The following is a 115,343-nucleotide window of genomic DNA, read 5'->3' on the forward strand; positions in this document are numbered from 1 at the left end:
GCGTCTGCAGGGACCATGCAGGATAGTCGGTCTTTGCTTCAAAGGGCATCTTCCAATCCACTACACGTCCCGCTCCATAGTGTGGCGTTCGGGGTGGGATGATAAAACCCGAATCTAGTGTGCAGCCTTCGGGGATCCGGCTTTCTTCAAATCCCCGGTTTTGGATGAGCTCGGCATACAACCCGCCCTCGCCCCCATGGCTGATCTCCTCGAAAAAAATGCCGTGCAGCTCTGCAGATACTCTCGCTCCGGGCTTGTTGCCCTCCACGACAATGGTGGGCGATTGCGCCGGGCACAAGTTCCAGAGCGCGATGAACAGTAAAGAACTTAACCTTCGCTTCATGCTTAAAGGTAGCCTTCGTGTGTTGTGCCCGTTTTGCGTATTTTGTCTGCCATCGATACGATTTTACCCGTATTCAAATGATTGCGGCATACCTTAGGATAGGGTAGTACAACAGAAAAGTCCTTTCCGGAGTGATCTGATATTATCCTACCCTGATACTTTATTAACTGTACATTTGACAATTATTAATTTTTTACGAATATTTATCTACAGAATTAACCCTCCCCACCATTATGAAGATTTTACCCTTTAAGATCCCAAAGACTTCACAGGAGTCTTTCCGGCTGCAAGAGGATCGGGAAATCCACTTTTACGACAATCTTCATCAACACCCGGAAATACAGCTCACCCTCATCCTGAACAGCGAAGGAAAAGTGATCGTGGGAGATTTCATCGGGGCGTTTAAACCCGGCGACATTTTCCTGATCGGCCCCAACCTGCCACACGTGTTCCGGAACGATCAAAAATATTACGACAACCCACAAGAAGGACAAGCGCACTCCCTCACGGTGTTCTTCGAATGGAAATCTTTTGGCGATACGTTTCTGTCGATGCCCGAGCTTTCGCACCTGAGCGATTTCTCCAAGCAAAGCGAACGGGGCCTGTTTATTCAGGAACCGATCAAAAGCCGCATTGCCCAACTCATGAAATGCATGTTCCGGAAAACGGGAATGGACCGCCTCATCGTGTTGCTCAAGCTTCTGAATATTTTATCGGCGCACAAGAACATGGAGCCCCTCGCCTCTTCCGGGGTATACAACGAATTTGATGAATTGGATGGCCGCAAGCTGGCCGACATCTACCGGTTCACCATGAATGAATTCCATCGCAAAATTTCGCTGGATGAAGTGGCCGACCTGGCGCACATGACCACCAATTCTTTCTGTCGCTATTTCAAAAAACGCACGCGCAAATCGTATGTCGATTTCCTCACCGAGATCCGCATCGGACATGCGCGAAAACTTTTACAACAAAACGATCTCAGCATCTCCCAGATCTCCATCGAGGTGGGGTTCAATAACCTGTCGAATTTCAATCGCAAGTTCAGATCGGTTTGCTCCATCACGCCCACAGAATTTAAAAAGCTCCACGAAAACAAAAAGGATATCCTGGTGCACGCATAAACGGCAAAGGCGTGAAGAGAAAATTCTAGGCGTTAAACTGAATAAGCCCGTAGGGCTTGAATGCAACGAATAGGTGAAAGCACTGTAGTCCTCCTGTAGCATCAAATTAACGCTCCTTAAAGACGAAGGGCGCGAAGTCCTATTCACGGCGCCGTCCTCATTTCAACGGGATTCCTTCACCAGACGAACACCAAACACAGGGCCAGCCTGATTCTTGGTTTTGGCCTGGAACGTGATCTTGATATTGGATTTTCCTTCCACCAGGTTTGTCGGAACCTTGTACGAAATATCGTAGAACTTGCTTTCTTTAAATTTGTTGAGATCCACGCTGGCGATCTTCTCGCCGTCCACCAGGATGTCAAAATTACGACCGCGATTGTCCATGCCCCAATAGGTAGCGATCAGGTTGTAAGAGAAACCCGGAACCACTTTCATATTGAAACTGAACGATCCTCCGTCATTAGCGACCCGGAATTTACGGGTGTGCGATTCGCCGGTCTCGAGGTTTTGGCCGGTGAAGTTGTGATCGCGTTCGGGCTGCATCTCGCCTACGCGTAATTCATCGACGGTACTTTTTTCCAGTTCATAGGCCAACCGCTTTTTCTCTTCGTAGCGATGCTGTTCGTCTTTCCATGCCTGTGGGGAGAACACATCCCAGTACACCGAATAGTAGGCGTCGTCGACACTATAAAAAGGTTGGAGGGTGACGTCGGTGGGAGAACCGATCTTATTGGTTTTGAACGTCAGGTTGTCTTTGGATTGGGTTACAAAGAATTTGCTCACATCCGTTTCGTTCGAGACCAAGACCGGGATGCCGGTGGTGGGGTCGGGTTCCGACGTGCCGAGGTTTCCGGCTAAGAGCACGGGGCCATAGAAGAATGCGCGCCGGTCCGCATTGTCGGGCATGGCCACAGCATGCAGCGATGATTCCAGATCGATCTCGATCACGTCGTTGTTTTTCCATTTTTGTGATACGGTGATGTATCCATCCGGCTGAACGGTGGCCGGTATAGCCTTGCCGTTCACCCGAACCGCGATTTCCCGGGGTGCCCATTGGGGCTTCCGGATGCGCAGGATTCTTGCCTGTGCACGGGGGGTCTGCACGGTAAGCTTGATCGTTTTCTCCTGGGGAATGTTGCTGGTTAGTGTCAACTGAAAATCTTTTTCCTTCCAATTCAAAACCGAGGGAATGAAAAGGTTCACGTACACGCTCCCATCTTTTCCCCTAAAATAAATGCTCTCACCGTATTTCACATGATTCTCGATGCCCGATCCCACGCAGCACGTAAAGGTGTTGAACTCATCGCTGAACTCTTTGCGCGTTCCCATGCGCAGGGGTACGAAATAGCACATCATGCCGGTCTTGTGATTTTGAGAAGCGAGGATGTGGTTGTACAAACCGCGCTCGTAGTATTCCATCAACGCCGCCGAAGGCTGCAACGCAAACAGGTGCCGGGTCAGCTTGAGCATGTTGTAGGTGTTGCAGGTTTCCATGGTGTTGTCCGTCAGCTTGTCGTTGAGCTTGTCGGCTTCGCTCAGGTATTCGTAGTTGCTGTTTCCACCGGGGGCATAGGAATGGTGGTTGACCACCGTTTGCCAAAAGAAATCGCCGATGACAAAATCGCTTTTCGCGCCGGTAAGCTCATAGCGACGAACGGTGCCGATCACTTTTGGGATTTGGGTGTTGGAGTGCCGGCCCGGTAAGATATCCACGCGGTGGGCCAGCGAGTCGAGCACTACCTTGTCGTGAAATTTATAGGAGAGCTCCAGGTATTTTTTGTTGTTGGTGAAGGCATAGGTGTTCACCAGCACTTCGTTCATGCCGCCGTATTCGCAAAGCAACATTTTCTGGATCTGCTCGTCGCTGAGATTTTTCAGTGTGTTCTCCGTCCAGTCGGCCATGCCTTGTTCGATGGCGAGGGCTTTCTGATTGTCGCAATACAAATACGCATCCAACAAGCCCGCCATCACTTTATGAATGGTATACCAGGGCGACCACGAGCCATTCAGGTCAAAACCGCGCGAACGGATCTGCCCTTGCGACACCTCCATAAAAACGGAATCCTCACGCGGTATGGCACCGACATAACCCGTCTTGCGTGCCACCTGGCATTCCTGCAATTGGTCGACGATATAATTCACGCGCTTGAGAAACTCCGGGTTCCCCGAAGCAGCATACTCCAATGCGCAGGCCGATAAGTAATGTCCCAGCGTGTGCCCCGCCAGACCTTCGCTTTCCCATCCGCCGTATCGTTCTGCTTTTGGTTTCAGGCCGGAGTGTGTTCTGAATTGTGACAGCAAACGGTCGGGCTCGATCATCAAGAGAAATTTGATGTCGGCATCCCGCGCCACCGTGAACTCGCTTGGCAGCAGGCTTACTTCCGAAAGGGCAAACGGATATGCAGCCATATCCACCTGCGGTTTTACTTTGACACGAGGATTCTGCTCGTCCGGCAAATAAGATTGGCCGTGGGCGATGTATATAGATAAAGTAGAAAAAAGCAACGAAAGAATGATCAGAGCAACCGGGTTACGAGGGGTGAAACGATCGAAAATAAATGCAGGCATAGCCATTCGTTAAAAAGCTTACAAATTCTTAAACAATACTTTTGAGTGCGGCGTCAATTCACCGACCATTCTAAAATTCCGGAAGAATGTTCTTTGGGAAGGGTCACTTCCAATCGCAACGCTTTTGTTGTCACCGGTTCGAAGGACACTTCGGAGTACTGATCTTTCAGCACATCGTAGTTCTTTGTATTCTTCACGGGCAGCCATTGGTCGCCACTTTTATAAAGCAACTTCCACCCGGCAGGGATCCGGCAATCGCCAAAGGGGCTGTCGTCAAACCAATACACTTTGGCGGTGGCCACTGTTGACGATTTTTCAAAATCATATTGCACCCACTGCACGGTGTCTTTCATCGGCCACCAGTGGTAGTAGATAATGCTGTGATCGTTGGAGTTCTTCGGTTCCATCTGGTCGTTCAGAGCCGAGAGCATCCTGGAGTTGTGGGATGCGGAGATCACACTGCCCGACGCTACGGTAGGCGCTGGTGTAGGTTGGGCGGCGCCCGGTTGGTCGGGGATCCACACCACCATTTCGCCGGCGCCGCGGTGGGCCCAGGTGAAGTAGGGAATGAGCTCCACATCCACGTCTTTGACTTTGGTTTCGGTAGACGAAACGCGTGCCGCCGATTTGCCTTTTGCTTTCAACACATACATGCCTTTGAAGAAGCTTGAATCGTACACGGCACTCACGGTGGCATTGTCGGGGATCACGAGGTTCAGCACTTTCTTGTCGGCGTTGTCTGGCCACTCTGCGCAATAGACGAGCGGTCCGCGTTGGTATGCATAGCGGTCTTTATCGGCTTCGATTTTTTCATAGCCTTGAATTTTGCGGACCGGCATCGGCAGGTTCACGCGGATGACATCACCCTTTTTCCACTTCTTGTTTAAGACCACATAGCCTTTGTCCAGTTTGAATTCAACCGCTTTGCCATTGAGGGAGACGGTGGGTTGCTCCTTTGCCTTGTCGTGAAAAGCATACAAGTCGCCGGGGATGGGTTTGTCGATGGCCCACCCCGGGATGCGCACGCGAACGTCGAATGCCGCAGGCTTGGCGGGGGTCACTGAAATTTGCACGTCGCCTTGCCAGGGGTAATTCGTCTTCTGCTCGAGCTTTACCGGATTTTTGTCTACTGTAAAGTTGACCGTGCTCTCGCCATAGAGGTTTACATAGATCGACGGTCCTTTTTGAGCATAGAAATAGCCACCCACCGAAGGCACAAACCGCGTGACGTTGCTCGGGCAACACGCGCAGGCAAACCACGGGCTCCGCTGATGCTGGCCGTGCGACTCCAAGGGGTTGGGATAAAAGAAACGATCGCCCGTCAAGGACACACCCGACAAGAAGGCGTTGTACAAGGTCCGCTCCAACACGTCATAATATTTTGCATCGCCGTGGAGCAGGAACAGCCGGTAGTTCCAATACACATTGGCAATGGAAGCACAGGTCTCGTTGTAGGCCGACATGTTGGGAAGATCAAAGTCTCCGCCAAAAGCTTCGCCGTTGCCGGTGGAGCCGATGCCTCCCGTTACATAAATTTTCTTGGTCACGGCATTTTCCCAGATGTCGTCGATGGCCTTTATATACTGGGCATCCGAAGTCAGGGCAGCAATGTCCGCCATGCCGGCATACATGTAGGCCGCCCTCACGGCATGCCCTACGGCTTCGTGCTGGTCGACCACTTTCTTGTGGGCCTGGTTGTATTCATCTCCGCCGGGACCGCGCACGTCGAGGATGAACTTGCCGGTCTCCAGGTATTTTTTGTCGCCGGTCACTTTATACAATTTGGCCATGGCCAGCTCGATGATCTGGTGGCCGGAATAGGTGTGCAATTTGTCGGGGCCAAAATCGGCACACACACGGTCGGCGGCTTTGATGGCGATGTTGAGCAGCGTGCGCTTGCCCGTGGCATGATAGTGCGCCACGCCGGCTTCGATGAGGTGGCCGATGTTGTAGAGTTCGTGGCTGAGGATCTCTTCTTTTTCCCACCGCTTGGTGCCAGCCCATTCGTGGGCATTGGCGCCCATGATGGTGCGGTTCGTATAAATGTATCCGTCGGGTTCCTGGGCTTTGCCGATGATGTCGATCAGCGAATCGACCTTGGCTTCCAAGGCCGGGTCTTTAAAAATTTGAAGCGAGTAGCTGGCGCCTTCGATGATCTTGTACACATCGGTGTCGTCGAAGGTGAACTCCGTGCAGAACGTTCCCGTCTTCAGGCCGGCGGCGATCTCAAAGTTCTTTACCCTTCCGGTGGACTCACATTTCCCTAGCGTAAACGGAATGGTGACTTCGTGATTCGTTTTTATCCGCGGTGCCCAAAAGTTATCTTTCAGGTTCACGGCGTTAAAGAGCACGGGTTGTATGGGGTAATCGCCAGCCTGTAATTTTCCGGTTTGCGCTTTCACAGCAAACACGCTGGTCCAGCAACAGAAAAAAAAGGCGGCGCTTTTCGTCGTTATTTTCATGGCTATTTTTATACGTTTAATGGTGCCGCGTTGACGACCCGGTCACGATATCAAAACTAAGCCTAATATGCCTTTCCGTTTTGATTTATATTAACAACTACCGGTAGAATTTTAACTCTCTGAGGGTGCGAAAACCTCACTGTGCAGGATAGGCCATCTCCCACGCCGGTGGCTCGCGATTCAAAAGCGTCCGCACAAAAAAGTCGCGACGCTTGCGTTCGCCAAACTCGCCCCCTGCGGAATGCCCCATGCCTGGCACCGTGATCAACTCAAAGTCCTTCCCTGCTTTGATGAGGGCATTGGCCAATTGATAGGTGGAAGCGGGATCCACATTGTCGTCCAGCTCCCCTACGATCAGCAGGAGCTTGCCGCCCAGCTTGGGTGCGTTCACAATGTTGGAGCACTCCGCATACTGCGGACCGATGGGATAGCCCATCCACTGCTCGTTCCACCACATCTTATCCATCCGGTTATCGTGACATCCACACGAGGCCACCGCCGCTTTGTAGAACTCCGGGTGAAAAATGACTGCCCCGGCGGCACTCTGACCACCAGCCGATGTACCGAACGTTCCGACGTGATCGGTATCCACATAGTGGTACTTCTGCCCTACTGCCTTTATCCAGCCGATGCGGTCAGCGAACCCCGCGTCCTTGAGATTCTTCCAGCACACATCGTGAAAGGCCTTGGAGCGCCACGACGTGCCCATGCCGTCCACCTGCACGACGATGAAACCCAGTTCTGCCAAGGCATACAATCCGGTGTACCGTTCGGTGAAAGATTTTGGAACAAAAAAGCTATGCGGTCCCGCATAGACCATTTCAATGACGGGATACTTTTTGCTCTCGTCAAAAGTTGAAGGGCGGATGATGATCCCAAAAATATCGGTCTGGCCATCGCGCGCCTTGGCCGAGAAGACTTCAGGCATGCGCCACCCGGCGTTGAGCAATTCTTGTATGTTAGCTTTTTGAATCTCCATCACCGGCTTGCCGGTTGCCGTGGCAATGACCTGGCTTGCCGGTGGTAAGTCGACGCGCGAATAGTGATCGACAAAATAGGAATAGTCATCGGAGAAGAAGCCAACATGGTTGGCGTTCGAGGTGGTCAATCGTCTTAAACCGCTGCCGTCAAAATTCACGACGCAGTAATGGGTCAAATACGGGTCCTGGTCTTTGTCGAGGCCGGAGGCTTTGAAGATCACCTGGCGTTTGGCTTCATCGACGTAGACCACTTCGCGCACCACCCATTCGCCGGTGGTGATTGCATTGATCACCTTGCCGGAAGCCACATCATAGCGGTACAAGTGATTCCACCCGCTCCGTTCGGAAGCCCAGATCATTTGTGACCCATCGGAAAGATCGTAGCGATATCGCTTTCCGCTGTAATCGATAAAGGTCTTGCTTTTCTCTTCAACCACTACGCTCACCTTACCGGTAGGCGCGTCAACTTTTAAAACCCTGTAGGTTTGATGTCCTCTTTCGTTGTATTCAAACGTGAAGAAGCGGCTGTCCTTATTCCATCGCACATCCTCCAAGGCATATTGATGCGCGAACAAGCTGTCGGAAACCGGTATGTGCTTCTTCTCATCAATCAAAAAAAGTTGGGGTTGACGGTGGGGCAGTTCGTCGCCGGGTTTCAGATACTCGCGTTGCTGGAGCTTGGGTTGCAATTGATCGGCTGGGGAGGATTCGATCAAATACACGATGCGGGTTTGTCCGGGCTTTACTTTATAGGCTACCAGTTTTTTGCTGTCGGGAGCCCAGGTGATAAAGGAAGAATAAAAATTTCCGCCACTGCCGTCATAGCTGAGCTGCGCGATCTCTTTCGTTTTCCGGGATTGTATAAAAACATTGTAGTCTTTTATAAAAGCCACCCACAGGCTGTCGGAAGATTTTACCGGATGGCTTGCTCCTTCATTGAAAGCATTCCCCCAGTAGCCCTCATCGATTTTTTTATTCCGGATCACTTCTTCCACCGAGCATTGACACGATGGCAAGATGCATTTTATCCGCGCGCTGTCGATTGTGAACTTTACCGATTTATGGTCTTTTGAAAATTCGAGATCTTGAAGCGGAAGGTCTTGCGCAGGGACAGGCTTTTTCAGTTTTGCGGAAAGCGCTTTCGCCATACGGCCGTGATCAAACGCTTTTTGCTGCCCTTTTCTTTCGACATCGACCAGCATAAACTCCTTGGCGCCTTTGATCTCGTTTTTATACCAAAAGCTGTGATCGTTTTTTATCCAATAAAATTTATCGGGCGCGTTGAAGACTTTCCCTTTATAAAGAATTTTGCAGGAGTCGGCTCTCCGGTATTCCGGCAATGTACCTTGTCCCCGCAGTGAAAAGCAAAGGAGGAAGAGGGGTGCCCAAATAACAAAATGTTTCATAAACGCTTTTAGTTGAACCGCTCCGGATGGAACGCTGCGATGTCCATACTGGTCGGTTTTTCATCGACAAGTTCCGTTACCAATTTTCCCGTGGCGGGACCCAGGCTTACTCCCATCATGGAGTGCCCGGTGGCCACCACCAGGTTTTTAAAGCGGGTGGAGCGACCGATGTAAGGTAGTCCATCCGGAGAACATGGCCGCAAACCGTTCCAAACTTCTTTCACGTCCGGAACCTGGACTTTCATTTCGGGGTAGTACTTGGGAATGGTCTCCACAATTCCCTTCACGCGGTTCATGTTCACGCTGCGGTCTGTGCCATTGATCTCCATGGTGCCGCCGAAGCGAAGGTCATTTCCCATGGGGGTGACGGCTACGCGGCCTTCTAATAAAAGGGTTGGGATCTGGACCCCCTGGCCTCCCTTCACATTGAAGCTATAGCCTTTGCCCGATTGCATGGGAAGATCGATGCCCAGCTTCGAGCAGAAAAGACCGGACCATGCGCCGGTAGCCACGACATATTCATCAAAATGCCACGACTCGTCGTTTACGAAAATCTGCTCTATCCCGGATGAGCCGGTCACAAAATCTTCTACGGCATGATTCGCCAGAATAACTACACCATTTTTCTTGAGGTGTGCTACCAGGTTTGACACCAGCAGTTGAGGGATCAGATGCGCATCGCCTGGAAAATACACGCCGCCGCGCGCGGTCACTTTCAGGCCTGATTCCAGTTGCTGCACCTCTCCTGCGCTCAGCACATGCGCCTCCACACCATTTTGGTTGGCCATGTGTGCCGCTTCAATTTCTTCCTGTTCGGTCTCGGCCGTTTGGAAAAGCATGAGCAATCCTTTCTCCTGGTAGCCAAATTCAAAATCCTTTGCCATGGCCATGTTCCGGAACAACTGCTTGCTCAGGGTGCTGATCTCCTTGAGCAATGGCACCGACCGTTGCACGTGGCGCTCGTTGGCGTGGGCATAAAATTTTAGTCCCCATTTCAGGAGGTCGCCATTCAACCGCGGCCGCACGTAGAAAGGACTCTTGGCATTGAACATCCAACGGATACCTTTGGAGATCATCCCCGGCGCCGCCAGGGGAACAATATGGCTCGGCACCACCATGCCCGCGTTGCCGATGGAGCACGTGTCGTCGAGGTTTCCTTTGTCAAAAACCGTTACGCGATGTCCCGCGCGTTGAAGATAATATGCAGCACTCAACCCAATTATGCCACCACCAATGATTGCAATATTTTTCATGTCGTTAAATTAGATAGAGGATGCAAACCGTGACGCGGAAACGAGCGACTTTTTCCTGCATCACCGGAAAGCATCCTTGTAGATCAGATCACCTGGAAGCCGTGCGCATACGGATCGTTGTCGTCCATGATGATGGTGTTGTAACCCATCACCACCGCCCACCCCTCGATGCTGGGCACGATGGCGGGCTTGCTGTCGAGCGTGGTCTCCTCTTCCACCCGGCCGATAAACTTCGAACCGATGATGCTCTCGTGCACAAAGGGCTCACCCTTTCTAAGTTTTCCCTTGGCGTGCCACTGCGCCAGCCGCGCCGAGGTCCCCGTTCCGCAGGGAGAACGATCGATGGCCTTGTCACCGTAAAAGACCGCGTTGCGCGCCGTAGAGGAAGGGTCCATCACCGCGCCGGCCCAAAGAATATGGCTGCACCCGTTGATCGTCGGATTTTCGGGGTGCACAAAGGAATATTTTGCATTGATATTTTTTCTCAACTCACGACTCCAGCCAATGAGCTGCTCGGCGCGGAAGTGTTCCAGGCCGGGAAAGTTTTTTTGAACGTCGACAATGGCATAGAAATTTCCTCCGTACGATACGTCGACGGTCAGCTCTCCAAGATCGGGGCAAGTGGCCACGAGGTTCTCAGCCGCGAGGAATGATTTGATGTTGCGGATCTTTACCGAAGTTACTTTCTGGTCCTTCTGCGTGTACTCGATCCGTATGAGCCCGGCCGGCACTTCCACATTCAGCACACCGGGTTGCTTTGGCACCACCAGTCCTTCTTCGATCGCGATGGTCACCGTGCCGATGGTGCCGTGGCCGCACATGGGTAAACATCCGCTGGTTTCTATGAACAACACGGCTACATCGTTTTGCGGATCGCACGGGGGGTATAAAATGCTTCCGCTCATCATGTCGTGGCCACGGGGCTCGAACATGAGGCCCTTCCGGATCCAGTCGTATTCGCGGAGGAAGTGCTGTCGTTTTTCACTCATATTCTTTCCCTCCAATGAAGGTCCACCCCCGGCTACCAACCGGACGGGGTTACCACAGGTGTGGGCATCGATGCAAAAAAAAGTCTTCTTCATTTCGTAATAGAAATCAATTTACTACCATGACCTCCGAGAAGGTCCATTCGTTGTCAACACAGCGCAAGATCCGGAGCGGGTTTTCATTTTGCAGTTCCGGGGGCAACCACGATTCGGGTGCATTTTGAAAACTAAAGGGACGTGCGAACCGGTAAATGGCATCCGTTCCCACCGACGTAAACCGGGCGTCGGTGGTGGCCGGAAAGGGTCCTCCGTGATGCATCGCTTTACACACTTCCACTCCCGTGGGAACACCGTTAAAGATCATTCTTCCACACCGTTTTTGGAGTTCTTTGGCCAAGGCATCGTACGCTTGTATTTCGTTTGGGGTTCCAAAAAAAGAACCGGTCAACTGACCGGGTAAAACTTTCACTATTTCATCCAATTCTTTTGCGTTTTCGCTCATCACCACCAGCGAGAACGGTCCGAAGATTTCCTCCGACAAGTGGGGGTTGTTTATAAAATCCCTGGCGCTCACTATCGCCACCGTTGCAGCGCCAAAGCTGGCATCACCTGCTTCATCCACGGCGGCAAGAACAGAAACGCCGGGCTGCCCGAGGGCATTGTTTTTCAGGATCGAATAGTTTTTTGCTATTCCGGGGTGGAGCATCTTAGCAGGCACGCTAATCCGGATCTCGGCAGCAAACTCATCGAGGAATTTATCGAGGCCCTCCCCTTTCAAAGCAAGGATCAACCCGGGGTTGGTGCAGAACTGACCAACGCCTTGCAGCACCGAGGCCGCCAGAAGCTTTGGCAATTCTTTATGGGTTCGTATGCTTTCGGGCAGTAGAACAATAGGGTTCACGCTACCCATTTCGGCAAAGACCGGGATGGGCTCTGTGCGCTGGGCAGCCAATTCAAACAAGGCCATCCCACCCTGACGTGAACCGGTGAAAGCCACGCCCTTGGTGAGCGGGTGGCGCACCAGTTGCTGACCCACTTCTATACTGGAATCTTCAACGTGTTGAAAAACAAACGGCGGCATGCCACTTTCGATCATGGCCGTTTTTATCACTTCAGCAACTTTAGCCGAGGTACGCGGATGAGCCGGGTGACTTTTTACGATGACGGAACATCCCGCCGCGAGCGCCGAAGCCGTGTCTCCACCCGCCGTGGAAAACGCCAACGGAAAATTGCTGGCCCCGAACACGACGATGGGCCCGACCGGCACTAACATTTTGCGCAGGTCTGGCTTGGGCAATGGCTTGCGGGAAGCGTCCCCGTTGTCGATGGTGGCTTGCACCCAGTGGCCTGCGGAAATCAATTCCGCAAACGCCCGGAGCTGACCCGTGGTGCGACCAACCTCGCCCTGTACGCGCGCCCCGGGCAAATTGCTTTCTTCCTGTGCAAGCTTCACGATGGTCTCCGTGTCGGTTTGAATACCGTCGGCGATGGCGTGCAGGAAGGCGGCTCTTCTTTTTCCGTCAATATGCCGATACTGATCAAACGCCTGTGCGGCGTGAAGCATTATTTGATCAACCTGCCCGGGGTTCATCCTCATGCGCTTACCTTGGCGGTTGATCTTTGTCCGTTGCTGCGATTCAATACGGGGCGTTTTTTGAGGGCCTCGCGGATAATGCCCAGCACCTCCGTGCGTTCATCGCCCGAAAGGATCAGGCGGGGCGGGCGAACGATTTCCGTACCCAAGCCTACTTCCGCTTCTGCCAGTTTGATGTATTGCACCAGTTTGCTGAACGTGTCGAGCTCCAACAACGGCATAAACCAGCGATTGATCTCCACGGCCTCTTTGATCCGGCCTTCCATCACGAGGTTGTAGATGGCCACAGTTTCTTCGGGGAACGCACAAACCAATCCGGCTACCCAGCCCTTCGCGCCAACGACCAGGCTATCCAATGCCAGGGTATCCACACCGCTCATAATGCTGAACCGGTCGCCAAACTTGTTGATCATCCGCGTCACGTTCACGATGTCGCGGGTCGATTCTTTTACGGCGTCGATGTTCCTGGTGTCGACCAGGTCTTCGAACATGTCGAGGGTAACATCCACTTTATAGTCCACCGGGTTGTTGTAGATCATGATCTGGAGATCGGTGGCTTGCGCTACCGATTTGAAATAGGTGACGGTTTCCTTGTGATCGGATTTGTAGCGCATGGGCGGCAACAGCATGAGACCGCTGATCCCACTGCGTTGTGCCGCTTCGGCAATCTTGACGGCCTCGCGTGTGGCCCCTTCGGCGATGTTGAGCACCACAGGCACGCGGCCTTCTACTTTCTGAATAGTGAAATTCAAAAGGTCCACCTTCTCTGCCGGGGACAAGACGCTTGATTCTCCCAGTGTTCCACCGATGATTATCCCGTGTACACCCGCAGCCAATTGTGCCTCCAGGTTTTTCTCAAATGTTTTGAAGTCCAACTGGTCGTCTGCCGTAAATTTTGTGGTTACTGCAGGAAAAACTCCCTTCCATGTAATCATGATGAATCTGTTTTGTTATGATACAAATTTATGGCCCGCCGGTAGTGCCACGTGTACGTGAATTACCTTCTACTAATACGATTTATTCACATTTTGAATGCTTTAGCCCCTCCCACTGAATATTGGGTATTGCTTTCAGGGCTTTGCCTGGCTCGTCATTTTCACCCGCTGATCGTTGCGACGCAGCATCAGGAAATACACCGGTATGCCCAACAGGATGATGGCCAGGCCGGGAAGGGTGAAGTTGGTTTCAAAGATCAGGAGCAACAGCGCCAGGGCGATGGCGATGGCAATATAAAGGGCCGGAAGGATGGGGTAGCCAAAGGCTTTGTAGGGACGCTCGAGGTCGGGGCGGCTTTTGCGCAGCCGGAAGATCCCGAAAATGGTCAGTGCGTAAAATATCAGCACACCGAAGATGACCAGTGCCAGCAGCTCATTGTATTTTCCCGTCAAACACAAGGCCGAGGCCCAGACGGCCTGCATCCACAAGCTATTGGCGGGCACGCCTTGTTCGTTCAATTCTTTTGCCTGGGCAAAGAACAGGTTGTCCTTGGCCATGGTGTAGTAGACGCGGGCTCCCGACATGATCAGCCCATTGTTGCAGCCAAACGTGGAGATCATGATCATCACGGCGATGACGATCGTTCCCGACGCACCGAATATGCGCTCCGCAGCCACGACGCCGATGCGATCGCTCTTGGCAAAAGCAATGTCCTGCAGCGGCACCACGGCCAGGTACATGATATTGGCCAGTACATAAACCACGATCACGATCACCGTGCCCAGCACAAGACTTAACCCGATGTTGCGTTGAGGATTTTTCACTTCGCCGGCGATAAATGAAATGTTGTGCCACGAGTCGCAGGAAAACAACGAGCCTTTCATGGCGATGGCCACGGCTCCAAAGGCAGCGAGACCCGCCAGGGGGAGATGGCTTGCCATGTCACCGTCTTTTACCAGCGACGACAGCTTCCAGGCGTCCTGCCAGTTCGCGTCCCAAATCGCGGCGTCTGCTCCCCACCAAAATCCAAAACCAATGAGGCCCACCAGCGAGAGGATCTTGATGATCGTGAGGGATGTCTGCACAACCACACCGTTGCGAACGCCGCGGGTGTTGACAAACGTGAGCAAGAGAATGACACCGATGGACAGCAACTGTGACGCCGCCAAGTGAAACCCGCCCACGGTGAAAAGTATATGGTCTTCGCCCACGCCGGGCACCAGGTAGGACGTAAATTTGGCAAAGGCCACGCCCACCGCGGCGATCGTGCCGGTTTGGATGATGGTGAAAAATGTCCAGCCATATAGAAAGCCAACCAGTGGACTATAGGCCTCGCGCAGGTACACGTACATTCCCCCGGCTTTGGGAAACATGGCCGACAACTCGCCATAACTGACAGCGGCAATGATGGTGACCACGCCGGCCAGCACCCACATGCCCAGTAACAAACCCGCACTGCCCACGTTTCGCGCGATTTCGGCGCTCACAATAAAGATCCCCGACCCGATCATCGACCCAGCCACGACCATGGTTGCATCCAGCAATCCTACATTCCGTTTGAACTCACGCTGCGCTTCTGCCATAGGCCATATCCAGGGTTAGAATAGTTAGAATTAAAGATACGGCTCAAACCCGTCAGTTCCCATGTAAAAATTAACCTTACCTGATACGATTTTCACCACTTGGTAAAATGCGCCAGGATGCGCCCCGATAGTAGTCGTTTGAATTTTTACAAGAAAGATTTAGGTTTAGGCCGCATATTCTTTGCAGGAAGTAACCTCTAACGCCTTATCTCATGAACGCTCCAACCTTCTCTCCTGATGTTTATAAAAGCAGACGCGCCCTTCTGAAAAACAAGGTCGCGTCCGGCATTATTCTTTTGCCGGCCAATCTTCAGTCTCCCATTAACTATACCGACAACGCCTACGCTTTTCGTCAGGACAGCACGTTCCTGTATTACTTCGGCCTGGAGTTGGACGCGTTGGTGGGTGTGATCGATGTGGACAACGACCAGGAAATTCTTTTTGGAAACGACTCCACGGTGGACGATCTGGTATGGACCGGGCCGAAACCTACGGTACAGGAGTTGGCGTCACAAGTAGGTATAGGGGTTTCGAAGCCGCTGACTTCCCTGGCGACACTCCTATCAAAAGCCACCGCAGATAAAAGAACGATCCATTGGCTTGCCCCCTATCGTGCCGATGTCGCGATCAGGCTTTCCGAATGGCTGTCACTGCCTGTGCAGACCATTCAAAGTACGCCTTCAAAATCCCTCGTGAATGCCATCACCGAACAACGCATTCAAAAGAGTAAAGCCGAGATCGTTGAGTTGGAGAAAGCCGTGAGCGTGAGTGCCGATATGCATTTGATGGCCATACGCTCTGTTCAGGCCGGTATGTTCGAATATGAATTGCTGAGCTGTATCGAGGCCGTTGCCTATGCCAACAACTGCCGGACATCTTATCCTTCCATTGTTACGACCAACGGACAAACGCTTCACAACCATTTTTATGGTAACAAACTCCAGGAAGGAAAAATGGTGCTTTGCGATAGCGGCGCCGAACTTCCGTCGGGCTACTGTGGTGACTTGACGCGTACGTTTCCCATCGGCAAAAATTTCACACAGAAACAAAAAGAGGTTTATCAAATCGTGCTGAACGCCTTGACCGTGGCCGAGGGCCTGCTAAAACCGGGCGTGTTCTTTAAAGATATTCACCTCGCCGCCTGCCGGGAACTGACCAAAGGACTTCAACAACTTGGTCTCATGCGGGGCGACGTGGACGAATCTGTGAACGCCGGTGCTCACGCGTTGTTTTTTCAATGCGGTCTGGGTCACCTCATCGGGTTGGATGTGCACGATATGGAAAACCTCGGCGAGGATCATGTGGGGTATGGCCAGGAGGTGAGTCGAAATCCCGCTTTTGGGATCAAGAGTTTGCGACTAGCGAGAAGGTTGCAGGAAGGCTTCACGCTGACGGTGGAGCCTGGGCTTTATTTCATTCCCGAATTGATCGACATGTGGAGAGCTGAAAAGAAATTTGAGTCTTTCATCAACTATAGCGCGGCGGAAGCTTACAAAACTTTTGGCGGCATCCGGATAGAAGACAATCTCCTGGTGACCGCGGATGGTTCCCACTTGCTTGGTAAGCCTCTTGCTAAAACGATAAATGAAATAGAAGGGTTGAGAACCTAGGGAAGTCAAGGGGAGTGACAAAAAATTCAGTTTGAACCGCAAAGGCGCAAAGAGCGCAGAGGAGACGCGAAGCGCTTTGCGTTAACTTTGCGCTCTTTGCGCCTTTGCGGTTTAAGTTTCTTGGGGGAGAGCAAATAGGCTTCCAGTTGCTCTCTTAGATCTTTGCCACAACCCTACTCGAAGCAAACCTCAGTTTCTTGCTAAGCACAAAAACCGTGATCCCTGCGAAGCCGACGCCGATGGCCAGAAACAGGAACAGGTTGACCATCACCCCGGGATCTTGCTGGATTCTTTCGTTGCTCATGTTGCTGGTCAGCAAACCGGCCAGCAAATTTCCCAGCGCCAGCGACAGGAACCACACGCCCATGAGTTGGGCGGCGAATTTCTGGGGCGCCAATTTTTTTACGGCGCTCAGTCCTACGGGATACAAACAGATCTCTCCAAACGTGTTCAGCACATAGGTGACAATGAGCCACCCCGGAAGCGCCTTTTGCCCTTGCGCCACCACCAATGCTGCGCCCGTCATCACGAAAAAGCTGGCAGAGATAAATAACAATCCGAAGGAAAGTTTTACGGGGATGGCCGGATCAATATTCCGTTTCGACAGCCACAACCAAAGCCATGCAAAAAAGGGTGCAAAGATCAGCACGCCCACGGCCGGAACCGCCTGGAGCCAGGAGGCGGGCATCTCGAAGTTTCCAATGTGCAAGTCGGTGTAGCGCAAGGCAAATAGGTTTAGCGACGAACCTTGTTGCTCATAGCCCATGTAGAAAATGACCGACGTAGCAAAAAAACTCAGGATTGACAAAACACCGTTGCGTTCCTGTTTTGTGAGACGGGCCCCGAAGAGGAGATAACAAAAATAGACGATCGTGCATCCCACGATGATATACACAAATGCCTTGGCCAGCCAAATCGGGTCGATCACCAGAACTCTTGTCACCAATGCGATCACAAACAGGCCGACCAGCAACGTCGCTATACCAAGCCTGCGTGCATTCTTCTTTCGTTGTTCGCTCACGTCCCTGTCTGTTTCTATTGGTGCGGGAGGCAGGTATTTCTCGGACAATTTATATTGCACCAGCCCGATGAGCATGCCGGCGCCGGCCAGGGCAAAGCCATAGTGCCAGTTCACTTTTTCACCGAAGTAGCCCGTAATAAACGGCGCGACAAAGGCGCCGATGTTGATGCCCATGAAGAAAACAGAAAAACCCGAATCCCGTTTCGCGTTTTCCTCCTTAGCATAAAGTTCACCTACTAAACTGCTGATGTTGGGTTTCAGTAAACCCGTGCCGATGGCGATGAGCAACAAGCCCACAAAAAACGTTTCCATGTAGGGAAAAGCCATGAGCACGTGCCCCAGGCAAATGATGCATGCACCATAAAAGACGCTTCTGCGCAGGCCCCAAACGTTATCGGCGATCCAGCCGCCGGGCAAGGCCAGCATATACACCATCATGGTATAGATCCCATAGATCGCGCCTCCGGTTTCTTCGCTAAATCCGAGCCCGCCTTTTTCGGCGCTGGTGATCATGAACAGCATGAGCAGGGCGCGCATGCCGTAGTAGCTAAACCGTTCCCACATCTCGGTGAAGAACAGCGTGGCAAGTCCGCGGGGATGTCCGAAAAAAGTTGGATTCATCGTTGAGGCTGTTGAAAACGAAGCTAAGGTTTAATTCCGCCCGGTGCAATAAACAAATTTTATCCTCCCGTAATCAAATTTTGGCGTTTCATTTTTTTTATTCTTCTGCACTTCGTCCTTCTGATACGCAGATCAGGTAAGATAATACCACAATAAATTAAAAACGTACCATCTCCCTTTTTACTTAATGACCATCTTCCGGTGTTGAAGAAAATGTTGGACTATGGATATCAACAGTTATAAAAGCCATCGAAAAGTACTTGCTGCTGTCGATTGCATCATTTTTGGTTTTGATGGAAACCAGCTGAAAGCCCTTCTCATCAAGCGTGGCTTCGAGCCCCACAAAGGAAGGTGGTCGCTCATGGGAGGCTTTATCCACGACGACGAAGATGCCGACCGCGCGGCGGTGCGCGTCTTGAAAAAACTCACCGGAATGGACAATATTTACATGGAGCAGTTGCACACCTTTTCGCAGGTGGACCGCGACTCAGCCGGAAGAGTGATCTCCATTGCCTACTTTGCCCTCATCAACATCGCCGACTACAGCGAACAATTGCAAGCCGAACACGAGGCCAAATGGTTTGAGTTGAGTCAATTGCCCGAGCTTGTTTTTGATCACACGGTCATGGTGTTAAAAGCCCAGGAGTCCTTGCGGGAGAAAGTTGCCCGGCAGCCCATCGGGTTCGAGTTGTTGCCCAGCAAATTTACATTGCCACAGCTTCAGTCGTTATATGAAGCGATCTATGAGACGTCGCTGGATACGCGGAATTTCTCTAAGCGAATTCTGGCGCTTGGAGTGCTTAATAAACTGGATGAGAAGGAAAAGAAAAATTCGCGGCGGGGTGCGTTCTATTACGTATTCGATTCTATTAAATACAAAAGTCTCGAGACCAATGGTGTCCGGTTCATTTGAGGTGGGAGGCCTGCATCAGTTTTTACCGCCTCACCTTCGCTAAATGGAATTTGTTTACTCTCGAATTTAAAAAAAAGTAGAAGGGCTCGCATCGCAGCGAGCCCTTCTGTCTTTCATTGCGATCAGTAGCCCGGATTTTGACCGAGGTTGGTATTGGTTTCCCGCTGGGGTTGAGGGATCGGGAAAATGACGCGGTAGTCGCCGTTGGGTTTGTGGGTGAGCCACTTCTTCTTGGTGTACACCCCAAAGCGGATCAGGTCTTGTCTCCGGTGGTGTTCGCCGACAAACTCCCAGGCCAGTTCATCTAAAAATCGTCCGTTCACAATGTCGGCTCCGCCTTCGTATTCGGTGATGGCGCCATTCTCATAGTAACCATATTCGTAGGTGCTGCCCCCGGCCAATTGTGCGCCGGTGACCTCCGCTTTTTCCGGGGCACTTTTGAAAGCACGCTGTCTGACTTCCGTCACAATTTGCGCGGCATCGTCCTTCTGGCCTTTTCTCAGGAGACATTCCGCTTTGATCATCAGCGCGTCGGCGTAACGGTAGATCGGCACATCGTTGTCGGGATTGATGGTGAAACCGATCGGTATTTCGTATTTCACAAAACGATAGCCTTCGTTGTATTCCGCCGCGTCGACGCTGGTCATGTAGTTGATGTATTCGAATTGTTTGTCGCCGTCCATGATGGGTTCTCCGGAGGCTTTGTATTGCAAGCCGCCTTGCCAGCATTCTTTCATCCGGCTATCGTTCTTGTCATACGTATCTAAAAATTGGGGGATACCACAACTTCCTCCCCAGGGCTCAGGCATGTTATACGTAGCGGCACTCAACGGGTGAAGGGTCTTGAAAGGATAGTAGGTATTCATGTTGGCCGTGTATTCCTTGCTGTAAGGGATCGAAAATATCTCCTCCGGCGTGTTGGTGTTGTTCACCGCAAAATTGGCCGAGTAGCTCGACAACAAGGTGAACTGACCGCTGCCAATGATATCGTTCACCTGGGTCAACGCATCATCCCATCGCGCGGTGCCGACATATACCTCTGAATTCAGATACAATTTCGCGAGTGTCATCTTAGCCGCCCATCGCGTGACACGCCCGTAGGTTTTCTGGCTGTTCTCCTCGCTCAGGTAGGGCATGGTTTGAGTGAGTTCCTCTTCAATGAAATTGTATACCTCCTGGCCCGTGCTCTGTTCGGGCAGAAATCCTTTGGGCACATCAAACCTGGTGACGATGGGGACGTTCCTGAAATTATCCAGCAGCAGGTAGTAGTAGATGGCGCGCAAGGCCCTCAACTCGGCCAGCGTGTTTTCCTTGTTCTCGATCTCGCCTAAGGCTTCGATTTGAAACGCTGCTTTGTTGCAGGCGTTGATCCCAGCGTATGCACGCACCCATAAGTTATTGCCGTGTTCGATGGCCGGCCCCCAGGTGTGCTTGTGCATGTCGAGGTACAGGTCACCCCAGCCGATGCCCACGCGGAAAGGCGTAACGATCAAATCGGATGATTCTTCATAGATGTCAAAAAGACCGTTCCATCCCCAGTATACTTCGCGGAATTGGGCAAAGGCCGGCGCGATGATCGTGGTCAGGTCGTCGGCGGTCAGTTTTGTTTCGTCCGACGAAATGACGTCATACATATTTTCATCGAGGTTGGTACAGGAGAACAGGCCGATCGAAAACAATAGACCTGAGAGCAACCGTTTCATATTTGTTATTTTCATAATCCGTTCTTTAAAAATTTACATTCACACCAATGGTATAGGTTCTCACCGTAGGGAATTTGTCGCGGTTGTCTATGCCCTGCATCCGGATGTCGTTCCGGGTGATCTCGGGGTCGATCCCTTTATAGCCGGTGATCGTGGCGAGGTTGGAACCGGAAACATAGATCCTCAGTGCGCGCATAAACTTCACCTTCGAAACATCGACGTTGTAGCCCAGTGTAGCATTCTCCACTTTCACATAGTCGCCGTTCTCGATATAGTAGCTCACAAAAGCCTGGTTGAGATAGCCCAGTCTTCTCTTTCCATACACGTTGTCCATGGCGGAGCTGAGCACGTTGTAGTTGATGTTCGGGTTTTCATAGAACATCCGTTGCTGGTTCATGATCTGGTAGCCAAAGGCGCCGCTCAGCACGACACTCAAATCAAAATTCTTGTAGCGCATCGTGTTGATCCAGCCGGCGCGATATTTCGGTATGCCATTTCCCAACACCTGGCTGTTCTTGTCGGTAGCCATGGAGTTGCTGGTCATCGTTTGCCGGGTTCCGTCGGGCAGCTCGATCACCCACATACCATCGTCGGTGATGTCCACCGATTTCAATCCCCAGAAGTTGCCCAGGGGCTTGCCCGGCTCCAGGCGGTGCGATGCCATGGATATGGGTTCGCTGATGCCGTACTCATTGATATAGTCGCCTTCGATCTTGTAGAGATCATTCGACAGGCTCACGAGTTCATTTTTGTTATGGGAAAACGTTACGTTCGAATTCCACTCAAAGGCAGCGCTTTTCACCGGTGTGGTTTTGATGAGCACTTCAATACCCTTGTTCAGCATCTCGCCCACGTTGGCCAGCGTAGTGCTATACAAATTGGGTGGCTGCGGCACAGAATAATCCCAAAGCATGTCCTTGGTACGCTTGGAGTAGACATCGACGCTACCCGAGATCTTGTCTTTCAGGATGGCAAAGTCCAAACCGATGTTCAGCTCTCCCGACTTCTCCCAGCGAAGATCCGGGTTGGCATTGCTCGACGCCACGAGGCCATTGATCCACTTGCCATCATCCAACACGCTAACGCCTTCATAGGTCAGCAACGGTTTTGACAAATAGGAATCTCTCGGGATCACACCCGTCACGCCATAGCCGGCACGGATCTTCAAAAAGCTCACCACCGACGATCCTCTCAGGAAGTCTTCATTGCTGAGGGTCCAACCGCCGGAAACGGCAGGGAAGGTTCCCCATTTATTGTTCTGACCAAATTTAGACGAGCCCTCGCGACGCACGCTGGCAAGCAGGTTGAAACGATCGCCAAAACCATAGTTCACGCGACCGAAGAAACCGATCAACGTGTTGTCATTTTTATAGCTGTCCATGCGGGCTGTTCCGAGGCGCATCGCGTTTCCGGCCGACAGGTTGTTGTAGGAATAAGCGTTGGTAGGGAAATCAAAATTGTTTGCATATCCCCCCTGATTGACGTTGTACTGATAGCTGTAGCCTGCCAGCACCGCAAAGGAGTGCTGGTCGACTGTCTTCGAATATTTGGAGGTCAACTCCAGGTAGTTTGTCTTGATCTGATCGTCGCCGCGGGAGGCAAAACCATTTCTCCGGGGGCCTTTCACCGAGTTGTAGTGCTCCTTGGTTTCGGCATAGCCGCGGTAGTTGTTTCGTATTTCGGTGGCCAGCATCAAATTGGTTTGCCAGCCATCCACGAGTTCCAGTGTTGTGTTGGAGGTTAACCGGGTCCAGTTGTTGGTGATCTTACCCGAGGTTTCACGCACCAGGCCTACGGGGTTGATGTATTGCAAGCGATCGGTTTCGATCCATTTGCCTTCGTCGTCCTGCATGCTCAGCAAGGGGTTTCGAATCAACGCATTCCGGTAGATCAAGGCATTGAACGAACCTCCGTCGCCCAACGCACCGATGTCCTGTGCGCCTCTCAAAAGGTTGGCGCTCAGCTTCAGTTTGTCGTTGAACAGATATTGACTGACGTCCAGTGAAATTCTCAATTCCTTGTTGTACGATCCCTCGAACACACCATCCTGGCCGATATAATTAACACTGGCGGCATAGTTGGAATTGGCACCACCACCTTGCAGTGCCAAATTGTGACTTTGCATATAGGCTTTCCGGGTAATTTCACCCAACCAATCCGTGTCGGTCACCCCACCGTTGGCATTGGCTTCGCCCACAAAATCATTCCGGAAGGTGAACTCTTGGGCATATTTTTGATACTCGCTGGCCGTCAGGAAATCTGCTTTGCGGGCCATGGTGGATACGGCGGAGTAATGGGAATAGGTCAGCGTGGGCGTCTTTGCTTTGTCGCCGGACCGCGTGGTGATGAGGATCACGCCGTTGGCGCCCCGCGTTCCATAAATGGCCGCCGCCGAAGCATCTTTCAGCACGTCGATGGAGACGATATCCGAGGGCGACACCGTATTGAAATCGCCGGGCACACCGTTGATCAATATTAAAGGAGCAGCCGAACCCTGCAACGTGGCCACGCCCCGCAACGAAATGTTTGGCCCAGCGGATGGATCGCCCGAGCCGTTGGTGATGGTGAGGCCCGCTACTTTTCCCTTGATCAGTTCCGAAGCGTCGCGCATGGCCCCCGCCGTAAAGTCTTTCTCCTTTACGCTGGCCACGGCGCTGGTGACCTCTCCTTTCTTTTGTGTTCCATAGCCGATCACCACAACTTCCTGGAGCGATACCAGATCGGGCATCATCATCACTTCGACGTTCGTCTGTGTGCCCACCGTCACTTCTTCGGTGAGGTAGCCCACAAAGCTGAACATCAAAACCGACTCGGCGCTGGGCACGATCAGTTTGTAGTCTCCGTTGGCATCGGTGGTCGTGCCCTGGCTGGTTCCTTTCACCAGCACGTTGACTCCCGGCAAAGCTTCCTTGTCATTGGAGGTAACTTTCCCGGAAACCGAAATTTGCGCAAAAGCATGTTGACAGGATAACATCGCGAGGCACAAGGCCAATGTTATCATCACGTGTTTAGTTAAAATTTTTCTCATGTATAAGGGGGATTGAGATTTGAATATTTTGACAGGATGAAAGTAGACAAACACCCGACACGTGTTTTTCCATAAATTATCCTCATGTAATACAAATTTATCCACCTCGTGCCCGAAGGCTCGTGAAAACACCCTAGCGATCAACATGGAGGAGTTTGTAAGTGTCCGGCAACCGGCTAATGTGTGAGGGAATATGGGACGCATCTGTCCATCCTAATCCAGAGCTTTCAGCTAGAATTTTAACATTGTTGGGCTCGTAGTGTAGCAATCTCTTCGAAGGGTTTCTCCGCCTCACCTTTGCTAAAGCTACGACGGGCAAGTCGGCGAGCAAAGAAAGGCGCAAAGGACACAAAGAAGGCTCACCACCCTTGTTGGTGTTCTTCACCAACAAGAATAGCTTCAACTCGACTCGAAGCGAATAATACATTCCCCTTCCTCCAAAAATAACGTACAAAGAAAGCGTCGATGTTATTTATTACCATTCAGAGACCCACGCCATCAAATCTTGTTGGTGAAGAACACCAACAAGGGCGATAGGTCTGTATTTACTTTGCGTTGACTTTGCCTGCCCGCCGAAGCTTCAGCGAAGGAGGGCGCCCTTTGCCCCTTTCTTTGCTCGCCGAAGCTTTAGCGAAGGTGAGGCGGTTCAAATGATTTACAGGGTTGCGCCTAATCGTTAAGGGTCGCATGCACCAGACAGCGTCATGCCTATACGGCGCAGGCCGCGAACCGTCTTTCAAAGAGTCATTCCTCGGCTTCTTCTCATCACCGTCGATCGAAGAATCTAAATAAATCGATCTCCATGATGAGTGGACACCCCTTTGAGGCTCTGAGATAGAAGAATCGTGTCCACTCACAAAAATAAAACGAACCACATATGGAAAGAACGATGGATATTACCCCAGTAATCACTAAATTTTATAGCCCAAAATAGAACGATACGATCTAACAGACCGACAAGCCACGCTTACCCTATCAAGCCACCACAACAACCTGATTACAAAAAAACAACACCTCATGATCCAAATAGGCCAGCACCTAAAACCATCCGACTTCGCTAGCAAACTCCAATCCTTCTGGGAGCTCTCCGGAAAAAAAATCGACCTCATCGAAAAGCACTACCACGCCTCACAAGGCTCGCCCGTCTTCACCGTGCAGGGCCGGTACACCACGCGGGGATGGACCGAGTGGACACAAGGCTTTCAATATGGCGCCGCCATCCTGCAATATGACGCCACCGGCGAAGACCGGTTCCTCGAGCTCGGGCGGAGAAAAACTGTTGAGCTGATGGCCCCGCACGTGAGTCACACCGGCGTGCATGATCATGGCTTTAACAACGTGAGCACCTATGGCAATTTGTTGCGGCTGATGAAGGAAGGCAAGACACCTGATCAGGAATGGGAACGGAATTTTTATGTGATGGCCCTGAAAGTGTCCGGTGCCGTACAGGCCAGTCGTTGGACAACCATCAAAACGGGCGGGTTTATTCATTCCTTTAATGGGCCGCACTCCCTCTTTGTAGATACTATCCGCTCGCTGCGTTCGCTGGTGCTGAGCCATAGCCTGGGTCACATCCTTCAGACCGAAGGCGATGTGCGCATCGTTTTGCTGGACCGCGTCATCCAACACCTGCAGGCCACGGCCGACTATTCCGTGTATTACGGCGAAGGCCGCGACACCTATGATGTATGGGGCCGGACCGCGCATGAGATCATCTTTAACGTGAAAGACGGAAACTACCGCTGCCCCAATTCACAACAAGGCTACACCGGCTTTAGCACCTGGACGCGTGGACTGGCGTGGGCCATGTGCGGTTTCGCCGAGGAGCTCGAATGGTTCGACACCGTGAACGAAGACGATCTCAAAGCATTTTCCGGAAAAGACAAAATCATGGCCGTGATGCTGAAGGCCGCAAAAGCAACGTGCGATTTCTATATCGACCACACCCCCACCGACGGCGTGCCCTATTGGGACACCGGCGCGCCCAACCTATACCGGCTTGGCGATTACCTCGACCAGCCCTCGGATCCCTACAACGACTTTGAACCCGTAGACGGCTCGGCCGCCGCCATTGCCGCGCAAGGCTTGTTGCGGCTTGGACATTATTTGAAACGCAAAGGAGACGAAGCCGCCGGCAACCGCTACTGGCAGGCCGGCCTCACGGTGATGAACACCATCCTCGATGAACCCTACCTCAGCGTCAATCCAAAACATCAGGGCTTGCTCTTGCATTCCGTTTATCACCGGCCCAACGGCTGGGACTATGTTCCCGAAGGAAGTAAGATCCCCAACGGAGAATCCAGCATGTGGGGCGACTATCACGTCCGCGAGGCCGCACTCTATCTGCAACGGATCATGAACAACGAAACCTATCACACCTTTTTTAATATTCAATGAACGCCGCACCCAAAGACCTCTCAAAACTTTGCATCCACACCATCACCACCAAGCCGTGGGCCATCGAAGAGGCTGCAAAAAATTATGCAGCCGCCGGCGTGAAAGGCATCACCGTTTGGCGCGACGCACTCGAGGGGAGAAACATCCGTCAGACCGGCAACCTGCTGCGCGAGCATGACCTCACCGTGGTATCGCTTTGCCGCGGCGGGTTCTTTCCAAGCAAAGATCCAAACAAACGAAAAGCCGCCCTCGACGACAACCGGAAGGCCATCGAAGAAGCGGCTGCCTTGGGAACTTCCCTGATCGTCCTCGTCTGTGGTGCCGATCCTACACAGCCCCTGGAGGAATCGCGAAAACAAATCCAGGATGGCATTGCGGCGGTCCTTCCCGAGGCCTCGGCTGCCGGCGTGCGGCTGGCCATCGAACCGCTGCACCCCATGTATGCCGACACGCGCTCGGCGATCAACACCCTGGCGCAGGCAAACGACATGGCCGAAGCGTTGAACTCACCTTATGTAGGCGTGGCCGTCGATGTGTATCACCTTTGGTGGGATCCTTCCCTGCAACAGGAGATCAGACGCTGTGGCGAACACGGAAACCTGATGGCCTTTCACATCTGCGATTGGAAATCGCCCACAACGGACCTGCTATTGGATCGTGGGTTGATGGGCGAAGGTTGCATCCCCGTGCGGCAGATCCGCTCATGGGTGGAAGCCACGGGGTTTACCGGGTTTAACGAAGTCGAAATATTTTCAACCATCTACTGGCAGGAAGACCAAAGCGTGTTCCTGAAAAAGATCATAAAAGCATACCGCGAAAATTCATAAGCGTAAAACGTGATAATCCTCCAACCATGAAAGAACAGAAAATCGGCATCATCATGAATGGTGTCACCGGACGAATGGGCACCAACCAGCACCTGTTGCGATCCATTGTCGAGATCATAAAACAAGGCGGCATCAAACTGCGGTCGGGCGACCGGCTCATCCCAGACCCGATCCTGGTCGGCCGCGATGAAGATAAGCTGCAACGGCTCGGCGTTTTGTCGGGCATAAAAAAAATAACCACCAACGTCGACGAGGCGCTGGCCGATCCGCAAAACAAGATCTACTTCGATTCGCAGACCACCGGCCGGCGCGCCGAAGGCGTTCGAAAGGCCGTGAAGGCCGGCAAACACATCTACTGCGAAAAGCCGGTGGCCGTCGACACCAAAGAGGCGATGGAGCTCTACCAGCTTTGTAAAAATGCGGGCGTGAAACACGGTGTTGTACAGGATAAGCTTTGGCTTCCGGGCATATTAAAATTGAAACGTCTCATCCAGCAAGGCTTTTTTGGCAAGATCCTTTCCGTGCGCGGAGAATTCGGCTACTGGGTGTTTGAAGGCGACTCCATCCCAGCCCAGCGGCCTTCGTGGAACTACCGCAAAGAAGACGACGGCGGCATCATCGTGGACATGCTCTGCCACTGGCGTTATGTGCTCGACAATGTCTTTGGAAAAGTGAAAGCCGTTTCCTGCCTCGGCGCCACCCACATCCCCGAACGGGTCGACGAAAGCAACAAACGCTACAAATGCACCGCCGACGACGCAGCCTATGCCACCTTCGAACTGGAAGGCGGCGTGATCGCGCACTTCAACTCTTCCTGGACCGTGCGCGTGCGCCGCGACGACTTGCTGACCTTGCAAGTAGATGGCACCAAGGGTTCGGCCGTGGCCGGCTTGCGCGAATGCTACATCCAACACTATGGCAATACTCCCAAACCTGTATGGAATCCCGACATCGTCCAACCCATTAACTTTTTTGAGGGCTGGGCGAAAGTGCCGGAGCAGGAAGTCTTCGATAATGCTTTCAAAGCCCAGTGGGAGTTGTTCCTGAAACACGTGGCACAAGACGATCCTTTTCAATGGGATCTTCTGCAAGGCGTGAAGGGTGTCCAACTAGCCGAGAAAGGTCTGGAGAGCTGGAGCAAGCGATGCTGGGTTGATGTTCCTGAAATTTAAACCATGAAGTCCATGAAACGCGTAGCACTGATCACCGGAGGCAGCCGTGGCATCGGCTTTGGCATTGCCGAGCAACTGGCCAAAAACGGATTTGACCTCGCCATCAATGGCGTGCGCCCCGCAGCGGATGCCGCGGGTGCCATCGATACATTAAAAGCCTTGGGCAGTGATGTGGTGTATTGCCGTGGAAACATTTCATCGCCGGCCGACCGCGAAAATATTCTGGCCGACGTCCGGCGTCATTTCGGGAGACTTCATGTGCTGGTCAACAATGCCGGCATCGCACCGCGGGAGCGGCGCGACATCCTCGAAGCCACCGAAGAGAGTTTCGACGAGGTGCTTTCCACTAACTTGAAAGGCACGTATTTCCTCTCGCAAAAGGCGGCTCAATGGATGATCGCACAAAAGAAAAGCGACCCAGAATTCCGTGCGAGCATCATCAACATTTCTTCCATCTCCGCGACGGTGGTGTCGATCAACCGCGGTGAGTATTGCATCGCGAAAGCCGGTCTGAGCATGGCCACACAGTTGTTTGCCGTGCGCCTGGGTGAATTCGACATCCCCGTGTACGAAGTACGGCCCGGTGTGATCCACACCGACATGACGGCGGGCGTGACCGCAAAATACGACAAGCTCATCGCCGAAGGATTGTGCGTGCAGAAACGATGGGGCGAACCGGAAGACGTTGGAAAAGCCGTGGCCGCGCTGGCCAAGGGCGACTTCCCCTACTCCACCGGGCAGGTCGTCATGGTGGATGGTGGAATGACCATACCCCGATTGTAACAACCGATTAAAAAAATATTTGAATGAAAGATCTATCCACTAAAAGCACGTTCCAGCATCTAACGTCCATCCCAGTTCTGGTAGCGGCCTTAGGCTATTTAGTCGACATGTACGACCTGTTCCTGTTCAACATCGTGCGGGTGCCCAGCCTCAAGTCGCTGGGCCTGGCCGACGATCAATTGCTGAAGACCGGCATTGGGTTGTTGAACCTGCAAATGGCGGGCATGCTCATCGGTGGAATATTTTGGGGCGTCCTCGGCGATAAGAAGGGACGCCTGTCGGTGTTGTTCGGTTCCATTCTTATCTACTCGCTGGCCAACATCGGCAATGGACTGGTCACTTCCGTGGAAGGCTATGCCGTGCTCCGGTTCCTGGCCGGGTTTGGGTTGGCCGGTGAATTGGGTATGGGCGTCACGCTGGTGGTAGAGATCCTTCCCAAATCCATACGGGGCTACGGCACCACCCTGGTCGCCACCATGGGTGTATTCGGTGCGCTGCTGGCGTTTTCGATCGTTCATTTTTTCGAGTGGCGTGTGTCTTATTTTATTGGCGGAGGACTTGGCTTGTTGCTGATGGCCTTGCGCTTGAGGGTATTTGAATCGGGCATCTTCATCAAGCTGAAAGAAGCCAACACCCGGCGCGGTGACCTCCGCATGTTGTTCAACAACAAGACCCGGATATTGAAATACGTGACCTGCATCGTCATGGGCGCGCCCATATGGTTTGTCGTTGGCATCCTCATCACCCTCGCCCCGGAACTGGGCAAGGCCATGCAACTCGATGAGCCGGTCGATGCCGGAAAGGCCGTGTTGTTTGTTTTCGCCTCGCAGGTGGCGGGCAATCTCGTGAGCGGCTTTTTCAGCCAGTACTTGCAGAGCCGCAAAAAAGTGATCTTCGTTTTTATGGGAGGATCGCTCTTGTTTGCCCTGACGCTTTTGCTGGGTTCGATTAAGCACGCCAGCGAGTATTACATCTTGTGTTTGTGCCTGGGATTCTGCAGCGGCTATTGGACGCTATTCATTACCGTAGCCGCCGAACTCTTTGGCTCCAACCTGCGCGCCACGGTGGCAACCACCGTACCAAACTTTGTAAGGGCCACGATCATTCCCTTGTCGTCTCTTTTCATCTTGTTGAAAAATTATACCGGCACACTCTCGGCCGCGCTGATCACCGGCTTGCTCACCTACACTCTGGGCATGGTGGCGCTGTTGTACCTGGAAGAGACCTTTAAGAAAGACATGAATTATATCGAGGAAACCTGAAATGGACGCACCGCAGGCATCAGCATAACGCAGGATTTTCAAAATCGGGAGAATAGTCGTATTTTATAACACGAAAGCCGGACACCGAGATCTTCCGAAGATCGACCGGCAACGCTACAGTTATTTGATATCAAACCGTTGATCAGATGAAAAACGTACTCTTAGTAGATGATGATGCCGTTTTCAATTTCCTCAGCAAAAAAGTAGTGGAACGCCTGGGGGTGGCCACAGACATTCACACGGCATTGAACGGACGCGAAGCGCTGGATCTCTTCAACTCATACTACCAGGGAGCCATGACACTTCCCGATATTATTCTATTGGATCTCAACATGCCCGTGATGGACGGGTTTAGTTTCCTGGAAGCCTTCAATCGCCTCGAGGTAGCCGGCAAAGAACGGGTAAAAATTGTCGTCGTCACTTCTTCGCACGACCCCAGGGACATGGAACGGACAAAGAAGCTGGGGGTGACGGATTATTTGACAAAACCTTTACAGCAAAAAAAGTTGCAGGAGGTGTTGGAGGTATAAAATTTAGTAGCCAGTAGTCAGTAGCCAGTAGAATTTGGGATTTGGGAAAGTTCGCAAGAATCGGGTTCGAGTCTTTTGTCTCATGCTATAGTTTTGAATTAAATATTTAACACTATGGAAAATCAAAAAGGATTATCGAAGGAAGAGATCAACAAGGCCATTGTGGGACGTTGGTTTACAGATTTTTGGGGTGAGACGTGTAACCTCGGTATTGTGGATGAGTTAGCATCGCCGGATATGCTGCTTCAGTATTCGTTGCATGATCCACGCCGTGGGCGGCAAGACATCAAGGCCTTTATGCAAGATTTCAGGGCAGCTTTTCCCGATCTGAAATTTTGGGGAGCTGCGGATCTCATCGCGGAGGGCGACTATGTTGTCGGTCGTTGGGAAGGTGGTGGCACGCATACCGGTCCTGCTTTCAGCGACTTTCTTGCAGGGTCGTTGCCGGCTGCGACCGGGCGCAAAATGCATTTCACTGGAACAACGGTTTTGAAGTTGGTGAACGGTAAGATCGTTGAAGAGATCGGACTTGATGATGGTGTCACGGCGTTGACGCAACTGGGTCTTATCAAAGCATCGTAATCAAATGAAAAAGCCGGGGTCGCCCCGGCTTTTTTTAAATCATTTTGAACCGCCTCGCCTTCGCTAAAACTTCGGCGGGCAAGCAAGCAAAGTCAACGCAAAGAATGCACGGCGCGATAATTTTCTCATGGTGGCGTGAAATATTCCATGAATACCACTTTGCCCGCTTTAAAATATACGATCAAATAATGCTTTGCATCGTCGCCCCGCAAGACGAGGTATCTGGTGATCGATTTTATCTTGAAGGCTTCGAGCGCTTTAATGACATCGGCAGTCGTCATGCCGATGCCGATGCCTTGCTTGGTTTTGAATCTCGGGGTCTCCACATCCGCGTGGATCACGGAAGCGTCGCCGTGACTTGTTTTCAGGACGATAAAAATGTCGCTTCCAAAGGCAAACCGGTAGGCGGTATCGATGGCGTTGTTTTCGTGTTTGCTCCGCACAGGCTGTGTTTGGGTCTGGGGGGACGGTTGTGTGGATGAGCGGAGATATTTCATCGGGTCCGTTCCGAAACCAAAAAGGTCGGTGACGAGATTTTCGTCCTGAAGGACCAGGCTATCGCTTTTTATGGGTGCGCCATCTTGGGCGAGTATTCGCGTGACGCCAAAAATAAAAATGACCTGCAAAAAAAACTTCATGGCGATAAGGGCCAGGGGCGATGGGGTTTGAAAGTCCACCTGAACAGCCAATATAGACATTATTGCTGAGTTTATTTCAAGATACTTTCCGCTCCAAGGGCATTGCGTCAAAAGAATACATCACTTTGGCGAACCGATCGTGATTCGATTGTTCTCTTGGACCACGGTTACATTTGAGTCGATCGTGAAAGACGTCTTCAGTGCCTGGATGCTAAAGCCTCCTTGCAACGCTGCATCATATACATTGGAAAGATCGAGTTTTATGATATGCACCCATTCTGAAATGGTCACGGACGAATTTCCGGAGCCCTCAATGGACAGGTTTTCAAAAAAAGCATGACGCCCCACGGCCTCTGAAGTGAGGTGGCTTCTTTTGAGAAAGAATGAAAAAGAAGGCCGCTTTAAAAAATCATGCCCGCCTTTCAAATCGATATTGCTGGAGTCGGATACCACCACGGTGCCGCTGGGCAAGTACAGAACCAGTGTATTGACATCCTCTTTTCCCGGACAACACGCCGGAGCACTCAAGCGCAACGTATCGTTCGATGGCGCAACACGAAAGCTCGAAACATATTCCCGCGCCGCCCGCAATCGCAGGGAGTCGGATGCGACGATGCGGCAATTGGGCAGATTCGACAGCGAAACGACTTTTGCATCCTTTACCGGAATTCTTTCATACTTCAATTCATCATTGTTGCTACTGTGGTAGTCCTTGTTCCGGAACTTAACGTTTATCGTTACCGTGGTCAAGCCGGTCAAAACAAAGCTTGCCGCTACAAGCCCTAGTAAAATGATATTGCTGGCTTTAACGCGTTCCTTGAATTTTATCTCACCCTGTTGTTTCATAGCGATGGGGATTAGGCATTTTGTTTTTTATATTTTTTATAAAGCGGTTCCAGGTCGTCCAGGTCCATTTGCAAAAGCTGCAGGCTTTTAAAAAACGACGGCATCTCCTTTTGCATAAATTCGGACCGTCGGTACTCCAAGGCATTTTTTGGTCCGCCCGGGGACACGAACAAGCCGACACCGCGTTGGTTGTAGAGAATATCTTTTTGCTGAAGAAATTCATACGTCCGCATCACCGTGTTAGGGTTGACCTCCAACAACACGGCCAGTTCCCTGACGGCAGGGATGCGTTGTTCTACACTCCACGTTTTCGATATGATCTTCTCGCAAACGAAGTCGGCGATCTGTAAATAGATGGGCTGGGTTTCTTTGAATTCCATTCTATTATCCGTTTATAATTCCTTTTCCTTTAACCGGAAATAGGATGCCAGCCACAATAGCGGCGTCAGCAAAAACTTAGAAAAAATAATGGCGATACTGGCCAACAGGTAGGGCATAACGATCACCTTGTTGTCGCCGCTGGGGTCCACTATTTCGTAGGAATCAATTCCCTGCAAAAACTGTCCCTGGGGAAGTAGCATATGAACCAGCAAGAAAAGCAGGATAAAGCACACCCAAAGCAAGCCGAGGATTACCAATGCTTTGAAAAGTCCATGTTTGTTAAAATAAATAGAGGCGAGAATAAAGCCTGCCTGGAGCGGGAAGTACAGGTAAAACAAATCGCTCAGGGGCGCATCAAAGAAAGGGTTTTCAAAGTCGTTCAAATGAAAGATATCGACGACCTGCCAATGGGTATCAAATTTCCGATTGGCGATGCTTACGGCCGTCAAGTCAATCACGTAAAAAATCGCCGAGTATACAGCAAAGAACACCAGCACTCCGAAGAAAATATTGCATAGAAATTTCGCACCGGTCGACGCGGGTGTCAACAGATAGTTGATCGCCTTTGGTTTGACACCCAACTCGGAAAACAGCAATCCCGACGACAGGCATCCGGATAAAAACAGTGTGGCAAAATAATATGCGACCTGGTTTCTTTCCCTGAACAGAAAAGGGTTTGTAAAGGTGAGGTAAACGCCCAACCATAGAATTAAAAAAGCGCTGATGGCCAGGTAAAGAAGCGTGTAGACTTTGCGATTCTCGAAGGCATATTTCTTAAAGAAAAGAAATGAACGGCTAAGTTGAAGGGATTGAGATCTCATATTTCTGAATGGCTATTGAGTATGGACTTGATTTTCTTCGGATCGGCCATCGCGGCTTTATAGAGTAACTCCAAATCGACATTGCTTTCCGTCTCCTCCGTGTTTAGCGCTACGATCGTATTGCCGCGCAGGATCGACTCCGAAAACAAAGCATCTTTCAAATCGTCGGGATCAAAGGAAATTTTAAAGCTCAGCTTGCGGGCCACGGCGTCGAGACTTTGTTTGAGTAAGATCTCGGTATCTTTGAGGATCAGCACCTCGTCGATCAAGTTTTCAAGATCCTGGACCTGGTGCGAACTGATCAAAATGGTTCGAGAGTCCGTGGCCGCGCCGGCAATCACTTTGCGAAGTTGCCCTTTGCTGATGATGTCCAGTCCGTTGGACGGCTCATCCATTAACAGCACCGACACGTTGCTGGCCACACCAAAACTGATAAACACTTTCTTCTTCTGACCGTAGCTCATGCCTTGCAGCAAGCTGTCGGGAGGAATGTCAAAAGATCCGACGAAGTCATAAAAGGCCGCCTTGTCGAAGTTCGGATAAAAGGGGCTGTGATACTTTACAAAATCCGAAATGGAAATGTTCGGAAGATGAAATTCTTCCGGCACCATAAAGATATCCTCCAAAAACCCGGGTTCGCGACGCGCAGGAACGAATCCATTCACCTGGATGCTCCCGGCTTTCGGATACAACAGACCCGCAATGGCATACAATAAGGTTGATTTTCCAGTGCCGTTCTTACCCAATATGCCATAGACATGACCGGGTTCAAGCGTCGTGGAAATTCCTTTAAATACATGATTCTTTCCATAGTGGAAATGCAAATTCTGAATATCGATCATGTTTTGTGTATTAGTGTACTACTTAATTAGTACACCAAGGTAGAAAAAATTCCTTATGAATTCCAAATCCTAAAAAAAATAACTTAACGGTCTGAATTTAAGGACGGAGAAGCTCTTTCCAGCGAACTTCAACGAGGGGCTGCAATTGTTGAGTATCTCGTTGTCGAAATCCGGAGAACTTGACTTACATCGCCAGCATAACCGCCACATAATGACAGATGGCCGCCGTCAGCACAAACAGGTGCCACACGGCGTGCGTGTACAAGTATTTGTCCCACACATAAAAAATGATCCCGACAGAATAGATCACGGCTCCCACGCAAAGTAAGACGATCACCGGAAACGGTAAGTGATCAAAAAATGTCCGGCCACCGACCACCATGATCCACCCCATCATTAAGTAGATGATGATGGAAACCATTTCAAACCTGCCGGTATACCGCAGCTTGAAAACAATGCCGAAGACCGTCAGTCCCCAGAGAACGGACAACAAGGAAATGCCAAAGGAATCGTTCATGTATACCAGGAGAAAAGGCGTGTACGTTCCGGCGATCAAAAAATAAATGCTGATGTGATCGAAGATCTTAAAGACACTTTTTACCATCCGGTCTTGCGCCAGGTGAAATATGGTGGAAGAGGTGAACAACAACAAAAAACAAAAACCATAGATCCCCGACCCCACAATGCCGGCCGTGTTGTTGTGCGCCGTGGCCAATCCCGTTAATACCGGCAGGCCGCTAATGCCAAAGAGTGCTCCCATCCCGTGGATCAGGCCGTTAACGATCTCTTGTTTCCGTGAATAAGTCACCATGGGGTTCTCGCGCTGCTGCGGGTATCTACACCTATAACCCTGTTGGTAGCGTGAAAGTTTTAGCAGGCTGGACTGCCCACTGGCCCGGAGGTTGGATTTTTTGAACTTTTCCGGAACGTCCTGGTGAAAATATTTTTGCTGTCCTTTGTAACCTTTAAAGGGAAATTGGTATCTAACCTATAAGGTTTCGCAAAATTTCCTACCCCGATAACCATTACGGCAACCTGAACCAACCAAAAAATGAGACCCGATATCTATCCCAATCCAGCCGACGAATTTATACGGATTGACAACAGAACCCTGACGATAAAATTATACGATGCGTCGGGCGATGAGGTGCCGGTTGTCGTTACACCCCGGAGCGATGGCCAGTACATGCAGGTGGGACATCTGCCGGAAGGCATGTATTTCATCCGCACAAACGATCATGAAAACGTTGCCATGCAAAAGGTCCTGGTCCGGCACAACCCGTGAGGAGTTAATCCTAAGGCTGTGGAATAAGCTTTGAAGCGTATTTTTTATTTTTGAGGAGCGTCGCGACGGATAGATTTTCACCGTTATTGGTAACCTGAACGCGATCTTCGGTGTCTAACGTGCTGGATCCAAACCTCACCGAAAATGATCGCCAACTACCTCAAAGTCGCCTTCAGGCACCTGTTGAAAAACAAGCTCTATGTTTTGATCAACACCCTCGGCATGGGGATCTCGATCGCATGCGCCATGACGGTCTATCTGCTGATCGCCTACAATTTTGAATTTGACAGCACCGTGGACAAAACCAGGGTAAGCCATGTGGTCAAGGTTTTGCATCACCGGAAAGACCATAGTGGCGACGCGTTTAAAGAGCTGGTGGCTCCGCTTCCCCTGGGACCTGCCGCCCTCCAGGACATTGCCGGCATCACCCGTTTCACCCGCTACTGCAGCGACGGCGGCTATCTCAGTCGCGGCGAAAAAGGTTTTCATGAAACCATCTTCTTTGCCGATTCAAGCTTTCTGAAGATGTTCACCCCGGGACTTGCCCAGGGTTCCTACAAAAGCTTTGATGACAAGAGTTCCATTTTCATCAGCGAGAAGTTTGCCGCGAAGTATTTTGGTGCCGAAGATCCCCTGGGAAAAGAAATGATCGTTTCTTTCAACAACAAAAAACTCAATGCCGTCGTCGGGGGAGTGCTCAAGGATGCGCCGTTCAATTCGACGTTCACGGAAAACATCCTGATGCGGATCGAAAACTATCTGGATCTCTATGATGTGAAAGACAACGATTGGGCATCCGCCCACACGGCCTCGGTTTTGTTTGAACTCGCCGACATTGCACAGGCCGGGACAATAGGCGATCAGTTTAAAAAATATGCTGCCCTTCGCAATGCGGCTGTGGCGGAGGCCGGGTCGGTGCGTTATGAGTTGGTCCCGTTTAGTCAATCGATTTCCCCAAACGATGTCCGGCGATCCGATCTTCACCTTCGCATTCCCTCTATTGCGTTGACGATCTTCATGACGCTTGGCGGGATCATCCTGTTGATTGCTTGCTTCAATCTTACCAACACGACGCTTGCCCTTTCCATGAAACGACTGAAAGAGATCGGCATCCGCAAAGTCGCCGGCTCAAACGGTTTACAGATCGGACTTCAGTTCTTTAGCGAGATCCTGATGACGGTCACGTTGTCGGCGGGTGCCGGCTTTTTCCTGGCACTCTATATTATACCGGAGTTCGCCTCGATGTGGGAACTCCCCTACGGACTCCGGGAACTGAATAGCATGAACATGGTGATCGCGCTGGCCATTGTTCTTTTTGCCAGCGCCGTTTTGGCGGGTCTCTATCCGGCCGTGTTCGGAAGCCGGCAAAGCCCGTTGCTTTTATTCAGGGGCGGCAAAAATCCCGGAGGCACAAACCTCTTCACCCGAAGCCTGCTCGTCATGCAATTTGCGCTCTGTACGGTCGTGCTGATCGCCGGAACCGTTTTCACGCGCAACGCCACCTACCAGGACAACATCAGTTTTGGCTACGAAAAAGACATGCTCATCACCGCATTGATACAAGGTCCTCATGAAGCCGAAGCCCTCCGCGAGGCGATACAAGGCGATCACCGGATCACCGGAATGTCGCCCTCCGTTCATCATTTCGCTTTTATCAATGCACCCGAAAGACCGGCCAGCCTTGCGGGAGAAAAATTTAATGCAACCGTCTACGAGGTCGGCCCTGATTATTTTTCGACCGTGGGCCTAAAGCTCATCTCCGGCAGACTGTTTCCTGCGACCGATACGGTTGACAACCGGTCTGTGGTTGTAGATGAAAATTTCGTAAGACGAAATCGCCTGGAACATCCCCTGGAAACGAAAGTCGAAGTGGAAGGCGAAACCCTGACCATTGTCGGTGTCGTGAGCGATCACCTGACGGACCTGGAGAGCGACAACACCGAGAACTACCTATACCGCCTTGCGAAACCCAGCCAATACCAGATCCTGGTGGTGCGCGCGGAAGCCGCGACGTTGCCGGAGACCCGGCAGTACATCGACCGGCAATGGAAAAAAATCTATCCCGACAAGCCCCTTCAAACTGACCTGCAACCCGAGATCGTGTACCAGGAAGCGAATATTTACAATCGCAATCTCAGCAAGATCTTTTTCTTCATGACGGTGTTGGGATGTTTGTTATCCGTTTCCGGTCTTTATGCGATGGCCAACCTGAACATGACCCGGCGCACAAAAGAGATCGGTGTTCGAAAAGTATTGGGTGCCTCTGTCGCCAGCATTTTGAAACTTGTCAATAAAGAATTTGCTGTGATCCTTTTGATCGCAACGCTTTTGGGTGGGTATGGAGGCTACAGGCTTACGAATGGATTACTCGCAAGTCTTTTTGCTCAACATATTGACGTGGATATCATTACCATTGTGACCAGTGGAATGTTTGTGTTCTTGATCGGAATGTTCTCGACCAGCCTCACGATATGGACAGGAGCGACTGCAAATCCCGTCCACGCGTTGAGGAGCACATAGCAAGTCGATCGGGTACATCCCTGCTGGCAATGTCATCCCTTTTCAAAAAGCCAGCGCATTGGCGATTGCTTCTTTTCTGGCACGAGACCATAGCGATTGATGCTTTTCTCTTTTATAAAATCCAACGCTTCGTCGATCGAGTCGGTCACCAAGATCAGTTGAAGGTCCTCATCCGAGATCGTGTGTTTCTTTTTCATCCACTCGAGTTGATCGACCAGATCTTTGTAGAAATCGCGATCGAAAATAATGATCGGGAAGGGTAATATCTTCTTGGTTTGGGTGAGGGTGACGGCCTCAAAGAATTCGTCCATCGTGCCAAAGCCGCCGGGGAGGACAATAAAAGCAAAGGAGTATTTGATCAACAACGTTTTCCGGACAAAGAAATAACGGATGTTTACCCATTTGTCGAGGTAGGCATTGGGAACTTGTTCGGTAGGCAACATGATGTTGCAGCCGACCGATCTGCCGCCCACTTCTTTGGCACCACGGTTCGCAGCTTCCATCAGGCCCGGTCCTCCACCGGTCATGACGGTGAACCCCAGCTGGGCAACACGCGCCGCCAGGTGCCGGGCGTCTGTGTAAAACACATGCTTTTCATCAAACCGGGCCGATCCAAAAAAAGTAACACAGGGTCCCACAAAATGCAGTGCCCGGAATCCTTTTATAAATTCGACAAATACTTTTATGATAAACCGGAATTCCTCCCATCGCGACTGCGGCCCTGAGAGGAATTCTATCTCCGATCCTGCTTTCTGCATGGCGCTTTCTTATAACAATACATTTTCCTCGCTCCATTCATGAAAGAAAAGTTCCAGCAACTCGCGCTCGTCGTTCTTTTCCCAATGCACGATCGTTTGCAGCAAGTCGGCTGCCGTCTCCAACCCAAGCGTCTCCGCATAGTGCAAAGATGCTTCGTAGGCGCTGGCCTTATACCGGTTGATCCGCAACAGTTCGCTGACCAGCACGTGGTTCTGCACCATGGGTTCCTGCGCAAACTTGAGCCGGTCATACAACTCGTTGATGAACTCGTCAACCACGTGGGTATGACACGACCGGGGCTCGCGGTTCAGGTATGAAAATACACGATCGACTTTCGTTCTTTTATGGTCGCAGCTTTCCAGGTAGCGTTTGAGAATGTCCTGGAGCTTGGGTGACTGAATGATCGTCGTCATTTTTTTCAAGCCCTCCCGTAGTTTTGCCTCGGCTTGGTATAGTGCTTCCAATTCCAGCACCAACGCTTCTTCCAGTGTGTTTATGTTCTGTTTCATGGGGGATTTTTTTACATTCAATAGTTGTCAGTATTTTCTGTGGCTAGCTTCACGATCGCCGCCTTCAAGTCTGCCTTGAGTTTTTCGAAGCGTGCAGACAGCGCCTCGGCCTCCTCCATGAGTTCGCCGTGTTCCTTATAATATTGGATCTCCCATTCACTTCTTGTTTCCAGCATCCGGGCCAATTTGCTCTCATGGTTGCGCAATTTTTTCCGCATATCCTCGATGACCTCGACGGTGTAGAAGAGGACCAGGTTTTGAAAATGATTTACTTCGCTTCTATCTTCCCGCATCAGCCTCAAAGCGGCCAAGTCTTCAAGTTGGCGTTGAAAGAAGGCCAGCTCGCTTTTCCAGAGCACGGTGGCCGATAGCCAGTCAAGGGTCTTCGTGTGTTTCTCCAGCAAAGCCGGCTGCAACACGTAGTTGTTGGTTACTCCTGTTACGCTGATCATATCTTTTCTTTTTCGAAAGGTAGGATATCGGCCAAGGCTTTACCCTGATGTTTGTTTTGTTACACCCTGATTTTGGTCACCCGCTCCGCGCTATCGCCGTTGCTGATGAAGATTATCGTCCGCCATGACTTTTGTCATGCCAGGGTAGCGGGGGTGGCTTTAGTTTTATGACCAAAATCAAAAAGACAATGCGCTGTGATGATGTACTTAAAGAAAATGCAAGCCGCCGTTTATCTGTAGGAAATTGACCGTCATTGTCGGAAATTAACCATTACCATTTAAACACCAGCCATATGAAATATCTCAATGGAGAAGACGCTGTCAAGGTGATCAAACCCGGCGATCGTGTTTACATACACGGTGGCGCGGCCACACCGCATTACCTGTTGAAGAAGCTTGCCGAGCGTTCGGCCGAACTTTGGAATGTGGAGTTGGTGAGCATTAGCCTGCAAGGGCAACCCATCGTTACCGACCCCCAATACCAAAAGAGTTTCCGGATGAATTCTTTATTCGTGTCGGAATGCGTGCGGGGCGCCGTCAATGACGGCCGCGCCGATTATGTCCCCATCTTCCTCAGCGAGATCCCGCTCCTGTTCAAGAGAAATATTCTTCCCCTGGATGTTGCCTTGGTCCAGGTATCACCACCCGACAAGCACGGGTATTGCTCGCTGGGAGTTTCGGTCGATATTGCCGGGGCTGCCGTTCAAACGGCCCGGCACGTCATTGCCCAGGTCAATCCACGCATGCCGCGCACGCTTGGCGACGGGATCATTCACCAGGATAAGTTCGACACGATGGTGCTGATGGAACAGGAACTTCCCGAAGTCCCGAACGGCAATCCGGACGACGAGATCGCCCATCGCGTTGGGATGCATTGTGCGGAATTGGTGGAAGACGGCGCTACGCTGCAGATGGGTATCGGCTCCATCCCAGACGCCGTTTTGGGATCGCTCACCAACCACAAGGAACTGGGCGTTCACACTGAAATGTTTTCCGATGGCATCATTCCGTTGATTGAAAAAGGGATCGTGACCAATCAACACAAACGGAAATATCGCAACAAGACCGTCACCTCTTTCTTGCTGGGTAGCCGCAGGCTATACGATTTTGTGGATGACAATCCCGCCGTGAGCGTGCTCAACATCGACTATGTGAACGACACCTCGGTGATCCGCACCAATCCAAAAGTGACTGCCATCAACAGCGCCATCGAAGTGGACATTACCGGGCAGGTGTGTTCCGATTCCATCGGCACGTATCATTTCTCGGGTGTTGGGGGACAAATGGATTTCATGCGTGGTGCCGCACTTTCGGAAGGAGGAAAGCCGATCATCGCTTTACCTTCCACGACCCGCAAGGGCGAATCGAAGATCGCAGCCTTTCTCAAGCCGGGCGCGGGTGTTGTGACCACGCGGGCGCATGCCCACTACATTGTTACGGAATATGGTATTGCCTATCTCTATGGCAAGAACATGCGCCAGCGGGCAAAAGCCCTGATCAACATCGCGCACCCCAACCATCGCGAAGCGCTCGAGCAAGCTGCTTTCCAACGGTTCCACAACTATGAATTTGAGCGCACTTACTATTAAGACCTCAAAAAGTATATGCTGGGTTCCCTGACAAAAAATCAATGCGAGCGGGTGTTGCTTTCCGAATTGGTTGGAAGGATAGGATGCCACGTTTCCGGAAAAATGTACATCGTGCCACTCTCCTACGTGTTCGAGAAGGGCTACCTCTATGCTCACGCCAAGGAAGGTTTAAAGATCACGATGATGCGCAAAAATCCGAACGTGTGTTTCCAGGTGGATCAGATCGATGACATGGTCCATTGGAGAAGCGTTGTGATCTGGGGAAAGTTTGAAGAAATAACGACACCCGCGGCCCAGGACAAAACCCTGGAACTTCTCGACGACCGGTTCAAGGTCTACAACACCAGCGAATCGGTCAAGCCCGTTTTCAACACGACCGGCCAAGAGCTGCTCAAAGAAAAGAAACCCGTGCTCTTCCGGATTGCCGTGGATGAGATGACGGGAAGATTTGAAAATGGGGAATCAAAATAGACCTCGCTATCATCTCTCAGAATACTACCCTTCCTTCCACAGTGCGACATACTCCAAAAACTGACATAAATCAGTTTACCGGCTGACGGGCCTCACGCAGTGACTCAAACGTCAGGGCTACTTTTAGACCATCATTAAAACTGACAAAGTCATGAAAAAAATACTCGTCCCCTGTGATTTCTCCAAGCCGGCGATCAATGCATTCCGGTTTGCGCTGGACATGGCGCTTCAGTCCGGAGGTTCCGTTCATTTCATGAATGTGATTGAACTCCCTATTCTGCACGACACCGTGATCATGCCCGTTCTGAATTTCGAACAAGAACTTCTCGACGACTTGAAGGAAAATGCAGAAAAGTCATTTGCGAAAATACTGGAAAAGCACAAACCCGGCGAAGTCGCTGTAAAGACCGTGGTTGAATTCGGATCGGTACACGCGAAAATTCAGGATTATATCGTTGACCAGGGCATCGACCTGGTGGTGATGGGCTCTCACGGCGCCAGCGGTGCGCGCGAATTCTTTATTGGATCCAATGCCGAGCGAATCGTCCGCAGTTCCGCGGCCCCGGTCCTTGTATTGAAAGACTATTACAAAGGCCCGATCAAAAATATTGTCTTCCCCAACACACTCGACACCGAAAACCAGGAAGACCTCACCATGAAGGTCAAAGCCTTGCAGAACTTTTTTGGAGCGCACCTGCACATTGTATGGATCAACACTCCGCTGAATTTCACTTCCGACGACATTACCCTGAAACGGTTGGAGGCCTTTGCCAAGCGCTTCATGCTGAAGAACTACACACTTAATATCGTTAACGACACCAACACGGAGCAAGGCATCCTTCAATTCGCCAACCGGGTGGGCGGCGACCTCATCGCGATGGCCACCCATGGCCGCAGAGGGGTCTCCCATCTCATCTATGGCAGCCTGGCCGAAGACGTGGTCAATCATACGAAAGTATTGGTGTGGACCTACGCACTGAAGGACGAGACCGTTGAAGCCTAGCAGCAAATCAAAAACGTTAACGATGACGACCGGCGTAGTTGAATCCGTAGTATGCTTTCATTGTGGCGAGCCTTGCGAGGACACCGCCTGGTTTGACGACAAACCTTTTTGCTGCGAAGGTTGCAAAACCGTATTTGAGATCCTGAGCTCGAATAACCTCTGCACCTACTATGAATTAGATCGCCAGGCGGGAACATCGTTGAAAAATGCCCGGACCGGATCATATGCTTATCTCGATGCCCCGGAAGTGCGGCAGAAATTATTGTCGTTTGACTCGCCGGAACGTTCGAGCATTACGTTCCACGTTCCCGCGGTACATTGTGTTTCCTGCATTTGGCTATTGGAGAATTTGCGAAAGCTGAACCCTGGGGTCTTTAAAGCAGAAGTAAGTTTTGGCCACAAAACCGTGGCCATCGCATTCGACCCCAGGCAGGTCAAACTTTCGGAACTGGCGGACCTGTTGGCCGCGGTAGGCTATGCGCCTGTCATCCGCCAGGACAGCGAGCAGGATGCCCGGACAAAATCCGCGTCGGGACGCACGCTGGTTTACAAACTGGCGATTGCCGGATTTTGTTTTGGCAACATCATGCTCTTTAGCTTTCCCGAATACCTGGGGCTGGACAATCACGACGCTTCGTTAAAATCTATTTTCTCGTGGCTGAACCTGGCGCTCTCCGCGCCCGTATTTTTCTATAGCGCTTCCGAATATTTCCTTTCCGCGTTTAAAAGCTTCCGCCAGAAACAAATCAACATCGATGTGCCCATCGCCGCCGGGCTCCTGGCATTATTCCTGCGCAGCACTTTTGATATTCTTTCCGGCACCGGACCAGGCTACCTGGACTCCTTCACGGGCCTGGTATTCTTTCTGCTGATCGGCCGATGGTTCCAGGGAAAAACCTATGAGAGCCTCGCGTTCGATCGCGACTTTAATTCCTACTTCCCGCTGGCCGTAAACCGGCTCGTTGACAACACTTGGAAGCCGGTGATCATTTACGAATTGGAAAAAGGCGACATCCTAAAGATCAGGAACATGGAGATCGTTCCGGCAGATTCGGTGCTGAACGATCACGATGCCTTGTTCGACTACAGTTTTGTTACGGGGGAAAGCAAACCGATAAAAATAAAAAAAGGAGACCGCGTATATGCCGGTGGCCGTCTCATCGGCCAACCCGTGACGCTCACGGCTGAAAAGATGACCTCGCAAAGTCACCTGACAAGCCTGTGGAACAACGACACATTCCGCAAAACCGAAGAGCGGCAATATCAAAAAATAATCGACCGCTCGGCGCGGAAATTTACGTGGATCGTGATCGTGCTGGCCATGGTTACCGCCGGTGTGTGGTACGTTTTGGCTCCTCAACAAATGTGGCTCGTGCTCACCTCGGTGCTCATGGTGGCCTGCCCTTGTGCGCTGGCTTTGGCTGCTCCGTTTACCTATGGCAGCATGCTTCGTGTGTTTGGGAAGCATGGACTCTATCTGAAAAATGCCGATGTCATTGAACGGCTTGCCGCCATCGATGCCGTTGTTTTTGACAAGACCGGAACCGTGACCTATGGCCGCGAGCCGGCCGTGGAATTTGCAGGCGATCTGAATGCGCTGGAACGCGAAGCGATAAAGGTTCTAACGGCGGCGTCGACGCATCCCCTAAGCAAGATCATTTCCAAGTCCATTCACGCGCGCGATACCCTGGATCTTTCAAATTTTAAGGAGCTGCCTGGAAAGGGTGTGCAGGGCGTGATCGCCGGGAAATACATCAAAGTCGGGTCGGCGGAGTTTGTCGGGTTTTATGAAAAGCTGGACCCGCATGCCTCGGTCGTATTTATTTCCATCGACGACGAGGTCAGGGGGTATTTCATCATCACGGTGAAGATCCGGCCTCAGCTCAAAAATATGCTGGCGCGATTGGGAAAGAAATGCTTGGCGTTGCTTTCCGGCGATAATGACGCAGACAAGGCCAGCATGCAAAAGATCTTTCACCCTTCCGTGAACTTGCGCTTCGACCAAGACCCGCACGACAAGCTGGCGTTCATCCAAAACCTGCAACAGGCCGGCAAAAAAGTGATGATGGTGGGCGACGGCCTCAACGACTCCGGCGCACTAAAACAAAGCGACGTCGGCCTGGCCATCTCCGACGACAACGGGATCTTCACGCCCGCTTGCGACGGCATCCTGGACGGCGCCCGGCTGAACCACCTGGACAAGTTCCTCGACCTGTCCCGCTACTCGTCGATCATCCTGAAAATAGCGTTCGGCATCTCGTTCTTTTACAACACCATCGCCTTGGGCTTCGCCGTCACCGGCCACCTCACGCCCCTGGTCGCCGCCATACTCATGCCGGTGAGCAGCATCAGCGTGGTGGGCTTTTCAACCCTCGCCGTCAACTTTGTTGCGCGCCGAAAACTAGTCCACACCTTAACCCGACGCCTATGGGAATCATTATCATCCTGATCTCGATCAGTCTCGTGATTGCCGTGGGCTTTCTCCTGTCATTTTTATGGAGCCTGAAAAGCGGCCAGTTCGACGACACTTATTCGCCCTCCGTGCGCATGTTGTTCGAAGACAAACCACAACCTGAACCTGCTAACGACAAAAAAAATGAAAGACCAGAACGCATCGGCCCTCCTGAAGAAATATGACCTCCCCACACCGCGCTACACCAGCTATCCCACCGTACCGGCCTGGGACACCGCGAATTTCACGGAAGAAGAATGGATCGCGTCCGTACGTCGCGCGTTTGATGAGTCCAACGACAAAAAGGGAATAAGCCTCTATCTCCACCTTCCTTTTTGCGAAAGCCTGTGTACTTATTGTGCCTGCAATACGCGGATCACGCGCAATCACTCAGTAGAGATCCCCTATATACAAGCGCTGTTAAAAGAGTGGGAGCACTATAAAACGATCTTCGGACGAAAGCCCGTGATCCGCGAGCTGCACCTTGGTGGCGGCACGCCAACCTTCTTCAGCATCCAAAACCTGCAATGGCTCATCACCTCCCTGCTGGAAGGCGTTTCGCTACACAACGATTTTGAATTCAGCTTTGAAGGCCATCCCAACAACACCACGGAGGGACACCTGCGCATGCTCTACGAACTGGGCTTCACGCGTGTGAGCTTCGGGGTTCAAGACCTCGACGAAAAAGTGCAGCATACCATACACCGCATACAGCCCTTCGAAAACCTGGAGCACGTCACCCGGCTGGCCCGCGAAATCGGCTACAAATCGGTGAGCTTCGACTTGATCTATGGGCTGCCGTTCCAAACGCCCTTCACCGTTTCGGATACGATCGACAAGGTGCTCACGTTGCGTCCCGATCGATTGTCATTCTACAGCTATGCGCACGTTCCCTGGCTGCGGCCCGGTCAGCGCGGGTATGACGAAGGCGATCTCCCCTCCCACTACCTGAAAAGACATCTCTACGAACTAGGCCGGCACAAACTGCGGAAAGCCGGCTATGCCGACATCGGCATGGATCATTTTGCCCTGCCCGCCGACGAGTTGTTCAAAGCCCATATACAAAAAAAGCTCCACCGGAATTTCATGGGCTACACCACCAACCAGACGGACCTGCTGATCGGTCTTGGCGCATCGGCCATCAGCGACTCACATTATGCTTACGCCCAAAACAAAAAGAAGGTGGAAGAATACGCCGACGCGATTCGAAAGGATGGCACCGCCATCGTGAAGGGCCACTTGCTGACGGAAGAAGATCTGTTGATAAAGCAATGCATTCTTCAGATCAGTTGCCAGGGCGAGTTGGACCGCGAACTCCTTGAACAAGTGGTCGACCGACCCCTACTCGATACGTTGATCGAAATGGAAAAAGAGGGCATCCTCTATTTATTCGACGGTAGCCTGAAAGTGACCACGGCAGGCCAGCCCTTTATCCGGAATATCTGCCGGGTGTTCGATAAGCGAATGGAAAGAATAGACGAACAAAAAAATATCTTCAGCAAAGCGATCTGAATCATCGGCACTCAGGAGCTCTACGATCCTGGCCAATGGACTCAGTGGTTTGCCGTTATGTATTCGATTTTAATGATCTCTTGCTTAAGCCACAGGAAATCCCCCGATTTCAATATCCAAGATACTTCACATGCCTCGGGTATTTCACGGTTGTTCATTTTCTGATAGCCGGTGACGTCTACTTGCCACGTTTCCTTTCTGAATTCCCCTTGGAAATCGCCAAAGCGTTCGGCGGAGAAACGCTGCACCAAACCGTTTGGGTGGAAGGTGAAGGTTCCGGTAGCCGTCACACCCTTGTAGGTCATCGTGGCCAGCGCTTGGTCGGGAGCGACTTCCTCCCAGTGGATGTAATCCATCATGGCCGCCTCAGGATACCAGATCATTTCACCCATAAATCGAAGCATTGTCCCCTGGTCGATTTCATTTCCCGAAGCATTTGCCATTGTATAGATCGCCAACGGCTTTATCAGCATTTGGCCTTTTCCGTTTTCATATTTATCCCTGCCTGCGATGAAGAGGAACGGCGCAGCGCTGATCCTCGCCTTCCAGATAAAGGACGGCGGGTCGATCGTGCAGAACTGCGTGGCTTGAAAGTCCATCCATTTCCCTTCGGGTGTTGTGCGCATCGCGCCGGATTGTGAGATCCTGATCGCGGACACCGGTCTGTCAAAAGCGCCAGATGCCGTTAGCCATTTCTGTACGACCTGCGGAAGATCTGTCCGGCGTGAAGATAAGCTTGCGGATGAAACCGATGCACGAAGCATTGCCGAAACTTCGCTGTCTACGCCTTTTGTCAAATTTTGATTGTGCTCCTGCCAAAATCAATACCACCAGGATGATCACGTTAAGGATCGTGGCGTATTTCGCGTCCCGCCAATACAGCATGATCAACCCCTGAGACAGCACAACGCCACCTATACCAACCATCCAATACCAATCTTTTTGCACGAGGTAAAGGACGGCCGTTCCCATCAGTAAACAACACGCGAATAACCAAAGCAAGCCGGCGGTCTTTGCGGCGGTCATGGTGAGCGGAATCGTCGTCTTGTGTTTCAGCATACTGGGGGGTCCCAGGTTCCATTCCTTGGAGAACCCCATCAGGTGGATAAGCCCATGGATCATGAGCGGGATGGCAAATAGCAGGCGGATCATAGGCAGAGGAATTTGCATCGAACTTCATCATTCCCGGCATGAAAACTCCTGAGACGTATCAGCGACGCAAGATGACTTTCATCAGGAAATACGGGAGAGGCTTATTTTACTTTCGTCTTGTGCTGATGGGGCGTGCTCTTATCCAGAATGCTCCACAACGATAGACAACCATGAATACCTACCGCCTCGACCTCGTCCTGTTCTTTATCATTACACTCCTCGCAGAAATCCTCGGCACCCTCGGCGGATTCGGGTCCTCCATCTTCTTCGTTTCGTTCGCGCAGTTCCTTTATGATTTTAAAACAGTGCTCGTCCTTACCGGAACGCTTCATATTTTTAGCAACGTCTCTAAACTGATCCTCTTCCGGAAGACCATCGACTATAAAGTGCTTCTCTGGCTTGGGGTGAGCAGTGTGCTCCTGGCCATCGTGGGGGCTTACCTCACCAGCGTCTTCAGTTTCAGCTACGCCAAGATCATTTTGGGATTGTTCCTGACCGGGCTCAGCACGTTGCTCTATTTCGCGCCCGGCTTCTTTATCCCGCCCACGAAAACAAATTCCATTCTCAGTGGCAGCCTTGCCGGTTTTCTCGCCGGCTTCGTCGGCACCGGCGGGGCGGTGAGAGGGCTGGCCCTGACGTCATTCAACATGGATAAAAACTTCTTCGTGGGAACGTCTGCCGCCATCGATTTTGGCGTCGACCTCAGCCGGACGCTGATCTACCTCGACCATGATTTCCTCCAGGCTCAATATCTCATCTATATCCCCCTGCTCATGCTCGCCGCCGGGTTGGGTTCGTATCTTGGAAAAGTGATGCTGAACCGCATAAACCAAAATCTATTTCAACGGATCGTTCTGGTGCTGATCTTTCTAACCGGCGTGTCGATGCTGGTGCAAGAAGTGTTGGTCCGGAGCTAAGCCTTCATTGCTCCATTACTCCCCACACGCTCCATAATATCCTGCATCATCTCGATCTGGACCTTCTGGATTTGGATGAGCTCGTGTTGTTGGTGGATCATGAGGTGATCGATCTTCTCGTGCAGCACCCTGATCTCGAGCTCCGATTTCAGGTTGATCATGTAATCTTTCTTTGACCGCTCGCGGTCCTTTTCCTCCTGCCGGTTCTGGCTCATCATGATCAGTGGTGCCTGCAATGCGGCAACACAGGAGAGGATGAGATTCAATAGAATAAACGGATAGGGATCGAACGAACGATTTTGAAACCAAAAGGCATTCAAAACAATCCAGCCGGCGAGGAACATAAAGAAGGTGATGATAAACTTCCAACTGCCGCCAAAAGCCGCTATACGGTCTGCCATTTTCTGACCCGTCGTCAAGGGCTCATCCTCATTCAACTTGTCGGTGAGGGTGTCCTTATTCTTTAAAGCTTCCAGCACGGTGGCCTCCAATACGGACAATTCGCCCACTTCCTTTGCCAGGTAGCCCGCGATATATTTCTGACGGTAGATGTTCAGCTCCGTCAACGCGCAATAACCACCCGCCTTGAACTGGGGGTGTTGCGCCTGCATGACCGACAAAACCGGCGACTGGATGGTCTTTGCGGAGATCTTCTCACTCACTGGAAACTCCTTGCGGGAAAGATCGCTGATAAAGGTGTCCATAGATACAATACCTGATTTAAGCAAAGATACCTGTCCCGGCCCCAGTAGCCGGCTGACAAAAATCAGGTTTTGCCATGGCAATCGTCACCTATGAAAGATCCACCGGCCGATACTTTTATAACGGAAAATCATTTAGGGCAAAACCGATCAATGTTTATGCAAATAGAAAAATTCAGTTACGACAACAAGATCGTGAAGGCATTCATGATCGCCACCGTTGTGTTTGGACTCGTGGGGATGCTCGTCGGGTTAACGGCCGCGATACAACTGGTGTACCCGGTCTTCAACTTTGACCTGCAGTACACCACGTTCGGCAGGATCCGGCCGCTGCACACCAACGCCATCATTTTTGCTTTTGTAGGCAATGCGATGTTTGCCGGTGTTTACTACTCCATGCAGCGCCTGCTCAAAACCCGGATGTTCAGTGACAAACTCAGCTGGATCCATTTTTGGGGATGGCAACTCATCATCCTGGCTGCGGCCATCACCTTGCCGTTGGGCTACACCACGTCGAAGGAATATGCCGAACTCGAATGGCCCATCGATCTTGCCATCACCGTCATTTGGGTGGTGTTCGGCTGGAACATGATCGGCACCATCATCAAACGCAGGGAGCGGCACATGTATGTGGCCATCTGGTTCTACATTGCCACGTTCATTACGGTGGCTGTGTTGCACGTGGTGAACTCCTTCGAGATCCCTGTAACATTCTTCAAGAGCTATTCATGGTACGCCGGCGTGCAAGACGCCCTGGTGCAATGGTGGTATGGTCACAATGCGGTGGCTTTCTTTCTCACCACTCCTTACCTGGGTATGATGTATTACTTCCTGCCGAAAGCCGCTAACCGGCCGGTGTACTCGTATCGCCTTTCTATCATACACTTCTGGTCGCTCATCTTCATTTACATTTGGGCCGGCCCCCACCATTTGCTTTACACTTCCCTGCCCGATTGGGCACAGTCGCTGGGAGTGGTCTTCTCCATCATGCTCATCGCCCCGTCGTGGGGTGGCATGCTGAACGGATTGCTCACGCTGAGAGGGGCCTGGGACCGCGTGCGCGAAGATCCCGTTTTGAAATTCATGGTGGTGGCCGTCACTGCCTATGGCATGGCCACCTTGGAAGGCCCACTGCTGTCCTTAAAGAACGTGAACGCCATCGCGCATTTCACGGATTGGATCGTGGCCCACGTGCATGTGGGTGGATTGGGATGGAACGGCTTTATGATCTTTGCCATGCTGTATTGGATCACCCCGCGCATGTGGAACACCAAGCTGTATTCCACACGGTTGGCCAACACGCACTTCTGGCTGGGAACACTCGGCATCATTTTCTACGCCCTCCCCATGTATGTATCGGGCGTTGTACAAAGTCTCATGTGGAAAGAATTCAACCCCGAAGGCTTCCTCGTGTATAAAAATTTCCTGGAGACTACGATGGCGATTCTGCCCTTGCATGCTTTGCGTGCCACCGGCGGTGCATTATATCTGACCGGCGCGTTCATCATGACCTATAACCTCATCAAAACGGCCTATGCCGGAAGTTTTGTGGCCAACGAAGATGCCGAAGCTGCTCCGCTAGAGAAGGCCTATATCGCGACGAGTGGCGGATGGCATCACCGGTTACTGGAACATAAGCCCGTCATTTTTACGGTGCTCACCCTGGTGGCCATCCTCATTGGCGGGGCGATTGAAATGATCCCTACGTTTCTTATCAAATCCAATGTGCCTACCATCACCAGTGTTAAGCCCTACACGCCCCTTGAACTTCATGGACGCGATATTTATATCCGCGAAGGCTGTGTGAATTGTCATACCCAGATGGTGCGCCCTTTCCGTTCGGAGACCGAGCGCTATGGCGAGTATTCGAAATCAGGAGAGTTTGTCTATGACCACCCGTTCCTGTGGGGCTCGAAGCGCACGGGGCCGGACCTCGCACGCCTCAATGGAAAATATTCCAACACGTGGCACTACAACCACCTGTTGGCTCCCGACGCTGTGTCGACCGGGTCGATCATGCCTGCCTATCCCTGGTTGTTTGAGCAGTCCATTCAGAAGGAGCTGACTCCTGGCAAAATTTCCGCGATGCGAAAAATTGGTGTGCCGTATGAAGCCGGCTATGAAGAAAAAGCCAACGAAGAACTGGAGCAACAAGCCAACGCCATTGCCGCCACGCTGAAAACCGACGGCATCGAAGTGGCCGACGATGCCGAGATCGTCGCCCTCATTGCCTATCTGCAACGACTGGGCAAAGACATCAAAGTGGAAACGGCTAATCCGACGTTGGTCAGTGAAACCCCTAAAAATTGATCTCCTATGTATAAGAATGTTCTTCAAAGCATCGATAACATCGCCATCTGGCCGGTCATATCGTTTGTCATCTTCTTTGTCTTCTTCCTTTGCTTGTTGTGGTGGGTGTTTACGGCCGACAAAACGATGCTCCGGAAAATGAGTGAGCTGCCGCTTGAATCCACCGACTGCAATACAACACCATCCGAAACCCCGGTATCATGAAAAAGATCACATTTCTTCTCGCCGGCCTCCTGGCATTCACGGCGGCGCGGGCACAAGAGCCTGCAGCGAAAACATTTTGGGACGACCCCGTGAACAATCCGGCAACACCGATCTACGTGACGGCAGCCCTTGTCTTTATCGTTTTCTTGCTGGTGCTCACCGTCTCCATCATGATGCTGCGGGCATTTCATATGCTGATCGAGCAAACCGAAAGGGCTAAAGCCCAGTCGATGGGTGTGGCCTACACACCGCGGCCGTCGTGGTGGTCCACCCTAACCCAGAAGCTAAACGACTCCGTTCCCGTGGAACGCGAACAGGACATCGACATGGGCCACAGCTTTGATGGCATCCGTGAATTGGACAACCACTTACCACCCTGGTGGAAATGGCTTTTCTATGGCACGATCGGTTGGTCTGCGGTATACCTCGTCGTGTTTCATCTTTCATCAAGTCTCCCCTTATCTCAAGAGGAATACCAGAACGAGGTGGCTGTAGCCGAACTGGAAAAGCAGAAATTGCTGGCTTCCCAACCCGAATCGGTGATCGATGTCGATAAACTGGAGTACACCGCCGACGCGGGCATCATCGGGAAAGGGCAAAAAGTGTTTCAGGACAATTGCGTCTCCTGCCACCGGAAAGACGGCGGCGGCAACACCATCGGTCCGAACCTTACCGACGCCTATTGGCTGCATGGCAACGGCATCAAAAATGTCTACACCACGGTGAATGGTGGCTTCGTAGAGAAAGGCATGCCGGCGTGGGGAAAAGCCCTCAGTCCTTCGGAAGTGCGCGATGTGACCTTCTTTGTCCTCAGCCTGCAAGGCACCAACCCTCCCGACGCCAAGGCACCGCAGGGAGAATTGGCAAAGCCCGAGGCATCACCAAAAACCGACAGCCTGAAAGTGAGCGCGTCCCTATAAATAAAAAACAAAATGAAAACCGACGGTCTAGACCTCTATCAGTATGAAGAAGAGTTCCGCAACAATATTGCCACGGTTGACGAAAAGGGAAAGCGCATCTGGATCTATCCCAAAAAGCCATCGGGCAACCTGCATACGTGGCGCATCGTAGTCTCGGTAGCCTTACTCGCCCTTTTATTTGGCGGCCCCTTCATGACCCTCAACGGCAAACCTCTGCTCCTGCTGAATTTCTTCGAGCGGCGGTTTGTGATCTTTGGCCAGCCGTTCTGGCCTCAGGATTTTGTGCTCCTGGCCATCACGCTGATCACGTTTTTTGTTTTTATCATTTTGTTCACTGTGGTCTTTGGCCGCATCTGGTGCGGATGGCTTTGTCCACAAACGCTCTTCATGGAAATGGTGTTCCGGAAAATAGAGTATTGGATCGAAGGCGATGCTCCTGCCCAACGCCGTCTGGACCAGCAGCCCTGGAACATGAACAAAGCCTTCAAAAAAGTTTCCAAACATGCGATCTTTATCATCATCTCGCTTCTCATCGCCCATACGGTGATGGCCTATTTGATCGGCGTCCCGGAAACGTATAAGATCATTACGCACTCTCCCCTTGAAAATCTTTCCGGTTTCATTTCGCTCGTTGTTTTCACCGCCATCTTTTATGGCGTATATGCCAAGTTCCGCGAACAAGCCTGCATCGCGGTTTGTCCCTATGGCCGGCTGCAAGGTGTGTTGTTGGTGAAAGACTCCATCGTCGTAGCCTACGATTGGCTTCGGGGCGAACCGCGCGGACACATCAAGAAAGCCACTACGGCGACCGCGCCGAAAGGCGATTGCATCGATTGTAAATTATGCGTCCACGTGTGCCCAACGGGCATTGATATCCGCAACGGCACGCAACTCGAATGCGTAAATTGCACCGCCTGCATCGATGCCTGCGACGATGTGATGTTGAAGATCGGGAAACCCAAAGGATTGATCCGTTATGCCTCGTACACCTCCATCAAGGACGGCGTGCAAAAACTTTTTACCTCGCGTGTGATCGGCTATTCGTTCGTGCTCCTGGTCCTCGCCGGGATCCTGGCCTTTACCCTGGCCACGCGCTCTGACGTGAAAACCACGGTGCTAAAAGTTCCGGGCACGCTGTATCAAAAAACGCCCGACGGTTTCATCACCAACCTCTACAATGTTGAATTCCTTAACAAGACGTTCGACGACATCCACCTGGAGACCCGTGTCGAATCTCCCGCCACGGCCGTGCTGGAGAAAGCGGACGGCAAGGAAATCATCATCCAGGCCGAGGGCATGGTCAAAAATATTTTCTTTATCAAGATCCCTGAAAAAGATGTCGTAAGCGCCCGCACGGTCGTGCGCTTGGGTATTTATGAAAATGGAAAACGTATCGAAACGATCAAGGTAAAGTTCATCGGTCCGGTAACTAAATCGTCGGACATGAACAGCCGGCTGAAAGATGAGCAACGCGACTAACCTAAAAACAAAAATCGTATGAACTGGGGTAAATCCATCGTCTTAGCGTTCGTCCTGTTTGCCGCCTTCATCGGCGTGCTGGTGACGGTCTGCATACGGCAAGAAGTAAGTCTGGTATCAAAAACCTATTACCAGGAAGAACTGGATTTCCAAACCCAGATGGATCGCCAGCGAAACACGGAGGCTTTAATCGATAGACCAAACATTCAAGTTGGCGAGGACCGGTCATTGAAGATCACCTTCGCCGGATTCTCCCAACTTGAAAAAGGCCGTCTCAGCCTCTATTCTCCCAGCGATGCCACGCAGGACAAAACTTTTTCGCTCCAGCCGACGAACGCACCCGATCAAACTTTTTCTATCGGGAGCCTGAAGAAGGGAAAATACATCGCGCGCATGACCTGGACCATGCACGAGAAAGAATTCTACTACGAAACGATCCTCTATCTCTGATATGTGGTACACGGCATTATTGATCGGTCTAACCGGAAGCCTGCACTGCGCCGGCATGTGCAGTCCGTTGCTGATGGCGGTGACCAACCTAACCCCGGCAGTGGCCTTGAATAGGGTATTGTACAACGGGGGCAGGATTCTAACCTATGGTCTATTGGGCGCAGCCGCCGGTAGCGCGGGGTCTCTCTTCCCGGTTGCCCGGTATCAAAATATAATATCCATCGCGTTTGGGATCATCCTGATCCTGGCTGCCGTTCTTCGAATAGACCACTTCAACGTTCCCGTCCTGATGAAGGTCGCCACTGCTATCACCGCCTGGATCAAATCAAAATTCGCTTTCTTCTTAACCCGGAAAAGCTCTCCCGCCATCTTCCTGATGGGCATGCTAAACGGCTTTCTTCCCTGTGGCATGACCTTGCTGGCCCTCGGCTATTGCATGATGCTTAACGGTCCGGTGGATGGATTTAATTTTATGGTGCTGTTTGGAGCCGGTACGTTGCCGGTCATGATCGGGCTTGCTCCTATGATATTGCTGGCGATAAAGAAATCTAACTTGAGCATCCAAAAGGCCACGACAAGTCTCATGATCCTTTCCGGTGTGATCCTGATCGCAAGGACCTTTATCCACGCCGGCATCGAGGCGGGTCAGCACCATGGCGAAATGATCGACATTGTGCTGTGCCGCTAACGGGCAACGTTCCAACGGACTACTTTCTCGAGCTTAGATGGCGACTTGATCTTTATTTTCCCTCCCTCGATCTCGATCAGCCCCTCCTCCTTAAAATCCGATAACACACGAATGACGGACTCCGCCGCGGTGCCCACCATCTTGGCCAGGTCGTCGCGGGAGATCTGAATGTTCTCCTGGTTGTCTTTGAGCTGGATCGCCTTAAGTAACGCATCGGCCGTACGCTGTCGCACGGAGTTATAGGCCAGGTTCACCAGTTGGTTCTCCTTCTCCGCTACTTTCTTACACAACAGCGAGATAAAGCTTGCCGAAACGTCGGGACTCTGCAACAGGGTCAGGAAGTCTTGTTTGGGGATCACCGTCAGCTCCGTGTCTTGCATGGCAATGGCCGACTCCTGGTAGAGTGTGCCTTCCAGTATCGGCTCAAAACCAAAAAAATCGTTGGCATTGACCAGCGCTGTGATGAGCTCCTTGCCATCCGGATGACCTTTGAATATTTTAACATTGCCGGATTTTACGTAGTACACATTTAAAGGCGTGTCGCCTTCGGCAAAGATCTCGCTCTTCTTTTTAAATGATTTTGTCTTCTTGTCTTTGCCCAGGTCTTTCATGTCTAAGACCTGGCGGGCATCTTTCATAAACTGATCGAGCCCCGCAGCAGTCGATTCGTATAACGCCCGTTGCATGTCGCTTTTCCGGAGCCTGGCTTCGATGGCGTTCAACAGGTCGGTGTCGTCAAAGGGTTTCGTCAGGTAGTCATCGGCGCCGAGGTTCATTCCTTTGCGGATGTCGATCTTTTCGGTCTTTGCCGTGAGAAAAATAAAAGGAATGCTTGCGGTTTCCTCTTTCTTATTCAGAATGTGCAATACACCGTAGCCATCCAGCTCCGGCATCATGATGTCGCAAACAATCAGATCCGGTTTCTCTTTTTGTGCCAGCTCAACCCCCACTTTGCCATTGGGTGCCGTTTTCACATCATAGCCGGCAAGGGCCAGGATTTCGGATGTGTTCTCCCTGACGTCGGGGTTGTCTTCAATCAAGAGGATCTTTTTCATTTCGGTAGGGGGTTCGTCGAGATTGGGATGGTCACTTTAAAGAGCGTTCCCTTGTTGTATTCGCTTGAAAAAGAAATACTGCCCTGCAACAAGTCGATGTATCGTTTCACAATGTTCAACCCCAACCCGGTGCCCTGCACGTTGCCGGCGTTGCTGGCCCGGAAGAAACGTTCGAACATGTGCTTCTGATCTTCTTCCGGTATGCCGATCCCCTCGTCCCGAACTTCAAAGAGCACCGATCCCTGCAGGTCCCGGCAAGTAATGTAGATGGATTTGTTCACATCGGAATACTTGCTCGCGTTGGTGATCAGATTGAACAAAATGTTTCGAAGGATCCGGGCGTCGCACACTATTTCTGAGGCATTCATCTTACAATCCAAGATAATTTGTTGCCCTTCTTTCAGTATCCCGTTCATCTCCTCCTTGACCTCATCCAAAAACTCCCGCGGACGGATCGTCTCGTTCATCACCTCCACCTTCCCTTCTTCCAGTTTTCCCAGTGAAAGAAAATCATTCAAAATTCCCGTCAGCTGATTCACCGACGATTTGATGCGCAGAACATGTTTGTTGATCTTGTCTGACTCGCCCCGCTCATTGTATTGATTGATGAGAGACGCCGAACTCAGCACCGTACTCAACGGTGTGCGGAATTCGTGGGAGGCGATGGAAACGAACTTGGTCTTCAACTCATTCAATTCCCTTTCTTTCTCCAGCGACTTCCGTACTTCTTCCTCCGCCTTCTTTCTTTCGATTACTTCCTCCTCCAGTTTCAAAATGAAGTTGTTCAGGGCCTCCGTCCTCATCTCCACTTTCTTTTCCAGTTCCACGGCATAGACGATCAATTGCTCCTCGCTTCGTTTCAGCGCGTCCTCGGTCTTTTTGCGCATGGAAATATCGCTGATGAAGGCCATGACCAGCAACTCGGATTTGACCTTGGTAAAGCTCAACGAAATTTCCACCGGAAATTCGGAACCATCCCTACGCAAGGCCGTCAGGTCGCGGCCCGCACCCATTCGCCTGGGGAAAGGATTGGAATTGAACGCACTTCTGAAATTCACGTGCCCGTTCCGATAGCGCGCCGGCAACAGTTCCTCCAGGGTCAACCCGGTGAGCTCATCGGTAGCATATCCGAACAACTGTTCCGCTACCGGGTTGGCCACCACGATCTTCCCCCGGGTGTCGACCATGATAATGCCTTCCGACATGCTCTGAAAAATCTCACGAAATGCTTCATTGGTGATAAGGCCTGTGTGTGGTGAATTACCCATATGCGCAATTTAAGATCGGCGAGGCTATGATTCATGACAAAAGTCAGTTTTTTCCTTGACTTTCATCCAAAAAAAATGTCCCGCAACATCGTAGGTTGCAATGAGAATTTTCATTTTATCACGCTATGACCAAGGGCATACTTTGCACGATCGACTTCTCCGAAGCCTCCCGGCAGGCGCTCAAATGGGCGGTCCAATTTTCGAAAACGCAAGGCAGCGACCTGACCATCTTGTATACCTACCGGCTCACCAAAAACATGACTGGCGAAGTGGTGGTGTGGAAAAAAATGATGGAGGAAGAGGCATTACAAAAATTCGCGGCCTTTGAAAACGACTACCTGAAGGGGGCTGGCGTAAAATACGATTTCAAAATTGAGGTCGGCTTCGTGGCCGACCGGATCGAGGACCACACCCAAAAAAGTGAAATCAGCTTTCTGGTCATGGACAAAAACATGTGTTCCCAGAGCAAGGATACATTCGATGACCTGATGGAACATATGAACGTTCCCCTGGTGATTGTCCCTTAATACCAAAAGTTCTCCCGAACAAGCACTGCCGCTACGCAAGCTCTCTCAGCAAATCAGCCAGGTCAAGGGCATGGGTGAACATGTTGATCGTTCCATCCGGATGATAGGTCCAGCGTTCCTTTGGTCTGTCCCAATAGAGTTCTACTCCATTGTTGTCCGGGTCATTTAAATAGAGCGCCTCCGACACGCCGTGGTCGCTGGCGCCTGTAAGCGGGTAGCCGGCCTTTCTCAACCGGTCGTAAATAATGGCTAAATCTTTTCTTGTCGGGTAGACAATGGCAGTGTGAAAAAGTCCCACGCCATCTCTTTTTGCCGGTGGGGCATTTTTGCTGTGCCAGGTATTTAACCCGATGTGATGGTGATATCCGCCGGCGGAAATAAATGCGGCTTGATCGCCATAGGTCGTCGTCAGCTCAAAGCCGAGAAGATCGCGGTAGAAGCCGAGGGCTCGCTCAATGCTCGAAACCTTCAGGTGGACGTGCCCAATGCGGGTCTGGGGTGGTATGGTATATTCCTGGCTCATATAAATCTGATCAATCTTATTCCTGTAAGTTAAGAAGTCACGGGAATATTCCCTTTGCCTTATGGATTAGGATGATCGATGGCCAATAAAAAAGCCCGACCAGGCCGGGCTTTCTGCATTGAAAATCTCGCGTCTATTTTGGCGCCTGGTTGCTATTAAATATATCCTTATACATTTTCCATCCCTCCTTCGTCTTCTTCCACAACACCATGTATTTTCCTTCATCATACAATTTTCCATTGGCGTCGAACATTTGGGAAAGACCTTCCTCGGTCACATATTCAATGCCATCGCCATAGACATTGGTCGTGGTGAATTTTCCACTTTTTAATCCCACCACTTCATAGCCTTCCTTAAAAAACTTTCCAATCGCCGCGCGGCCACAAAATGCCGTCGGTGCCGCCCCCGGCACGAAGAGACAAGCATCCTCGGTATACAGGTTCACCAGCGACCCGTCATTTTTTGCGTACAAGACAAAATATTTTGCATTGCTTTCCGCGATCGCCTTCTTTGCTTCATCCAGCGAAGCCTGCTGTTTGGATTGTCCGGCACAAATCGTCGCTGAGATCGACATGACCAGCAACATCGGATAGAGTAATGTCTTCATGATTTTCTTGGGTTTATGGACAACAAAAAACTGATGCCCTAAGCTGCGCCGAATTGCAGGGCGACCTTGGGGATCTTATTGAATAACTGATTTCTCATTTCGTTGGCGTTTTCCAGTGCTCGCTTGCCCGCAGCCGTCAGGAGAAATACGCGCTTTCTCCGGCCGCCCCGTTCGCCGGTGGGGTCGCTCATTTTGGATTTCAACAATCCCTTTTCCTCCAGGCGGCTCAGCACCGTATGCACGGCGCTGATGTTGAGATCCCGGCCGGTCTGGTTCTTGATCTCATCCATCACGGCAACACCGTAGGCGTCCTGATACAAGATGCCCACAACGAGCAACACGATCTCTTCCAATTCTCCCAGGTATGTTCCTTTCATAATCGACACATAAAAATTATTCTCAAAGTCATTCTCGTTTCAATACTTCCGCCGGGTTGCTGTTCGCCGAACGGATGGCCTGGTAGCTGATCGTGAACAAGGCAATGCCCACAGCGACCAGGGCGGATAAAGCAAACAATCCAAAATTGATGTTCACCTGGTAGGCGAAACTCTCCAGCCATCGCTTCATCACAAAATAGGCCAGCGGCAGCGCCACTACGTTCGCGATCAAGATCATGCTGAAGAAGTGTTTAGAAAACAACATGAAGATGTGCGCATTGGAGCCGCCCAATACTTTGCGGATGCTCATTTCCTTCTTACGCTGCTCTGCCGTGTAGGTAGACAATCCGAACAGACCCAGACACGCCACCAGGATGGAGAGCCCGGAGAAGACGACAGCGATCTTGCTCATCTTGGTTTCGGCCTTGTAGAGTTTCTCCAGATCACTATCCAGGAAGAAATATTCGAAGGGCCAGCCGGGGATCTGCGCCTTCCATTGTTTGGAAAGCCAGGCAATGGTGCCGGGAACATCCTCGCCGGTGATGCGCACGGCCATGTATTTGATCCGCACGTCGAATGCCCTCAGCGTCGTATTTAGTTGAAGCACCAGCGGCCGGATGGGTTGATGCCGCGAGGTGAAATTAAAATCTTTCACTACACCGATGATCTTGTGTGTAGGGATGTTATCAAACTTCTTCCCGATCGCATCTTCATTTGACCCCCACCCCATTTGTTTCACAAAGGTTTCGTTCACCACCAGCGCCAGCGAATCGTCCGTGATCACGTCTTCCGAAAAATCACGGCCTGCCACCATGGGGATATCGAACGTCTTGGTGAAATCGTGGCGCACCGTCAGCCGCGGGAAGGGTCTGGAATCTTCCTGGCCTTCAAAAATATAGTTGCCCACCTGGTGCTTGGCCCCCAACACTTCTTCCAATGCTGTGACGCTGACCGTATTTCTATTCCTCAAAAATTCGTTCCTCAAGGCTTTATAATTTTGCGCGACGGGAGAACGCGTCACGGGGATCATGATCACATTCTCGCGCGTAAAACCCGTATCACTTTTTCGCAGCATATTCAGCTGGTCCATCGCCACGCCGGTGCCCACCAGCAGAACGATCGACAACGTGAACTGCACCACCACCAACGCTCGCCGGAAGGTGCCGCCGCTCTCCCGGTTAGGGCTTGCCTTCAACGCCGTGATCGGCTTGAAAGACGACAACACAAAGGCCGGATATATTCCCGAAACCATGCCCACCACCAAAGGAAGCAAGGTGAGCACGCCGAGATAAAAAGGCTCGAGCAGCACGATCGTCTTCACATTCATTTCGGCAAACACATTGAATACCGGGAGCAGGAGCACCACGATGGCGATGGCAATAACCACCGACAACAAGCAAAGCAGGATCGACTCAAAAAGAAACTGTCCCACCAACTGCAGGCGTTGCCCACCCAACGTTTTGCGCATACCCACTTCCTTCGCGCGGTTTGCTGCGCGGGCCGTACTGAGGTTGACAAAGTTGATACAGGCGATCAGCAACACAAAGATGGCAATGGAACCAAACACATAGAGCGTGGTCAAGCTGCTGTTGGGCTGGATCTCATAGTCCATGTGGGACTTCAAATGAATGTCCGTCATCGGGAACAATTCCATCGTGACATCGTTGCGGACAAATTCCGGAAAATACTTTTTGACAAACGCGGGCAGGGCAGCCTGCAATTGGGGTGCGTCGCTTGGATCGCGCAAGAGTAGATAAGTCCAGCACGGATTCCAATACCAATGCCAGCGTTGGGGAACACGGGGATCGTAGACCTCGTCGAAGGTCAGCAGCGAGATCAGGCAGTCGAACTGAAAATGGGTGTTGAGCGGAATGTCCCGCATCACGCCTGTTACGAGCAAATTGGTGTTGCCCTGGAACTTCAGGTATTTGCCCATGGCGCTTTCGTCGCCAAAATATTTTTTCGCCATGCTCTCGGTGAGCACGATCGTCTCCGGTTTGTTGAGGGCGGTTTTCGGATCGCCTTCGATGAACGGAAAATCAAACACATCAAAGACGGTAGAGTCCGTACTGAATACGCGCGACTCATTAAACTCCTTTGTGTTATCGATGGTGGCCATGGCCAATGTGGGCGCCTGGAAATTGAAGAAGCGCACGGCCTTCTCGATCTGCGCGCCATGATCGTTCACCAATGCTTCCGCCACCGGGAAAGGCTGACTCGCCGAACGCTCGCCTACGCCGTCCGATTGCAAGATCTCGTGAATGCGATAGATCCGGTCGGCCTTGCTGTGCATGCGGTCGAAACTATATTCATTCCGTATATAGAGACTGATCAAAAGAAAACAGGCGATGCCGATCGCCAGCCCGAATACGTTGAGAAATGAATAGCCTTTCTCCTTGAGAAAGCCGCGTTTGAATACGGTGAAGTAATTCCGGTACATCATAAGGCTTGACTGCGGTTGAGACGATGATCGCTTGATGTTTGACCATTTGAAAAAACGCAGGACATTCCACGCATATTGGAGGTCCGCGATCTTCCGGCCCCTGTTCTTCAATGTACGACCGTATAGCTCATACGCATCTCCCTGGATCTCTTCCAGCAAAGAAGGATTGCAATACCACTCCAGGAAGCGGTCGGCCCATTTAGGAGGAGAAACCTTGATCATATTATTTACAAACGTGAAAGTAATATATATGTTTCATATTTGTAAATAAAAACTGGAAAAAAATCCCGTATGGCATTAAATAAAAAAAGCCTTTGCTGCAAAGGTGCAGACAAAGGCTCCGGTCGGTGAGACCATTCCCACTATGCTCCTACCTATTCACCGATCGTTTTTGTTGTGGTCACGCCGTTAAAGGTGATCGTGATCGTTTTATTGGTACATGTTCCGTCGCCGAAGTCCACTTGTACAGTGTCGGTGCGGTATACGGTCTCCAGGTTTCCGCTGACGGGGCCTCTGCGGCGATTTCCGCAGGCCACGTTTTCAATCAGCGGCGCGTTGGTTTTGTGCGAGTAGATCACGGTCCCATCGGAAGTAACGACCTTGGCGTCCACCGTGGTGGTGATCGTTCCACTCGTGGGTTTCAAGGTGGTTTCGTCAAGCGTGATGTCGGAGACTCTCGACTTCTCCGAAGTCCAGGTGGCTACCGTTCCATCGGCCAATGTAATTTTGCCGTCGGCTACAGACGTTGTCGAAGTTCCGGAACCGGTGGATTTATCAAAGGTGGAGATGCGGGTCTTTGTTCCCGAAATCCCAATGCCGTTTACTTTATAATTATCAAATGTGGTCACTTCTGTTTTTGTTGCGCCGTCCACCGTGCGGGTGATGACTATTTTTCCGGAGCGGGTAATTTTAACGGTGTCCCGTCTGAGCGTTACCCCGCTGCCAAAATCAATCACCGTTTTTGCAATGGTGGCCAGCAGCGAATCATAGACAGGAAATTGATGCCCGCTGAAACTGCATCCTTGCGGACCGTCGGTTGCTGAAATGGGCAGGCTCACGGTTTCACCGGCGGCATTGTAGTTGGTGATGGTCGCTCCCCCACTCTTCGAGATCCGCAGCCCCCGGAAATCACTTGCACTTTCTGCATCGACAATGGCCAGGAGTTCATCCGTTGGTGCGAGCAAACTCAGACCATCCAATATCCCGTTGTGCCGGCCGTTGCCTCTGCGGCCATTGGGACCGGGCTTGCAGTTGATCGCGGCGGTGCTGTCGCTGCTGCTCCCCACAATTTCAAAACTCGTACCGCTGGCCAACTGTGCCGAAGTTTGTACGATGTCGACGACGGTTTGGTTTAGGATGGTGTCGCTGTTGCTATCGCTGTTGAGCCCTTCGTTGCTGCAACCGGCTGCCAGCAAGGAGATGGCGACGACCCATAAGAACATTTTTATCAGGTTCATAAATTTCTGTTTGTTTTACCTCTATACGCCTAAAAGTACAGGGTAATTGTGTGGGGCGACGGACTAATAGACGTCTGATGGCAATGTGTCGATGAAATATGGATGGCCGGCAACATCTCACCGGCGTTTGCCGGGAACCGCCTGCCATCGTCGTCACCCGGCGCGGTCCCGTTAGCACGCATCCTCGACTATTCCTGCCAGAACTTCACCCCCATCAGCCGGCAACGCTCAACCAATGCCAGCGTCTTCTGGTATTCGTATTGGATCTGACTCAAATACGCACGCTGAAGATTCGTGCTGGCACTGATCAAATCGAGGTAAGTGGCCACCCCTTGTCTATAGCGCACCTGCGTGAGCCGCGAGGTTTCCTTTGCCACGGTGATCTGGCCTTCCGAATTTTTTATCTGCTGGTCGTAGGCTTTGATATCGGCTTGCACCGACTCAAGGTCCTTTTGCAGCGTCGAGATCGTATTGTTCCTGGAGATCTCACTGAGTTGAGCGTTCTTCCGGGCGATCGAAATGTTCTGCCGTACACGCCCGCCCTGGTAGATGGGAAACACCAGTGTCGCTCCTGCCAACACGTTGAAGCGCAGTTCTTCGATGTTTGGCTGATAGGCGTTTTTGTATCCGGCGTTTGCCTGGAAACTGAGATTCGGAAGCCGGTTGCTGGAAGATAATTTCAAATCAGCTTCGGCAGCAGCGATCCGTTGGGTGGCCGCAATGACATTCGGATTGTTGCTAAAGTCGGCGCTTCCCGGCACATACGTGAAATCAAAATCCTTTCCAACAGGGGACGCCGCTTCACCCGTGGTATACCGCATCAACGAGACCTGACGATCATACTGACGTTCAAATTCAACTTTCCGGTTTTCTTCCTGGTCAATATTATTTTCAATCGTTGAAAGGTCTATCTGAAGCGCGTCTCCCGACCGGATCCGTCCTTCGATCATTTTCTTGTTGTTTTGATAGTAGGCAATGGCCGAGTCCTGAACTTCGATCGACTTCCGCAAATAGATCATCGCATAATATATCGTAGCTACCTGGGAAGCCACCTGAAACTTTGCTGCTTCTGTATTTTGATGTGCTACCAGAACATCTGCTTTTGCTTTCTCGATCTGCGCTTTTGTCCGGCCAAAATCCCAGAGGGTCTGATTGAGCCCCACATTAAAATTATAATTGTCATGAGGCTGGAATTGCAAAAGCTTGTTCTCCGTCGCGCTGATCGGAATTTGCACCTGACCCACAGGATTGACGTAGCTGTACACCGCGTTGCCATTGATGTTCGGCAAATAGTTGCTTTTGGCAACGTCCACGCGGAGTGACGAGATGCTTTCAGAGGCATTCAATTCCTGAACAGTCGGAAAATAATTCAGCGAATGCCGGATCATTCCGCTCAGTTCGGGATTGGCTTGTCCGAACGTGGTGCCGGAAACAAAAACAAAAACAGCAATAATTACTTTTCTCATAAGGTGTTGCATAAAAGACTTAATGACTTTCTTCCTGAACTTTCTGAAGGGTGGCTTTGTCCATCTTCTGGGTTCTCAGCATGAATAAAAAGGGGATCGCACAAACAAAGAACAGTGAGATCAAAATAAATCCATCGAGGTAGGCCATCAGGTAGCTCTGTTTGACGATGGCGAGGTCAAGGATCTTGTAGCTTCCATCGATAGCCGTGATCGGATCGACACCACCCTGGATCAGTCCGGCTTTTGTCTGCGCCAGGCGCTGGATCATGACGGGGTCATTGGGTTGCAGGTTGCTCACGAGGTCATTCCGGTGCGATGCGAACCGGTTGGTGATGTGGGTGTTCATCACGGCAATCCCAAACGCGCCGCCAAGCTGACGGATCATGTTGGTGAGCGCAATACCGGAAGGCATTTGTTGCGGCGTCAATCCAACGACCGCCTGATTGATCAAGGGCACCATCAAACAAGCCGTTCCAAAACCGCGGAAGATCTGCGGCCAGAAAAAGAATGCCAACCCTGCATCAGGGCTCGCCAACGACGACGTGTATCCATGAAGAATAAAACAGGTAAACCCAATGATCACATACACCAGCGGCGGTGTGCCTGACGAAAGTGTTTTGCCAATGATGGGCATGATAAAAATAGCAACCATCGCACTCGGTACGAGCCCCAGTCCTGCATCGGTGGGCGTATATCCCAGTACGCGTTGCACCAGCACCGGGAAAATAAATACAGACCCAAACAAACCAAACCCCACCGCGAAGGTCAGAATATTGCTGGCGGCAAGATTCCGGTTCTTTAATAAACTCAACTGGATCATGGGATTTGCAATCGTGAGCTGTCGCCAGACAAAAGAGATCAATCCGATGGCAGCCAGTGCGGTCATGGCGACAATGGTGTTGTCGGTAAACCAGTCGTCCGATTGTCCGCGCTCCAAAACATATTGCAGGCTGCCGATGCCGGCGGCCAGCATGGCAATCCCAGCGAAATCAATTTTTGGCTTCACGCGGTTTGGATCTTTCTCTTCATCCGTTTCGCCGACGAAGCGAATGGTCAGCAACGATGCTGCAATCCCGAAAGGGATGTTAATGTTAAAGATCAGTGACCAATGATAATTTTCAACGATGATCCCCCCCAGGATCGGACCGATCGTTGGACCCAGCACGATCCCCATTCCAAACATCCCACCCGCAATCGCCCGTTTCTCGGGTGGAAAGGCGTCAAATAAAATTCCCTGCGACGTGGACAGCAATGCACCGCCACCGATCCCCTGGACAAAACGCCAGATCACCAGCATCTCAAGACTCCCGGCCTGCCCGCACAACCACGACGCTATCGTGAATAAAACAATGGACCCCAAATAATATCGCTTTCTCCCAAAGAGCTTGGCAAAAAATCCCGTCAGTGGAATAATGATCACGTTCGCGATCGCATAGGCAGTGATCACCCAGGCGGTGTCCTCAATGGTAGCGCCAAGGTTTCCGCTGATGTCTGCCAACGCCACGTTGACGATCGACGTATCGATCAGTTCCATGATCGCAGCAGAGATCGTCGTGATGACGATAATGGTCCTCGCAAAACCGGTAACCTGATTCGACATGGCTTGTAAATTCTGTTTGTCTGAAATATCCGTTCTAATCCAAGTTCAAAACAGCGGGTACTAGTCAACTTTGACTTCAACGTCCACGCTCAACCCTGCCTTCAGAATATTTTTATAGTCCTCCGCCTTATCAATTTCGATCTTGACGGGAACGCGTTGTGTCACCTTGACAAAGTTCCCCGTCGAGTTGTCGGGGGGCAGCAGCGAAAACTTTGCGCCGGTGGCCAGACTGAATGACGAAACTTTTCCTTTGATGGGCGTATTGCGGTAGCCGTCGAGCGTGATCTCCACTTCCTGGCCTTCCTTCATTTTTTCAATTTGCGTCTCCTTGAAGTTCGCGACGATCCAATACTTTTCGTCGTTCACGATCGTAAACAGGGTTTGTCCGGGCTGAACATATTGTCCAACTTCCAGGCTAAGCTTGCCAATACGACCGGCGGCCGGGGCTTTGATGCTGCAATAGGACAACTTCAGCTTTGCCTGATCGACAGCTGCTTTGCGTGTTTCGATCAGTGCATTTATTTTCTGGATCTGTGCCTGCGCGATCGACACTTGCGTGGACGCGTAGTTCACTTGCTCTGCATTCGCGGTGTATTGCTTGCTGGTAGATTCGTGGGTAGAGCGGCTATCGTCAAGTTGCTTTTGGGTGATCGCACCCTCTTTGAAAAGTGCTTCGTCGCGTACGAGATCGGCGCTTGCTTTTTCCTTCCGCGTGCGTTGAACATCTGCATTGGCGCTGGCCACTCTTTTATTAGCACCCGCGTTTAACAAGGCCGCCTGCGCATTGGCCATGTCGGCTTGCGCGTTCTGCAAGTCGGCCTGCGCCTGCACCAGGGAAAGCCTCAATTCTTCCGGGTCGATGATGATCAGTTCCTCGCCGGCAGCGACCTTACCATAGTCATCCACACGCAATGAATCAATGTATCCGGCCACGCGAGCAATGACGGGGATGGAGCGTGACTCCACCTGGGCGTTGTCCGTGCTTTCGTACTTCCAACTGTGGAGCAATGCCCGGATGCCAAAGAACGCCAAAACCAAAACGATGAAGGCGATGATAAAAGGGGCAATTTTTTTCTTTGCGGGTGCAGTAGTGTTTTCCATGAGCGTATCGATTGTAGAAGTAAAGGTAAACTAAGTTGACTATTAAAGTCAACTTAGTTGACTATTGTTTTTTTAGTATTTTTGTATCAGAAAATTGAGAAATGAACGCACTGGACAAACAATTGGCTGAAACTGAGCACGTTAAGACGGGTAATTGGGTAAAGCTGATCTCTATTCTGAAGCATCAGTTCAACGAATGGGCAACCGTATCGCTGGCAAAGGAAGGGTTCGACGACTTTAAGATGGTCTATATGCCCGTGCTCATGAATATTTCGCCGGATGGAACGAACAACACAGAGCTTGCCTTCCAGGCGCGCGTAACGAAGCAGGCCATGAGCAAAGTGGCACAAGAACTCCAAAAGCTGGGATACATTAAGTCAAAGGCAGATCCGCGCGACAAACGGAGTACTACGATCATGCTGACCGACCGCGGCAAGCGGCTGGTGATCCAGGTGCGACTGCGTATTTGCGACCTGACGAATCAGTACCGCGCCATGTTCAAAACAACCGATTTTGATAAAGCCACAGAGATCCTTACAAAGATCATCGAGTATAACGATGAGGTACTTCTTCACAGGAAGTGAGTTTTTATCGCAATCCTCTATATATTAGAGTGAACATTGATTGCACACCATGCCTCATATCACCATCCCCGAAGGAATACCCGGCATTCGCGGTCCCCTGTCGCTCCGCCCGGACGTGGCCAAACCGCTGAGTGAATTCACGGAACTTTTAATGCGTGGTGAAAATTCGCTTTCCCGCGGCGAGCGCGAGCTCATCGCCACGATCGTCTCGGCGCGGAACAACTGTTTCTTTTGCGAACAAGCGCACGGCGCCGTGGCCCAGCATTATTTACAATGCGACACGAAGGCCATGGATGATCTGAAAGAAAACTTTCATTCTTCAGACTTATCCGAAAAGATGAAGGCTTTGTTGGCTATCGCCTCCCAGGTTCAACAAAGCGGCAAGAGCGTAACACCAGCTTTGGTGCAAGACGCTTATACTGCCGGAGCAACCGAACGCGAAGTCCACGACACTGTGTTGATTGCCGCAGCCTTCTGCATGTTCAACCGCTATGTCGATGGATTGGATACCTGGGCGCCTCAAGACCGCGACTTTTATACCGGCCGCGCTCAACAAGCAGCCGAAACCGGCTACTCGGTGTCTCCCGTGAAAAAATAGGCATGGACAAGCTCCGGGTCACCAAAAGATATCACCGGCAATCTTATTTCAATACGCGCCAGCGACGTATGCTTAAGACGGGATCAATTCTTTATTACTTTCATAGAGATGATGCTATCGTCGCCTTTCAGAAGGATGGTATAGAACCCCGTTGCGTAATCGTTCATGTCCAGTGTGCCGGTGCAGGTAGTACCCTGGGAACAGGTTAAGGCGATGGCATCGATCGTTTTGCCCTGGGCATTTACCAGTGTTGCCGTCTTTATATGAAGCGCGGCGTCTACGCTAACCTGTAACACATTCTCTATTGGAACAGGGAACACTTTTACGCCGGGAACAGGCTCGTGCTCCACGTCGGTTATTAAAAATTCGCGCGCGCCGGTAAGTTCGCAGCCTTGCCTGCTAACCGTTACGCTGTAGACGCCCGACGTGGTGGGTGTGAATGTGGGCGAAGCGGCACCGGCAATGGCTTCTCCATTTAAGAACCACTGGATTTCACTATCGAAGTCGATCTTTAGAACGCCGTCTTCTTCGACGATGGTGATCGCGGGAGGTTCTTTTTCAATCGTCAGCGCAAATCGCGCCGCGCCTTTCGACGCTGTGTCACTCGTCACCTGGAATGCATACGTCGATTGCTGTGCGAGCGAAATGTTTTGTTTGAGAAAATTATCTTTCAGTGTCAGGGTGGGGTTGCCGGAAAACGAATCCAAACTGGAGAAGTCCAATGTGTAGTTGCCCTGACCAACGTCGTCAATAGCAAGCTTTACTTCGGTATCGCACAGCAATGCGGGCATGGAATTGATGGTGAGTTTTTCGTTGGCATCGGTCAGGGAGGAAAGGTTCAGATTGACATTCTTCAGTTTCCAGGCGTCGGCCTGGTCGTCGAATCCACGGGTGGCATCTTCTCTGAAATGGATCACGGCTTCGTCCTGAATTTTGCCGTTCGAGAGTGTGATACGCACAAGGTCGTTTACTTTGGGCCGGAAAAATGCTGTGGATTGTCCCGGAGTTTTCACGTTTTCATTGGCACGGAGTGTTGGGGTTCCGGAAGTCTTTACCCAGAAGGCCTGGCCCATCGGAATATAGCCGGAGCCGCCGTTCGTTCCGGTCACACCGTTCCAGGTGGCGTAGCGCAAGGGCACAAAACCATTGTCGGTAATATAGATGGTGCCGTCGACATTGGTCTTTGTCCATCCCGACGCGGCGTTCCAATCAATGGTCGACGCATAAGGATTGCCCACCAGGTTCCAGCCGTCGTTCGTCATGTTGCCCGAAGACGTGAACGTCACCGGTAATGTCACGGGTGTTACATTACCTTGGTTGATGGCGCCTCGCACATCCCAAACCGGCGAAGCCAGCAGGTTGCCCTTCACAAAGATCGCATAGCCAACACCAGGCTGTAGCACTTCGGTGTTGGTCGTGGCAGGGAAACCGACATAGCCATCGTTGAGATCGGCGGTGTGGCTTCCGTTGATGTCCGTTATCACGGTTTCATCATACGCATACATGGTCTGGGCGCAGGCAACGCATGCACTGGTGCCGATAAAGGAACCGGTTATCGGAATCTCTGCCTGAAGATCCGACGCCGGCGCCTGCAATACCGGTGAAGCGATGTAGCGATAGATCCTGGTGTTATTTGCACCCTCGATTGACATATAGCGCTGCACGGTCACCTTTCCCGTTACCTGCGCGCCGGAGGGAAGCGCGGCAATGGCCGCATCCTGTACCGGGTCATCGTCTGTGGAGAGAAGCGTGAAGACGGCATTGTCGGACGTGCCGTCGGCGTTGAACACCGCATTGTTGGCCAGCGTCAACACGCCTTGCAGGTTTTGGTTGGTCTCCACGGAAACGGCAGCCGTAGCGTTGGTGATTTCAATGTTGTGAAAAAGACTGGTCGACGTGCCGGCGATACTTTGTGGTGTTGTGCCGTTGAACCTTACGACGCCCAGGCCGGCTGCGAAATTTCCATTATTAACAAAATTACCAGCAACCGGCAGCGCCAGCGGTGCATGAAGCTCTCCGCTCACGGTCACATTTTGAAAGGACGTGGCCGACGAACCGCCGACTGCCGTTGTAACACCAGCGAAATTAACCGTTCCGCTACTGCCCGATGTAAACGCCGCGTTGTTGGTCCAATTTCCTTTCAGGTTGATCGCATTATTGCCTGCCGACAAGGTTCCACCGGCAAGGGTCAGGTTGCCATCCACATTCACGGAGCTTCCCAGCAGGATGATATTGGATGATACGCTGAAGTTATTGAAGTGCATTCCAGATGAAGTCACCGTCAGATTGTTACCTCCAAACACGACAGAAGAATTGTTGGTAACGGCATCCACCGTTCCTGCTACGTGGGTCCAGTCGTTCGTCACCGAGAGCGTATTTCTCACGACAAGACTACCGGAAGATTTGTTGATGGTCACTTTCGGCAACACGCATTGCCCGGCAACGGCAGGGGCATAAAGATTTTGTATTCCGGTGCCGCTGAACTGCAAGGTGGCATTGCCGCCGCCACCGGTAGCGGTATTGCTTAGCGTCACATCTCCTTTTACGTCGATCAAACCGGTGGTTAGTGTCAAGGGCAACGTGCCCGTGCATGTTAAAGCATTTTGCACCGTCAGCGTGCCTGCCGTGATGTTATAGGTACGTCCTAATCCTACAAATTCCAGGTTATAAAAGGACGGCCCTGTTCCGGAAATGGTCTGCGATACAGCATTGATGGTGTTGTATCGAACCGTACCGCCATTGGGTGTAAACGTGCCACTGGTAAAGGCCGTATTGCCGCGAAATTCCAGGATGCCGGTGGTAGACTGAAAGTCACCTCCCGAAAGCGTGAAGGTCCCACCAACGGTGATGTTTCCCGACCCCCCTGCAAAATGACCAGCTGCAAAGTTCGCGGTATTATTTATCGTTATGGGATTGGTGCCCTGCGTGATCACGCCCGTGTAGCCGGTGTTCACCAGGATGCTGGAGACGGTTAGCGGCGCATCGAAGGTGCAGTTGGCTGTTCTTACATTATCAAAATACACCACCTCCGTTGCTGTGGGCACACCGGCCCCTCCTGCCCCCGCGGCGGTGGCTGACCAATTCGCGGAGCTCGACCACGTCTGGGCACTGTTGGTGTACTTGAAATAATCAAACTCGATCGTGCCTTGCTGAGCGGAGAAATTCTCACCCCCGATAATAAATCGTATCTGTGTCGTGAGCGCGTTCCAGGTAAAACTGCTTAGGTTGATCGTAAAAAAACCAGGTATATTCTGGGGTGCTAAAATGGTCTGTTGCTGAATGTACGTTCCATTGGATTGAAACTCCTGTACTTGCAAAAAGAATCGCTGGTTGCCACCCGTCAGTGCATTGACATGAAATTCTACGATGCCATTCACTTTGTCCAGGGGATAGCGCGAGGGCACGCCGCCGGTTTCATGAAAGATCCGCACGGCATAGGCGCCGGCAGCGTTGTCCATTTTAAGAATAGCGCTGCTGTTGGCGGTCAGCGTCCACGATCCCGTGCCGTTGTTCTCCACAAGGTTCCATTCGTTGAGTTCCGAAGTGGTTTGAAAATTATTCTGGTAGAGGTACGTACCCACCCAGTGTTTGCCGTTGGAAGTTTTCTGCACGGTGACCGCTGTGGCCGTATAGGTAAGATTGCCCAACGTGGGGGGCAAACTAACACTGGCAAATGGACCCGTGATGGTGCCCGAGGGAAAAGTAAATAAGGTATAGGTGGTTCCTATCGCGTCACCCGCATTGTCGGTCACCTGGAGCCGGGCGGCAGTGAGATTGGCGTTTGTCGATCCACCCGATGTTGTGACCCGGATCTGATCATAGTTGGTCCCGGCTATTGCACCGGTACTGTTTAATTCCATGTTGAAGAGCGGTGACTTGTTTGACACCGCCACGGCATTGATCGTTAGTGCGGCAGCCGAAGCATTGCCAGGCTCGATCGTACCGTCATTGTTGATCGTTGTGCTGAGCAACATATACTCGCCAACACCTTTCATCGTGCCGTGATTGATAAACGTAACGGGCGCATTGACTTCGAAAAATGAGGCGGCGCTGGTTTTTAAAATGGTACCGGCAACGTTGTTTGTCAGGGTACCCGTGCCCGCCGTGGTGGCAATCCAACTGGTGGCCGTGCTGGTCAGGTTGATGAGACCATTGTTGATCAGGGAAGCATTCGTATTCAGATTTAGTGTAAAGTCCAGGAGGTTAAACGTTCCGTTGTTGGTCACGGTCGTGCTTTGGAAGTTGCCGGTTCCGCTCACATTCATGGTGCCGTTGTTTGTGGATTTCACCGCCAGTATACCTTGGTTTCTTACTGTAAAAGTCCCCGCCGCATTGTTGGTTATGGTGCCTGCCCCGGTGAGGGAAGAATTGATAGATACAAACAAGCTACCGTTCACCTCGATGTCGTTTCCGGTTCCGTCGCTCAATGTAAATACAGTAGGTACGGTGAAGTTATAAATGAAAAGTTGGCCGCCGGCGGCCACTACCACCTGGTCGAACATCGTGGACGACGTCATGTCGACGCGGTGACCATTTTGTATCGTAACAACGCCGCTGTTGTTGTTGGGTGGTACGGTAGCGGCTACCCACGCCGTGCCGGTATAGCGTTGCCAGATAGACGCAGTGCTCCACGTGCCGGTGGCACCGTTGGCCATGTTGCTGCGATAATCGCCGTAGGCGGGCGAAAGGTTGAAGATGTTTTTATCGCGCACGCGCTGAAACAATACGCGATGCCCTACATTGTTGAAGTGAACATTGTCGCCCGCGGAATAGGCCGGCAGTATGGTGGTGTCGGCAGGATTATACATGCCGTCCCAAAAGTTAAGCGTATGGTCCACCCCAAACCGGTTGATGATGGAGTCTTTCAGGATGGCCAGCTTTTTCTTGGTCGCCGACAAGGCGAAATTTCCATCCGAGCGCGGTTGGGTTGTGGTGACATAACACCGGTTGCCGGTTTGAACAGCGGCGTTGTAGATCGTTTGAAGGCTCGTGAGTATTTCGGCGATGGTGAAGCCATCGTACCCATTCGTGGGAAAATTAACGATGATCACGCCATTGGACGGCGTGGACAATCCGCTCAGCAGCGAAAGGGCTTGCGTGACATTGTGTGCTGCGTCGGGTGAGGGCCGCCCGATGGGTGGAACATATCCTGTGGGCATAGCATTGTAGCATGTGGTGCCCGACACACCGAGGTTATAGGTGTTGTCCAGAATGCCAAGTTGCGTTTTGTAATAATAGTTGACGCGATTAACCCACGAACTGTCGATGGGTGAGGCCGCAAGGCCCGCAGTAGTCGATGATCCAAGTGTCGCCAAAGCCCGGCCCTGTGCAAGGGCGTCCGTAGAGAGGGCAACGACAATGAGGGCGAGGAGTAATTTCCACATAGTCATTAACGGGGATAAAGTAAAACGGTCTTAATACAAGTCTCTTCGCCAGCATGGCAAAGCTTCGTTCTTCGTACAAAATGCTTAAGCCGACAATGCTCTCATTAACTTTTTTTCGTGCTAACAATACAGGAGAGCCTTCCGGATACAGAACAGGAAGTTATCATTCAAACAAACAAAAAAGCCCAACGCTGCCGTTCAGAGGGCAGCATGTTGGGCTCCGAATTAAAGTTACAACTTTTTTTAATTTGTCAAATGAATGTGAAGGAAATCTGGGCCGGGGTCGAAAATTGCTGAGTGCCTGCCACTGAAAAAGATATTCCCAATTGCTCAGGAATAAAGTTGTTTCCCTTCTAGTTCACAAAAAAAAAGCCCCGGACATCTTAGACATCCGGGCCTTCAAAAATTTTTCGTGGTGACTATCGTATCGCTAAAGTAACCGTACCACTGGTCTGCACGTTCACCGGCACACCGCCACCATTGATCTTTCCATTGATATTGTCCTCGTCCATTTCGCCGCTGAAATTATTGAGGTTATTGGTCTTGATTTTATTGCCGCGCAGCTTGAGGTTAAGACCTTGGTTAGCGGGTAGCGACAGGTTGATATTTCCGCCTGAGTTCGAAACGGTAACATATTTACCCAATTGGCTGATCTCCACGTCCATGTTGCCGCCGCTGGTAGAAGCGTCGACACTGCAAGCCAAGGCGCGCAAAGAAACGCCCCCACCCGACGTATGGGCTGTCAGTTGGCCTTTGATGTTGTCGCCGCGCACGGGGCCACCGCTGGTTTCGGCTTCGATGGTTCCATCCAATCGATTCAGTTCGATCGACCCGCCCGAAGTATTCAACCGGATCTGACCGCTGCAATCATCTACGTCGATGCCGCCGCCACTGGTTGAAAGAACAATGTCACCTCCGGAGTCGGCCAGGTCAATGCCACCACCCGACGTTTTGCCGCGGACGGTTCCGGTGAGCTTTCTGAGTTCCAGTCCGCCGCCGCTGGTTGAAAAATTGTGCGTGCCCGATAAATTGGTGAGGTCGATGCCGCCGCCGCTCGTGCTGAGGTCGGTGGAAACATTTTGAGGAACGTAGATCTTGAAGGAAATATTCAGCCCTTGTTTCCAATTCATGTTGGAACGTTTCGGCTCGGCAACGGCCGTTACTTTATGGTCAGAAACCGACACGTTGAGGTTGTAGTCTTCCAACCTTTCTTTGATCTCCTCTTTTGAAAGCGTATTCCTTCCGTTGTTTCCTGTGATGTATACTTCGATACGCGTTTCACTGACACCGACCCCGGAAACGGCAATGCCGCCGCCCGACGTCCGGGCATAAACATCGGTCACCTTTTCGTTCGAAAGGGGTTTGGTCATGTAGGGACTATCTTGCGCCAGGCTGGCCGTCCAAACGGTTAGCGCGACAAAAAGGGTGAGCATCTTTTTCATGTTATTATAAGGTATGGTGTTTAGTTGATCCGAATCCCGTCCATCCCAATCCAATCCATGTGCCATGCTCAAAACAGCTGTTAATGACAACTGTACGGATTACAACGCTCTTGAAATGTTCATTTTCAAAGTGCAATGCGCGAATCCGGACAGGTAATTGACGATCTTGGGCCATCGGCATAAGTTCTGAATGGGATATTCTTTCTAAAGACTTCGGGGAGATGCGAAAGGTTGCACGCGCGGCGGCTTTCGTTAAGGGTTGGGTTGGACATCGGCTTTGTGGGGGAATCCTTTGCCAGCCATTCTCCCTTGTATCCATGAAAGGCCTTTCCGCGCACACAAAAAAAATCCGGGTCTGGCGACCCGGACGCTTATAACATAAAAAAATTCAACAACAGCCGTTATTGAGGCCGGATTTGGTTTTCAATAAAATTCCGGAAAGCAATCGCCACCTCTTCCAAAATAGCCGGCGATGTTTTTGAAGCGTCATCGCTCTTCATGTGAAAGTAGGGATGACTGTAGGCTGCGCCGGCAACGTTGGGATAACCCTTGTCGATCACGTAGATCAATTCACCGCCAGTCCGTTGGGTCGTCGGCCATTTATTGCCCGCCACATTTTTAAAGGCGGCTTGAAAAGACGCTGCCGCTGCATCACTGTAGAAAAAATTCCGGTTAGCATCCACGTGGTTCTCTTTCACCAATCCCGATGGTGTAGACTTCCACGACAGGGTGGCAATGCCAGCACCGAGATGTACCCACAATTTCGTCTTGTCCACGGGAGGTGCGCCACCGTCGAGAAATGCCTTCGCTCCCCAGCCACCAAGTTCGTGGCCCGAGTTCCCCGTGAACACAAACGTGTAAGGCAATTTTTCTGCGGCGGCCCACTGTGCCAGTGCCAGCCAGGTGGCGACACCCGGTCCGCGTTCGCCACCACAACCAAACCATCCACTGATCGGCGTAGACACCACGACATACTGATCTCCATTTCCAATCGTGCCATAGACATTGCGGGCCGTCACCTGCTTGAACGTTCCCTTGATGGTGACCCTCACCGTTTGTCCCTCCTGCTCCAACAATTGCTTCGCATCGCCCGGAGACACCAGCACGATCGGCGCCTTCCAGGGTTTGGCTGCTTTCGGTGCATTGATCGCGGCGATTTCCCCTGCTTCATTTTCGGTGTAGCCGATGATCGCCTTCGCGCCGGCAGCAACGAGCGCGTGCAATTTTTCAAGGAGTTGCTCACCGCTTTGACCGGGTTGATTGGAGGTGAAGTTCACGACCACGATCTTGTCTTTCACCACCGTGGCCCGCGCCGTTAACACGCCTTCCACGTCGAGCTTGATGCTATCGCTGATATACCAAAATGGAAAAGCGTTGAGCACGCGCTTTTTTGCATCGGTCACCCGCACGACCTCCGGGAAGAACTGCTTCAATGAAAATTCATGGTACTTCACCGTATAGCCCGAAGCCGCCAACTCCTTCCCCAACCATTCGGAGGTGGCGAAGTCCGTTGGCGTACCGGTGCGGTGTTCGCCGAGAGAAGTATAGCGCGTCACCGTGGTAAAGAGGTTGCTGCCTTCGAAATAGGATGTACCAGGATTGGGTTGAGCAAATGCCGAAGCGCCGGCCACTAGCCACATGAAAAGAAAAATGCGTTTCATAAAATACCGTTTGATGTTTATTTGGGGCCCTTCAACTCACCGATAGCCGCCGGCAACGCCGTGTGGCATAGGTCCTCAGGGTCTGTTTATTTATATTCGATGGTAACACTCTTCAATTTGCCCGTGAAACGGAATGGCACCTTGTAGCGATCCGATACCGGCGAGTTCAGATCCGCTCCTACATCGATGCCGTCTTTGTAGGACGCGATGTACTTAATGTCGGCGGCTGTGATTTCCCGTTCGGCCACTTTCGCGTCGTTGATGAAGATAGCTTCCGATCCCGCGGGAGCGGTGTTCGGGCTTTTCTCCGGCGGGGCAACATAGGTCAACTCAAATTTCAAGCTCACCTTGCCGGCGGGCAACGCCTGTTTCGATTCGAGGTGCGCGATCTTTGATCCTGTGTTGTGGGCCACCTGGAATTTGCCATCCTTCACAAACAGGCTCAACCCATCGAAGGCACCACCGGTAGCAAAAAGGACACCCTGGTCTTTGGCCGTGGACAGATCCACATCGGCCGTGATGGCAAACGACTGCTCGAGAAATTGAGGGCCGCTGAAATTGAGCAATTGATCCACACCGTTGTACAGAACGATCTTATCCTTTTTACCAAATGCACTACGCGCCCGCGTGCCGCTCTTCGCCCCGTCGTTTAACGGGTAGACATTGTATTTGTAAGCCTCCGTGTCGAAAGCATCCTGAAGCTCCTTCAGCTTCTCCGGATTTTTTGTCGCCAGGTCGATGCGCTCGTTGAAATCTTCCGTGAGGTTGTGCAGCTCCCAAACATCCTTAGCAAAGTCCGTTCCCGGCACATGATAGACGGAAGCCTTCCAGCCGTCTTTGTAAATGGCACGCTTGCCTTTGATCTCGTAATACTGAACCGTGTGACGCGACGACGCGTTGGCGTCATCGATGGAGTACACCAAACTTGTTCCTTCAAACGGCTTTTGCTTCACTCCCTTGATGCTCTCCGGCACCACCGCGCCCACCAGCTCTACCGTGGTCGGGGCGATGTCGTTCACGTGGCCATACTGATTCCGGATGCCTGGGGTCTTGATCTTCTTCGGGTAGAAAAGGATCAGGCCATTGTGTGTTCCACCTTCGGAGTTGGCGTCGGCTTTCCATTGACGGAACGGTGTGTTGGTGGCTTGCGTCCAGCCATAGGGTGCATCGGAAAAGGATTGCTCAGTGCCAAACTTGTCGATGTTCTTCAAGGCTTCGGCTACCTGTTTGTTGGAATCCAGCCCGCTGATGTATGGATTTAGGCTGCCGTGTTGCGTGCTGGGACTCGACCCGTTGTCGCCCACGATGGCGATGATGACGGTGTTGTCGAGTTCACCGATTTCCTTCAGGTAGTTCACCACGCGACCCAGTTCATGATCGGCGTGTGTCATGAAGCCTGCATAGATTTCCATGTAGCGGGCATACACTTTTTTCTCGTCGGCCGAAAGGCTATCCCACGCCGGCACTTTCGGGTTGCGTTCGGGGAGTTCTGCATTCGCGGGCACGACGCCCAGCTTCTTCTGCCGTTGTAAAACTTCCTCGCGATACCAATCCCAGCCCTTGTCGAACTTGCCCTTGTACAGATCGCTCCACGACTTCTCTACCTGGTGCGGCGAGTGTGTGGCTCCCGTGGCAAAGTAGAGGAAGAACGGTTTCTCCGGGGCCAGCGACCGTTGATTGGCGATGTACTTGATCGCTTTGTCGGCCAGCAAGGTGGTGACGTGTTTATGGTTGGGCTCCACATCGATCACGTTGTTGTCCTCGTACAGATTCGGACGGAACTGGTCGGTGTGTCCCAGGTGCCATCCGTAGAAATGATCGAACCCTATGCCCAGCGGCCAACGATCGAACGGTCCCACGGGAGTGATCTCGTTGATGGGTGTAAGATGATATTTTCCCACGGCGTAGGTGCTGTAATTGTTTTCACGCAAGATCTGGGGAATGGCGGCTTTGTCGGCCGGCAGAATACCGTCGTAGCCGGGAAAGCCCGTGGCCGTTACGGGGAACAAGCCCATGTGTACGGAGTGCGAATTGCGTCCCGTCAGCAGGGCGGCGCGCGTCGGCGAGCAAATGGCCGTGCTGTGGAAGTTGGTGTAGCGCAGACCATGGTTGGCGAGGCTATCCAATGTCGGCGTTTCCATCAGGCCGCCAAACGCGCTGGAGGTTCCATACCCGGCATCGTCGATGAGAAAGTAAACTACGTTGGGCGCATCCTTGGGCGCTTGCTTTTTCTCCGGCCACCATTCTGTGGATTCAGCAAATGTCTTTGCAATTTTTCCTTTGAATTCGTCCGTGGACGCAGTCTCCGCCGCAGGATCGGTGACGCTGCCCGGGTGGCAGGCGCCCAACGCGAAGGTGACGGCTAGAAAACGCACGGGCTTCATCAGTATTCCGCGCAAGCGGTTATCTATTTTTATCATAGTGTATACAATTTTGTACAGTTGGTTTAGGATGATCTCAAAGCGTTTTCTCCGCGGCCTGCTCGACGACGATACTTTTCACCACGCCGGTAAACGGATCGGGGCCCGTATAGCGCTTCGTCACGGGCGAGTTAAGATCCTTGCCCACGCTCACGCCGTCCGAGCCAAACGACGCGATATACTTCACGCCTCCTTCTACGGTCTGTTTGCCGGCCGGCTGACCGTCTACGGAAAGCGACACCACATTGCCGGGTGCGTACTCCACGGTGATCGCATGTTTGCCTTTGGTGAGTGCCCTGGAAGCGGTGATGAGGGTTTCCGTAACACCGTCGTTGAGCAGATAATACAAGGTGTTGCCCTGGAAGAACAAGCTCGTACCTCCCGTCAATCCACCGTTGGCAAACACCACCCCTTCATTTTTATCGCGCGTCAATTCGATGTTCGCCGTGATCGTCACCGGGCCCTTGCCGATGTTGATCCGGGTCTTCACCGTCGTGCCTTCCAGGATGATCGACTTGGATTTTATTTCGGGCGCAGCCAATCCCGCGCGATAATTTTTCAACGGGTAGACATTGTATTTTTTTGCCTCCTGGTCGAAAAGCGTCTTCAACTCTTCCAGCTTCTGCGGATTCTTGGCGGCGAGGTCATTGGTCTCGTTCCAGTCTTCGTTCAGGTTGTAGAGCTCCCATTTGTCTTTGTCGAACGGTGCAGGGTTGAAATGAATGTCGTCGGTCGGCGCTTCACCAAACACATTGCGCGGGTGATACACCGACGCTTTCCAGCCGTCCTTGTAAATGGCACGGCCGCCGTGGAGCTCGTAGTATTGCAGCGTGTGCCGGCTGGGCGCTGCCGGATCGCTGAGCGTATACGCCAGGCTCGTGCCGTGAAGCGGCATTTGCGGGTAGCCGTTGATTTCGGTTGGAATTTTAAGACCGGCAAGCTCGGTCGTCGTGGGCAGAATGTCGATGACGTGCCCATACTGCGTGCGGATGCCGCCCTTCTCCCGGATGCCTTTCGGGTAGTGAACGATCAGCGGATTGTGTGTGGCGCCTTCGGCATTCACGTCGCTCTTCCAATATCGAAACGGCGTGTTGGCGGCTTGCGACCATCCCAAGGGATAGTTCTCATTGGTGAATTCCGTTCCCAGTTTGCCGTATTGACTCACCAGGAAAGGGATGTCATGCCCTTTCGATGTCACGGACGCTCCGGTGGTTCCGGTATACGATCCCTCCTTGCTTCCCCCATTGTCGCCGATGACCACAAAGATCAAGGTATTGTCCAGTTCACCGATTTGCTCGAGATAGTTCACAAACCGGCCGATCTCATGATCGGTGTATGATAAAAATCCGGCATATACCTCGAAGAAGCGGGCAAACACTTTCTTTTCATCGGGGCTTAAGGTGTCCCAGGCCTTCAGGTTTTGCTGACGTGGCGGAAGCTTGGTTCCCTTGGGGAGAATCCCTAAAGTTTGCTGGCGTTTAAAAACATCTTCGCGGTACTTGTCCCAACCTCCGTCGAACTTCCCTTTGTATTTGTCGCTCCACTCCGGGGCTACCTGGTGTGGCGCATGCGTGGCGCCCGTAGCCAGATACAAGAAGAACGGCTTTTCGGCATTCGCTGATTTTTGATTGGCCACATAAGAGATGGCTTTGTCGACGAGCAGTTCGTTGAGATGCTTCGTGTTCGGCTCAATGTCGATGGCATTATTCTCTTCGACCAATACCGGATGCCACTGGTCCGTGGCGCCGCCCAAAAATCCATAGAAGTGATCGAAGCCGCGACCGGTAGGGTAACGGTTAAAAGGTCCCGCGGCCGTGAGGTCGATGGGGCGATTGCCATGCCATTTCCCCAGCGCATAGGTGTTGTATCCATTCTCCCGGAAGATCTCGGCAACGGTCCCGGCTTCGAACGGAATGTCGCCGTAGTATCCCGGCGCACCGATCCCTAATTCGGCATGATGCCCCATCGCCACGCTGTGTGCATTTCGCCCGGTGAGTAATGCGGCGCGGGTGGGACTGCAAATTCCGGTTGTATGAAAATTCGTATAGCGAAGGCCGTTGCCCGCGAGTTTGTCGAACGTAGGCGTTTCGATGAGACCGCCAAAGGTTGACGTGGCGCCGAATCCCACATCGTCCAGCAGGATCCACACCACGTTGGGGGCATCTGCCGCAGCCTTCACTCTGGGCGGATACCATTGTTCGGATTCCTCCAGGGTTCGTCCGATCTTTCCCTGGAAAGGCTGAAGCGGATCGCGCTGTGCCCATGCCGCCGCGCTGGCGACCATGATGGCAAGCCCTGTCACAGCGATTTTCTTTATGTTCATGTTAATGTTGGTTTGTTTATCGATTTGGCTCCTGTGAAAGGAGAACTAAACTATTCCCACAGAAGTGTGGGCAAAGACCTGCCACTCCCTGCCGAAGCAGGGCGAACCTCGTTTAACGAGATGCACGAATAGAAGTGGAGATGGTAGTGAGGTAGATTTAGCAGCAACAACAACAACGGAAACCATCCGTCATATTCTTCGCGATTGCTTCAGGGCCAAGGAGGTCCTTGGGAAACATTTTCATTTTCATGTGGCTTAAAAATTTTATAGCTCCAATGCGTCATTGGTAGGAGTTAGCACCTTATCCTGGTGGCGACAGGTTGCTAGAAGATCGTCGAGCCCATTCTCTCCCTTCTTCGGTATAAAATCAATCTGGTGGGAATTGATTGTCTATATAATCGATAGACAAAGAAATAATATCGTATCGGAAATACCAAGGAATTGTTGATAAAAGTATTTGATCGCCGTCAGCAGCAAGATTTGCCGCGGCCTAGCTAGGGGTTCTGTAAAAAAAGATCCATGGTTCATTTCTTCTGCCGGTGGTACCATGCCAAAGCCTTCGCGCTGCTGCCACAATCCTCCATGCTACACCATTTTCTTTTTCCATTCTTGGTAGTATCCCAAAAAAGCCACCCGCAGTTTGGACATTCTTTGACCCGGCTCCATGTATCGGAAAGCAACAACGCATGCGCCGACTTCACCAGGGGTGCCGTGATCGCATAGAAATGACCGGGTGGGAAATTCCATTCTTCCTTAAACTTGTCTTTCTGAAAGACGACTTCGAGGAATGGGAAATATTTCGATGTCAATTTATTGAAGGCTTCCATATCGGCCGGCCGTACTTTTTGTTTGAGTGCGATGGGTTTGAATATCGCGTAGATCAAATCGCGGAGATCAACCGCCTCCGCAAAGAAATCTCTTGCCCTTTTCTCGTTGGTCTGGCCGGCTTTTTCTAATGCAGCGAAAGCGCCTTTATCGAGGATCCCTGCTTTGCGCGCCCAATAGATCAGGTCGCTAAAATTATTCAGGTTATCGCGGTCTGATCCGTCGAATCGATCGGGCACGGTATTGACAAAATCAAGACAGGGCACGCCGCCATCCAGGCGCATTTCGTCGATTTTCGGATTCCTGGTCATCACCGTAAAGATACCACCCCGGACCAAATTCCCCACCAATCGGGGGATAATTTTACCTTCAAAATATATTTTAATGGTAAAGTGAATACTTTTACTATTAAAAAACGTAATAACGGTAAAATCACCCAAACCCTTAAAACCCTTCCCTATGAAGTATTTAACCCTCGCGCTATGGCTGATGTTCCATTTTACCGGAAAAGCACAATCCAAAAATGCTGAACTGCCGGTGCCTCCCGTGGTCTTCGATTCGAAAGGAGAACTGATCCTCTCCCCTTCTTCCACCTCGTCGAAAAATGACTTTGATTTTTTTGCAGGAAATTGGAAAATCCACAACCGGATGTTGAAAAAGAAACCTGACAATACTATTGAATGGACGGAATTCGAGTCCACGCAAGAAATGCGCATCATCCTCCGCGGCATCGGGAACGTTGACAACTTTATTGCGGAACGAAACGGCAAACCCTTTGAAGGTATGACCTTGCGGTTATTCAACCCCCAAACAAAACTGTGGAATATCTACTGGGCCGATTCAAATTTTGGTGTCTTGGGACTGCCGCCGGTGGTGGGTTCGTTTGAGAACAAGGTGGGGCACTTTTTCTCCAAGGATAACTACAATGGCAAAAACCTGCTTACCGTCTACCGCTGGGACGCGCGCGACCCCAACAATCCCATCTGGAGCCAGGCCACGTCAGAAGATAACGGCAAGACCTGGGAGTGGAATTGGTTTATGTATATGCGCCGGTAAGATCATGGGTGGTCTACCCGCCCTTTCTTCTTACCTTTGACGATGACAAAAAATGGCGATCTCCTGCGGGATGAGAATTTCCTGATCCTCCATCAATTTCTCGTCAACCACTATGGTTTCTCCGACCGCGACAGTCACGATGTCTTTGGCAAGTTTCAGTTTGTGGAAATAAAAAAGAACACCCTGCTTCACCAACGGAATGAAGTTTGCCAGTACGCCTATTTTATTTGCCAGGGCTGTCTCCGGACCTTTTTCACAAACCGCAAAGGAGAAGAAAACACGCGTCACATAGCCTTTGAGAACCACTTTGTCAGCGCCTTCTCCAGCTTTATTACACAGACCCCGTCGCTTGAAAACGTGCAGGCGCTGGAACATTCCAAATTGTTAAAAATTAAGCAGAGCGACTTTTTTCATCTTGTCAACACCCACGAAACTTTTTCGAAACTCTATCTACGTTCGTTGGAGCAAGCCCAGGTCTTGAGCACCTGGCGGCTTGAGTCCATGCTCAGCATGACGGCACGCGAACGCTATCGGGATTTGCGGGAGCGGATGCCGGAAGTAATTCTCCGACTATCCAATAAACAAGTCGCCTCCTTCCTGGGGATTACGCAGGAGTCGCTGAGCCGTTTAAAAGCCCAAAAGTAAATTAGTATTTAGTCCTGAGTCCTTAGTCTTGAGTCGTTGGTACTAAAGACTCAAAACCATTACAGATATAGAGTCCCCTCCATAACAATCACGGAAGAACCACTCACCCAAATCCCATCGCTTGAAACGTGGACACGAATGGATGAAGGGTGCTTTACGGCTGTTCCCTGCAAGATCCGGAAGTCTTTATCTTTTTTGATGTGGCCGAGTTTTTCCAGGTAACCTGCCAACGGGCCGGCTGCTGTTCCCGTTGCCGGGTCTTCGTCGATCCCGATCCCCGGATTAAAGAATCTTGCTTCGGCGAGAAACGCAGGGTTGGGCTGGTTTGTGGTGAAGAGGTAACACCCTTCGAAACCATATTTTCCGGAAGCCGCTTTTAGAAGGGATTTGTTGGATACCGCTTTTTGTAAAACGTCCAGATCCTTTACCGGGACCATCAGGTGGGCAACCTCCGTTTCAACTATGTTGATCGCCCAACCGTTTAAATCCAGATCATCAGGGGTCAACCCCACGGCCTTCGCTACCACGTCTGTCGGTACCGTTCCCATTATCGTGGCGGGTGCTTGTTTCATGGCAACGTAAGGAAGACCGGATTCTTCGGTGATCTTCACCGGGATCCGCGTATCCTTGATCATGACGTGCGAACTTCCCCCCTGATTTTTAAAAATATCCCACCCCTTTAGCAAGGCCAGGCACACGGCTCCTAAAAGATTGTGGCCGGCACCAATCACCTCAAATTCCGCCGGTGTAAAAGAACGCACCATCAGGGCATTCTCTTTTGTTGAATAGCGGATGAACGATGTTTCGGAATAGCCAAATTCCCTGGCGATCTCATGGTATTGGTTGAGCGTGAGGTCATCATCACTGTGCACAACAGAAAGTTGGTTGCCTTTATACTTCTGATCGGCAAATACATCCAATACATAGTAATTCAATTTTTTCATATCTCCTGGTTTTTATGCCGTTCCCCGGCGCCAATGCTGCACCAAAATTAAAGAACAATCGTTTATCATTTTTATGGGTTAACTTGGGGTAGCCGGTTACCTCAAGGTAACCATTCTAACTATGGCCACCATGAACATCAACGGAAACGTACAAGAAGCGACTTGCGAACAGGAGCTGGCGGCGATCATCGACAGCCTCGAAATATTGGGCGGAAAGTGGAAGCTAAGAATCATGCGCCACCTGAATAACCATGCCGCCGAAACAAACACATTCAAAAAGATCCAGCGCGAGGTGGAAGGGATCTCATCCAAGATGCTGACGAAGGAATTGCGCGATCTGGAAATAAACCTGCTCGTTACCCGGACGGTTTTGGATACCCGGCCGGTGAGTGTGAGCTATTCCATTACCGAATATGGTCTGAGTGTTCTACCGGTCAATGAAGTACTGGTGCAATGGGGACTGAATCATCGCCAAAGGCTAAAGCTTTCTTGATCTCGTTTATCTGGTCCTCCTAAACAATCTGCGCGCCCTGCAGTTATGACATAAAGGGAACAGCGAATGGAAAAAGGCGACATGGTTCGCGAATCTACGCCGGAGCGTATCAATGCCTTCTCAGACGGTGTCTTTGCCATCATCATCACCATCATGATCTTAGAATTGAAACGCCCGGAGCATCCGACCTTTGTGGCGCTTTGGGCGGAATGGCCAACCTGGATCAGCTACATGGCGAGCTATGGTTTTATCGCCATCGTGTGGATCAATCACCATTTTTTGATGCATCATGCAAAAGCTCCCACCCTACGGCTGATCTGGGCCAATTTTGCCCATCTCTTCTCCGTGTCATTGATTCCTTTTCTCACCGACTGGATGGCGGAGACCCGGCTGGAGCGGGTTCCCGTTTCAATGTATGCTTTTACGTTCTTGATGGTGAATATCACTTACCTCATATTGATTTGGGAAACCCTGGGTACAAAAAAAAGCGCGGGTGCTCCGAATCAAGCCAGGCGGTTGTTTCATCTGCGATCGGTATTGACCAATTTGATCTTTGGTGGTGCCGCGATCGTTGCTTTGTGGCATCCCTATGTAGGGTTTGCTATGGCCTGCGCGTGTCTTACGCTTTATCTGCGACCTGACGTGCCGGGTATGCGAGTAGGGAAGTAATTTGCCTGGCAGGAGAAAAAATTTAACGACCCGCTTTCGCTAAAGCAGGCGAGCAAGTCAACGCAAAGAATGCGATCGTCTCGTTGGAGTTTAGCATCCCACAGATAGCGTTAAATTGACTTTTTAATTATGTTAGTCAAACATAAGCGTTGTTCGTTTGTTGCTAGTTATCAATCCTTGTATAACAACATCTCACAAAACAAATAAAAATATGAACTCAAGCATAGAATTTCTGAATCCCGACGAATTGTTAAAAAATCCTGCGTTCTCTCAAGCGGCCGTTACCAAAGGAAATGGGAGCACCATTTATATCGGTGGGCAGAATGCCATCACAAAAGACCTCGAGATCATTGGGAAAGGGAACATCACCTTACAAACCGAATATGTTTTAAAAAACATTGAGATCATCCTGAAGGCTTGCCACGCCAGCTTGGACGACTTGTTTAAATTGACCATCTATATTGTGCAAGGTCAGGACGTTCGAAAGGGTTTTGAAGGCGCTCAGGGCTTTTTGAAAAAGCTAAAAAATCCACCCGTTATTTCCGGAATTATTGTAGCGGGTTTAGCAAATCCTGATTATTTGGTAGAAATTGAAGCGGTTGCGTTCAAAAGAGACAAGTGAGTGATGGTCATCGAGCGATTGGCGTCATCGGCCGCATCCGTAATGTCGTGACCTCAGCAGTAGCCAGGCACACATTGTTCAGAGACGAAAATTTCCAATGATGAAGAAGCTCATACTCCTGACCTTGGTGCTGGCGTGTACGCTGGCATTGTCGCATGCCCGAGAACTTCCCAAGGTGGTGAAGCGAAACGGCAGGTATCAATTGCTGGTGGATGGGAAACCGTTTTTGGTGCTGGGTGCTCAACTGTGGAATAGCAGCGCGTGGCCGTCTGTAACGGATAAGTTCTGGACGCAGCTGCGGGAACTCAACTGCAACACGCTCGAGGCCCCGGTCTACTGGCAGAACATCGAACCGGAACCGGGCGTATTCAATTTTAAAGAACTCGACAACCTGATCCTGAATGCCCGGAAAGAAAAGCTCAAGCTTGTTCTTCTGTGGTTTGCATCCTACAAAAATGGAAGCTCCACGTACGCGCCGCCGTGGGTGCTCGAGCATTCGGAGAAATATCCCTTGATGAAAAATGGCTATGGCGAGGAGATCCAGGTCTTGTCACCCGTATCGCGCGTCAACCTCGAAGCCGACAAGCGGGCCTTCACCGCCCTGATGAAGCACGTCAAAGAAACGGACAGCGATAGCCAAACGGTGATCATGATACAAGTACAGAATGAATCCGGTTCGCTGGGCACCGATCGTGACTACTCGGAAGCCGCCAATAAACTATTCGATGGCAATGTGCCGGACAAACTGGCTACGGGTCTGAACAAACAGGCGGGAAAATGGAGCGACCTCTTCGGCATCAGCGCCGCCGAAACTTTCAACGCCTGGCATATTGCGTCCTATATCAATGAGATCGCAGATGCCGGAAAGGCCATCTACAATCTCCCGATGTACGCCAACGCGTGGGGACGGGAACATTTGTTCCATACACCCGGCGAGTATCCCAGCGGTGGCCCCACCACCAACATGATCGGCGTCTGGAAGATCGCGGCTCCTCAACTGGATTTTCTATCGCCCGATATCTATATCTCCAACCCGAATGTCTTTATCGACCTGTGTGAAAAATATGACCGCGACGATAACATGCTCTTCATTCCGGAGACGGCCAACCGCATCACCTATGCGCGATTTCATTTTTACGCCATTGGCAATTATCATGCGAAGGGCCTGGCGGTCTATGGCATCGATCCCTTTCACGCTGACCCGAACGATAAGCGTAGCCTGGATAAACTGGACGAACGATTCTCTGATATCGCCAACAACTATAAGCTGCTTTCGAAAGTTTCCAATACCGTATTGACCCTCCAGGAACAAAACAAAATCAAAGCCGTTGGTGAAGAAGAAGGTCTGTATGAGCAACTCGTGCGCTTTGACGAGTTCGATGTGTTGTTCGACTTCGGTTATCCCACCTATAAAGACCGGGCCATCCGCAGCGGCCGCGCGCTCATCGGACAACTCAGTCCGAATGAATTTCTGATCGTGGGGTTCGACGCAAAATTCCGGTTCCGCCCCAAGTACGGTTCGGGTTTCTCCAAAGCCGAATATGTGCTGGTGGAAGAAGGCTATTACGAAGGCGACAAGTGGGTTCGCGAACGTCTCTGGAACGGTGATGAAACTTACCATTCCACGCTCACGCCAAGAGGCTCCGTGCTGAAGATCCGTCTCAAGAAAGTGAAGTCATCCGCGCAAGGACCGATCCGGGCAAACTTTGAGAATTAGTAAGGATGGCCGATCGTTATTTTAAGAAACCATATCGCCGCAAAAAATCATCGGTCTTCTCCATAATCTCCTCATCGAACAGATTCGAATAGGTCTTGTTGCCCGCGCCCAGATAGTGCTTGCGCCCTTCGTAGGTGATGAGCTCGAAATGATTGCCGAATTTTTCCGTATCCCGCTTGAAGAACTGAATGGTCCAGAGTGGCACCACGTTGTCTTCTTCGCCGTGAAAGGCAATGGTGGGTGGCATGCCTTTTTTCAGGTTGTGGGCTGGCGAGATGCTCCAAATTTGGCTGCGCTTTTCGCCGAGCAGCATGTCGCACCAGGCTTCCATGCAATTCGTTGTTCCTGAAAAAGAGATGATCGCATTGGGCATGGGGCTCACCTTGAGGTTGTCGGTCGCTTCGTTGTGTTGATCGATGTAGGCCGTGGCATAGGAAAGGTGTCCCCCCGCCGATTGTCCGCCCACGACGATCTTTTGTGGATCGATGGAAAACTCACGGGCGTGCTCCCGCACCCAACGCATGGCCGAGCGGGCATCCTTCACGCATTCCACCGGAGTGATACCAGCAACCGGCACGTTGCCTTTGGCGTCTTTGGAAAGCCTGTATTGAATCGAAAACGTAATGACACCAGCCTTTGCATAGCGACGGCATGCGCCAAAAAACTCCGAGGGACTGCCATACGCCCAGCCGCCACCGTGAATGAAGACCAGTGCGGTGTTGTTCTTTTGCTTCAGGGCCTCCGGCGCATAAAAGATGTCGAGGTGCAGCGAACTGGTATCGGCCACCTTGTAGACCACCCGCTTGTGGACGAGCGAATCGATGGAGGCGTTGACGTTCCAGGAGAGGAAGATCAAGGCGACTGCAAATAGTGTTTTCATATTACTTTTCTTTGATGGGATAATCAGATTCTGGAGTGGGTGCGTTTCTTAATACTAAATAAAATTATTTTCGATAGCAACCGCTTCCCCGAAAAGATAACTGCGCTTGTCAAAATAGGTAAAACTGCAACTGTCGCTGTTGAACGAGCTTGTTTACTTTTGTTTAAAAAAAATAGTGAATATGTCAGAAGTGATCATCAAAACCGGAAAAGAGAACATGGATGTTAAAATGATACACCGTTTTCTTTCAGAAGATTCGTACTGGGCGAAGGGCATTTCTTATACGCTGGTGGATCATTCCCTGGCCCATTCGTTTTGTGCAGGGGCCTTCATCGATGATCAGCAGGTTGGCTTTGGCAGAGTGATCACCGACTATTGCACGTTCGGATGGTTTGCCGATTTTTTTGTGCTTCCGGAATTCAGAGGAATTGGTGTCTCCAAAAAAATATTATCGCACATCCTGGAGCAGCCGTGGTCAAAGCGTTTAAGAAGAAAGATGTTGGGTACGAACGATGCGCATGGCTTATATCGTCAATTCCAGTTTACGGATCTTGCAAAGCCCTTCAATATACTGGAGGTCCATAATCCCAATGCCCATTTACAACATCAGCAAGAATAGGATTACCGGGGAACGATAAAATACGCCGCTCATCGTGTATAATCCATAAAAAGATATCACGCGCGTCGCCTGGCAGAAAAGTATTACTAATTTTAACAAGCTAACGACGACAACGATGAAAAATATCACACGCTTTTTTTTGATGGCCATTCTGGTGGGCGTCCTCTCATCCTTTATAGCAGCAACACATCGCGATGCAATGATTGCCGGTGTCCAGGATAAATGGACGGAACTGTTCGATGGAAAAACCCTCAAAGGCTGGCACACACTTCCCGGCGGCACATGGACCGTGGAGGAAGGCACGATCGTTGGAAGAAGTCCGGTCACCGAACAGCGTCATGGTTTGCTCGTTTCGGATAGAACCTATAAGGACTTTGTGCTGGACGTTACCTTTAAGGCCATTCGCGGAAACAGCGGCATCTATTTCCGCACCGATGTCGTGGGCGGTAATGAGGGCGTGCGTGGGTTCCAGGCCGAGGTCCACCCCACGGATGATATCGGGGGACTCTATGAAACCAACGGCCGGGCCTGGGTGGTGAAGCCGACGGCCGACCAGGTGAGCCGCTACTATAAGCCCAATGCCTGGAACACGATGCGCATCACCGCCAAAGGACGCGACATCACGGTCACTGTCAACGGAATTGTTTCCGCCGAATTGAAAAATGATCCCGGCAATGCCAGTGGCAACATCGCTTTGCAGCTGCACGGCGGCCAGGATATGCTGGTCATGTTCAAAAATGTGCGCATCCGGGAACTTTGATCTCCAAACGCTGCACAATAATCTCGTTACTTTAGATCACGGGTTATTCTCTCACCTTCGCGAAGGCCTATCCACACCGTTGTTATGATTTTTGTTCATCGCGCATCAGCGAAGAAAATGCTACCACGGCAAGCGACATGATGGTGATCGCAAGAAATGAAATTCTCAAGCTTGTTACCTCGGCAATAAATCCGATGATGGGAGGGCCAATGAGAAGTCCCATAAATCCCAGGGAGGAGACCGCAGTCAACGCCGTCCCCGGTGACAGTGTTTTTGATTTTCCAGCAGCACTATACACCAACGGAACGACCGATGAAACGCCCATGCCGATCAAAAAGAATCCGACTAAGGAAGTCATCATTCGAGGCATCAGCACGGCCACCAGCAATCCGATGGTGGTCATCACTCCGCTGGCCTGAAGAATTCTCTTTAACCCAAACCTGCCGGAGAGTCCGTCGGCCATGAAGCGCATGCCGGCCATGGCAATCATAAAGGTGGTGTATCCGAGCCCGGTGAATTCCTCTTCTACATTTACAACCTTGATAAAGTACACGCCGCTCCAGTCAAACATCGCGCCCTCCGCCATCATGGAGCAGAATGCAATGATCCCAAGACCGATCAGCGGCTTGTCGGGCATCGCGAAAAGAGGACGCTTTTCGTCCAGGCCTTCATCCTTCTTGACGAGATAAAACGAGCAGACCACGTTGGCTACCAGAAACACAATGCAGATGAGGACATAGTGTGGAAAGGGAGCAAACCCATTCCCGATCATCCACGTACCCACCGCCGCGCCGGTAAAACCCGCCAGGCTCCACAAGCCATGAAACGACGCCATCAACTTCTTTTTATAAAGACGCTCCACGGCAATGGCCTGTGTATTGATTGAAATGTTGAGAAGATTGGCGAAGAACCCGAAGGAGAATAAACAGAAAAATAATGTCAAGGCATGGGATGCTGTTCCGATGCTCACCAGCGAGAGTGCATACAGAACCGCCGAGAGCACTACGACTTTCTTGCTTCCTACTTTGCCTACAAACCATCCGGCAAATGGAAGGGAAATGAAAAAGCCAACGGGCAGCGCAAAAAGCACCGTCCCCAATGTGGCGGCTGTAAGATTCAAATTTTCCTGGATGCTGGGAATACGCGATGCCCAACTGGCAAAGCACAGCCCATGCATGAAAAAGATGGCCCCAACGCAAATGCGATGCAGGCGCAATGGGAATGAACCGGGTTGCAATTCCTCACCGGCAGGAACGCCGTCGCTCGCTTTGTCAGTAATGTTTAGGGTTGGCGACAGGGCGCCATCAATGGGCTCGATTTCTCTTCTTTCTGCTGTCATGTTTTGCAATATTATGCAACAATAATGGATATAATTGCACAATATTGCAACAAAAAAGTAATTAAATCGCATAATTTGACTTGTTTCGGGCAAAAAAATGCCTTGAAAATGCATAATATTGCAACTATGCTAAAAGAAGAGCGATTTCAGCTGATCCTTAACAAGCTCTCCGAAGATCAGAAAGTGACGCTGAAGACCCTGAGCGAACAGCTCAAAGTCTCGGAGTATACCGTGAGAAGGGATCTCAAAGAGCTGACCGACCAGGGCTTGTTGAAAGCAGTGCGCGGTGGTGCGGTCCCTCACTCGCCGACACCTCATCATTTTGCCGATCGATTGAATTATCAAACGGATGTCAAGCGAGCCATTGCCGAGAAGGCATTGGGCTTGTTGCAGAATGGCCAGGTGGTCGTTTTTGACGGCGGCACAACGGCGATGGCCATTTCCAGCATCCTTCCCCGCGACCTTCACATCACCGTGGTGACCAATAGCTTCCCCATTGTGAATGTGTTGGAGTCCCATCCCAATATCGAGGTATTATTTGCCGGCGGGCGTTTAAATAAAAGCGCGTTCGCATCGATCGGGCACGATACCATTAACTTTTTGAGGAACGTGCGCGCCGATATCTATTTCATGGGGATCTGCAGCATTCACCCAACGATCGGGGTAACCACCATTTACTACGAAGAGAGTGAAGTTAAAAAAGCCATTGTCGAAGTTTCTAAAAAAGTCGTTGCCTTGACACCAAACGAAAGAATCAATACGGCGGAAGCCTTTTTCATATGCCCGGCGACGTCGGTCGATGTGATTATCACAGACGACCAGGGAAAAGAAAGTACGGAAGCGTCTTTTAAAGATTTGGGGATTACGGTGATGTGAGTTCATCAAAACATTCCCCTACCCTCTTGTGTTAAAACGTTGTGAAGAGAACAACAACCGACCCCCGCACGATGGTAGCCCTTATTACGGAAAGTATCGATAAAGGAATGCTCCTCGAAATTCGTTTAAAAAGTACCTCCCGTCACCCCCCATCACTCTACTTTCCCAATGCCATCGAAGATGGTGACATCTTATGCACGCTGCTGCAGCCGGAAACATCCTCCAGAAAGATCCTCATCCGCCTTGGCGAAATAGCATCCTTGTCCTGCCTTGAAGCCGACACGACGAAGTTGCTTCATTAGCCTCTTTCATTTCTTGCTATCATCGCCTCCATTTTCTTCCCTAGCGATTCCGGAGGACTTTAACGGTCACCAGCAATTGACCCGTGTGGCGCATCGTGTGCTCGGCGGCATGGGTGAGCAGACCGATCACCGTTGAAGGTAGTCCGGCGCGACCAACACCTCTGTGATCCGTCAGGTGCTGGTCTCCCATCTCCACAAGGAGTTGAATGGAACGCTCCACTTGATCTCGAAATTTATCCACCAAAAAGCTGGCGGTGAGGTGATCCGTCTCGGCACCCTCCATTTTTAAATAGCGCAGCTGACTTTCATCCAAAGATTTTCCAGCGGCGTAAGTAAACAACCGGTCCAGTACCCCAGTGAGGTGTTGCAAATGAAAGCCCACCGAAGCTACCCCTGCGGGGCGTTGCCAAAGTAACTCGTTTGGGAAGTCGCTCATCAGTGCGCGCAACTCCTCCGTCGCCTGTAAGAGCGCATGGGCGATAGGTTGCAACAGCGGCGGCACATTGGGAAGTGGGCCGCGGAGCCACACTTCGGGTAAAGCAGAAGCCATTTTTCGTAAGGGTTTGTGTTTATGTATTGAGCGACGACCTCTTATTCCTCGAGTACCTTTGCCAGGACCCGGAGCTCAGATCCACCCGGATCGCTTAAACCGGAAGTAGAGTAAGACGCAAATAGCAACGGTAGACGCCAGGACAAACGGGTAGCCCCACGCCCATTGCAGTTCTGGCATGGACTTAAAATTCATTCCATAAATTCCGGCAATCATGGTGGGCACCGCGATGAGGGCAGCCCATCCCGCGAATTTCTTCGCGATCTCGCTCTGCGATATGGTGATCATGGAAAGGTTGGCTTCCAGGGCGGCCGAAAGCAATTCACGCGAGTTATCGACCATTTCATTGATGCGGATCGTATGGTCGTATACATCCCTGAAGTACGGCCGGGTGTCTTCGTCGATGATCTTCAGATCGAAGCGCATCAGGCGGTTACAGATGTCGATGAGGGGCGACACCGATCGTTTCACATCGAGGAGTTGACGCCTGAGTTTGTAGATCTTTACGGTGGTGTCGCGCCTGAACTTTTCATGAAAGATCTTCTCTTCAATGGAGGTAAGATCATCTTCGAGCGTATCGATGACGGGGAAGTATTGGTCCACGATAGAGTCCATCAGGGCATAAAGCGCAAATGCGGGCCCCCTTCGCAAAAGCTGGGGTGTGCTTTCGCACCGGGCGCGCACATCCGCATAACTAATGGTGGACCCGTGCCGGATGCTGACGATGAAATTGTGTCCTACGAAAAAATGCGTTTCCCCCAGTTCAACCCGCTTGCCTTTCATTTGCACGGTGCGGAGCACAATGAAAAGCGTGTCGCCATAGGTTTCGATTTTTGGCCGCTGATGCGCACGAAGGGCATCTTCGATGGCGAGCTCATGGAGGCCAAACTCTTTCTTTATGATTTTGAGCATGGCTTCATCGGGCTCCTCCAACCCTATCCAAACAAAACGATTCGGCTTTTTCAACACTTCGTTGATATCTGCGATGGCCACTTTTGTGACCCTGCAGCCTTCGTGGTATTCGGCGCAGTCGACGATCATGGATAAGGTGGGCGTTGGTCTTGTTAAATTTAAAGAAAATATGTCGCCTTCGCTAAGGCTACAAGCGACCGGGGATGATACGAAAACCATAATTTGCTATCGTATTTCCTGGGATAAGCACGGAAGTTTTGCGTTCTTCATATTTAAAATCCCAACCCCTTATGATGAAGAAAATTTTCACGGTCGCATGCCTGGCCCTGTCACTGGCCGCGTATGCTCAAAAGATCAAAATTGTTGAAGGAAGCCTGGCCCCTTTGAAAGGTCAAAAGTCTGTCTTCGCCCAGTTCACGTACAACGACATGCTGATTGGTGCAAAAGGCATCCCCGAGAAGGAATACCTCGAGAAAAGAAAAAGCGAGCTTAACGAAAAAGAGCCTGGCCGCGGCGACAAGTTTGCGGAATCCTGGGTGACCGACCGCAAGGAACGTTTTGAGCCGCAATTCCGGGAATTGTTTAACAAATACTCGGACATGTCATCCGTTGATGAGAAGGCACAATACACCATCATCTTCCACACCACCCGCACCGAAGTGGGATTCAACGTAGGGGTAGCGAGCAAACCTGCCTATATCGATGCTGAAGTAACAGTGGTTGAAACGGCCAACCCCTCGAAAGTAGTTGCCAAGATCACGATCATTAAGGCGCTGGGCTACCAGGCCATGGGTTATGACTTCGAGACCGGCGTGCGTTTGACGGAAGCTTATGCTAAATCGGGCAAGGAGCTTGGGAAGCTTATCGTGAAGGAGGCGAAGTAAATCAGCTCTGCTAAGGCTAAGGCGACCAGATTAACGCGACCAGACTGAAACAATCTTATAACCCCCTGTAGAAAAATAAAAAGGGACTGCAATTACTTGCAGTCCCTTTTTGTGCTATCCACCACGTTGATGTAAACAAAGCGGCTTTCGCCCTCTGACTGTTCTTAGATCTTTACGAAGTACGGCAATTCCGATACTGGCGCTTTCAGCGTGATCGTCTTGGGCCCCGAAATCACTTTGTTGTCGATCATGTTACGCCATTTTCCTTTCGGCAACATCACGGTTCTCGTATTCTCACCATTGAGAATCGGCGCAACCAATATTTCACTTCCCAGCATAAATTGATCGTTCACCTGGTCTAGTCCCTGGCCGGGGAATTCATAGGCCATCATCCTTACAATGGGCTCGCCGGTTTTTGTCGCGTCTTCCGACAGCTTCAAAATAGTAGATGTATACTTCGAGCGAAGCGCAATAGCTTTCTTTACGGCGTCGAGGTGTGCAGCATCGAGGATTCTCCAGGGAGCGACGGAGAATTGCATCATGGGCATCAGGGCGTGGACTTGGGCTGACCTTACGATGAGATCCTGATTGATAGCCTTCAGGTTTACAAATGATCCCATCTCACCGCCGCCAATCATGTCCGGGCAAGTGAACGGATAGCCCATGATGCCCTGTAATAAAATATCGGGGATGAGGAGCTTCAGGTCGTCCCAGCTATGATTTTTATCCCTCAGGCGCTGCGCCAACGGTTGTCCACCCATCTTCCACGTGGCCCTGTATTCGTTGAGGGGATAGTCGAGTCCTATTTTCGCGAACAGTGTGGCATGTTCGTTGGGAGAAACGGGCCGGTCTCCATGGACATCGACGTAGAACTCAGGGTCGCCGGCATCAAACTTAAAGCCATCGATCTTGTGCGTCTTCATCAACGATCCAAGTTGTTCATGAAACCATTTCACAGCGTTGGGATCGGTGAGATCGAGCACGGCACTGGCGCCGTTCCACCATTTTACAAGTTTTGGGTAACCCTCTGCATCGGTTAACAATGCATTGCCCTGCTGAAGTTTTCTGAACGTCTCCGAGTCGGGGCTCACAAACGGGCATACCCAAAGCATTACCTTGAAGCCCCAGGCATGGAGCGTATCGACCATCGCCGTTGGGTTTGCAAATCTGGCCGGATGAAACCTCCACGTGCCGTAGTCTTCCTGCCAATTGTCGTCGATCATGATAACACCGGGCGGAAAACCGTTGTCCTTTATGGCTCTGGCATAATTTCAATACGTCTTCCTGGTTTTGATTATAGAGCAGCTCGATCCAGGTGTTGTATTGGGGATTTGAAAACAAGAATTTTGCCGGGGCAAGTCCCGAGGGTGGAAAGAAGGACTTGCTGGCATACAGGTAAGCATCCTTCAAGGTGTTGCCGGCATGAAAGGTCTTGAATTCGCCACCCGGCTTCTTCAACACGATAGTTTTATTTTTACAATCGATCGTGAACGCATCGTCAGACCACACTACATTTCCCTTGTTCGAAAGCAGTAGCGGCTGCGCCTGGTTGCCGTAGAGATTATTGAAAAGGCTGGCATGGTATCCATCCGAAAGGGGCATCAGGTTGCCATGATTGATCACGCCGCTCCACCACAATTCTCCATCGGCCGAAGCCAATTGAAGCCTCACCGAATCCTGAGATTTGGCGCTGTGGCGGGTAAGGATCAAAGCAAGAACAATTACAGCATACGCTGTTCTCCTATGAAATTTCATTCGGTGGTGGCTTGCTATTTCATTTTCATCGCCACCGGATCCCAAGTCATTATTTTCTTCGAGAGATAGCTTTCGTTACAAGCCAGGGCCGGTGCTGCCGCTCTGAATCCAAATTCGGCGTCCTCCACTACGGTTTTGCCGGTTCTTATCGCGTCGAAGAAATTGGTGAAGTGGTCGACATGATCGCTATAACCTTCGGGGACTTTGAAAATGATATCCTCCTTTGTTTTTCTTTTTCTCTGCTCGGGCGTCCATTTTGCATCGAACTCTTTTTGCATTTCGTCCTGCATGCTTTTTGAGAAAGTGAAAAGTGAATCGTAGCCGCCAAACCCCGGTGCTTCGGGCATGAGGCTGTGTTTTACGGTAATGTTGTTTCCATTCACTTCGATAACGCCTTCGGAGCCCACCAGGCGAATGACTTCATGTCCACCGGTGCCGCTGATGAAGTTCACTTGCAGCGTGAGTTGGAAGGCATTGTGTTCTTTGCTATCGGGGTACTGCATGACGCCCGACATGACATCCGGCAAATTGCGGCCATCTTTCCAATAGCTGAATTGGCCTGTACTGAAAATAGTCTCCGGTCCTTTGGAGTTGGTGATGAAATGGGTTCCGCTGAGCAAGTGTATGAACAAGTCGCCGGCCACACCGGTGCCTACTTCCTTAAACGCTCTCCACCAAAAGAACTTCTTGGCATCGAACGCCATTTTCTCTGTGGCTTCGATAAATTTATCCCAGTTGGTGGTTAAGGCACTGGCATCTTTGGGAATGGTATATTCCCATGCTCCGATCGAGCTTTGTCGGTCGTATACGGCATTCACCATATTGAGTTTGCCGATCTCTCCGGCAGCCAGCAATTCCTTGGCTTTTGCATAGCCGATGCTGCTCACGCGTTGACTGCCCACTTGAAATACTTTCCCCGATTTTTTAGCAGCGTCCACCACGGGCTGGCCTTCGCTGATCTTATACACCATCGGTTTCTCGCAATACACATGTTTGCCTTTTGCCAGGGCGTCTAAAGCAATGCGCGCATGCCAAACATCGGTGGTGCAGATCAATACGGCGTCGATGTCTTTTCTGTCGAGCAGGTCTTTATAGTTGATGGTTGTGTACAGGTCCTTGCCGTGTAATTCTTTTGCATTTTCCAGGCGGCCGGTGTAGAGATCACAAATCCCTGCCAATTCCACTCCAGGCACTTTAAGCGCCGAGTTCAAATCAAAATGTCCTTGAACGCCATAGCCAATCACGCCTATTCTGACTTTGTCTCCGGCAGAAATTTTTCTTTCATATCTTAGGATGCGCTCTTCGGCTTTTGCCTTCGCAGCAAGCGACGACAGTGGTGATGCGCCTAACGCCAATCCGGTTGCGCCAATTTGCTGGAGGAATTTTCTTCTTGATCTGGATGTATCGTTTCCCATAAGACTTATTTGTTATTTCAGTTTTTGGTTGGTTTAAGACGTAAGGCTAAGTATAACACTTTTCGGAAATAAATCAATTATATTTTTGATTAGCGGTGCGGGCAGCACAGACATCCACGGCAGGGGTTCTGGCCAATTCAACATTATTATTCTGCTGCCATCCTAAAATTTGTATTTTGCAATGAACGTCATCCACATCCTATGTCGTATGAGTATTTTTTACAGGCCCATCTCTTGGGCGAAGATCAGCCCATTTCAACGGCCATGATTGTCCAGGTATTTGCGCCTTATATTACCCATCGGGAAGAAGCCTTTATGGACCTGGAGTTTGATGACAGCCATCAGTGCACGGTCTATCTCGATCAGGAGTCGCCCACGACAAGCCACATGACGATTAGCCGGCCGTGCGACGACCAACGGCTGGGAGCGTGCATTTATGAAGTGATGCAGTTGGGAAATTTTGTCTTCTTTGAGCCGGATGGCAAGCATCCTATTCTACTGACTCCAGGTGCCCTTGAGCATATGCCTCCGGACATGATCGACTCGTTGGGGGATCCTGTTATTGCCCGCAACAAGGAGGAGTTTCTAGAGTTCTATTTTAATAATCGCTGAGTCTATCGTTGGCAGCGCGTGCACCGTGCTGCCAACGACACACCCTTATAAGCCCTCCGGCCGGTGATAGGAACAGAAATCCGCCAACTGGTGGACCGCCCCGACCTCCGAGAGGGTCGCCGAGAAAATATGCTACAAAAGGATCATCTCCGTTTATAACACTTCAACATATCCATCCGTCCCATTCACCCGGATGCGCTGCCCGTCTTTGATCAGTTTGGTCGCATTCTCCACACCGACAACGGCGGGCAAACCATATTCTCGTGCGATCACCGCTCCATGGGTCATCAGTCCTCCCACTTCGGTGACCAGGCCTTTTATGGACACAAATAAGGGGGTCCAGCTAGGGTCAGTAAACGGGGTGACTAATATATCTCCATCTTCTATGTCAGCATCTTCCATGTTTAAGATGACGCGTGCTCGTCCCTCTATCACTCCCGAAGAAACCGCCAGCCCTGCGATGGCTTCGGCTGGGAGATTTTCTCGCTTGTACGCACCAGCGACGATCTCACCATCAGACGTCATAACCCGCGGGGGCGTTAGTTTTTCATAAAGTTTGTACTCGTCTTTTCGTTGGCTGATAACCTGGTAGTCCATCCGGTAGCTATCGGGTTTATGCGTGCGTACGACTTCGCGAAGTTCTTCAAAAGTGAGATAGTAGATATCTTCCTTTTCATGAATAACACCGGCTTGCACAAGTTGCTCGGCTTCTTTCAGTACAGCCTGCTTATAAACGAGATAGCGCCTGACGATGCCGTATTTCGGGTATTCACGATATCCAGCGTAATTCCGGACAAGCTCGATCATTCGTCTTGTTTCTTCAGCTTTCTGTTCACCATCCGGCAATTGCTTCAATCGCTCCAATAGCTCCTGCTCTTTTTTCAAAGCTTCCTGCAGGCCTTGCTCGAATTTTCGCTTGCCTTCATTGGGCTCGAAGTTCTTGATGTTGCTGAGAATAAGGGGAACCAGTGTGATTGGTTTTTCGCTCCAACGGGTTTTAGTAATATCGATTTCTCCGCTACACCGCATACCGTATTTGTCGAGATAATTACGGATCGCATCTCTGGTCTTCTGACCACCGTCAAACTTGACCAGGTCATCCAAAAAGTTATCGTCTTTTACCGCGACACGTTGGGATAAATAATTAATTATTTCCGGATAGGGACGAATCACATCGGCGACATCCAATAATGCCAAACCCATTTCCGAGGTAACATTGTTGGGTACAGATTGAGCAATCGTGTCTGCTGCATTTTTCTCGCCTAACCATTCGTTCATTTTTTCATTGATCCATGCCGAAGCATTCATACCCGTCATGATCACCCCAAAACTCCGTTGGTCAGAATTTGCCTTCTTTAATTGCTGAATATCTTCAAGGATAAAATCAAACAGATCTGATCCTGATTGGGTTTGGATGTTTTGCTTTAACAACGCCACGGCTGCTTGATTAGCGCTGATCAAATCAGAAACGATGTTTGGATCATATTCGTTTAAGGCTTGATAATTCGGCATTGGCGCAGCTTTATTACCTTCTGCGGCACTCGGGTCTTTTTTAGCATCGGGCGACCATTTGATAAAACCTTCCCTCCCTACAACATTTGTAAGCGCGTCTTTTATGAGCGGGTCGAACTTACCCAGAACATCTATCATCGTTGTTCTGCCCGCAGGCCAAGCCAGCATCGGTGCAACATCAACAAACAGTCTTCCACCCGCTACACGCATAAAAGCAGGGGTCATTAAAAGCCAAAAAGACAATCCCAGTGGTTTCATGGCATCCGTCATCATTTGTTGATGACCGACAGACAGGTAGACATGATTTTCCCGATCGTCTGCTTCAGGGACGGGAAATAATGTGGTGATGGGCCGGCTCTGAACAATATAAATCCGATAGCCACCGGATGCCTGGCTGCGCCCCGGGCGGGCATCATCAACCAAACACCATTCGATGTCCTGGGGACGGCCGAAATGCGCTTCGATCTTTCGACCCATGTGCTCAAGTTGTAGGATCTGCTCGTCCGTCAGCGTGGATTTGTTTTGCTGTGCGGGTTCAATCTCTTGTTGTTTCGTGCCGCCATCTTTTAAAGCATAAATAGCCAGTTTCTTCGTGGATATTTTCTTATCGATGATCTTGCCGTTGCTCACCTTATAGATATCAGCATTCACCAGGCCGGAGACCAGGGCCTCGCCCAGTCCGAAGCTCGCATCAATAGACAACACTTTTCTATTGGACGTAACCGGGTCGGCCGTAAACAAAATTCCTGCTGCCTGTGGGAAGACCATCTTCTGTACCACCACAGACAGGTGGACTTTACGATGATCGAAGCCGTTTTGAAGGCGATAGATAACCGCGCGCTCGGTGAATAGCGATGCCCAACACTTGCTGATATGCTTTAGGATGGACGCGCTCCCGATGATGTTCAGGTAGGTATCCTGTTGGCCTGCAAAAGAAGCTGTCGGCAGATCTTCCGCCGTGGCGCTGGAACGCACGGCATAAGCATTTTCTTCACCGAGCTCCTTAAGATGACGCATGATCTCATTGGCAATAGCTTCCGGGATGGCTATTTCTTCGATCGCCTTCCGGATCTCTGCACTGGTTTCACGAACACCGTTCCGATCATCTGCTTTTAAATTGGCCAGCTGATCTAGCAGCGAGTGAAACCCTTCGCTGTTCGCAACCATCTCCTTATAGGCTTCCGTAGTAACGCAAAAGCCCTCGGGCACGGGCACACCGGCAATCCGGGATAGCTCTCCCAGGTTGGCGCCTTTGCCTCCGACAACAGCAAGCTTTGTTTTATCGATTTGCTGAAAATCAAGTATGTAGGTGGTCTTATTTTTCATGGGTTATCCTGTTTTGTGATTATTTAGTATTGAGTCTATCGGTTGTCTCGTTCATGATCTCAATGGCTTTTAAAAAATAGGTTTCAATGACCTTGATTTCCTTGTCCGAAAATGAAGCGAGGAGTTTCTCTGACTTACTCCGGTATTCTTTATACAGCGGCACGAAAAGCGTCATGATCTTTTCAGTGTTGGGTTCAATGATCACCTTCCGCCGGTCGTCCTCGGCAAATCGCCTTTTCACGAGCTTCTTCTTTTCAAACCGGTCGATCAAACCGGTAACGGCTCCTGTAGTTAGTCCTGTTAAACTGGAAAGTTCGCCGGCGGTCATTTGGCCCTTTTCCATTAAAAATCCCAGGTATTTATGGTCTGTCCCGGAAAGCCCTGCCTTTCGGGCGACGGCTTCGTGCATCTGGATGGAGGTGTAGGCGTGTTGCTGGTTCAATTTTCGTACGCGTTTGATGGTCTCGGTGTCCATAATTATATCTTAGTAAGTAATTATCTTAGTAACAAAGATAATATGAATTTTAACTCTGATCCAAATAATTTGTGCAGATTTTGAGGACGTGTTGCTGAAAACAATCCCTAAATCAGATGAAATCGGGAGGTGTGCCTATTCCAAAACGTTTGTATATTGGATCATTCTGGTTGTTCCTTAGCTTTGTTAACCTTCAATAATTAGCACTGGATGGCTATCCTCACTCCCCAATCAAAAACCAACCCCTTCCTTCGGCAATCTGAATTTCATCTCAGCCCGTCCTCGGTATGGTTCTTCATTTTTTTAGGCGTAGCGGCGTGGCTTTTGAATGTTGGGACGCAGATGGTCTTCCCATCCCAAAATTTGTTACCCTATATTATCCGTACAACCGTGTTAGCACTTACCGTTGTGCTGACTACCGTTGGAAGCATTCGTCTTCTGAAACAAAATCACCTCCCTGCTGAGGCTTTGGGATTAGGCATTTCGGTAAGGTCATTGCTTAATTTTTTGTTAGGCGCTTGTATCAGCGTCATTTTCCTGCTACTCATAGGGACCGTGTTATACCTTTTTGTTCCATTTCATTTCACCGCCGGGGCGCTGAGTGGTATACAGGTCATTAAAGAATGCTATTCTTATTTCTGGGGAAATTTTTTAGAAGAACTGATATTTCGTGGCTTTCTTTTGATCGTGCTCAGCAACCTCATCGGGTGGCGTAGGGCCGTATGGGTGATGGCGCTACCCTTCGCGTTATTTCATCTTCCCGGGATTGGATTCGGTATGGAAGCTCTAAAAATGATGGTCACCAGTTCCGTCGGTGGACTGCTATTTAGTTATGCCTTTACTGCAACCAGCTCATTGTGGACAGCCATCGGTGCGCATGTTATGGGTAATATTTTATTACATACCCTTACGGGATTGGATGGGGCCGGTAGAGCGATGTTTCAGCCTTCTTTCGAGGATAAGTTTCCGGTGGGGTATGATGCAAACTTCCTGACATTTACAATAGCGGGGGCAATCGTAGCGTATCCTCTCTTTGTGCTTGCCAAAAAAAGATTGGAAGGTAGCACGGGGTCGGTATGATGACAAGCAAAAGAGGCTGCCTCTTTGAGACAGCCTCTTCATTCATCCGCCAGGCGAGTGATCTTCTCTGATCGCTATTGATTCTTCAGAAAACCTGTATTCGCTTTGCCGTCAACATAGCACGAGTTGATGGCATCGAGCACGGTGGTCATTTGGGACGCGGTGTAACTCGAAGCACAACCTCCAAGTACTTTCTCCGCTTCAGCTAAGACTTGTGCTACGGTCCAGCCCTTAAAATCACCGGACGTGACGACCGAATTAGCGAGCTTCGTTGACGAGGCGCCGAAGTCTTCGTCCCATGCATCGAAGGTGACGGAGAGTTTGAGGGCAACGACATGCATGGCCAGCGTATTCTTCGGATTGTTGCTATCCTTTGGTTTTTCCGTCGGGTTCAAATAGCTCTTGGTCAATACCGACGGTGTACCGCCTGAAGGCAAACCGTCGGTAATGGCCTGCGCAGACGTAAACGTTATGGTATAGTTACAGCCCACCACCAATCCTGCGGGGAACGCAGCGCCAAAATTCTTGTGTAAATACGTTCCCGGGTTGTTACCATTCGGCGGGGCGCCCCAGCCACCCGGAGTTTGGGTGCGCAGGTTCTTGTCGTCGGGTTCACTACAGGAGCAATACTCCTTATTCAATGTTGTGGTGAGCAACTCGAGTTGACTCGTACTGGGATTGTATCGGGAAACCGTGACGATCTCATCGATACATCCGCATTCCGGCAGATCCTTTAAAGGTATGACCAGTGTGAACTCGCGCACCTCAGGGCTCTGTGGAAAGGATTCGAAGTACGGGTAATCGGAAAAGGGTGGTATGCTATTGCAATCCCCGGCAAACACTCTGAAATCATATAGAAACCATTCCATTCCCGTGAGGTCGTAATGCAGGGTAATGTTTGTTTGATCGACCGTTATCTCAACGGACCCGACCACCAGGTCATTCGCCAGTAGCGGAAGGATATGGGTTTCTCCACAATTAATGCCGGTTTCGGTTGTCCTTGCATTGGCGCCGTTGAACTTGTGAAGAATGATGGTTTCTTTGGACTTTGAGGTGTCCTTGAAAAGATCGCCATTTTGGTTTTCCTGGCATCCCAGCGCGAGAAAAACCATTGAAAAAAGCCAACTAAGTCTTTTCATGATTTTTGCAGTTTAGGTTTAGGTCTCTATATAATTTACGCATAAAAATGCCGTGAAATTGACCGGTTTGACTTTCGACCTTGCGAATTATAATCAATCGTCCACAACCGATTGAATTTTGATTTTATGCGCTTTTATTGCCCGGAACAGGCGTGCGCATAACAATGATTTTCTGTTTTTTTTGAAAAATGCAGCAACCGCATTTATGGACGTATGTTTACACTCATTTCGACCCTTCAGGGTGAAATTAATCACGCCTTATATTATGGCCGTGATAAAGAGGTGTATCGCTGTAACCACGTCAACATTTTTGACATCCCTGGATATTCTTTCATGGAGAACATCCTATTCCCGCGCAAAGGGAAGTTTATCCGATTGAACTCCTCTGGAGGGAGACTCCATACACCTGTGGCATCTGAAATGGATTGCATTGACATAAATTTCCTTCCAGTCATTACCAGCCTTACCCGTGCGTGTAAAAATTAGAGACAAATCGTTGAATCCCGACGAATACCGACTCGCTTAAAGCATAAATAAATTACTTTTATATTCATCCCAATCGACTGCTTAAAGTATTCGTAGTGGGCTTATAAACTCAAAATAAGATTATGAAATCATTATCAAGATTTGTTCTGTTGACGCTTGCCGTTCTCTCTGCGGCGTGCACCAAATCAAAAATTCAAAATCTGGTACCCGATAAGGACAACGGGGGCATTACTCTACCCGAGAAGTTCGGCGCCGTGGTGGTGGTCGATACCCTTGGACGGGGAAGGCATATGGCCATTGCTTCCAATGGAGACATCTACCTGCATCTTAGCAAGCTTGCCCTGGATGGAAAGGGAATTATTGCCTTGCGCGATACCTCCGGCGATGGACGCGCGGATGTCATGAAGGGATATTCCAACGTTACCGGCACCGGCATTGAACTGCACAACGGCTACCTGTATTATGCAGATGAAACCCATGTCTTTCGAAGCAAGATGACCGAGGGAGAATTGTTGCCCACCGAAGCGCTCGACACGCTGGTAACCATGGTGGACGGCGTAGGGCACATGGCAAAGACCTTTACATTCGATGATAAAGGTGGTATGTATGTGAACATCGGCTCCACCAGCAATTGCTGCGAAATAAATTTGCGCATGCCCCACACCGCGGGCGACGATCCGTGTAAGGAACTGGAAACCCGGGCCGGCATCTGGAAATTTGATGACAATACCCTTGGCCAAAAACAAGACCTTAAATTCCGTTACGCGACGGGAATCCGAAACGCGGTTGCGCTCACCTGGAATGCCAGTGCTGGCCGACTGTTTGCCCTTCAGCACGGAAGAGATGATCTCCATCGCTACTGGCCGGAATTTTATACCGAAGATCAAAACGTGGAACTCCCTTCGGAGATATTCTTCGACCTCGAACAAGGCGACGACATGGGTTGGCCTTATTGCTATTACGATCACATCCAGGGCAAGAAATTCCTGAACCCGGAATATGGCGGCGATGGCGTGAAGAGCGACCGCTGTGAAAAAGCCAAAGCACCGTTGCTCGGCTTCCCGGGACACTGGGCTCCCAACGATGTGTTGTTCTATAAAGGCGATCTCTTCCCCGAAAAATACAAGCAAGGAGCTTTCATTGCTTTTCACGGAAGCTGGAACCGGCTGGGTCACGAGCAGCAAGGTTTTAAAGTGGTCTTCGTTCCCATGAAAGACGGAAAACCGTCGGGCCAATACGAAGTCTTTGCGGATGGATTCATTGGACCACAGCCCATCACCAATCCCGGCAACGCGTTCTTTCGTCCCTGCGGCTTGGCCGAAGGTTCCGACGGGTCGCTCTACATTTCCGACTCACAGCATGGACGCATCTGGCGCATTGTGTATTACAAGGATGGCATTGAGAAAACAGCCGATCGCGTGCTGTTCAAACCCGAAGTGCAGAAAGAGGAAGAAGCCGTCCCCAACGAAATGGTCGCCGGACAAACCGTCTACAACACGTATTGTGCGCCTTGTCACCAACGCGATGGCAAAGGAGCACCGGGCATGAATCCGCCCCTAGCCGGCGTTAACCTCGTGACCGGAAACAAAACGGCTTTGATCAATATTATCTTGAACGGCTATGACAAGAAAGACAAGATCAACGGCGAAACTTATCAGAATGTTATGCCGCCGCACAGTTGGCTGACCGATCAGCAGATCGCGGATGTGCTGACCTACATTCGAAAATCGTTTGGCAACAAAGCCGATGAAGTTAAAGTGGACGAAGTAACAAAGACCCGGGCCGCAGCGGGAAAAGCGGGAGCCAAGTAACTTGAAGACAGCGAAATATTCTGGCAACTTCTTACTCGCGATAGCATGACGGAAAACTTGTTCTCCTACGGCACCTTGCAACTGGAATCTGTTCAGCTGAGCACTTTTCATCGCTTATTGCAGGGCCGCAAGGATGCCATCATCGGCTATTCACTTTCCTATATCGAAATTGTCGACGAGGAAGTGCTTGCTAAAAGCGGGCTAACGCATCATCCCATTTTATATCATAGTGGAAAAGCAGAGGACGAAGTAGAAGGAATGGTCTTTAGCGTTACGAAGGAAGAGCTTCTACAGGCAGACGAATATGAAGTCGATGATTACAAAAGAGTAGCCGTTCCGCTTAAGTCGGGAGGTTTGACTTGGGTGTATGTGGCTGTCTGACCGATCGCAAAATCGGGATTAAAAGATCATTGCGAGAACTGCTTGTGTTTACCTAAATTTGGTTGGGCCGCAACGGTCACCTGTCAGATGCATCGTCTGCTAGCGACCGTTGCACGCCCCGAACCAAAGCTCCACCATGCTAAAAACACTCCCCTACCGGTATCGCGTACTCATCTTACTCTTCTTTCTGATCCTCATCACCTATCTCGATCGCGTCTGCATTTCGCTGGTGGGTGTCCGCATAAAATCGGAGTTCAATTTAAGCAACGAAGAATTCGGTTGGGTGCTGGCTGCGTTTTCACTGGCCTATGCGTTGTTTGAAATTCCTTCCGGCATATTGGGCGACCGCATCGGGCAGCGCGCGGTGTTGATGCGCATTGTCATCTGGTGGTCGATATTCACCGTACTCACGGGAGCTACTTCAGGGTTAGTGTCGCTGATTGCTGTTCGGTTTCTGTTTGGCGCGGGCGAGGCCGGGGCGTTTCCAACCAGTTCGGGAGTAGTGTCGCGGTGGTTTCCCGTGAATGAAACCGGACGAAGTTTATCCGCCTTGTTTGTCGGACAAAATGCGGGTGCGGCGCTGGCTCCCCTCATCGTCATTCCCATAGCTGCGGCGTTTGGATGGCGCGCGAGTTTCATGATCAGTGGCATCATCGGCTTGCTTTGGGTGGCGGTGTGCTTCGCCTGGTTCAGGAACAATCCCTCGGAGATGAAAGGCATTTCCGAAGCAGAGCAAAAGCTCATTGAAGACAACCGGCGTTTTGTGACAGAGCGGCCGGTGTTCCCCTGGAAAAAAGCACTCACCAACCGAAGCCTGCTGGCACTGATCGGCGCGTTCTTTTGTTCGCAGTGGGGCCTGTATTTTTTTATCGCCTGGATGCCCGTGTACTTGCAAGAGGGACGGCACTTTCAGGAAAGTGAAATGAAAATGATCACCTTCTATACATTTATTTTCGGGATCGTCGGCGCGCTATCCGCCGGTTTTCTCAGCGACTGGTGGGTGAAACGCAAGGGCTTGCTTTGGGGCCGGAGGGTCATTGGGGTGCTGGCGTTGAGCCTGATGGCCATTTCTTTTTTAGCGGCCGCGCTCACGCCGAACAATGTGTTGGTAGTGATCTGCCTCTATAGCGGACTACTCTTTTATCCTTTCAACGTCATCGCCTCTTTTGCGACGTGTGTCGACATTGGGGGCGACCGCGTGGGCACCGTGGTGGGAATGATGAATTTCTTTGGACAGACGGGAGCATTTTTCCTGGTCATCCTTTTTGGAAAGATCGTCGATGTTACGCACAGCTTTAATGCGCCACTGTTTGTGTTGGCAGGCGTGTTGTTTGTGGGAAGTATGTTGTGGTTATGGGTGAATCCGTTTAAATCTATCAAGGCAAGCTGAGTTCAGGAGCCAGTGGTAGTGGTAGTAGTAGTAGTAGTAGTAGTAGTAGTAGTAGTAGTAGTAGTAGTAGTAGTAGTAGATAAAATATTATATCTTCACCAGGACAATACCAATTCGGAATGACCAGGATTTATTTTACGTTGATAACCCTATCTATACTGAACAGTTGTGCCGGACAAGGACCGGTATTAGAGAAACACGAATCACCTTCCGGTCGATACACACTTGAGATAATGCTGGGCGACAAGGCTAATCCGAGGGATAAGTATGGGTTGATGTTTCGATTGATTGATAAGGAGAAAAAACAGTTGGACTACATAAGAACCGGTTCTTCGGATGTAATGAAATGGGCTGTCACCTGGTATAATGATACAACCATTGTCCTTGATAGCCACGACATCGGGTCCTACGGATGGACCGTGAACGAAAAGGGAAAACTCATTTCAGTCACCAGTGTTGAAAGGCCCATGGAAGACGCGGCCGTCGAAGCCTTTAAGAAAAAGTACGGGAAACATGGCCTACAACATTGACCGCGCATTTGGCGCATTCGAACGGCTCCTACCCTATTGACCGTGTTAATGAACTGATTTTTTGACTCAGGGGCTCGCAGGCAAATAGGTCATGCCTGCAGAGGCCAGATTTAATCAATTTCTCCCAGTCTAACCCAATTAAACGAATCGGACATTCTTTGATCATTGATGAAATCCATCACTATCGCCCAAGCCTCTTCACGCGTACGATAGCATATCGTAGGTATGCGCATAGCTTCCGTTCCAACAACGTGCTCAACATATCGATCATCCTTTAAAGGGGTGCCTTTGTGGAGCGGGACAAATTCGATGTCGTAGTAAATAAAAAAACCGTAGGGTTCGTCAAAAAAGAAAATGAGCCACAATTCACGCTTATCTTTTTTGGTTACAAGCGCAGAATCTCCGGTTGATTCGCTGGACCAATAATCCGCCGTGTATTCAAAAATTACTTTTTTAAGAAATTCTAAACTTGGATTTGGGATTTCCTCACCCAATGGTGAATTGTATTGCATTTGATTTTCCATACACGCTTTATTCGATAGCCTTCATTGCCAACTTCAAAGTTACCTCATTCTTATCTTCACATGGCGAGTTTTTTTTAGTTCTTGAATACCCCCGATACCGGGGGTTATTTTTTTCATTTATAACAATTTGATAACAACGATTCGCGATCCACCGACACAGGTCGTTGTTAAATTTGGTTATACCAAAAACGTTATGATAATGCTAACAACATCTTTTCAAAATTTCTCTCTGTCGCCGCCCGACTGCTCGCCACCACCGCCACCTCACTCGCGTATTGCTGTTCACATTCGTAACAAAATCTGCGAAAGCACACCACAAGATTGCCGCTGCTGCACACCTGTGTAGTTCATTCCGTTCACTCCGCTTTTTCCTCTGATGCCGCCCTGATGCAACGTAGCACTTTGCGCATGGAGGCAAAAACACGTTTCGTTTATTCTAAAATGTAAACCAAAAAAGTTATCTATGAAAACATTTTTACTGTCTGCGTGGTTGTTGTTGCTTTCAACAACCTGCGCTTTGTGTGCGGTGACCGTTACTTTTAAAGTAAACGGTTTAACAAGTTTTGATGTACCCCTGCCGAATGGATCGAGTAATATGTCTTATACCATCGATATGTCGAAGCCGCATACGCAGGCGATCGGCGATGGTTGGATTTATCTTTACGTCAAACCAGCCAATGGCACGGCCGTACGCCTTACCCTTGGGGAATTCGTTCCAGCCAGTTCCTGGAACCCGTCGGGGTCCAACGATATTTTCAGCGGCAGCTATGTTTTTGGTATCATGCCGGGCCAGCTCGACTACAAGAACGGCGTCGTCTATGCGCAGTTCGAGGAGAATACAACCGGAATTAATACCAAAAGCGCCGATGTTACGGCGCGTATTCCGGTGTATGAGAATATCATTACCGCGCCTTCCAAAACACTGTTTGAAGGTGCTGGCGACCCCGGCGCGATTACTGGCAATTTGCCAAAGGGCGGCACGGGCTCGTACACCTACCAGTGGGAGTCCAGCACTACCAGCTCATCCTCCGGGTACAGCAATATTTCGGGGGCTACCAGCATGAGCTACGATCCACCGAGTTTTAGCGCGCCCACCACGACGACCACCACCTACTACCGCCGCAAGGCTACCTCTGGAGGCGTCACGGCCAACAGCAACGTTGTGTCCATTACCAAATCGCCAGCACCGCTTGCCAACAACACCATCTCCTACGCGGGGACGGCCACGTTTACTGACTCGGGCGACCCTACCACCATAAGCGGCTCCACACCCAGCGGTGGCAGCGGGAGCTTTGTATACCAATGGCAGTGGGCCAACCTGGCCAACCCATCGGGTTTTACGGACATAGCGGGCGCTACCGGCCAACACTATGATCCGCCTGCCGTTTCGATCACCCAGTATTTCAGACGCAAGGTCACCTCGGGTGGCTCGTCAAGCTTTAGCAATGTGATCACCATCACCATTCAGCGCGCGGGCACGACGATGGCCAACCCGATCGACCTCGGCAATTTCAATATGTGCAGCTACTACAGCGCCATGTCGTACAACTTTCCCGAATACGGCTACGGCAACGAGTATGGCAACCAAACCGACGACGTGTTTCACAAGTTCAATCTCACCGCCGAGGCAAAAGTGTCGATCATGAACTGCAAGCAGGACGGTGTGTCGGGCACCATCGCGCTGTTGAATGCTTCCGGTAATGTGGTGCCATACAGCGCGTTTTTGTTCTCGTGCGATGTAGGCGTTGAACTTGTCTACTTCCTTCAGCCGGGTGTCTACTATGTAGTGAGCGAAGGCAATGGCGGCTTTGATGACACGAACTATTTACCACTGGCGATCAGCGCGGTTCCGATCTTTACAACGTCATCGGATGTGACCATCGCGGCAGGCAACTCAACCACGTTGCAGGCGTTTGGCACTGGCGTCACCTACGCATGGTCGCCGGCAACAGGGCTAAGCTCAACCACGGGTGCGAGCGTCGTAGCCTCCCCTATCGTAACCACAACCTATATGGTGAGGGCCATCTCGCCCAACGGCTGCGACGATTTTAAATACATTACCGTCAACGTAACAGGATCGCCCGGCAGCACGTTTGCCAACCCCCTGGCTGTTAACGTCGGAGGTTGCGGCTATACTTCACCGTTCCTTGACCCTACAGGTTACGGAAACGACTACGGCGGACCGTCTGAAGATATCTATTTCAAATTCACGTTGGCCAGCGCGTCGGAGGTTTCCATGTGGATCTGGACCGGACAAAATAATTTACACCTTGTGCTGTTGAACAGCGCGGGAACGTTCGTGGACGAGCAATACTATTCATGGGTCGACTCCGGCGATGACGCTGGAACGTACGTTCTCGTGTTAACCGACGGCACCCCGCTGAAACCCACGCTGGCGGCCGGCACATATTACCTGGTGGTCGAAGGATCAAATGGCAATTTGCCCTTTGGCGTTGTCATCGAAACACCCACCGGCTACAGTTGCCGCAAGGCTACCCAGCAAACCAAGGAATCGCTCCACGGTGGAACACAACCGGCGACCGTGGCATCCGCCGAAACGGCCGGCACACTGATCGAGCCGGAGACAGAAGAATCGGACGCTACCGTCTACCCCAACCCTGTAAAAGATCTTGTAACACTTTCTTTTAAGCAAGACGGACCCGCCACGGTTCATTTCATGACCAGCAGCGGCATGAGCGTGAAGCAGGCAACCACGGAGGGAAAATCGCCGACGATAAACGTAAGCGACCTGCCCACAGGTTTGTATCTGTTGAAGATCGTTCAAGGCTATTCCGTGTATCGCAAAAAGCTATTGATTGAAAAGTAACCCTTCGCCAGAATCAGGCGGGCTTTACCGTGAGCAGTAAAAGGCAAAGATTGGAAGGGCAGCGGCGTGCTGCCCTTCTTTTTTGTTTATTCCATTTATCACACAGGCTACCAACGCCGGCGGCATACGCATGGATAAAGGCGTTGTAAAGACAGCAAAATTCTGAAAAGGCGTGTACCTTTGAGTGTTTAAATATCAATCATATCTCCATGAAAACATTCCCGTTGCTGCTCGCGTTGTTGTGGATACCCTTTTCGGTGATGGCGCAAGATTACCTGGTCCGGTTTAAGAAGAATGGAAAATATGGATACAAAAATGAAAAGGATCAAATCATTATCCCCGCCAAATACGATTTCTCCAGCGACTTTTATGGAAAATTAACGCCGGTCAAATTGAATCATACGTGGGGATTCATTAACAAAAAAGGAGTCCTGGTAACGCCTTTAAAATATGATTCCGCAGACGACTACTTTCCCAGCACAGACAGGGCCTGGGTGCTGTACAAAGGCAAAGCCGGAATGATCGACGGCACGGGAAAGGAAGTTATTCCGACAAAGTATGATGCC

The 115,343-nt window shown here is 51.0% G+C and carries 98 protein-coding genes and 1 riboswitch (2 of these 99 only partly in view); of the genes, 47 read left to right on the top strand and 51 right to left on the bottom strand.

Annotated elements, in window-relative coordinates:
* On the bottom strand, nt 1-343 hold the 5' portion of the coding sequence (locus D4L85_RS30330; RefSeq protein ID WP_119757876.1) for an alpha-L-arabinofuranosidase C-terminal domain-containing protein. The gene continues 2,189 nt to the left of window position 1, outside the view; the window shows 343 of its 2,532 coding nt (coding positions 1-343); its start codon is at nt 341-343; its stop codon lies off the left edge, out of view.
* Between the two features lie 233 nt (nt 344-576).
* Between D4L85_RS30330 and D4L85_RS30335 the strand changes: the two genes are divergently transcribed.
* Nucleotides 577-1,467, top strand: a complete 891-nt coding sequence (locus D4L85_RS30335) for an AraC family transcriptional regulator (RefSeq protein WP_119757877.1) — start codon at nt 577-579, stop codon at nt 1,465-1,467.
* 162 nt (nt 1,468-1,629) lie between these two features.
* Here the strand turns inward: D4L85_RS30335 and D4L85_RS30340 are convergent, their stop codons facing one another.
* The 8 genes from D4L85_RS30340 to D4L85_RS30375 all read right to left on the bottom strand — a co-directional run bounded on the left by D4L85_RS30340 (nt 1,630) and on the right by D4L85_RS30375 (nt 15,235).
* A complete protein-coding gene (locus D4L85_RS30340; RefSeq protein ID WP_228450677.1) occupies nt 1,630-3,876 on the bottom strand; it encodes a glycoside hydrolase family 127 protein in 2,247 nt (748 codons plus the stop codon).
* 212 nt (nt 3,877-4,088) lie between these two features.
* Nucleotides 4,089-6,497 (bottom strand): glycoside hydrolase family 127 protein, encoded by a 2,409-nt coding sequence (locus D4L85_RS30345; protein ID WP_119757879.1) that lies wholly within the window; start codon nt 6,495-6,497, stop codon nt 4,089-4,091.
* A 136-nt stretch (nt 6,498-6,633) separates the two neighbouring features.
* Entirely contained in the window at nt 6,634-8,883 is a 2,250-nt protein-coding gene (locus tag D4L85_RS30350) for a S9 family peptidase (protein WP_119757880.1), read from the bottom strand.
* 8 nt (nt 8,884-8,891) lie between these two features.
* Complete coding sequence (locus D4L85_RS30355) at nt 8,892-10,136, bottom strand: NAD(P)/FAD-dependent oxidoreductase (protein WP_119757881.1); 1,245 nt, start codon at nt 10,134-10,136, stop codon at nt 8,892-8,894.
* 83 nt (nt 10,137-10,219) lie between these two features.
* On the bottom strand, nt 10,220-11,218 hold the full coding sequence (locus D4L85_RS30360) for a 4-hydroxyproline epimerase (RefSeq protein WP_119757882.1): 999 nt from the start codon (nt 11,216-11,218) through the stop codon (nt 10,220-10,222).
* A gap of 13 nt (nt 11,219-11,231) precedes the next feature.
* Nucleotides 11,232-12,686: an aldehyde dehydrogenase (NADP(+)) gene (locus tag D4L85_RS30365; protein WP_236849092.1), complete on the bottom strand. Its 1,455-nt coding sequence runs from the start codon at nt 12,684-12,686 to the stop codon at nt 11,232-11,234.
* Nucleotides 12,687-12,715: 29 nt separating this feature from the next.
* Complete coding sequence (locus D4L85_RS30370) at nt 12,716-13,648, bottom strand: dihydrodipicolinate synthase family protein (protein WP_119759006.1); 933 nt, start codon at nt 13,646-13,648, stop codon at nt 12,716-12,718.
* Nucleotides 13,649-13,786: 138 nt separating this feature from the next.
* On the bottom strand, nt 13,787-15,235 hold the full coding sequence (locus tag D4L85_RS30375; protein ID WP_119757884.1) for an APC family permease: 1,449 nt from the start codon (nt 15,233-15,235) through the stop codon (nt 13,787-13,789).
* A gap of 212 nt (nt 15,236-15,447) precedes the next feature.
* On the opposite strand from D4L85_RS30375, the gene D4L85_RS30380 reads away from it, so the two are divergent.
* Nucleotides 15,448-16,845: an aminopeptidase P family protein gene (locus tag D4L85_RS30380; RefSeq protein ID WP_119757885.1), complete on the top strand. Its 1,398-nt coding sequence runs from the start codon at nt 15,448-15,450 to the stop codon at nt 16,843-16,845.
* A gap of 154 nt (nt 16,846-16,999) precedes the next feature.
* On the opposite strand, the gene D4L85_RS30385 is transcribed toward D4L85_RS30380, so the two are convergent.
* Nucleotides 17,000-18,487, bottom strand: a complete 1,488-nt coding sequence (locus tag D4L85_RS30385; RefSeq protein WP_119757886.1) for a peptide MFS transporter — start codon at nt 18,485-18,487, stop codon at nt 17,000-17,002.
* A 223-nt stretch (nt 18,488-18,710) separates the two neighbouring features.
* Between D4L85_RS30385 and D4L85_RS30390 the strand changes: the two genes are divergently transcribed.
* Nucleotides 18,711-19,400, top strand: coding sequence for an NUDIX hydrolase (locus D4L85_RS30390; RefSeq protein WP_119757887.1), 690 nt, complete (start codon nt 18,711-18,713; stop codon nt 19,398-19,400).
* A gap of 122 nt (nt 19,401-19,522) precedes the next feature.
* On the opposite strand, the gene D4L85_RS30395 is transcribed toward D4L85_RS30390, so the two are convergent.
* Together D4L85_RS30395 and D4L85_RS30400 are read right to left on the bottom strand one after the other, a co-directional pair.
* A complete protein-coding gene (locus D4L85_RS30395; protein ID WP_119757888.1) occupies nt 19,523-21,118 on the bottom strand; it encodes a RagB/SusD family nutrient uptake outer membrane protein in 1,596 nt (531 codons plus the stop codon).
* Between the two features lie 10 nt (nt 21,119-21,128).
* The gene (locus D4L85_RS30400) at nt 21,129-24,131 is read right to left on the bottom strand and encodes a SusC/RagA family TonB-linked outer membrane protein (RefSeq protein WP_160144099.1); all 3,003 of its coding nucleotides are present in this window, start codon (nt 24,129-24,131) and stop codon (nt 21,129-21,131) included.
* A gap of 1,017 nt (nt 24,132-25,148) precedes the next feature.
* On the opposite strand from D4L85_RS30400, the gene D4L85_RS30405 reads away from it, so the two are divergent.
* The 7 genes from D4L85_RS30405 (at nt 25,149) to D4L85_RS30435 (ending at nt 31,684) form a co-directional block, all read left to right on the top strand.
* The gene (locus tag D4L85_RS30405; RefSeq protein ID WP_119757890.1) at nt 25,149-26,528 is read left to right on the top strand and encodes a glycoside hydrolase family 88 protein; all 1,380 of its coding nucleotides are present in this window, start codon (nt 25,149-25,151) and stop codon (nt 26,526-26,528) included.
* The gene (locus D4L85_RS30410; protein ID WP_119757891.1) at nt 26,525-27,355 is read left to right on the top strand and encodes a sugar phosphate isomerase/epimerase family protein; all 831 of its coding nucleotides are present in this window, start codon (nt 26,525-26,527) and stop codon (nt 27,353-27,355) included. The genes D4L85_RS30405 and D4L85_RS30410 overlap by 4 nt, the downstream gene beginning before the upstream one ends.
* 26 nt (nt 27,356-27,381) lie before the next feature.
* Complete coding sequence (locus tag D4L85_RS30415; RefSeq protein WP_119757892.1) at nt 27,382-28,527, top strand: Gfo/Idh/MocA family protein; 1,146 nt, start codon at nt 27,382-27,384, stop codon at nt 28,525-28,527.
* 3 nt (nt 28,528-28,530) lie between these two features.
* Complete coding sequence (locus D4L85_RS30420) at nt 28,531-29,310, top strand: 3-ketoacyl-ACP reductase (protein WP_119757893.1); 780 nt, start codon at nt 28,531-28,533, stop codon at nt 29,308-29,310.
* Nucleotides 29,311-29,333: 23 nt separating this feature from the next.
* Nucleotides 29,334-30,572 carry an MFS transporter gene (locus tag D4L85_RS30425; protein ID WP_119757894.1) on the top strand — a complete coding sequence of 413 codons (1,239 nt, stop codon included), beginning with the start codon at nt 29,334-29,336 and terminating at the stop codon, nt 30,570-30,572.
* A 146-nt stretch (nt 30,573-30,718) separates the two neighbouring features.
* Nucleotides 30,719-31,102 (top strand): response regulator, encoded by a 384-nt coding sequence (locus D4L85_RS30430; RefSeq protein ID WP_119757895.1) that lies wholly within the window; start codon nt 30,719-30,721, stop codon nt 31,100-31,102.
* A 114-nt stretch (nt 31,103-31,216) separates the two neighbouring features.
* Complete coding sequence (locus tag D4L85_RS30435; protein ID WP_119757896.1) at nt 31,217-31,684, top strand: ester cyclase; 468 nt, start codon at nt 31,217-31,219, stop codon at nt 31,682-31,684.
* 125 nt (nt 31,685-31,809) lie between these two features.
* Here the strand turns inward: D4L85_RS30435 and D4L85_RS30440 are convergent, their stop codons facing one another.
* The 6 genes from D4L85_RS30440 to trhA all read right to left on the bottom strand — a co-directional run bounded on the left by D4L85_RS30440 (nt 31,810) and on the right by trhA (nt 36,023).
* Nucleotides 31,810-32,382, bottom strand: coding sequence for a hypothetical protein (locus D4L85_RS30440; protein WP_119757897.1), 573 nt, complete (start codon nt 32,380-32,382; stop codon nt 31,810-31,812).
* A gap of 60 nt (nt 32,383-32,442) precedes the next feature.
* The gene (locus D4L85_RS30445; protein ID WP_119757898.1) at nt 32,443-33,168 is read right to left on the bottom strand and encodes a hypothetical protein; all 726 of its coding nucleotides are present in this window, start codon (nt 33,166-33,168) and stop codon (nt 32,443-32,445) included.
* Between the two features lie 11 nt (nt 33,169-33,179).
* Nucleotides 33,180-33,548 carry a GntR family transcriptional regulator gene (locus D4L85_RS30450; RefSeq protein WP_119757899.1) on the bottom strand — a complete coding sequence of 123 codons (369 nt, stop codon included), beginning with the start codon at nt 33,546-33,548 and terminating at the stop codon, nt 33,180-33,182.
* A 12-nt stretch (nt 33,549-33,560) separates the two neighbouring features.
* Complete coding sequence (locus D4L85_RS30455; RefSeq protein ID WP_119757900.1) at nt 33,561-34,370, bottom strand: hypothetical protein; 810 nt, start codon at nt 34,368-34,370, stop codon at nt 33,561-33,563.
* Nucleotides 34,367-35,212 carry an ABC transporter ATP-binding protein gene (locus D4L85_RS30460; RefSeq protein WP_119757901.1) on the bottom strand — a complete coding sequence of 282 codons (846 nt, stop codon included), beginning with the start codon at nt 35,210-35,212 and terminating at the stop codon, nt 34,367-34,369. The genes D4L85_RS30455 and D4L85_RS30460 overlap by 4 nt, the downstream gene beginning before the upstream one ends.
* A 184-nt stretch (nt 35,213-35,396) precedes the next feature.
* The gene (gene trhA / locus D4L85_RS30465; protein WP_119757902.1) at nt 35,397-36,023 is read right to left on the bottom strand and encodes a PAQR family membrane homeostasis protein TrhA; all 627 of its coding nucleotides are present in this window, start codon (nt 36,021-36,023) and stop codon (nt 35,397-35,399) included.
* Between the two features lie 240 nt (nt 36,024-36,263).
* Here trhA and D4L85_RS30470 point away from each other — a divergent pair, with 240 nt between their 5' ends.
* Together D4L85_RS30470 and D4L85_RS30475 are read left to right on the top strand one after the other, a co-directional pair.
* Nucleotides 36,264-36,497, top strand: a complete 234-nt coding sequence (locus tag D4L85_RS30470; protein ID WP_119757903.1) for a T9SS type A sorting domain-containing protein — start codon at nt 36,264-36,266, stop codon at nt 36,495-36,497.
* A 144-nt stretch (nt 36,498-36,641) separates the two neighbouring features.
* Entirely contained in the window at nt 36,642-39,017 is a 2,376-nt protein-coding gene (locus tag D4L85_RS30475) for an ABC transporter permease (protein WP_119757904.1), read from the top strand.
* Nucleotides 39,018-39,049: 32 nt separating this feature from the next.
* Here the strand turns inward: D4L85_RS30475 and D4L85_RS30480 are convergent, their stop codons facing one another.
* Genes D4L85_RS30480 through D4L85_RS30490 form a run of 3 tightly spaced genes read right to left on the bottom strand, consistent with a single transcriptional unit; the run spans nt 39,050 to nt 40,737 of the window.
* Nucleotides 39,050-39,775, bottom strand: coding sequence for an LOG family protein (locus tag D4L85_RS30480; protein ID WP_119757905.1), 726 nt, complete (start codon nt 39,773-39,775; stop codon nt 39,050-39,052).
* 9 nt (nt 39,776-39,784) lie between these two features.
* Entirely contained in the window at nt 39,785-40,285 is a 501-nt protein-coding gene (locus D4L85_RS30485; protein WP_119757906.1) for a YciE/YciF ferroxidase family protein, read from the bottom strand.
* A gap of 17 nt (nt 40,286-40,302) precedes the next feature.
* The gene (locus D4L85_RS30490; protein WP_119757907.1) at nt 40,303-40,737 is read right to left on the bottom strand and encodes a hypothetical protein; all 435 of its coding nucleotides are present in this window, start codon (nt 40,735-40,737) and stop codon (nt 40,303-40,305) included.
* Between the two features lie 293 nt (nt 40,738-41,030).
* Here D4L85_RS30490 and D4L85_RS30495 point away from each other — a divergent pair, with 293 nt between their 5' ends.
* From D4L85_RS30495 to hemN, 6 genes are all read left to right on the top strand, one after another.
* Nucleotides 41,031-42,326 carry an acetyl-CoA hydrolase/transferase family protein gene (locus tag D4L85_RS30495; protein WP_119757908.1) on the top strand — a complete coding sequence of 432 codons (1,296 nt, stop codon included), beginning with the start codon at nt 41,031-41,033 and terminating at the stop codon, nt 42,324-42,326.
* Nucleotides 42,327-42,341: 15 nt separating this feature from the next.
* A complete protein-coding gene (locus D4L85_RS30500; RefSeq protein ID WP_119757909.1) occupies nt 42,342-42,797 on the top strand; it encodes a pyridoxamine 5'-phosphate oxidase family protein in 456 nt (151 codons plus the stop codon).
* 151 nt (nt 42,798-42,948) lie between these two features.
* On the top strand, nt 42,949-43,800 hold the full coding sequence (locus D4L85_RS30505) for a universal stress protein (RefSeq protein WP_119757910.1): 852 nt from the start codon (nt 42,949-42,951) through the stop codon (nt 43,798-43,800).
* Between the two features lie 22 nt (nt 43,801-43,822).
* Entirely contained in the window at nt 43,823-46,249 is a 2,427-nt protein-coding gene (locus D4L85_RS30510; RefSeq protein ID WP_119757911.1) for a heavy metal translocating P-type ATPase, read from the top strand.
* Nucleotides 46,228-46,437, top strand: coding sequence for a cbb3-type cytochrome oxidase assembly protein CcoS (gene ccoS / locus D4L85_RS30515; protein ID WP_119757912.1), 210 nt, complete (start codon nt 46,228-46,230; stop codon nt 46,435-46,437). Before D4L85_RS30510 ends, ccoS begins: the two co-directional genes overlap by 22 nt.
* Nucleotides 46,397-47,764 carry an oxygen-independent coproporphyrinogen III oxidase gene (hemN, locus tag D4L85_RS30520; protein ID WP_119757913.1) on the top strand — a complete coding sequence of 456 codons (1,368 nt, stop codon included), beginning with the start codon at nt 46,397-46,399 and terminating at the stop codon, nt 47,762-47,764. Before ccoS ends, hemN begins: the two co-directional genes overlap by 41 nt.
* A 41-nt stretch (nt 47,765-47,805) precedes the next feature.
* On the opposite strand, the gene D4L85_RS30525 is transcribed toward hemN, so the two are convergent.
* Together D4L85_RS30525 and D4L85_RS30530 are read right to left on the bottom strand one after the other, a co-directional pair.
* Nucleotides 47,806-48,528, bottom strand: coding sequence for a DUF6544 family protein (locus D4L85_RS30525; protein ID WP_335621954.1), 723 nt, complete (start codon nt 48,526-48,528; stop codon nt 47,806-47,808).
* Entirely contained in the window at nt 48,431-48,916 is a 486-nt protein-coding gene (locus D4L85_RS30530) for a hypothetical protein (protein ID WP_160144101.1), read from the bottom strand. Before D4L85_RS30530 ends, D4L85_RS30525 begins: the two co-directional genes overlap by 98 nt.
* A 170-nt stretch (nt 48,917-49,086) precedes the next feature.
* On the opposite strand from D4L85_RS30530, the gene D4L85_RS30535 reads away from it, so the two are divergent.
* Nucleotides 49,087-49,833, top strand: a complete 747-nt coding sequence (locus D4L85_RS30535) for a sulfite exporter TauE/SafE family protein (protein ID WP_119757916.1) — start codon at nt 49,087-49,089, stop codon at nt 49,831-49,833.
* Here D4L85_RS30535 and D4L85_RS30540 read toward each other — a convergent pair.
* Nucleotides 49,830-50,537: a DUF1003 domain-containing protein gene (locus tag D4L85_RS30540; RefSeq protein ID WP_119757917.1), complete on the bottom strand. Its 708-nt coding sequence runs from the start codon at nt 50,535-50,537 to the stop codon at nt 49,830-49,832. The two genes, D4L85_RS30535 and D4L85_RS30540, sit on opposite strands and share 4 nt — an antisense overlap.
* Nucleotides 50,538-50,693: 156 nt before the next feature.
* On the opposite strand from D4L85_RS30540, the gene ccoN reads away from it, so the two are divergent.
* Genes ccoN through D4L85_RS30570 form a run of 6 tightly spaced genes read left to right on the top strand, consistent with a single transcriptional unit; the run spans nt 50,694 to nt 56,585 of the window.
* On the top strand, nt 50,694-52,844 hold the full coding sequence (ccoN, locus tag D4L85_RS30545; RefSeq protein ID WP_119759007.1) for a cytochrome-c oxidase, cbb3-type subunit I: 2,151 nt from the start codon (nt 50,694-50,696) through the stop codon (nt 52,842-52,844).
* A 6-nt stretch (nt 52,845-52,850) separates the two neighbouring features.
* On the top strand, nt 52,851-53,048 hold the full coding sequence (locus D4L85_RS30550) for a CcoQ/FixQ family Cbb3-type cytochrome c oxidase assembly chaperone (RefSeq protein WP_119757918.1): 198 nt from the start codon (nt 52,851-52,853) through the stop codon (nt 53,046-53,048).
* A complete protein-coding gene (locus D4L85_RS30555; protein WP_119757919.1) occupies nt 53,045-53,968 on the top strand; it encodes a cbb3-type cytochrome c oxidase N-terminal domain-containing protein in 924 nt (307 codons plus the stop codon). The genes D4L85_RS30550 and D4L85_RS30555 overlap by 4 nt, the downstream gene beginning before the upstream one ends.
* A gap of 12 nt (nt 53,969-53,980) precedes the next feature.
* Entirely contained in the window at nt 53,981-55,447 is a 1,467-nt protein-coding gene (ccoG, locus tag D4L85_RS30560) for a cytochrome c oxidase accessory protein CcoG (protein WP_119757920.1), read from the top strand.
* Nucleotides 55,448-55,465: 18 nt separating this feature from the next.
* The gene (locus D4L85_RS30565; RefSeq protein WP_119757921.1) at nt 55,466-55,897 is read left to right on the top strand and encodes a FixH family protein; all 432 of its coding nucleotides are present in this window, start codon (nt 55,466-55,468) and stop codon (nt 55,895-55,897) included.
* 1 nt (nt 55,898) lies between these two features.
* Nucleotides 55,899-56,585, top strand: a complete 687-nt coding sequence (locus D4L85_RS30570; protein ID WP_119757922.1) for a sulfite exporter TauE/SafE family protein — start codon at nt 55,899-55,901, stop codon at nt 56,583-56,585.
* Here D4L85_RS30570 and D4L85_RS30575 read toward each other — a convergent pair.
* Nucleotides 56,582-57,640 (bottom strand): response regulator, encoded by a 1,059-nt coding sequence (locus D4L85_RS30575; protein ID WP_119757923.1) that lies wholly within the window; start codon nt 57,638-57,640, stop codon nt 56,582-56,584. The two genes, D4L85_RS30570 and D4L85_RS30575, sit on opposite strands and share 4 nt — an antisense overlap.
* A complete protein-coding gene (locus D4L85_RS30580) occupies nt 57,637-58,908 on the bottom strand; it encodes a PAS domain-containing sensor histidine kinase (RefSeq protein ID WP_119757924.1) in 1,272 nt (423 codons plus the stop codon). The genes D4L85_RS30575 and D4L85_RS30580 overlap by 4 nt, the downstream gene beginning before the upstream one ends.
* 125 nt (nt 58,909-59,033) lie before the next feature.
* Between D4L85_RS30580 and D4L85_RS30585 the strand changes: the two genes are divergently transcribed.
* On the top strand, nt 59,034-59,435 hold the full coding sequence (locus D4L85_RS30585; RefSeq protein WP_119757925.1) for a universal stress protein: 402 nt from the start codon (nt 59,034-59,036) through the stop codon (nt 59,433-59,435).
* Nucleotides 59,436-59,466: 31 nt separating this feature from the next.
* Here the strand turns inward: D4L85_RS30585 and D4L85_RS30590 are convergent, their stop codons facing one another.
* The 8 genes from D4L85_RS30590 to D4L85_RS30625 all read right to left on the bottom strand — a co-directional run bounded on the left by D4L85_RS30590 (nt 59,467) and on the right by D4L85_RS30625 (nt 69,009).
* The gene (locus D4L85_RS30590) at nt 59,467-59,958 is read right to left on the bottom strand and encodes a VOC family protein (RefSeq protein ID WP_119757926.1); all 492 of its coding nucleotides are present in this window, start codon (nt 59,956-59,958) and stop codon (nt 59,467-59,469) included.
* A gap of 133 nt (nt 59,959-60,091) precedes the next feature.
* Complete coding sequence (locus D4L85_RS30595) at nt 60,092-60,565, bottom strand: YybH family protein (protein WP_119757927.1); 474 nt, start codon at nt 60,563-60,565, stop codon at nt 60,092-60,094.
* 38 nt (nt 60,566-60,603) lie between these two features.
* Nucleotides 60,604-60,942, bottom strand: a complete 339-nt coding sequence (locus tag D4L85_RS30600; protein WP_119757928.1) for a PadR family transcriptional regulator — start codon at nt 60,940-60,942, stop codon at nt 60,604-60,606.
* Nucleotides 60,943-60,970: 28 nt separating this feature from the next.
* On the bottom strand, nt 60,971-63,607 hold the full coding sequence (locus D4L85_RS30605) for an ABC transporter permease (RefSeq protein ID WP_119757929.1): 2,637 nt from the start codon (nt 63,605-63,607) through the stop codon (nt 60,971-60,973).
* 152 nt (nt 63,608-63,759) lie between these two features.
* Nucleotides 63,760-64,842 (bottom strand): hypothetical protein, encoded by a 1,083-nt coding sequence (locus D4L85_RS30610; RefSeq protein ID WP_119757930.1) that lies wholly within the window; start codon nt 64,840-64,842, stop codon nt 63,760-63,762.
* Between the two features lie 188 nt (nt 64,843-65,030).
* Nucleotides 65,031-66,308, bottom strand: coding sequence for a TolC family protein (locus D4L85_RS30615; RefSeq protein ID WP_160144102.1), 1,278 nt, complete (start codon nt 66,306-66,308; stop codon nt 65,031-65,033).
* A 19-nt stretch (nt 66,309-66,327) separates the two neighbouring features.
* Nucleotides 66,328-67,908, bottom strand: a complete 1,581-nt coding sequence (locus D4L85_RS30620) for a DHA2 family efflux MFS transporter permease subunit (RefSeq protein WP_119757932.1) — start codon at nt 67,906-67,908, stop codon at nt 66,328-66,330.
* Nucleotides 67,909-67,968: 60 nt separating this feature from the next.
* Nucleotides 67,969-69,009 carry an HlyD family secretion protein gene (locus tag D4L85_RS30625; protein ID WP_119757933.1) on the bottom strand — a complete coding sequence of 347 codons (1,041 nt, stop codon included), beginning with the start codon at nt 69,007-69,009 and terminating at the stop codon, nt 67,969-67,971.
* Between the two features lie 101 nt (nt 69,010-69,110).
* Here D4L85_RS30625 and D4L85_RS30630 point away from each other — a divergent pair, with 101 nt between their 5' ends.
* Both D4L85_RS30630 and D4L85_RS30635 read left to right on the top strand, forming a co-directional pair.
* The gene (locus D4L85_RS30630) at nt 69,111-69,593 is read left to right on the top strand and encodes a MarR family winged helix-turn-helix transcriptional regulator (protein ID WP_119757934.1); all 483 of its coding nucleotides are present in this window, start codon (nt 69,111-69,113) and stop codon (nt 69,591-69,593) included.
* 49 nt (nt 69,594-69,642) lie between these two features.
* Nucleotides 69,643-70,191, top strand: coding sequence for a carboxymuconolactone decarboxylase family protein (locus D4L85_RS30635; protein ID WP_119759008.1), 549 nt, complete (start codon nt 69,643-69,645; stop codon nt 70,189-70,191).
* 83 nt (nt 70,192-70,274) lie between these two features.
* Here D4L85_RS30635 and D4L85_RS30640 read toward each other — a convergent pair whose 3' ends face one another.
* From D4L85_RS30640 to D4L85_RS30670, 6 genes are all read right to left on the bottom strand, one after another.
* A complete protein-coding gene (locus D4L85_RS30640) occupies nt 70,275-75,575 on the bottom strand; it encodes a hypothetical protein (protein ID WP_119757935.1) in 5,301 nt (1,766 codons plus the stop codon).
* Nucleotides 75,576-75,994: 419 nt separating this feature from the next.
* Nucleotides 75,995-77,017: a DUF4097 family beta strand repeat-containing protein gene (locus D4L85_RS30650; RefSeq protein ID WP_160144103.1), complete on the bottom strand. Its 1,023-nt coding sequence runs from the start codon at nt 77,015-77,017 to the stop codon at nt 75,995-75,997.
* Between the two features lie 401 nt (nt 77,018-77,418).
* Complete coding sequence (locus D4L85_RS30655) at nt 77,419-78,678, bottom strand: PA domain-containing protein (RefSeq protein WP_119757938.1); 1,260 nt, start codon at nt 78,676-78,678, stop codon at nt 77,419-77,421.
* Nucleotides 78,679-78,764: 86 nt separating this feature from the next.
* Nucleotides 78,765-81,098: an arylsulfatase gene (locus D4L85_RS30660; RefSeq protein WP_228450678.1), complete on the bottom strand. Its 2,334-nt coding sequence runs from the start codon at nt 81,096-81,098 to the stop codon at nt 78,765-78,767.
* 37 nt (nt 81,099-81,135) lie between these two features.
* A complete protein-coding gene (locus tag D4L85_RS30665; RefSeq protein WP_119757939.1) occupies nt 81,136-83,421 on the bottom strand; it encodes a sulfatase-like hydrolase/transferase in 2,286 nt (761 codons plus the stop codon).
* A gap of 261 nt (nt 83,422-83,682) precedes the next feature.
* Nucleotides 83,683-83,789, bottom strand: a riboswitch (SAM riboswitch).
* 156 nt (nt 83,790-83,945) lie between these two features.
* The gene (locus D4L85_RS30670) at nt 83,946-84,557 is read right to left on the bottom strand and encodes a CGNR zinc finger domain-containing protein (protein ID WP_160144104.1); all 612 of its coding nucleotides are present in this window, start codon (nt 84,555-84,557) and stop codon (nt 83,946-83,948) included.
* A gap of 148 nt (nt 84,558-84,705) precedes the next feature.
* Between D4L85_RS30670 and D4L85_RS30675 the strand changes: the two genes are divergently transcribed.
* Both D4L85_RS30675 and D4L85_RS30680 read left to right on the top strand, forming a co-directional pair.
* Nucleotides 84,706-85,302, top strand: coding sequence for a hypothetical protein (locus tag D4L85_RS30675; RefSeq protein WP_228450679.1), 597 nt, complete (start codon nt 84,706-84,708; stop codon nt 85,300-85,302).
* Between the two features lie 42 nt (nt 85,303-85,344).
* The gene (locus tag D4L85_RS30680; protein ID WP_119757942.1) at nt 85,345-85,947 is read left to right on the top strand and encodes a Crp/Fnr family transcriptional regulator; all 603 of its coding nucleotides are present in this window, start codon (nt 85,345-85,347) and stop codon (nt 85,945-85,947) included.
* Nucleotides 85,948-86,006: 59 nt separating this feature from the next.
* Here D4L85_RS30680 and D4L85_RS30685 read toward each other — a convergent pair whose 3' ends face one another.
* Entirely contained in the window at nt 86,007-86,891 is an 885-nt protein-coding gene (locus D4L85_RS30685) for a PhzF family phenazine biosynthesis protein (protein WP_119757943.1), read from the bottom strand.
* A gap of 121 nt (nt 86,892-87,012) precedes the next feature.
* On the opposite strand from D4L85_RS30685, the gene D4L85_RS30690 reads away from it, so the two are divergent.
* The 4 genes from D4L85_RS30690 (at nt 87,013) to D4L85_RS30705 (ending at nt 90,392) form a co-directional block, all read left to right on the top strand.
* Nucleotides 87,013-87,384, top strand: a complete 372-nt coding sequence (locus tag D4L85_RS30690) for a winged helix-turn-helix transcriptional regulator (protein WP_119757944.1) — start codon at nt 87,013-87,015, stop codon at nt 87,382-87,384.
* A 66-nt stretch (nt 87,385-87,450) separates the two neighbouring features.
* On the top strand, nt 87,451-88,053 hold the full coding sequence (locus tag D4L85_RS30695; protein ID WP_228450680.1) for a TMEM175 family protein: 603 nt from the start codon (nt 87,451-87,453) through the stop codon (nt 88,051-88,053).
* 211 nt (nt 88,054-88,264) lie between these two features.
* Nucleotides 88,265-88,675, top strand: coding sequence for a RidA family protein (locus tag D4L85_RS30700; protein WP_119757945.1), 411 nt, complete (start codon nt 88,265-88,267; stop codon nt 88,673-88,675).
* 97 nt (nt 88,676-88,772) lie between these two features.
* The gene (locus D4L85_RS30705) at nt 88,773-90,392 is read left to right on the top strand and encodes a DUF5597 domain-containing protein (protein WP_119757946.1); all 1,620 of its coding nucleotides are present in this window, start codon (nt 88,773-88,775) and stop codon (nt 90,390-90,392) included.
* 16 nt (nt 90,393-90,408) lie between these two features.
* Here the strand turns inward: D4L85_RS30705 and D4L85_RS30710 are convergent, their stop codons facing one another.
* Nucleotides 90,409-91,272 (bottom strand): alpha/beta hydrolase, encoded by an 864-nt coding sequence (locus tag D4L85_RS30710; RefSeq protein ID WP_119757947.1) that lies wholly within the window; start codon nt 91,270-91,272, stop codon nt 90,409-90,411.
* Between the two features lie 181 nt (nt 91,273-91,453).
* Here D4L85_RS30710 and D4L85_RS30715 point away from each other — a divergent pair, with 181 nt between their 5' ends.
* Nucleotides 91,454-91,891: a GNAT family N-acetyltransferase gene (locus tag D4L85_RS30715; RefSeq protein WP_119757948.1), complete on the top strand. Its 438-nt coding sequence runs from the start codon at nt 91,454-91,456 to the stop codon at nt 91,889-91,891.
* A 115-nt stretch (nt 91,892-92,006) separates the two neighbouring features.
* Nucleotides 92,007-92,651 (top strand): 3-keto-disaccharide hydrolase, encoded by a 645-nt coding sequence (locus D4L85_RS30720; RefSeq protein ID WP_119757949.1) that lies wholly within the window; start codon nt 92,007-92,009, stop codon nt 92,649-92,651.
* 82 nt (nt 92,652-92,733) lie between these two features.
* Here the strand turns inward: D4L85_RS30720 and D4L85_RS30725 are convergent, their stop codons facing one another.
* Nucleotides 92,734-93,990 (bottom strand): MFS transporter, encoded by a 1,257-nt coding sequence (locus D4L85_RS30725; RefSeq protein WP_119757950.1) that lies wholly within the window; start codon nt 93,988-93,990, stop codon nt 92,734-92,736.
* 126 nt (nt 93,991-94,116) lie between these two features.
* Here D4L85_RS30725 and D4L85_RS30730 point away from each other — a divergent pair, with 126 nt between their 5' ends.
* Both D4L85_RS30730 and D4L85_RS30735 read left to right on the top strand, forming a co-directional pair.
* Nucleotides 94,117-94,866 carry a DeoR/GlpR family DNA-binding transcription regulator gene (locus D4L85_RS30730; RefSeq protein WP_119759011.1) on the top strand — a complete coding sequence of 250 codons (750 nt, stop codon included), beginning with the start codon at nt 94,117-94,119 and terminating at the stop codon, nt 94,864-94,866.
* 41 nt (nt 94,867-94,907) lie between these two features.
* Nucleotides 94,908-95,168: a hypothetical protein gene (locus D4L85_RS30735; RefSeq protein ID WP_160144105.1), complete on the top strand. Its 261-nt coding sequence runs from the start codon at nt 94,908-94,910 to the stop codon at nt 95,166-95,168.
* Between the two features lie 40 nt (nt 95,169-95,208).
* On the opposite strand, the gene D4L85_RS30740 is transcribed toward D4L85_RS30735, so the two are convergent.
* Both D4L85_RS30740 and corA read right to left on the bottom strand, forming a co-directional pair.
* Nucleotides 95,209-95,718, bottom strand: a complete 510-nt coding sequence (locus tag D4L85_RS30740; protein WP_119757952.1) for a DinB family protein — start codon at nt 95,716-95,718, stop codon at nt 95,209-95,211.
* 75 nt (nt 95,719-95,793) lie between these two features.
* The gene (gene corA, locus D4L85_RS30745; protein WP_228450681.1) at nt 95,794-96,759 is read right to left on the bottom strand and encodes a magnesium/cobalt transporter CorA; all 966 of its coding nucleotides are present in this window, start codon (nt 96,757-96,759) and stop codon (nt 95,794-95,796) included.
* A 161-nt stretch (nt 96,760-96,920) separates the two neighbouring features.
* Between corA and D4L85_RS30750 the strand changes: the two genes are divergently transcribed.
* Nucleotides 96,921-97,514, top strand: coding sequence for a hypothetical protein (locus tag D4L85_RS30750; protein WP_119757954.1), 594 nt, complete (start codon nt 96,921-96,923; stop codon nt 97,512-97,514).
* Nucleotides 97,515-97,678: 164 nt separating this feature from the next.
* On the opposite strand, the gene D4L85_RS30755 is transcribed toward D4L85_RS30750, so the two are convergent.
* Nucleotides 97,679-98,737, bottom strand: coding sequence for a glycoside hydrolase family 31 protein (locus D4L85_RS30755; protein WP_119757955.1), 1,059 nt, complete (start codon nt 98,735-98,737; stop codon nt 97,679-97,681).
* 546 nt (nt 98,738-99,283) lie between these two features.
* Nucleotides 99,284-100,684, bottom strand: coding sequence for a Gfo/Idh/MocA family protein (locus tag D4L85_RS30760; protein ID WP_119757956.1), 1,401 nt, complete (start codon nt 100,682-100,684; stop codon nt 99,284-99,286).
* Between the two features lie 201 nt (nt 100,685-100,885).
* Here D4L85_RS30760 and D4L85_RS30765 point away from each other — a divergent pair, with 201 nt between their 5' ends.
* Nucleotides 100,886-101,296 carry a hypothetical protein gene (locus tag D4L85_RS30765; RefSeq protein WP_119757957.1) on the top strand — a complete coding sequence of 137 codons (411 nt, stop codon included), beginning with the start codon at nt 100,886-100,888 and terminating at the stop codon, nt 101,294-101,296.
* Between the two features lie 153 nt (nt 101,297-101,449).
* Here D4L85_RS30765 and ppsA read toward each other — a convergent pair whose 3' ends face one another.
* Together ppsA and D4L85_RS30775 are read right to left on the bottom strand one after the other, a co-directional pair.
* Entirely contained in the window at nt 101,450-104,134 is a 2,685-nt protein-coding gene (gene ppsA, locus D4L85_RS30770; protein WP_119757958.1) for a phosphoenolpyruvate synthase, read from the bottom strand.
* A 19-nt stretch (nt 104,135-104,153) separates the two neighbouring features.
* Nucleotides 104,154-104,609 carry a MarR family winged helix-turn-helix transcriptional regulator gene (locus D4L85_RS30775; protein WP_119757959.1) on the bottom strand — a complete coding sequence of 152 codons (456 nt, stop codon included), beginning with the start codon at nt 104,607-104,609 and terminating at the stop codon, nt 104,154-104,156.
* A 210-nt stretch (nt 104,610-104,819) separates the two neighbouring features.
* Here D4L85_RS30775 and D4L85_RS30780 point away from each other — a divergent pair, with 210 nt between their 5' ends.
* Nucleotides 104,820-105,689, top strand: coding sequence for a CPBP family intramembrane glutamic endopeptidase (locus D4L85_RS30780; protein WP_119757960.1), 870 nt, complete (start codon nt 104,820-104,822; stop codon nt 105,687-105,689).
* A 74-nt stretch (nt 105,690-105,763) separates the two neighbouring features.
* Here D4L85_RS30780 and D4L85_RS30785 read toward each other — a convergent pair whose 3' ends face one another.
* Nucleotides 105,764-106,828, bottom strand: a complete 1,065-nt coding sequence (locus tag D4L85_RS30785; RefSeq protein ID WP_160144106.1) for a hypothetical protein — start codon at nt 106,826-106,828, stop codon at nt 105,764-105,766.
* A 608-nt stretch (nt 106,829-107,436) separates the two neighbouring features.
* Between D4L85_RS30785 and D4L85_RS30795 the strand changes: the two genes are divergently transcribed.
* From D4L85_RS30795 to D4L85_RS30815, 4 genes are all read left to right on the top strand, one after another.
* Nucleotides 107,437-109,125 carry a PQQ-dependent sugar dehydrogenase gene (locus D4L85_RS30795; RefSeq protein ID WP_119757963.1) on the top strand — a complete coding sequence of 563 codons (1,689 nt, stop codon included), beginning with the start codon at nt 107,437-107,439 and terminating at the stop codon, nt 109,123-109,125.
* A gap of 45 nt (nt 109,126-109,170) precedes the next feature.
* Nucleotides 109,171-109,506 (top strand): gamma-glutamylcyclotransferase family protein, encoded by a 336-nt coding sequence (locus D4L85_RS30800; protein WP_119757964.1) that lies wholly within the window; start codon nt 109,171-109,173, stop codon nt 109,504-109,506.
* Between the two features lie 136 nt (nt 109,507-109,642).
* Nucleotides 109,643-110,896 carry an MFS transporter gene (locus D4L85_RS30805; RefSeq protein ID WP_119757965.1) on the top strand — a complete coding sequence of 418 codons (1,254 nt, stop codon included), beginning with the start codon at nt 109,643-109,645 and terminating at the stop codon, nt 110,894-110,896.
* A gap of 119 nt (nt 110,897-111,015) precedes the next feature.
* Nucleotides 111,016-111,426 (top strand): hypothetical protein, encoded by a 411-nt coding sequence (locus tag D4L85_RS30815; RefSeq protein ID WP_119757966.1) that lies wholly within the window; start codon nt 111,016-111,018, stop codon nt 111,424-111,426.
* 110 nt (nt 111,427-111,536) lie between these two features.
* On the opposite strand, the gene D4L85_RS30820 is transcribed toward D4L85_RS30815, so the two are convergent.
* Nucleotides 111,537-111,950, bottom strand: a complete 414-nt coding sequence (locus tag D4L85_RS30820) for a hypothetical protein (protein WP_119757967.1) — start codon at nt 111,948-111,950, stop codon at nt 111,537-111,539.
* 463 nt (nt 111,951-112,413) lie between these two features.
* Between D4L85_RS30820 and D4L85_RS30825 the strand changes: the two genes are divergently transcribed.
* Both D4L85_RS30825 and D4L85_RS30830 read left to right on the top strand, forming a co-directional pair.
* On the top strand, nt 112,414-114,777 hold the full coding sequence (locus D4L85_RS30825) for a T9SS type A sorting domain-containing protein (protein ID WP_119757968.1): 2,364 nt from the start codon (nt 112,414-112,416) through the stop codon (nt 114,775-114,777).
* Between the two features lie 209 nt (nt 114,778-114,986).
* On the top strand, nt 114,987-115,343 hold the 5' portion of the coding sequence (locus D4L85_RS30830) for a WG repeat-containing protein (RefSeq protein ID WP_119757969.1). It continues 729 nt past the right edge of the window; 357 of the gene's 1,086 nt are visible here — the first part of the coding sequence; its start codon is at nt 114,987-114,989; the stop codon falls past the right edge of the window.

It is taken from the genome of Chryseolinea soli (assembly GCF_003589925.1).
GTDB classification, from domain to species: domain Bacteria; phylum Bacteroidota; class Bacteroidia; order Cytophagales; family Cyclobacteriaceae; genus Chryseolinea; species Chryseolinea soli.

What these genes read in the sequence shown, in the direction of transcription:
- trhA (WP_119757902.1), bottom strand. Translation starts at nt 36,023, where the DNA reads ATGGTGACTTATTCACGGAAACAAGAGATCGTTAACGGCCTGATCCAC.
- D4L85_RS30450 (WP_119757899.1), bottom strand. Translation starts at nt 33,548, where the DNA reads ATGGAATTCAAAGAAACCCAGCCCATCTATTTACAGATCGCCGACTTC.
- D4L85_RS30655 (WP_119757938.1), bottom strand. Translation starts at nt 78,678, where the DNA reads ATGAAACGCATTTTTCTTTTCATGTGGCTAGTGGCCGGCGCTTCGGCA.
- D4L85_RS30740 (WP_119757952.1), bottom strand. Translation starts at nt 95,718, where the DNA reads ATGGCTTCTGCTTTACCCGAAGTGTGGCTCCGCGGCCCACTTCCCAAT.
- ccoG (WP_119757920.1), top strand. Translation starts at nt 53,981, where the DNA reads ATGAAAACCGACGGTCTAGACCTCTATCAGTATGAAGAAGAGTTCCGC.
- D4L85_RS30375 (WP_119757884.1), bottom strand. Translation starts at nt 15,235, where the DNA reads ATGGCAGAAGCGCAGCGTGAGTTCAAACGGAATGTAGGATTGCTGGAT.
- D4L85_RS30620 (WP_119757932.1), bottom strand. Translation starts at nt 67,908, where the DNA reads ATGTCGAATCAGGTTACCGGTTTTGCGAGGACCATTATCGTCATCACG.
- D4L85_RS30760 (WP_119757956.1), bottom strand. Translation starts at nt 100,684, where the DNA reads ATGGGAAACGATACATCCAGATCAAGAAGAAAATTCCTCCAGCAAATT.
- D4L85_RS30680 (WP_119757942.1), top strand. Translation starts at nt 85,345, where the DNA reads ATGACAAAAAATGGCGATCTCCTGCGGGATGAGAATTTCCTGATCCTC.
- D4L85_RS30425 (WP_119757894.1), top strand. Translation starts at nt 29,334, where the DNA reads ATGAAAGATCTATCCACTAAAAGCACGTTCCAGCATCTAACGTCCATC.
- D4L85_RS30580 (WP_119757924.1), bottom strand. Translation starts at nt 58,908, where the DNA reads ATGGGTAATTCACCACACACAGGCCTTATCACCAATGAAGCATTTCGT.
- ppsA (WP_119757958.1), bottom strand. Translation starts at nt 104,134, where the DNA reads ATGAAAAATAAGACCACCTACATACTTGATTTTCAGCAAATCGATAAA.
- D4L85_RS30605 (WP_119757929.1), bottom strand. Translation starts at nt 63,607, where the DNA reads ATGATCAAGGTTTCTCCTCCTAAATGGGCCGACCGCTTCCTGGAGTGG.
- D4L85_RS30505 (WP_119757910.1), top strand. Translation starts at nt 42,949, where the DNA reads ATGAAAAAAATACTCGTCCCCTGTGATTTCTCCAAGCCGGCGATCAAT.
- D4L85_RS30610 (WP_119757930.1), bottom strand. Translation starts at nt 64,842, where the DNA reads ATGAACCTGATAAAAATGTTCTTATGGGTCGTCGCCATCTCCTTGCTG.
- D4L85_RS30730 (WP_119759011.1), top strand. Translation starts at nt 94,117, where the DNA reads ATGCTAAAAGAAGAGCGATTTCAGCTGATCCTTAACAAGCTCTCCGAA.
- D4L85_RS30530 (WP_160144101.1), bottom strand. Translation starts at nt 48,916, where the DNA reads ATGATCCGCCTGCTATTTGCCATCCCGCTCATGATCCATGGGCTTATC.
- D4L85_RS30540 (WP_119757917.1), bottom strand. Translation starts at nt 50,537, where the DNA reads ATGGACACCTTTATCAGCGATCTTTCCCGCAAGGAGTTTCCAGTGAGT.
- D4L85_RS30380 (WP_119757885.1), top strand. Translation starts at nt 15,448, where the DNA reads ATGAACGCTCCAACCTTCTCTCCTGATGTTTATAAAAGCAGACGCGCC.
- D4L85_RS30550 (WP_119757918.1), top strand. Translation starts at nt 52,851, where the DNA reads ATGTATAAGAATGTTCTTCAAAGCATCGATAACATCGCCATCTGGCCG.
- D4L85_RS30775 (WP_119757959.1), bottom strand. Translation starts at nt 104,609, where the DNA reads ATGGACACCGAGACCATCAAACGCGTACGAAAATTGAACCAGCAACAC.
- D4L85_RS30670 (WP_160144104.1), bottom strand. Translation starts at nt 84,557, where the DNA reads ATGACCAGGAATCCGAAAATCGACGAAATGCGCCTGGATGGCGGCGTG.
- D4L85_RS30355 (WP_119757881.1), bottom strand. Translation starts at nt 10,136, where the DNA reads ATGAAAAATATTGCAATCATTGGTGGTGGCATAATTGGGTTGAGTGCT.
- hemN (WP_119757913.1), top strand. Translation starts at nt 46,397, where the DNA reads ATGAAAGACCAGAACGCATCGGCCCTCCTGAAGAAATATGACCTCCCC.
- D4L85_RS30345 (WP_119757879.1), bottom strand. Translation starts at nt 6,497, where the DNA reads ATGAAAATAACGACGAAAAGCGCCGCCTTTTTTTTCTGTTGCTGGACC.
- D4L85_RS30585 (WP_119757925.1), top strand. Translation starts at nt 59,034, where the DNA reads ATGACCAAGGGCATACTTTGCACGATCGACTTCTCCGAAGCCTCCCGG.
- D4L85_RS30805 (WP_119757965.1), top strand. Translation starts at nt 109,643, where the DNA reads ATGCTAAAAACACTCCCCTACCGGTATCGCGTACTCATCTTACTCTTC.
- D4L85_RS30705 (WP_119757946.1), top strand. Translation starts at nt 88,773, where the DNA reads ATGATGAAGAAGCTCATACTCCTGACCTTGGTGCTGGCGTGTACGCTG.
- D4L85_RS30695 (WP_228450680.1), top strand. Translation starts at nt 87,451, where the DNA reads ATGGAAAAAGGCGACATGGTTCGCGAATCTACGCCGGAGCGTATCAAT.
- D4L85_RS30335 (WP_119757877.1), top strand. Translation starts at nt 577, where the DNA reads ATGAAGATTTTACCCTTTAAGATCCCAAAGACTTCACAGGAGTCTTTC.
- D4L85_RS30405 (WP_119757890.1), top strand. Translation starts at nt 25,149, where the DNA reads ATGATCCAAATAGGCCAGCACCTAAAACCATCCGACTTCGCTAGCAAA.
- D4L85_RS30600 (WP_119757928.1), bottom strand. Translation starts at nt 60,942, where the DNA reads ATGAAAGGAACATACCTGGGAGAATTGGAAGAGATCGTGTTGCTCGTT.
- D4L85_RS30495 (WP_119757908.1), top strand. Translation starts at nt 41,031, where the DNA reads ATGAAATATCTCAATGGAGAAGACGCTGTCAAGGTGATCAAACCCGGC.
- D4L85_RS30820 (WP_119757967.1), bottom strand. Translation starts at nt 111,950, where the DNA reads ATGGAAAATCAAATGCAATACAATTCACCATTGGGTGAGGAAATCCCA.
- D4L85_RS30435 (WP_119757896.1), top strand. Translation starts at nt 31,217, where the DNA reads ATGGAAAATCAAAAAGGATTATCGAAGGAAGAGATCAACAAGGCCATT.
- D4L85_RS30750 (WP_119757954.1), top strand. Translation starts at nt 96,921, where the DNA reads ATGATGAAGAAAATTTTCACGGTCGCATGCCTGGCCCTGTCACTGGCC.
- D4L85_RS30710 (WP_119757947.1), bottom strand. Translation starts at nt 91,272, where the DNA reads ATGAAAACACTATTTGCAGTCGCCTTGATCTTCCTCTCCTGGAACGTC.
- D4L85_RS30640 (WP_119757935.1), bottom strand. Translation starts at nt 75,575, where the DNA reads ATGTGGAAATTACTCCTCGCCCTCATTGTCGTTGCCCTCTCTACGGAC.
- D4L85_RS30570 (WP_119757922.1), top strand. Translation starts at nt 55,899, where the DNA reads ATGTGGTACACGGCATTATTGATCGGTCTAACCGGAAGCCTGCACTGC.
- D4L85_RS30615 (WP_160144102.1), bottom strand. Translation starts at nt 66,308, where the DNA reads ATGAGAAAAGTAATTATTGCTGTTTTTGTTTTTGTTTCCGGCACCACG.
- D4L85_RS30780 (WP_119757960.1), top strand. Translation starts at nt 104,820, where the DNA reads ATGGCTATCCTCACTCCCCAATCAAAAACCAACCCCTTCCTTCGGCAA.
- D4L85_RS30535 (WP_119757916.1), top strand. Translation starts at nt 49,087, where the DNA reads ATGAATACCTACCGCCTCGACCTCGTCCTGTTCTTTATCATTACACTC.
- D4L85_RS30635 (WP_119759008.1), top strand. Translation starts at nt 69,643, where the DNA reads ATGCCTCATATCACCATCCCCGAAGGAATACCCGGCATTCGCGGTCCC.
- D4L85_RS30565 (WP_119757921.1), top strand. Translation starts at nt 55,466, where the DNA reads ATGAACTGGGGTAAATCCATCGTCTTAGCGTTCGTCCTGTTTGCCGCC.
- D4L85_RS30765 (WP_119757957.1), top strand. Translation starts at nt 100,886, where the DNA reads ATGTCGTATGAGTATTTTTTACAGGCCCATCTCTTGGGCGAAGATCAG.
- D4L85_RS30795 (WP_119757963.1), top strand. Translation starts at nt 107,437, where the DNA reads ATGAAATCATTATCAAGATTTGTTCTGTTGACGCTTGCCGTTCTCTCT.
- D4L85_RS30490 (WP_119757907.1), bottom strand. Translation starts at nt 40,737, where the DNA reads ATGATCAGCGTAACAGGAGTAACCAACAACTACGTGTTGCAGCCGGCT.
- D4L85_RS30650 (WP_160144103.1), bottom strand. Translation starts at nt 77,017, where the DNA reads ATGAAAAAGATGCTCACCCTTTTTGTCGCGCTAACCGTTTGGACGGCC.
- ccoS (WP_119757912.1), top strand. Translation starts at nt 46,228, where the DNA reads ATGGGAATCATTATCATCCTGATCTCGATCAGTCTCGTGATTGCCGTG.
- D4L85_RS30665 (WP_119757939.1), bottom strand. Translation starts at nt 83,421, where the DNA reads ATGAACATAAAGAAAATCGCTGTGACAGGGCTTGCCATCATGGTCGCC.
- D4L85_RS30825 (WP_119757968.1), top strand. Translation starts at nt 112,414, where the DNA reads ATGAAAACATTTTTACTGTCTGCGTGGTTGTTGTTGCTTTCAACAACC.
- D4L85_RS30590 (WP_119757926.1), bottom strand. Translation starts at nt 59,958, where the DNA reads ATGAGCCAGGAATATACCATACCACCCCAGACCCGCATTGGGCACGTC.
- D4L85_RS30360 (WP_119757882.1), bottom strand. Translation starts at nt 11,218, where the DNA reads ATGAAGAAGACTTTTTTTTGCATCGATGCCCACACCTGTGGTAACCCC.
- D4L85_RS30630 (WP_119757934.1), top strand. Translation starts at nt 69,111, where the DNA reads ATGAACGCACTGGACAAACAATTGGCTGAAACTGAGCACGTTAAGACG.
- D4L85_RS30340 (WP_228450677.1), bottom strand. Translation starts at nt 3,876, where the DNA reads ATGGCTGCATATCCGTTTGCCCTTTCGGAAGTAAGCCTGCTGCCAAGC.
- D4L85_RS30460 (WP_119757901.1), bottom strand. Translation starts at nt 35,212, where the DNA reads ATGATCGATATTCAGAATTTGCATTTCCACTATGGAAAGAATCATGTA.
- D4L85_RS30725 (WP_119757950.1), bottom strand. Translation starts at nt 93,990, where the DNA reads ATGACAGCAGAAAGAAGAGAAATCGAGCCCATTGATGGCGCCCTGTCG.
- D4L85_RS30410 (WP_119757891.1), top strand. Translation starts at nt 26,525, where the DNA reads ATGAACGCCGCACCCAAAGACCTCTCAAAACTTTGCATCCACACCATC.
- D4L85_RS30400 (WP_160144099.1), bottom strand. Translation starts at nt 24,131, where the DNA reads ATGAGAAAAATTTTAACTAAACACGTGATGATAACATTGGCCTTGTGC.
- D4L85_RS30430 (WP_119757895.1), top strand. Translation starts at nt 30,719, where the DNA reads ATGAAAAACGTACTCTTAGTAGATGATGATGCCGTTTTCAATTTCCTC.
- D4L85_RS30440 (WP_119757897.1), bottom strand. Translation starts at nt 32,382, where the DNA reads ATGTCTATATTGGCTGTTCAGGTGGACTTTCAAACCCCATCGCCCCTG.
- D4L85_RS30510 (WP_119757911.1), top strand. Translation starts at nt 43,823, where the DNA reads ATGACGACCGGCGTAGTTGAATCCGTAGTATGCTTTCATTGTGGCGAG.
- D4L85_RS30365 (WP_236849092.1), bottom strand. Translation starts at nt 12,686, where the DNA reads ATGCTTCACGCCGCACAGGCGTTTGATCAGTATCGGCATATTGACGGA.
- D4L85_RS30475 (WP_119757904.1), top strand. Translation starts at nt 36,642, where the DNA reads ATGATCGCCAACTACCTCAAAGTCGCCTTCAGGCACCTGTTGAAAAAC.
- D4L85_RS30455 (WP_119757900.1), bottom strand. Translation starts at nt 34,370, where the DNA reads ATGAGATCTCAATCCCTTCAACTTAGCCGTTCATTTCTTTTCTTTAAG.
- D4L85_RS30415 (WP_119757892.1), top strand. Translation starts at nt 27,382, where the DNA reads ATGAAAGAACAGAAAATCGGCATCATCATGAATGGTGTCACCGGACGA.
- D4L85_RS30800 (WP_119757964.1), top strand. Translation starts at nt 109,171, where the DNA reads ATGACGGAAAACTTGTTCTCCTACGGCACCTTGCAACTGGAATCTGTT.
- D4L85_RS30625 (WP_119757933.1), bottom strand. Translation starts at nt 69,009, where the DNA reads ATGGAAAACACTACTGCACCCGCAAAGAAAAAAATTGCCCCTTTTATC.
- D4L85_RS30755 (WP_119757955.1), bottom strand. Translation starts at nt 98,737, where the DNA reads ATGATCGACGACAATTGGCAGGAAGACTACGGCACGTGGAGGTTTCAT.
- D4L85_RS30525 (WP_335621954.1), bottom strand. Translation starts at nt 48,528, where the DNA reads ATGCTTCGTGCATCGGTTTCATCCGCAAGCTTATCTTCACGCCGGACA.
- D4L85_RS30480 (WP_119757905.1), bottom strand. Translation starts at nt 39,775, where the DNA reads ATGCAGAAAGCAGGATCGGAGATAGAATTCCTCTCAGGGCCGCAGTCG.
- D4L85_RS30445 (WP_119757898.1), bottom strand. Translation starts at nt 33,168, where the DNA reads ATGAAACAACAGGGTGAGATAAAATTCAAGGAACGCGTTAAAGCCAGC.
- D4L85_RS30700 (WP_119757945.1), top strand. Translation starts at nt 88,265, where the DNA reads ATGAACTCAAGCATAGAATTTCTGAATCCCGACGAATTGTTAAAAAAT.
- corA (WP_228450681.1), bottom strand. Translation starts at nt 96,759, where the DNA reads ATGATCGTCGACTGCGCCGAATACCACGAAGGCTGCAGGGTCACAAAA.
- D4L85_RS30660 (WP_228450678.1), bottom strand. Translation starts at nt 81,098, where the DNA reads ATGATAAAAATAGATAACCGCTTGCGCGGAATACTGATGAAGCCCGTG.
- D4L85_RS30395 (WP_119757888.1), bottom strand. Translation starts at nt 21,118, where the DNA reads ATGAAAATAACAAATATGAAACGGTTGCTCTCAGGTCTATTGTTTTCG.
- D4L85_RS30500 (WP_119757909.1), top strand. Translation starts at nt 42,342, where the DNA reads ATGCTGGGTTCCCTGACAAAAAATCAATGCGAGCGGGTGTTGCTTTCC.
- D4L85_RS30575 (WP_119757923.1), bottom strand. Translation starts at nt 57,640, where the DNA reads ATGAAAAAGATCCTCTTGATTGAAGACAACCCCGACGTCAGGGAGAAC.
- D4L85_RS30390 (WP_119757887.1), top strand. Translation starts at nt 18,711, where the DNA reads ATGGATATCAACAGTTATAAAAGCCATCGAAAAGTACTTGCTGCTGTC.
- D4L85_RS30595 (WP_119757927.1), bottom strand. Translation starts at nt 60,565, where the DNA reads ATGAAGACATTACTCTATCCGATGTTGCTGGTCATGTCGATCTCAGCG.
- D4L85_RS30470 (WP_119757903.1), top strand. Translation starts at nt 36,264, where the DNA reads ATGAGACCCGATATCTATCCCAATCCAGCCGACGAATTTATACGGATT.
- D4L85_RS30785 (WP_160144106.1), bottom strand. Translation starts at nt 106,828, where the DNA reads ATGAAAAGACTTAGTTGGCTTTTTTCAATGGTTTTTCTCGCGCTGGGA.
- D4L85_RS30815 (WP_119757966.1), top strand. Translation starts at nt 111,016, where the DNA reads ATGACCAGGATTTATTTTACGTTGATAACCCTATCTATACTGAACAGT.
- D4L85_RS30420 (WP_119757893.1), top strand. Translation starts at nt 28,531, where the DNA reads ATGAAGTCCATGAAACGCGTAGCACTGATCACCGGAGGCAGCCGTGGC.
- D4L85_RS30350 (WP_119757880.1), bottom strand. Translation starts at nt 8,883, where the DNA reads ATGAAACATTTTGTTATTTGGGCACCCCTCTTCCTCCTTTGCTTTTCA.
- D4L85_RS30485 (WP_119757906.1), bottom strand. Translation starts at nt 40,285, where the DNA reads ATGAAACAGAACATAAACACACTGGAAGAAGCGTTGGTGCTGGAATTG.
- D4L85_RS30720 (WP_119757949.1), top strand. Translation starts at nt 92,007, where the DNA reads ATGAAAAATATCACACGCTTTTTTTTGATGGCCATTCTGGTGGGCGTC.
- D4L85_RS30675 (WP_228450679.1), top strand. Translation starts at nt 84,706, where the DNA reads ATGAAGTATTTAACCCTCGCGCTATGGCTGATGTTCCATTTTACCGGA.
- D4L85_RS30690 (WP_119757944.1), top strand. Translation starts at nt 87,013, where the DNA reads ATGGCCACCATGAACATCAACGGAAACGTACAAGAAGCGACTTGCGAA.
- D4L85_RS30685 (WP_119757943.1), bottom strand. Translation starts at nt 86,891, where the DNA reads ATGAAAAAATTGAATTACTATGTATTGGATGTATTTGCCGATCAGAAG.
- D4L85_RS30715 (WP_119757948.1), top strand. Translation starts at nt 91,454, where the DNA reads ATGTCAGAAGTGATCATCAAAACCGGAAAAGAGAACATGGATGTTAAA.
- D4L85_RS30385 (WP_119757886.1), bottom strand. Translation starts at nt 18,487, where the DNA reads ATGAATCCAACTTTTTTCGGACATCCCCGCGGACTTGCCACGCTGTTC.
- D4L85_RS30555 (WP_119757919.1), top strand. Translation starts at nt 53,045, where the DNA reads ATGAAAAAGATCACATTTCTTCTCGCCGGCCTCCTGGCATTCACGGCG.
- ccoN (WP_119759007.1), top strand. Translation starts at nt 50,694, where the DNA reads ATGCAAATAGAAAAATTCAGTTACGACAACAAGATCGTGAAGGCATTC.